This window comes from Acidisoma sp. (assembly GCF_965199065.1).
In the GTDB taxonomy this organism is placed as follows: domain Bacteria; phylum Pseudomonadota; class Alphaproteobacteria; order Acetobacterales; family Acetobacteraceae; genus Acidisoma.
Genome location: NZ_CBDAQN010000003.1, coordinates 1,594,924 through 1,708,636, shown reverse-complemented (window position 1 = coordinate 1,708,636; position 113,713 = coordinate 1,594,924). Strand labels below are relative to the sequence as shown.

Sequence of the window (113,713 nt, the reverse complement as noted above, 5' to 3'; positions counted from 1 at the left end):
TCGGAGGGGCCGGCAATGCCATCGATGCCCACGCGGCCGAAGACCTGACGCTTCGCCTCGGCGACAAAGGCGTTGCCCGGCCCCACGATCCGGTCGACGGCCGGAACCGTCCCGGTGCCGTAAGCGAGTGCCGCGATCGCCTGCGCGCCGCCGATGCGGTAAATCTCGGTGATCCCGGCCCGTTCGGCCGCCGCCAGAACCAGCGGATTGAGGACCCCGTCCGGCGCCGGAACCGTGATGGCGATGCGGCCGACGCCCGCCGCCCGTGCCGGCAGAGCGCTCATCAGAACGGACGAAGGGTAGGCGGCCTTGCCGCCGGGCACATAGAGCCCCACCGCATCGAGCGGCATCCAGCGCATCCCCATGCGATAACCTGCCGCATCCGCCATTTCCAGGTCGCGCGGCATCTGTGCCGTGTGGAATGCCTCTATCCGTGTCGCCGCGAGGTCGAGCGCCGCCAGAAGCTCGGGCTGCACCGTCGCCTTGGCGGCGGCGATCTCTGCCGCGGTCACCCGCAGACGGTCGGGCGCCACGTCCACACGGTCGAACCGCCTTGTGTAGTCGCAGAGCGCCGCGTCACCGCGCGCGCGGACGTCGGCGATGATCGCCGCAACCTGCTCGCCGACGATCTCGGTCGTCTCGCGCGCCTGGGCGAGCAGCGCCGCAAACTCCGCGGGAAACGTCGGGTCGGCGGTCGACAGCCGGCGCATCAGTTGGCTCCCTGGCCAAGGGCCTGGCGGAAGCGCGCGATCCAGGCGCCGATCACCTCGGGCCGCGTCTTGAGCGCGGCACGGTTCACGATCAGGCGGCTGGTGACGGCGGCGATGACCTCGGTCTCCACCAGGCCGTTCGCGCGGAGCGTGCTGCCGGTCTGCACTAGGTCGACGATGAGCCGCGACAGGCCCAGGCGTGGCGCCAGCTCCATGGCGCCGCTGAGGTGCACGACCTCTGCATGAATGCCGCGCGCGGCATAATGGCGGCGGGCGATGTTCGGGTATTTCGTCGCGACCCGGACGCGGGACCAGCGGGCGGTATCGTCGGCGCCTGCAGTTTCCTCCGGTTCGGCCACCGACACGCGGCATTGGCCGATCCCGAGGTCGAGCGGAGCGTAGATTTCGGCGTAGTCGAACTCCATCAGCACATCCGCGCCGCAGATGCCGATGTCGGCGGCCCCGAAGGCCACGAACGTCGCAACATCGAATGACCGCACGCGCACGATGTCGAGCCCTGGGTGGCTTGTGGGAAAGCGCAGGCGCCGGCTGCCTTCATCGACGAGGTCGGGCGGCGGCACGACCCCCATGCGGGCCAGAAGCGGCATGCAGTCGCCGAGGATGCGGCCCTTCGGCAGCGCCATCACGATGCCGCCTTCCGCCGCGTCGTCAGCGTCGGTCTCGGTGCGGGAACGATCGAGTGTCTGGGTCATGGGTGGGCGCTCTAGCATTCGCCAGGAGCAGGGCAAAGCCCGGCAGCTGTAGCTATTCCGAGATATCAGCGGCCCGCGGCGAGGATGAAGGTGCAGAGGAAGTGCAGCAGCGGGTTGCGCGCCACCTCGCCGGTCGCGAAAGGCGGCGGCGGCTTGCCGACCATATGCCGCTGCCGGTACTCGGCGGCGCGGAACCAAGGGGCGGGGTCCAGGTCGCGAGGCGCGCCGATCGCCAGATAATGGGCAAAGATGTCCCGCGCGCGGCCGAGGTCCTGCCCGTAGCTGGCGATATAGAATTCGATGTCGAAGAGCGGCAGCGGGCTGAACCGCCGCTCTGCACGATGTGTGAGGTAGTGCCCCAGGGCAGACTGGCCGGATGACAGGCCGTAAGCCGCACGATACCAGCCAGGATCGAAGTAGAGGCTTGGCCGGTGACCTAGCGCCTCGCCCTCCAGGACATAATGGCAGAGCGGGCTCACCGCGGCGGGCGGCGTGTAGCGCTGCCGGTACCAGACGCCATCGAAATACGGATTGGGCCGGCGATGCTCACGCCATCCCGCAGCCGCGTAATGATCGACGGCGTCGAGGCCGGCCTGATGCACATCCGGACCGTTGATATAGTAGTAGTTGGGATCGATCAGCCCCGATGCGCGCAGGATATCGGCCTCCTGGCGCGGAAGCCGGCCCTCTGCACGGCCCCGTGCTTGGTAGTGTTCGAATGGATCGAGACCGGCTGCGGCTACGTCCTGATTGTCCGCGACGTAGAAGCGCGAATCGAAGTCTGGGTTCGGGCTGACAAACCCCTCCGATCGATGGCTGAGATAATGGGCGAGGGCGGACACGTCTCTCGTCACGTTATGGGCGGCGCGATACCAGGTCGGGTCGAACCAGGCGATCGGCCGCAGCCCCGCTGCCTCCCCATGTTTCAGGTAGTGGAGCAGGGGGTCTCCAGCCAGTGCGCCCGGTAACTGAGCCTTGTAGAAGGCAGGATCGAAGGCAGCGTTCGGCCAGCGCCCTTCCTGCCAGCCGAGGCTTGCGTAATGCTCGGCGCAGTCCACCCCCGCCGCCGCGATATCGGGGTGCCGCCCGCGATACCAGGCCACGTCCACTGCCGCCCGGACGCCGGGTGCGGCGTCCTCCTGCTCGGCGGGTGAGGGGGCGACGGCGTTCACGACTTCGTATTCTCCTTGGCCGGTATCACCCAAAAGGGAACAGGCGGTCTCTTCTATAGCGCGAAATCGAGTTCTTCGATCCGGTCATCCTCGGCCGTCCGCGCCGGCGGTTCGGCGACGGCGTCCTCTGCCTGCTTCGTCTGGCGCAGAGACAGGCGGTAGCTGAACCGATCCCACCGCATGGAAGCATGGAGAAGCAGGATGGGCCGCCCCTCGGCGTCGCGCATCAGCCGGCGTAGGGAGAAGATGGGGGCGCCCGCCGGCAGGTCGAGCAGCTTGGCGATGCCCGGCGGGGCCGGCGCGGCGCTCAGCAGCTGCTCGGCGCTATCGGCCACGTGGCCGCGGCTCTTCAGGATATCGATCAGGTTCAACTGATCGAGCGCCTCCTCGCTCATCTCACGACCGATGTGCTCGGGCATCTGGACGGAGCTGTGGCTGACCGGTTGTCCCAGCCTACGGCGCAGCCGCGTGACCCAGAGCACGCGGCTTTCAGGATCAACCTGGAGCGTCTCGGCCAGATCGGCCTCTGGCCTGATCCAGCGGAAACTCAAAATCCGGGGCCTCATGTCGGCGCCCTCGGCCAGCACGGATGCGATCGCCTGCCCGACATCGACGACAAGAGGCGCTGGCCTCGGCAATACGGTGGCGCTCCGCCCTTGGCTGCGCTCGATCAGCCCGGCGCGCTCAAGCTCCTCAAGCGCGCGGCGGACGGTGATGCGGGACACCAGGAAGCGCTGCTCGAGCATGTACTCGCTCGGGAGCGCACCTCCCACGGTGTAGCGGTCGGAGAGAATTTCGTCGCGCAGGGACTGATAGACGCGAGCGTAAAGCGGCGGCCCCGACGGTTGCTGAAGTTTCGTTCGCATCTGTGCCTGTCCTATGCCGGCGCGAGTTGCAGGCCGAGGCCGCTGCGGTAGTAATCGAGAACCTCAGCCACCGGCAGAACATCCGCGTATTTCTTGTGCATGTCATAGAGGTTGGCGAAATGCGGGCTCTCATGCAGGTCGGCCACGCATTCCTCGGGGACAATCGTTCGGTAGCCGCGAGAGAGGCTGTCCACCACCGTGGCGCGGACGCAACCCGATGTCGAGCCACCGGTCACGATCACGGTGTCGCAGCCGTAATGGACCAGCAGCGATGCCAGGCTGGTTTCGTGAAACGCGGACGGCATGAGCTTGTTGACGATGTGGTCTAGTTCCGGATCGATGCGAAGTCTCTCATCGAGAGCGGCCCGCCGCTCTCCGCGTCTGACGTTCCGCAGCGAATCCGGCGTGTTGTCCCGGCACCCGAAGACGCCGCAGTCGGCGCCGTCCGGCCGGTAGGCGACGTAGGTCCACAGCACCGGCAAGCGCCGCGCCCGCGCAAGATCGGCCAGTTCGTTGACGTAGTCGAAGGCGCGGGGATCGTTGTCATAGGCCGTGACGAACTCATCGACCGCCGTGTAGGCGTTCTGCCAATCGACGTTGACCAGCATAGGCCTGACCCCAAATCCGAACCGGCGACGGCGCGGATCGGCGCGCAGTTCGGCGAACATCTCCCTGGCCGTCTTGCCGGATGTTTCCATGTCTGCAGTTCACCTCATCGATCGGAGTAGTGCGTCTTCAACGAAGGCGGCGGCGGCGAGGGTTCGCGCATCCTCGCCCCAGGCGCCGACCAGCTGCACGCCGACAGGAAGGCCACCTCGCCCGTCGCCGGCCGGCACCGCGACGCAGGGCAGGTAGAGCAGCGTCCACACCCGGTTGAACATGGCGTCGCCCGTGCTGCCCAGACCGGCAGGCGCCTCGCCCGGCGCGGCCAACGTCAGAATCCCGTCGAGCCCAAGGCCCCGCAAGGCCATGTTCCACCTCACCCGCGCGACCGCGGCGATCGTCAGCGCCGCCAGATGTTCCGCGGCGGAGGCCGGCGGCGTCGGCTCCACGAGGGTGCGCGTCTTCGGGCGCAGCCTGTCGAGATGGGCGAGACGCTCGTGGGCAAGGGCGCGCGGCACCTCCCACCGCATGACCGCGTCGTGCGCCGCCAGCAGAGCCTCGAAGTCGTCAGGGTCGTCGAACTCCACCAACGTCGCACCGGCCTGCGCCGCCGCAGTGGCCGCGGCCTCGACCGCCTGCTGGCTCGCGGGCTCGGCCCGGTGCCAGACGGGGGTGCGGAACACGGCCAGACGAGGCGGCGGTTGCGGTCCGTCCGCGACCGCCCAGCCGGGATCGCCCCGCAGCACGGCCGCAAAGAACGCCAGATCGCGCACATCCCGCGCCAGCAGTCCGACGGTATCGAGACTGTCGGCGAGGGCCTTCACCCCCGTCCGGTCGAGCAATCCGAAGGTCGGCTTGAAGCCTGCTACGCCGCAGAAGGCCGCCGGCCGGATGATCGAGCCCGAGGTCTGCGTGCCGAAGCCGAGCGGCGCCATGCCGCTGGCCACCGCCGCTGCCGAACCGGAAGACGAACCGCCGGGGGTTGTGCCCGGACGCCGCGGATGCTGCGTCGGCCCAGGGTCGAAGCCCGCAAACTCGGTGGTCACGGTCTTGCCGAGCACGACCGCGCCCGCGGCCCGGATCACCGCCACGGCGGCGGCATCGCGCGGCGGCTGGTTGTCGGCGGGATAAGCCGCCGATCCATAGGCCGTTGGCAGATCATGCGTGTCGAAGACGTCCTTCACCGCTACCGGAACCCCTCGCATGAGCCCAGTGGCCTCGCGATCCCGCAGCCTTGCCTCGGCACTCGCCTGTTCGGGGACAAGATGCGCCCACGCGCGGATGTCCGGCTCGACCGCCGCAATGCGGCCGAGATAGGCGGCGGTCACAGCTTCCGCAGTGGTGTCGCCGGCCGCGATACGGGCAGGCAGATGACGCGCAGGAATGGCGAGAAGATCAGTCAAGGGTGCTACAGGCATGGCGTATCGCTCCTCAGCGCTGGTGTCATCCAGCGTAAAGATGTCATAACAAGACGACATCGAATCGGCGATATCCTATTCATCATGCCACGCGCTTTCGAGGTGCGACCATGCCGCCCCACTTACTATCGTTCGGCGCGCCGAATGCTTGACCACGCAGGTCAGGCGCCGGCCGAGGTGGAGGCGCCGGAAGGTTTGCTTCGCCTCCTGATACCGATGACCGTGGCTGTCGCCTTCATGATGGAGCAGATCGACACCACCGTCATCACGACGGCCTTGCCCAGCATGGCAGCAAGCTTCGGCCGCAGCGCCATCTCCCTGAACCTCGCCATCACCGCCTACCTCATCAGCCTCGCGGTTTTCATCCCGGTGAGCGGCTGGGTCGCCGACCGCTTCGGCATGCGGCGGACCTTCGTCACGGCGCTCGGGTTGTTCACCCTGGGCTCGCTGTGCTGCGGAGCGGCTCCCAGCTTTTGGTCGCTGATCGCCATGCGGGTGCTGCAGGGAGTGGGCGGCGCCATGATGACCCCGGTTGGCCGGCTCATCCTCCTGCGCTCCTTCCCCAAGCGCGAGCTGGTGCGCGCGATGACCTACTTCACCATGCCGCTCATCATCGGGCCGACGCTTGGCCCCATCCTTGGCGGACTCATCACGCACTACTTCGGCTGGCGCTGGATTTTCCTCGTGAACCTGCCGGTGGGGCTGATCGGCATGGTGGCCGCGTGGCGCTTCGTGTGCGAACAGCGGCTCGCCAGCCCGCCACGCTTCGACATGCCGGGCTTCCTGATGACGGGCGCCGCCCTCGTTCTGCTGCAGATCGCCATCCAGTGCCTTGGCGAGCGGGCCACATTGCCTCTGGCCGGCCTGCTGTTCCTCGCCGCCGTCGTCATCTTCGGGCTCTACGCGCGATACATGCGGGGCCTCGGCCATCCCGCGCTCGACCTGCGGCTGTTGCGCATCCCATCCTTCCGCGTCGGCGTCCTGTCGGGCGGCATCAGCCGGATCGGACTCAACTCGGTGTCGTTTCTGCTGCCGCTGATGCTGCAGCTCGGCTTTGGCTACAGCCCCATCCACTCCGGCCTGATCACCTTCATCGGAAGTTTCGGCACCCTCCTCATCCGGCCCCTTGTCAGCCGGATGCTGCGGCGGCTGGGCTTCGGCCGGTTGCTGGCGCTGAACGCCGTCTACAGCGCCCTCTGCGTCGCCGGCTTTGCTCTGGTGGGGATGGGCACGCCGGACTGGACCATTCTGGTCTGGGTGCTCCTCTCGGGCATCGGCCGCGGTCTGCAGTTCACCACGCTGAACACGGTCAGCTTCGTCGAGACCCGGCCCGACCAGCTCAGCCGGAGCACATCCTTCTCAGGTGTCGCACAGCAGCTCACCATGGGCCTCGGCGTCGCGCTCGCCGCCGTCTTGCTGAAAACTTTCGGCCGAAGCGCCGCTGGGTTGTCCGTCGAGACCTTCCACCACGTGTTTCTGGTCATGGCGGTGGTGACGCTCGTCTCCATCCCGGGCTTCCTGATGCTGAAACCTGAAACCGGTTCTGCCGTCAGCGGCTATCGCCGCGCGAACGCTTAGGATACTGGCGCTGACGGTCCTTTCAGTTGGAGTAGGCTCTTGCTGCGCAAATTCGGTTTCGCCGTCATCTTCCTGCTCTGCGCGACGTCTATGGCGCAGGCGAACGACAAGCTGACGGTCCTGCTCGACTGGTTCGTCAACCCGGACCACGCGCCCCTGTTCGTCGCGCAATATATCGGCGCCTACCAGAAAGAGGGTCTGGACGTGCGCTTCATCGCCCCGGCCGATCCCAGCATGCCCCCGCGCGAGGTGGCCGCCGGGAAGGGTGACCTCGCACTCAGCTATCAGCCGCAGCTCTATCTGCTGGTGGATGCGGGCCTGCCGGTCGTGCGCGTCGGCACGCTGATCGACAAGCCGCTGAATACGCTGACGGCGCTCGCCGGCAGCGGCATCAAGACGATGAAGGACTTCAAGGGCAAGCGGATCGGCTATTCGGTCAGCGGCGTCGAGGACGCGCTTGTCGGCACCATGCTGCAGCATGTCGGGCTGTCGCTGTCGGATGTCACGATGGTCAACGTGAACTTCGCCCTCGTGACGTCCCTGCTGGCGCATCAGGTGGACGGGGTCATCGGCACCTACCGCAACTTCGAGGATAACGAGCTAACCGAGAAGGGCGCCACGCCCATCATCTTCTCGCCGCAGGATTACGGCGTGCCGATGGATGACGAACTCATCATCCTGGCGAACAAGAACCGGGTGAGCGATCCGCGCATCGCCCGCTTTCTCGCCGCCGTGCAGCTCGGCACCGCCTATCTCGTCGCCCATCCGGATGCGATGTGGGCAAGCTTTGCGAAGGATCACCCGGATCTCGACAACACCCTCAACAAGACGGCGTGGTTCCAGACGGTCTCCTACTTCGCGCAGGACCCGTTCCGGCTCGACGATGCCCGGTACCGGACCTATGAGACCTTCATGTTCTCCAACCATCTGATCGCGAAGCAGCTGCCGCTCTCAGACTATGCCGTGCAGCTGAAGCAGCCCTGACCGATGGTGCTCGACATCGATCTCGACCGCGGCCTGTTCGGACGTTTGCGGCGCGACGCTGGCGAGGCCTGGGCGCTCTACACGCGCCACCCGTTCCTCGAGGCGCTCGCCCTCGGCACCCTGCCGCTCGACGGGTTTCGCCGCTACCTGATCCAGGACTACCTCTACCTGATCCAATACGCGCGGGGTTACGCGCTCGGGGCCTACAAGGGCGAGACGCTGGTAGAGATACGCGCCGCCTCGAAGATCATGGCGGCGATCCTGGACGTGGAGATGCCGCTCCACATCGCCTACTGCGCCGAATGGGGCCTCACCGAAGAAGACATGGCCGCCGCCCCCGAGGACATGCGGATGATCGCCTATACCCGCTTCTTCCTGGAGCGCGGTCTGGCCGGGGACAAGCTCGATCTCGACGTGGCGCTCGCCCCCTGTATCGTCGGCTACGCCGAGATCGCGCAGTGGATGCTGGCCGACCCTAGTACTGTGCTCGCGGGCAATCCCTATGCGCCGTGGATCGAAGCCTATGCCGCGCCCGAGTATCGCGAGGCCGTAACCGCTGCGATCGACACGCTGGAGGCGCTGGGTCAGCGACGTGGCGCCGAGGCGCGCTACCCCTCGCTGCTGAAGACTTTCCAAACTGCCACAATGCTGGAGGCTGCCTTCTGGGGGATCGGCTGGCCCCCTTGATGGACCAGGGTGAACGCTGCCCAGGCATCCATATCGAGGGGCTGACGCTTCGCTACGGCACTCGGACGATCTTTGAGAACCTGTCGCTGGACATCCCCGGCGGCCGCATCATGGCGCTGCTCGGCACCAGCGGCGTCGGCAAGAGCAGCCTGTTGAAGATCCTCGCCGGTCTCGCCCCCGCCCACCAGGGCGCCGTCCACGCCAGCGACGGCGGACCGCTAGCCGGCCGTATCGCTTATATGGGCCAGACCGATCTGCTCTATCCCTGGCTGCGCGTCATCGACAACGTCATGTTGGGCAGCCGGCTGCGGCGCGAGAAGCCGGACACGGCGCGCGCCCATACTCTTCTGCAGCGTGTGGGCCTCGCCGACCACACGCGCGCCCTGCCAATGGAGCTTTCAGGCGGCATGCGGCAGCGCACGGCCTTGGCGCGAACGCTCTACGAGAACCGGCCGATCGTGCTGATGGACGAACCCTTCTCAGCGCTCGACGCCGTCACCCGCGCGCGCATCCAGGAACTGGCGGCAGAGTTGCTGCACGGCCGCACCGTCCTGCTGATTACCCATGATCCCATGGAAGCTTGCCGGCTCGGCCACCGGCTCGTGGTGCTGGCTGGGAATCCGGCAGTGCTGGGTGCGCCTATCACCGTGGCAGGCCGCGTTCCGCGCGCCTTGGATGATCCCGATCTGCTGCGTACTCAAGGCCAGCTGATGCGCGCCCTCGTGGCGGCCGAGGCGGGATGAGGCACGTCCAGCCGATCCTTCGGCCGCTGGTCACCATGGCGGGGCTGGTTCTCGCCTGGTGGTGCATCACGCGCTTCACCGGCATTCCTGCCTTCATGCTGCCGGACCCTGCCTCGGTTGCCCACGCCATGGTGGCGCAGGCGCCCCTCCTGTTCTGGAGCACGCTGACGACGCTCGCGGAGATCCTGCTCGGCCTCGTCATCGGCACTCTGCTCGGCGGCGGCCTGGCTCTCGCCATGGTCTTCTCGCGCGTGCTGCAACGCTGGCTGATGCCGCTGCTGCTGCTCAGTCAGGCGCTGCCGGTATTCGCCCTCGCGCCGCTGCTGGTGCTGTGGTTCGGCTTCGGCATCAGCTCGAAGGTGGTGATGGCGGTGCTGGTGATCTTCTTCCCCATCACCGCGTCATTCTTCGACGGGTTGCGTCGCACCGATATCGGCTGGCTCGATCTGGCGCGCACCATGGACGCAACGCCATGGGCCGTTCTGCGCCATGTGCGCCTCATGGCAGCGCTGCCCTCGTTCGGAGCCGGCTTGCGGGTCGCGGCCGCGATCGCCCCTATCGGCGCGATCATCGGCGAGTGGGTCGGCTCCTCGGCCGGCCTCGGCTACGTCATGATGAACGCCAATGCGCGCGTGCAGACCGATGTCATGTTCGCGGCGCTCTTCGTGCTGGCCGTGGTTGCGATCCTGCTGTGGGTGATCGTCGACCGCGTGCTCAAGCGTCTCCTCTATTGGGCGCCGGACACCACGACGGCCGGTGAGTGACCCACCTGGCAGGTGTGGTCCTGGAGGGCCTCGCCATTGCCCATGTCGCCCGTTGCCGGGTCGGCGTGGTTGTCAAGCAGGATGAAACCCGGCTCGCCGCCCGCGAAGGTCTCACCCGCCAGCACGAGCGTATGCATGCCCATCGCTGCCCGCGCGCCGGGCTCGCCATCGGCGAGAAGCGTAAAAGGATCGGCGTTCAGGGACGATCCATCGATCCGGATCGCGCGGTAGTCGGCGCCCGCTAGCGGGACTGGAAACGGCGCCCAGTTCCGCCCCACGGACGCCGCATGCTGGGCGAGGGCAGCCCGCACGTCGGCCCGGATGCAATCGATATGGATATGGAACTGGTCCTGCGTGCGGCCCGTGATGGCGTTGATCGCGAGGCTGAGGTCCTGCCTCGGCAGCGTCTTCCCCAGCCGTGCATCGACCAGATTGGTCTCGTTCCAGGCGTCGGCGAAATAGTTGGGCGTCGCCGGGTCAAGCACCGCCGGGCTTTCGATGCCGGTGATGCGCGTGGTCGGGATGAGCAGATACTGGGTCTTGCCCACGATATCCTTCAGCACCGCGAAACCTGCTGCGAGGTCGACGACGGCGCAGGGCGCGGCGTGGCCGAACCTGGTCTCATCGGCCACGCACCGGCCATGGACGATCTTCCACAGGATGTCCGGGTCGGTGGCGGCGCCAAGGAAGACGATGGGCAACATGGCGCCGATAACGGCGAGCGCCGCGATCACGCCTCGCATCCAGTCCAGCGCCATCCTCACCTCGACCGGCCTCCGGCTCTCACGCGTTCAACTTTAACCCAGGGAACTGCCTCTGTCCTGTTACCGCTTCCGGTCGAGCATCATCTTCCGGACAGTACTGCCCTGACAGGATTCCCAGACAATGACATTTGAGATGAAGCTGCTGCTCTGGTCCGTGGTGATCGGCCTGTTGCAATGCTTGGCCACCGGCACGGCCGTGATGAGCCAGCGCGGCTCCCACTTCAGCCGGAGCGCCCGCGACGACCAGAAGCCGATCGATGGCGTCGGCGGCCGCGTCATCCGCGCCTTCTCCAACTTCAAGGAAACCTACGTCTTCTTCGTCGCTCTTGTCCTGGTCGGACAAGTACTCAACCGCCACTCCGCGCTGACGGTGATCGGCGCGAACCTCTACTTCTGGGGTCGGGTCGTCTACTGGCCCCTCTACGTTGCCGGTGTTCCGGTGGTGCGATCGCTTGTATGGGTTGTCGCGATCGGCGGCATCGTGCTGATGCTTATCGGCGTTGCGTAAGATATTCGTTGATTCTCTTGCTGCGCTGCGGTATCAGGCTGCCATGATTGTTCGCGAGATGCGCGAACGGTGATCCTCGTTCGATAGTTGCATCCGGCAAACGGAGCGGCTTCGGGTATCATCTTTTTCCGAACGATCTCCTTCTTACCTGTTCCACTCCGCATCGCGCGGGGAGCAAGGGCACGAACCGCCCCGACGAGCGTCCGGGCGGCGTGGAGACTCTTTTGACTGAAATTCCGACCACCACGACCGACAGCTTCGCCTCCCTGGGGCTCAGCGAGCCGATCCAGCGCGCTGTCCTGGCGCTTGGTTATACCGCGCCGACACCCATCCAGGCGGGCGCCATTCCCCAGCTTCTGGCCGGGCGGGACCTGCTCGGCGTGGCCCAGACCGGCACCGGCAAAACCGGCGCCTTCGCCCTGCCGATCATCCAGCATCTGCTGAACGACCGGGGCCGTCTGCGTCCCTACGGCACGCGGGTGCTGATCCTGGCGCCGACGCGTGAGCTTGCCTTGCAGATCGACGAGAGCATCCGCCGCTTCTCGGCGGGCACGGGGCTCCGCACCGTCGTCATCCTCGGCGGTGTCGGCCGTACGCCTCAGGTCCAGCGCATGCAGCGCGGCACCGACATCGTCGTCGGCACGCCGGGCCGCATCAAGGATCTCATGAGCACACGGGAACTGCTGCTCGACCAGGTCACGCATTTCGTCCTCGACGAGGGCGACCAGATGCTGGACCTCGGCTTCATCCGGGACATCCGCACGATCATGGCGTCGCTTCCTGCCAAGCGCCAGTCGATGCTCTTCTCGGCCACGATGCCGGCGGAGGTGGGCAAGCTTGCCTCGAGCCTGCTGAACGACCCGGTGCGGGTCCAGGTGCAGGCTGAAACGGCGACGCCCGACAAGATCGAGCAGCACGTCTACTTCACAGACGCCGGCGGCAAGAAGCACCTGCTGGTCAACCTGCTGCGGAACCCCGAGATGGCGCGTGTGATCGTGTTCACCCGCACCAAGCGCGGCGCCGACAAGGTCGCCGAGCATCTGGAGGGCGCCGGCATTCCCGCGGAAGCCATGCACGGCAACAAAAGCCAGAATGCGCGCCAGCGTAGCCTGGAGCTGTTCAAGACCGGACAGGCCAGGGTTCTGGTCGCGACCGATCTCGCCGCGCGCGGCATCCACGTGACCGGCATCACGCATGTCATCAACTACGAGTTGCCGAACGAGCCCGAGAGCTACGTGCATCGCATCGGCCGCACGGCACGGGCCGGCGCCTCCGGCATCGCCTATGCCTTCTGCGATCCCACTGAGCAGGCGTTCCTGCGCGCGATCCAGCGGCTGACGGGCGTCGTCATGCATGTGGCGGGGCCGCATCCGGTCTCCTCCACGGGCGGGCAACCGGCAGACATCCTGCCGATGCGTCCCACCGCACCGCAAGCTCCGCGCGAAGGTGGCCTGGCAGACCAGGACCGCCCGAAGCGCCGCGGCCGCCGTTCAGGCTCCGGCCGTCGTCCGCGCCAGAACAAGGCCGCCTGAAGCCTTAAGTTTTTGTCGTGATCGAAGCCGCGTCTGGTCCTGCCAGCCGCGGCTTTTTCATGTCGGGTCCGTAGCGCGCCGTTTCTCTCTGGTCTTGGGCCAGCGCCGTTCGTAGGAGAGAGACGTTCTTCAACCGTTGAGTTCTTTACTGATGGCCGTCTACACAGAAGTCGCCGACGACGCGTTGAGCGCGTTCCTCAGCCTCTATGACATCGGCGAGGCGGTGGCGTTCCGTGGCATCGCGGAGGGCGTCGAGAACAGCAACTACATGCTGCGCACGACAACCGGCGATTTCATCCTGACGCTCTATGAGAAACGGGTCGATCCGGCGGACCTTCCCTGGTTCCTCGGGCTGATGGAGCATCTGGCAGGGCAGGGCGTCACCTGCCCGCAGCCGGTCCGTGGCCAGGATGGCAATGCCCTTCGCATGCTGGCCGGGCGTCACGCCGCCATCACGACCTTCCTGCCGGGCGTCTGGCCGCGTCGCCCGCAGGTGGCCCATTGCTCGCCGCTGGGCGTTGCCCTGGCACGCCTGCATGCAGCCGGCGAGAGCTACGCGCCCCGTCGCGTGAACGGCCTCGGTCCCGCCGGGTGGCGCCCTCTGCTGGAGCGGAGCCTCGGCCGCGCCGATGAAGTGGCGCCGGACCTTGGGGAAGAACTGTCGCGGGTGTTGGACCGGCTGCTCGGCGACTGGCCTCAGGACCTGCCGGAAGGCCAGATCCATGCCGATCTGTTCCCCGACAACGTCTTCTTCCTCGACCAGCGGATCTCGGGCCTCATCGACTTCTACTTCGCGGCGACCGACCTGCTGGCCTACGACCTCGCCATCTGCCTCAACGCCTGGTGCTTCGAGCAGGACGGCGCCTTCAACGTGACCCGTGGCCGGGCCCTGATCTCGGGATATCAGAGCGTGCGGCCGCTGACTGTCGCTGAGGCGGATGCAATGCCGATCCTGGCGCAGGGCGCGGCGCTCCGTTTTCTACTGACGCGGCTGTATGACTGGCTCAACACGCCGGCAGGCGCTCTGGTGACGCCCAAGGATCCGGTCGAATACCTCCGCAAGCTGCGCTTCCACCGTCATGCCAGGGGCCTCTCCGCCTATGTCGGATGAAACCGAGGGACGCACAGTCGAGATCTGGACCGACGGCGGGTGCAAGCCGAACCCCGGCCCCGGCGGATGGTCGGCGATCCTGCGTTTCGGCACGGCCGAGCGGGAGTTGAGCGGTGCCGAGGCGGCGACCACGAACAACCGCATGGAGCTGACCGCGGCGGCGGAGGCATTGGAAGCCCTCACCCGGCCCTGCACGGTCGTCCTGCACACGGACAGCGAGTATTTGCGCAACGGCATCACGCGGTGGACGACGGGGTGGGTCAGGCGGCGGTGGCGCAACGCGGCGGGCGATCCGGTGGCGAACATCGATCTCTGGCAGCGGATCCTGGCGGCGGCCCAGAAGCACGAGATCGATTGGCGCTGGGTTCGGGGCCATTCCGGCGACGCCATGAATGAGCGGGCCGATGTGCTCGCGACGCAGGCGCGCGCAAAACTGACAGCGGCTTGTTGAAGGATGACCTAAGGGGGTTACCGCGATGCCCTTCGGGCGGATCATTGTTCCAGTCTTCGATGTCAGGCTGTTGGAGTTCAAGCTTGACCGCGCCTTGTCGGTCGCTGACCGGTTCCATTCGAGGATCGACGTCATCTTCGTGCATGCCGCCACAGATCCTTCGTCCGTCGAAGGCGATCCGATCCTGAACGACAAAGTGCTCGAGATGGCCGAGGAGAATTGGGACAGAGAAAGACCCTCGGCGGACGCGGTAGCGGCACTGGTGAACAAGTGGGCTGTCGAAAGGGGCGTTCGTTCCATGGGCTCGAAGCTCGACGGGATGAAGCACGGGGGTGCTCCGTCATGTCGCGTCGAGGTGCTGACGAATGAGGGACCTTCAAACCTCGTGAGACACGCGCGTGCTACCGACCTGATCGTCATCGGCCAGCCCGACAGAAGGACCACGCAGCAAGAGCGAGAACTCAACAAGGTCGTTCTCATGACGAGCGGACGAGCCATCCTGATCGTTCCTGCTCAGGCTCAGACTTCTCGCGATATTCTGGACCACTCGATTCTGGCCTGGGACGGCGGCCTTCAGGTCTCCCGGACCGTCGGGCTGGCAATGCCCTTGCTGGAGGCCTGCTCGCAGGTGACCGTGTTCAGATGCGTGGCATCCGAGGAAGTCGCCGCGCATGAGGACGAGATTGTGGACTACTTGCGCTGCAACGGGATCACGGCTCGCTGCAAGATCGTGACGCATGATCCGTCCCGGGTAGCGTCATCACTCCTCACGTACGCCCAGGAGACAGGAGCGACGCTCATCTGCATGGGGGCCTACAGCAACTCCAGGGCATTGGAGATCCTCATCGGAGGCAATACGCAGTATGCGTATCATAATAGCGCCGTTCCGATCTTGATCTCCGCCTGACGACGGCGGACGGCAGCTGGACGCTTGCGGATGGCCAGCATCTCGTTCGGGCCGCGGCACGACCGGCCTCCGCAACCGGCCAGGGGAAGGTCCCCTGTTGTCAGACCCCTTCTCCGTCGACCCCGGCTTCCCGAGACGGGGCTTCGTCTTCAGGCGCCTCGGGCACGACGGCAGCCGCAACATCCTCGGCGGCTGCCTTCTCCGGTGGCGGCTCCTTGGCGCGTTCGCGGGCGGCGCCGAGATAATCGAACACCAGCGGGTCATGGCCGTTGAAGACCAGACGGTATTCGGCGCCCATGGGCGCGTGGGAGGCCTGATCGACACGGCCGACCTTCTCGATGATCCAGCCATCACCGCGGTCGACCACGGCGGGCGGCAGTGTCACGATCCGTGCGGGCGGCCGCTTTTCGTCGCGGCCTCGCCCACCTCCACCGCCGGGGCCGCCCGGACGGCCTTTGCCGCCCTTTCGCTCCCGACTGTTCATGTCGAACTGAGCGGGCGCGGCTGCCTTACCTTTCGACGGGCCGGGTGATTTGGCCATGAAGGCGTCTCCTCATACAGGCTGAAACCGAGGTTTAGAGAAGTTCGATTGTGGGGGATACTGCCTAGAACGCTACCTCTCGCTACAGGCGACGCAGCGTGGTCGGGGCGACAGGGCCGCTCGTTCGAGCGGGTCCCGGCGCCGTCCGATCGGCCCATCGCGCCAACGTAAACTTGAGGGTGTTGTACAGTCGCATTAAGTCGTCGGCACCCCAATTATTTCACGAAGCGTCGGGATCGCCCGCTGCCAGTGAAACAGGATTGTCATATGCGCCGTCTTCATTCTCTTTTGTTGTCGTCTTTACTTCTCGTAGCGCCGCTGTCTATGACCGCAGCCGTCGCCCAGAGCACGACCTCCACGGCCACCACGACCACAGGTTCCGTTGCAGGCGGGACATCCTCTACCGCTGTCATCCCACCGACCAAAAACAGTGGTACGAAGACCGGCATGGTCCGGAAGGTAAGCCCCGACTCGGCAGGCGCTCAGCTTGCCAACCCGACCGGCGCACAGCCGGGCACCGGTTCCGGCATGGGCAAGGTCAGCGGCACCGCTGCCGGGAACTGAACTCCGAGTGGAATAAGCCGGCACCTCGGATGAGGTGCCGGCGTCTCGACGGCCGGTCAGTCGAGCAGCTTGGCGTCCAAAGTTATAGTGGCGTTAAGAAGCTTAGAGACCGGACAGCCGGCTTTCGCCTTGCCCGCTAGTTCTTCGAATTGTGCCTGATCGGCGCCCGGAATGCGGGCCTCAAGCGTCAGATGAACCGCGGTAATTGCGAACCCATCATCGACTTTATCGAGTGTGACAGCGGCGGTTGTCTCCATGTGAGTTGCGGTCAGCTTTGCTTCTCCCAGGATGAGCGATAGCGCCATGGTGAAGCAGCCTGCGTGGGCCGCGCCGATAAGTTCTTCGGGATTGGTCCCGGGCTTGCCTTCGAACCGGCTGGCGAAGCCATAGGGATAGGCTTTCAACGCGCCGCTATGGGTTGAAATGGCACCTTTGCCATCTTTGATGCCGCCTTCCCAAACGGCCGATCCTGTCGTTTTCATGGGCGTCGTCTCCTATGGTGGAGCCGGTCACGTGGGCGGGCGCTTTAGTGCTTGCAAGGCAGAACCCATGGCGGACCAGTCACCGGCAACTGAGTTGCCGCGTATAGGTCCTCCGTGTCCACCGGATCATGCGCTACCGAGCCAGGGAAGGGCGTTGTTGCCATGTCGAGCGTTATGCGCCCCGCGAGCGTTACCCACCCAAGACAGATCGTTCTACCGCAACCGGCACGACCGCAGCGCCGCCGGTCGCAGTTGGAGGACTTCCTCGTCCTGAGGCGCAACCTGCTCGAGTTATGGGGTGAGCCGGCTTACACAGACGGCATCCTGCCCGGGACCTTCCTCGGCCGCCCGCAGGTCTTGCTGAACGATCCCGCTGGCATCCGCCAAGTCCTGGTCGCCAACGCCGAAAATTACGAGCGCAATGCGAGCACGATGCGCATCCTGGAGCCGCTGCTCGGCGGGGGTCTGTTTCTAGCCTCGGGCGAGGCGTGGCGGCATCGCCGGCGTGCGATCGCACCCGCAATGGCGCCGAGAATGATGCCGGTGCTTGCCGGGCACGTGATGACCATAGCCGAGGAGACAGTCGCGGAACTCGGCCGTGAGTTCGGCCTCGTCGAACTCCTCGGCCATTTGCAGCGTCTGGCGCTGCGGATCGCGGCGCATTCCATGTTCTCGCTGGAGTCCTCCAGCTTCAGCCGCGAGATGCGGGACAATCTGATGGAGTACGGGCTCAATCATACCCGGCCCGATCTGTTCGATCTGCTGCTGCCGGCCGGCATGCGCTCGCCGCAGGATCGGGCGAGGGCGCGGTTCCGGGGCCAGTGGACGGACATGATGGATCGCATCATCGCCATGCGCCGGACCCTCGGGCCGCCTCCCGAACACGCCCCGCGCGATCTGTTCGACATGCTGGACATGGCACGGGACCCTGAGACCGGCGCCGGTTTCGACCATGACGAGCTACGGGACGAGGTCTCGACGATGATCATCGCCGGGCATGAAACGACTTCCACCGCTCTGTTCTGGGCCTGCTACATCGCGGCCAAGCTGCCCGCCCTTCAGGCGCAGATTGCCGAGGAGGTGCGGACCGTCGATCTGTCGCCTGCCGTCGCGGCGGAGGCGTTGAAGAAACTGGTCTATACGCGCGCCTTCTTCGACGAGGTGCTGCGGCTCTACCCGCCGGCCTTCCTTATCGTCCGCGTCGCAAAGGAAGCGGACCGCATCCTGGATCACGCGATCGCGCCCGGAACGGTGGTGAGCATCTCGCCGTGGGTGGTGCACCGGCACCGAGCGCATTGGCGCGAGCCGGAAGTCTTCGACCCGGCTCGCTTTCTGCCCGGGGCGCCGCCGCCGGACCGCTACACCTATCTGCCCTTCGGCGCAGGTCCGCGCATCTGCGTCGGCGCCCAGTTCGCAATCACAGAGGGCGTCCTCGTGCTGGCAAGGCTGATGCAGAGTTTCCACGTCGATGTCGCGGGTGATCGCGGTATGCAGCCGATAGGCCGGGTCACCACGCAGCCCGATCGTCCGGTCTCCTTCATCCTGACCCGGCGGCGGGCCTCTAGCCTATAGAGAGCCCTGCGTGGCCAACGCCGCTATGCGGTGCCGAGGCAATGCCACGATCCGCGGCTCGCTCTCCCGAGAGGGCGCCGGCGTCGCGTCCAGATAGATAGCCGCGAGTTCGATGGCCTGATCCACCGCCCGCCTCAGGACCGGCCGCGTTTCAATCGGCCCGAGATAACGCGCGGGCTGAGCGTCGATGCTCTGCAGGATCTCCTGCAGCTCATGATAGGTGTCGACGGAGACGATGTGACCGCAGCCCGCATCGACGTCCTGAGCGACCGCTCCACGATCGGAGGCAACGACCCAGCAGCCGGCCTGGAGGGCCTCGCGCACGACGAGCCCGTAGCTTTCAGGCCAGACGGAGGGCGCCACGAGCACATCGATATCCTTGTAGAGATCGGCGACCTCCGCCTGCGGCAACTTGCCGCGAAAGCACACGGGCGTCGTGCCCCAGGTCGACCGATGTTCGATGCCACGCTGCAGCGCGTGGTCGACGATCAGGATTTCCAGGTTCTCGAAACGCGACTGCATGACGGCGGCTTTGAAGACATTGTAGCCCTTGTGCAGGGAGACGCCCCCGACGTGAGCCAGCCGCACCCGGCCGGCCGGCGAGACGCTCCGTGGCGTCACGGTGACAGCGGGGACGCCGTTTTCGGTAACAGCGACGTTCTGCACCCCGCACCGCTCATAAAGCTCGCCAAAACGGCTGGAGACCGCAAACACCTTGACCGCACCGGAGAGGGCCTCCGCGCAATGCGTCATGCGGATGAAGCGACGGGCGCCATGCCGCGCCAGTTCGGCCATCGGCTCTGTGTAGTCGTAAAGGTCCAGCGCGCCACAGCTATCGACAAGAAACTGCTTGTCCGAAATCCACCAGCCGTCATGCACGGTCACGTAGTACGGGATACGCCGGGCCTTCGCCACCTCGCAGACCGTCAGCGTCAACCGCTGGATGCAGTGAAAGTGGATGATGTCGGGACGAAACCGATCGAGGCAGCCTGCAAACGCAACACCCATTTGTTCATCGGCGATGCGCGTGTCGATGTCCGGTTCGTCCGGCGTCGTCACGCCGGTGACGCGGATGCCGTTCCAGAGATAGGTCGACAGGCGATAGGGTTGTACGGAGCCCTCGATTGCCGTGAAGACCTCTATTTCAAGCTCATCGCCGTACAGCCGATGGAGATCCAGCACGTTGTCCGAGACAACGCGCGTGGCGCCGCCCAGCGCCTGCGGCGGAAAGAAGACGTTGACGACTAGAACACGCTTTCTGACGGACTCGGCCGCCGGCGCCTCGGTCACGCCGGCCAGGATGGAGCGCAGGTTGCGCGCCATGGCGGGCACAGAGTAGGCGTCGCGCACCGCGACCTGCGCCGCGGCGCCCATCCGTCTCCGCTCCTTCTGGTTGACGACGAGGCGGCGGATCGCCCGATACCAATCTTCCGGGGTTGTTGCGAAGAGCCCGGTCTCCCCGTCGGAGACGGACGTGCGGTAGGTTTCGGTCGGCGTAACGACCGACGGGATCCCCAGCATCGCCGCTTCAAGCCACTTGATCTCGCTCTTGCAGTCCGCGACCGGCCCCGGCTTGAGCACGGCGAGGTTGATGTCCATTCCGGCCAGGATCCGCCAATAGGCCTCGATTTCCCAGACCGGAGGGATGAGCATGATCTGGTCGCCATAACCGGCGAGGCTGGGCGGTAGCGAGAGATAGCCGACGATGACCAGCTTCACCGCCGGAAACTCGGCCAGTATGCGCGCCAGGGCCGGGGTCAGGTGCTGCTCGAAATCCTCGTTATGGGCGCGGGTTCCGGTGCCATAGAAAAGGCGGATGGTGCCGTCGTCCTTGCGCGCCGGAAGTGCTCCCATCATCTTTTCATGCGGCGCATGCAGAGCATTGCGGTGAACGAAGGCTTGGCCGCTGCGCACCACCTGCGCCATCCGCTCGGCCAGCGGCGCAGTCGAGGCCAGCGCGTAGTCGCACAACCCCATCGCCGTCCGTAGTGCCGCGCTCCCCGTCACCAGCGTGGCGTAGAGGCCGCGGGAAATCTGCCCGCCGTAGCTCTCGAAACTGTCCGGGAAGTGCTCATCCTCGAACATGAGATCGTCGATTTCGTAGAAGCTTGGCAGTTCCGCACGTCGGACTGCATCGATCGCGTCGACGATCTCGGGCGTCGCCGGGACGCGGTAGAAGATGACCGCCTGCAACGAGGGCAGCCGTTGGTGGAAATCGGCAAGGTCGTCACGGAAGTCGAAGAGTTCCGCCTCGATTCCGAGCAGGCCGAGCTGGGCGAGCTTCTGGTCCAGGCGATAGAAGCGGCACTGCGGCAGGCCGGTATCGGCCACGATCGCGATCGTGCCGATGTCGCTCCTCGCATAAGCAAGCCCCGTTGGCGCAGTTTCAACCGGCAGCGCCAAAAGCTCCACCGCCTCCGCCATGCGCAGGCGGGCTTGGCGCTCGAACCCGTTTTCAGCGAGCCAGGCGGCCTCATGACGCATCGCCTCGAACCCCGCGCGGCAGACCTCGCGCAGACGCGTGCGGATACCGAGATCTCCGGCGTTTCGCTGCTGGATGGGCAACAAGGCAGCCGCCGCCTCGCGCCAGCGCTTGAGGTTCAGATAGCAGGTCGCGAGGTTGAGGTAGGTCCAGACCGTGCTGAGGTTCGACTTGATCGTCTCCTCATAGAGAGCCGCGGCGTTGAACCAGTCCCCGATCCGCAGAAGGCAGTCCGCAAAATGACGAAGACCGAGGACGTGACTAGGCTCGAGCGCCAGAACATCCTGGTAGATCCCTCGCGCCGCTTCGAGACGTCCTTCCATGGCCTGCAGGTCCGCGGCGGCGCGGAAGACGTCCACGTTCTCGCGCGAGAGCTGGCATCCGGGCCGCCGTTCGGCGATGCCGTTGCTGATGCAATGCTGCAGTAGCCGCCACTTTCCGGCAATCCGCTCGGCGAGATCCGGATTGGCGGCCGCGTAGATCTCGGCGACGAAGCCGGGTGGATAATGGCCAATCTCGAGGAGGCCGAGCTTGTGCAGGAACCGGCCCGCATTCGGGGTCTCGCCCCTGTCGAGACCGATATTGAGCCAATGACGATACGCTTCCCGATCGGAGAGCGCCGCGATCTCGCGATTGGTCGCGCGGTAAAACTCCGCATCGAAGGTGTAGTCGAGCGCGACCGGGCCGAGTTCGCGGAGCCCGTGTTCCGCGAAATGGTGTAGACAGTGCGCCCGGTTTTGCAGGCCCAGATTCGTATTCAGGCAAATGTAGTCGGAGACTTCGAAGATGCTCAGAAATCCGGTCGACCGGATGCCGATGCGGGCGAACAAGGCCGCTGCAGACTGGTCGATGTCGGCTTCTTCACGCCGCACCGCCGCGAGCAGCATCCGGCTGTAAGAAGAGCCCTCGTCGAAATAGAGCGCGTTGAAGAACGCCGGATCTTCAGGCTTGTACCGGTTGCCGGCGGCACGACCGACCGCGAGGTAGTGGGCGGCCGCATCGAGATCGCATTTGATGGCGCCGCGCATGGAGCGGCTGAGAAAAAGGCGGTAGAGACCGGCATCGAAATCATTCGGCAGGTGCTTCCCCTTTGCCGCGAAATCGTCGATGACCTGCTGGGCGCTACCGAACCTTCCTTCGCCTTTACCCAGCGTCCGCCAATGGATTTCGGCTTCTTTCGCGGTCTTGTCCCGCAGGTCCGCATAGAAGGCGACATAAAAGCCGGAGGAGAAATCCGGCTCGTCACGCTGATCCCCCGCCGCAGGTAGGCCGTCCGGTGTGGCAATCGCCGCCACCGCGTCGGGAATTGGCGCTGCGGTCAGAGGAGCAACTGATGAGGGATCGCCTGGAGAGGCCCTGGCCGGCGCGGACGCCGAGGACGCGCCCTTGGTCAGGCGCGGGCGGGTGATCTTGGCGTTGGGCTCGATCTTCATGGCTGACGCACCTGGCTTGAGGCGGCATCGGCACACGCTTGGCCATGTCATCTTCGACACGACAACTCAGCATATCCGATCCGTTGATTTGGTTGGGGCACGACGTGTGGATTGGTTCGACAAGGCAACCTTAACCGGAGAGCGTAAACATCCCGTTAAAGTGTATCCGCCTCAGGCCGCGTCTTCGGGCAAACTTCAGGCGGCCGGAGCCAGCGCCGGATGCTAAAGTCCGTCGATCTCAGAGACGAGGCTAGATGTCGTTACCTGACGGCAATAGCCTTTGTTGTTGGCCAACGCAGTGTCGTGACGCTGCTGGCTCTGCGTGACGCAGGCATCGACCGGCACCGTCACCAGATAGCCTAGATCGCAGGCATCCCGCACTGCGGAGTCGACGCACTGGTCGGTCAGCCCGCCGGCGAGGATCAGATGGCGCACCCCGAGATTGCCCAGCACGTAATGCAGGTTCGTGGAGATGAACACCGACGAGGAGGTCTTGCCGATGACGATCTCGTCCGGGCCCGGCGCCAGGGCGTCGACCACCTGAGCGTCTCGCGAGCCACGCGGACAGAATAACCCGCTGATCTTGTAGTCGAGGCTCAGATCACGTCCGTTCTGCGTCAGGCTTTCGATGACCGTATAAAGCACCTCGATGCCCTTCGCGCGGCAGGCCGCCTGCAGCCGCTGCATGTTGGGCAGGCCACGTGTCTCCATTTCGGTAAAGAAATACCCGTAGCGCGCTGCCACCTCGGCCTCATCAAGCCCGGCATATTCGCCGCCGCCGGGCATGACGTAGTTCTGCACATCGATGAACAGCAACGCCGTCTTGCCCAGCACCACCGGCACGTCCCGGCTCAGGCCGTAGGTCCTCATGGGTGCAGTCCTCAGTAGATGGCGGCGTAGCGGTCGCAGATGTCCGAGGGCTCCAGGTCCGCGAGCGCCTCGATCTCCGACCGCTTGAACTGGAGGTAGGCCGCGAAGAACTCCGGCCCGAACCAGCCGCGCGCCGCCTCGGTCGCCGCCAGCAGATCGAGCGCCTGGGCAAGCGACCGGGGCAGTTCGTCGATGCCCGCATCGGCGCGGGCGGCGGCCGTCATAGCCCAAAATTCGGGTTGCTCCGGCGGCAAGGTCATACCGCCGCGGATCCCGTCGAGCCCGGCGTGGATGATGGCGCCCAAGGCGAGATAGGGGCTCGCCGCGGCATCCGCCACGCGATACTCGATATTGAACTGCGCGTCGGCACGGGCCTCGGCGCCCTGAAAAACGGGGGAGACGCGCAGGGCGGCGCCGCGGTCCTGGCGACCGAGAAACGCCCAGACCGGCGCCCAGCGATTGGGTTGCAGCCGGTAATACGATGCAACCGAGGGTGCGGTGATCGCGGTGATCGCCGGCAGGTGGTGCAGCACGCCGGCGACGAAGGGCGCGATCCGGGTCGAGATGCCATAGGGCGCTGTCGCGTCGCGCGACACTGGCAACCCCTCCTGGTCCCAGAGACTGAAGTGGATGTGCGTGCCGTTGCCGATGCCATCGGTGTTGATGACCGGCGACAGGATCGCCCGGTGGCCAAGCCGTTCGGCGACCGATCGCACCATCTCCCGTGTGATGACGGCCTCATCGGCTGCCCGCAGCCCGACGGTCGGCTTCACCGTAACCTCGAACTGGCGCGGCCCGTATTCGGGAAGGAAGCTGTCCGGCGTCAGCCCGGCCGCCCGCAGCGCCCCAGTCAGGCTTTCTCCAAAAATGCCCTGGCGGCGAAACGAGTCGAGTGCGTAGGAAGCGCCGGGGCGATCCTTGACGCCGGTGTAGACGAATTCCTGCTCGAAGGCCGTCTTCACGACCAGCCCCGTTTCCGCCTCCAGCGCCGTGAGCGCACGCCGCAGAAAGTCCCGAGGGCAGCAGGACCAGGGCCTGCCATCCAGCTCCTGCAGATCGGCGAGGTAGAAATGCTCCGCCGCGCCCTCGTCGAAAGGCACCTGCACCACGGCCTCACGGTCGGGCATCATGACGAGGTCGCCCATCGTGCCGAAAGGCGTCGCCAGGATAGAGCCGAAGGCCGAGATCATGATGTTGGAGGCTGTCAGCCCGACGCCCTGCCGCAGCCGGGCTTCCAGCTCCGCCGCAGGGAAGCCTTTGCCGCGAACCAGTCCCGCGAGATCGCAAATGCCGACGAAGACGAGTTCTTCCTGCCGCAACGTGGCGCCTCCGCTCAACCGTCAACGATCTTGAGGCATTCCTGGCGCAGCGCAAGCCAGTGGTTGAGCTTCCTGGCTGCCACCCAAGATGGAGGCGCTGGATAACAACCCCCAAGCACAAGAGCACCGACCATGACCGACCACGTGTACCGCCTCATTGAAGTCGTCGGATCCTCCGAGACGAGCATCGAGGACGCCATCCAGTCCGCTATCACCAAAGCGTCATCGACTATCCGGCACATCCGCTGGTTCCAGGTCGTCGAGACCCGCGGCCAGGTCGAGAACGGGCGCGTCCACTACTATCAGGTGACGATGAAGATCGGCTTCTCGGTCGAGGACGAGAACGTCCACCTCGAGCCCTGAGCGCCGTTCATCAGGCTTGCGGGCGGCAGAGTTTCCTGGTCCGCAGGCCGTAACGGCTCGCGCAACGCGAGTGAGCGGCGTAGGTTAACAATCAACCGCGTTGCTGATTGCAAGATCGAGGACCACGCCGATGCCAGCCTACCGTTCCCGCACAACCACCCATGGCCGCAACATGGCAGGCGCCCGCGCCCTCTGGCGCGCAACGGGCATGACGGACGGGGATTTCGGCAAGCCCATCATCGCCATCGCCAATTCCTTCACGCAGTTCGTGCCCGGCCACGTCCACCTCAAGGATCTTGGCCAACTCGTCGCCGGCGAGATCCAGAAGGCCGGTGGCGTCGCCAAGGAATTCAACACGATCGCGGTCGATGACGGCATCGCAATGGGCCATGCAGGCATGCTCTACAGCCTGCCCTCGCGGGAGCTGATCGCCGACGCCGTCGAGTACATGGTCGAGGCGCATTGCGCCGACGCGCTCGTCTGCATCTCGAACTGCGACAAGATCACGCCGGGCATGCTGATGGCGGCGATGCGGCTGAACATCCCGACCGTCTTCGTCTCCGGCGGTCCGATGGAGGCCGGCAAGATCCGGTCGGACGGCACCGGCGGCGCTGCTGTGGTCAAGCGCGCCGATCTCATCACCGCGATGGTCGCGGCGGCCGATCCCCGCGTTTCGGACGCCGAGTCAGAGGAGCAGGAGCGGTCGGCCTGTCCGACCTGCGGGTCCTGCTCCGGCATGTTCACGGCCAATTCGATGAACTGCCTCACCGAGGCTTTGGGTCTCTCTCTGCCCGGCAACGGCAGCCTGCTCGCGACCCATGCCGACCGCCGCAAGCTGTTCGTGGAAGCGGGCTGGGTGATTGTCGATCTGGCTCGTCGCTGGTACGAGCAGGATGACGCTTCGGCTTTGCCGCGGACCATCGCCGCGATGAAGGCGTTCGAGAACGCGATGTCGCTGGACATCGCCATGGGCGGCTCCACCAACACGGTGCTGCACCTGCTGGCGGCGGCTCAGGAAGCCGGGCTGCCGTTCACCATGGCCGACATCGACCGGCTTTCCCGCCGCGTGCCGAACCTCTGCAAAGTCTCGCCCTCGGTGCCGAACGTCCACATGGAGGATGTCCATCGCGCCGGTGGCATCATGGCGTTGCTCGGCGAGCTGAACCGCGCGGGTCTGCTGCACTCAGACCCCCCGACGGTTCACAGCGCCAGCATGGGCGCGGCGCTTGAGCGCTGGGACATCGCGTCGGCGCGCGATCCGGAGGGCACCGCCGGCATGCTCTACCGCGCGGCGCCGGGCGGGGTTCGCACAACGGTCGCCTTCAGCCAGGACCAGCGCTTCGCGGAACTCGACGCCGATCGCGCCGGGGGCGTCATCCGTGACGTGGAGCACGCCTTCAGCAAGGACGGCGGCCTCGCAGTGCTCTACGGCAACATCGCGCTCGAGGGTGCGATTGTGAAGACGGCGGGCGTCGATGCCTCCAACCTCGTCTTCTCGGGGCCTGTGCGGCTCTACGAGAGCCAGGACGCGGCGGTCGCCGGTATTCTCGGCAACGAGGTGCAGGCGGGCGAGGTCGTGCTAATCCGCTATGAGGGGCCGAAGGGTGGGCCGGGGATGCAGGAGATGCTGTATCCGACGAGCTATCTGAAGTCGAAGGGCCTCGGCAAGCTATGCGCCCTGGTGACGGACGGACGCTTCTCGGGCGGCACGTCAGGACTTTCCATCGGGCACGTTTCGCCGGAAGCGGCGGAGGGTGGGGCGATCGGGCTGCTCCGGAATGGCGACAGAATCGACATCGACATTCCCAACCGCATCCTTCGCGCTGATCTGACGGATGAGGAGCTGGCGCATCGGCGGACAGCGATGGAGGCGCGGGGCTCTGCGGCCTGGAAGCCGGAGAGCCGAGAGCGGGTCGTGTCCCCTGCCTTGCGGGCCTACGCCGCGATGGCGACGAGCGCGTCACGCGGCGCGGTGCGTGACGTTTCGCAGGTCGAGCGGCGCTAAGGCAGAGAGTCGAACCGAACACGCCAGCAAACTCCGCATTTGTCTTAGCAGCCGGTCTGGCCTGCCACCTCTATGCATGGTTGCGTTTCGAATATTGCGTTTACCGGCTCAACGTGCCTATACCGAGTTGCAATTAGGGACAGCACCATGACGATGCCAGCATCTGCCCGGGCCGTGGGCGGCCAGCGGTTAGGGGCGCGTCTGCCCTCCGAAACAGAGCGCGCGAGCGCCACCCAGCTTCGGCGCATCATCGCAGCTCAAGGTGGCGAAGACACCAGAATCAAGGTGACAGGTGAGCACGGCAAACCGGCCGATGTCATTCTGACGGAAGGTCTGTCCACTCTGCTTCTCGAGCTGCTCCGCTACATCGAGCGGGGCGACGCGGTCACGCTCGTGCCGATCACCCAGATGCTGACCACGCAGCAGGCCGCCGATATCCTGAATGTCTCGCGGCCGTTTCTCATCCAGCTACTGGAACGCGGCGCCATCGGTTTCACGACGACGGGCCGACATCGCAGGATCAAGGCGGAGGATCTCTTCCGCTACAAGGCCCAGAGAGACCAAACGCGTGCCGAGGCTCTGTCCGAGCTGGCGGAGCTCGATGCGGACCTGATTTAGTCGGTGTTTGCCAACCGCTTCACTGCGCTCGTGGATGCTTGCGTGTTAGCGGGGGTGCTGAAGCGAGATCTCATCCTCTCTCTTGCGGAAGCTGAGTTTTTCCGGGTGCGCTGGTCCAACCGGATATTGGATGAAGCCGAGGCGGCCATTCACGGCATACGCGTTCGGAAAGGCTACTCAGACGACAAAGCCAAAATCGACGCCAAGCACTCACGACTAATGATGCAAAAAGCTTTCGAGGACAGTTTGGTCGAGGATTTCGACAACCTCATCTCGATCGCCGACCTGCCCGATCCTAACGACCTGCATGTCATTGCGGCCGCCGTTAAAACTCAGGCCGCCGTCATCGTTACCGATAATCTCAGGCACTTTCCCGAGCATATCCTGCGCCGGTTCAACCTCCTTGCTAAAACGGCCGACGACTTCATCGCGGATACTGTTGACCTCGATCTTCCGAGGGCCTTGACCGCAATCGAGAGGATGCGCTTACGCTCGAAGAAGCCGGAACTCACGCCGGAGGCGCTCCTGCTGCGTCTGGAAGACGTGGGGCTAACGGCAACAGCCGATCTCCTCCGGCCTAGCCTATCGGCGTACGGCGCTTGAGGCGTTGTTAGCTTCATAGGCGGGACCGCGATGCCGAGCCTGTGCCGATCCTGCGATACGATCAGCGACGGCCCCAGCCGTCTCTGCGCCCGGTGCGGATCGCGCCTCTCCGTGCACCACCCGGAGCTTTTGACCCTCGCCATCGCCCATGTCGACTGCGACGCCTTCTATGCGAGCGTCGAGAAGCGCGACCGTCCGGAACTCGCGGCCAAGCCCCTCATCGTCGGCGGCGGTCAACGAGGCGTCGTGACGACCGCCTGCTACATCGCCCGCCTCTCCGGCGTCCGCTCCGCCATGCCGATGTTCAAGGCGACCAAACTCTGCCCCGAGGCCGTCATCATCAAGCCCGACATGGCGAAGTATGCCGCTGAATCCCGCCGCATCCGGGCGCTGATGCGCGACCTCACGCCGCTCGTCGAACCGCTCTCCATCGATGAGGCGGCGCTCGACCTTTCGGGCACCGAGGCGCTGCATCGCGCCCCTCCCGCCGTCATGCTCGCCCGGCTGGCGCGTCGGGTGGAGAGCGAGATCGGCGTCACCATCTCCATCGGCCTCGGCCCGAACCGTCTGCTCGCCAAGCTCGCCGCCGAGCGTGACAAGCCGCGCGGCTTCTCCGTCATCGGTGCGGAGGCCGCCGCCTTGCTTGCGCCGGAGCCGATCAGCCTGTTGCCCGGGATGGGACCGGCGGCGACCGCCCGCCTCGCAGGTCTAGGCCTGACCCGCATCGGCCAACTTCAGGCGCTCGACATCGCGACCGCTTTCCGGCTCCTGGGTGAGGATGGGCCAGCCCTCACCCGGCGAGCACGTGGCGAGGATAGCCGGCGCGTTGTGCCCTTCCACGAGGCAAAGTCCGTCAGCGCCGAAACCACCTTCTCGCACGACCTCTGCACACTTCCAGACCTCGAAAAGGTCCTGTGGCGCATCGCGGAGAAGCTCGCGGCGCGCTTACGGGCGGGCGGTTGGGCCGCGGGGGGCCTCACGCTCAAGCTGAAGACGGCGAGCCACGTCTCGCGCACCCGCAGCCTGCGACTCGCTTCTCCCACCGCGCTGCCCGACGTGTTGTTCGCGGCGGGGCGTGGGATGCTGGCGCGCGAAGCCGATGGCACGTCGTTCCGGCTGCTTGGCCTCGGCGCGCAGCCGCTGCGTCCCGCGGCGGAAGCCGACCCGCTCGACCTCGCCGATCCCGACGCCGCTCGCCGGGTGTCTCGTCAACAGGCTGTGGACAAGCTACGAGACCGCTTTGGCGTCGCGATCATCGGGCGCGGACGAGGCTTCAACGCATGACGTGCTTCCTGGGCATCGATCTCGGCACCTCGGCGGTCAAGGCGCTCATCCTGGACGAGGCCGAGACGGTGTTGGCGACGATCTCGGTGCCGGTTCCCGCACCGGCGCACCCGACGCCGCTCGCCTCCGAGCAGGAGATCGGCAGCTGGTGGGATGCTGTCTCCACCGCGCTGACCCGGCTGGCTCAGGACCACGGACCGGCTCTGGCGCGGGTGCGCGGCATCGGTCTCTCCGGCCAGATGCACGGGCTCAGCCTGCTCGACGCCGAGGATCGCCCGGTGCGCCCGGCCATGCTGTGGAATGATGGCCGTGCCGAGGCGGAGGCCGAGGCGCTCCAAGCCCAGGGTTACGACCTCGCCCGCATCCTCGGCGTGCCGGCGATGGCCGGGCTCACCGCCCCCAAGCTCATGTGGCTCCAGCGGCACGAGCCTGCGTCGCTGGAACGTGCCCGCCACCTCCTGCTGCCCAAGGATGTAATCCGCCTCACCCTCACCGGCGAGCGGGTGACGGATGTGTCGGATGCTGCCGGCACCTGGCTGCTGGACCAGGCGGCACGTTGCTGGAGCGACCGCGCCATCGATACGCTCGGCATCGACCGGAGGCTGCTACCTCTCATCGTCGAAAGCCCGGCGCCGACCGGCACTGTCCGCCCCGAGATCGCGCGCCGTTTCGGCCTGCCGCAGGGCGTCATCGTCGCGGGTGGCGCGGGCGATACCCTTGCCGGGGGCATGGGCATCGGTGTCGTCGAGGACGGGCGGGCCTTCGTCTCCCTCGGCACGTCGGCGCAGGTCTTCGTCGCGACCGACAGCTACCGCCCCGCGCCCGAGAACGCCGTCCATAGCTTCTGCCACTGCCTGCCCGCGCGCTGGTGCGCCATGGCGGCCTTGTTGAACGGCGCCAGTGCGCTCGGCGCCATGAGCCGCCTCGCCGGCAGCGACGACATCGCTGGTCTCCTCGACGAGGTGGAAGCGAGCTTCACCGGCCCCAGTCCGCTGCTGTTCCTGCCCTACCTCACGGGCGAGCGTAGTCCGCACAACGACCCCTTCGCGCGCGGCGTGCTGTTTGGGATCACGTCGGACAGCAGCCGGGCGCAGATGATCCAGGCGGTGCTGGAAGGTGTCGCCTTCAGCCTGGCCGACGGGGTAGCGGCCCTGAATGCCGCCGGCACCTCGGTCGGTGCCGCGGGCTTCATCGGGGGCGGAGCGCGGAGCCGGCTCTGGGCCCGCATCATCTCAGCCGCCACCGGCCTCACGCTCAACCGCTTCGCCGGTGGCGAGCATGGCGCCGCTTTCGGTGCCGCCCGGCTTGGGCGGATGGCGACCGGCCAGCCGCTCGATGCCGGGATGCCGGCCGTCATCGAGACGATCGTGCCCGATCTCAGCCTGCGTGAGGCCTATCTGCCGCGGGTGGAGGATTACCGCAGCCTTTATCGGGCGCTTCGGCCCGAGTTCCGCCGCGGGAAACCAACATAACGACCGGGATTAACGGGGCGAGAGCCACTTGCCGCCCTGGCGGCTGGACGCGATTGCAGCCTCGATGAACTTCATGCCCGCCTCGCCATCCTCGACCGTCGGTAGAAACCGCGAAGTCGCGGAGGCCTCACGGCCTTCCCACTGAGCGGTGATCTGCTCGGCGGCATCGGCGTAAAGCTGCCCAAAGGCTTCCAGATACCCCTCGGGATGCCCCGCCGGCACACGCGGCAGATAGATGTTGGTGTCGCCCGCCCCCGGGCCGCCGCGTGTCAGCGTCTGCGATGGGCTGCCGTGCCGCGTGAAGATGAGTTCATTCGGCTGCTCCTGCTGCCACGCGAGGCCGCCTTTGGTGCCGAAAATCCGCAGCCGCATGCCGTTGATCTCGCCCACCGCCACTTGGCTCGCCCAGAGCATCCCGCGCGCCCCGCCCTCATAGCGCAGCAGCATGCTGACGTTGTCGTCCAAACGCCGGCCCTCACCGAAGGTCGATAGCTCCGCCGAGATCGCCTCGGCCTTCAACCCCGAAACATAGCCGGCCAAGTGATAGGCATGGGTGCCGATGTCGCCGAGGCATCCGCCTCCGCCCGACTGCGCGGGGTCGGTGCGCCAGGCCGCCTGTTTCTGCCCTGTCGTCTCGATGGTTTCCGTCAACCAGGACTGGGCATATTCCGCCTGGATCACCCGGATCGCGCCAAGCTCCCCCGCCGCGACCAGCGCCTTGGCCTGACGCACCATCGGGTAGCCGGCATAGGTGTGGGTCACGCCGAAAACGAGGCCGGTGCGCCGCACCGTCTCCACGAGATCGGTGGCTTCCACGGCCGTCATCGTGAGGGGCTTGTCGCAGATCACATGCACTCCGGCCTCCAGGAAGGCCTTCGCCGGACCATAGTGGACGTTGTTCGGGGTGACGATGGCGACCGCATCGATACGATCGGGGCGGTTCCGCTCGCCTTCCACCATCGCCTCCCAACTCGGGTAGGCGCGAGCCGGGTCGATATGGCACTCGACACCCGCCTGTCGCGACTTTTCGGGATCGGAGGAGAAGGCTCCGGCGACAAACTCGTAGCGGTCATCCATGCGCGCAGCCAAGCGATGGACTGGGCCGATGAACGACCCTGGGCCGCCTCCGACCATGCCCAAGCGAATGCGGCGTGGGGTTGTCGTCATTTTTGTATCTCCTCCCTGAGCGCGATCACCGAGGCTTATGCCAAGGTCTAATCGCGCGACCAACCAAGGCCCGGCGAGCTTCAGCACCCGCTCCAGCCGTTTCACTCACCGCTTCGACAGATCGACCACCGCCGCAAAGCCCAACTCGGTTCCGAAAGCCAGGTGACTGCCGGCGTCGTTCCAGACCAGAGTGGAGACCGTGCCATGTCCCGGCGGCGCAATCGGCAGCACCTTCTGGCTCTCGATATCCACCAGCACAACACGACCATCGGCAAACCCGGCCGCGACCACGTCGCTGCGCGGGTTGAAGACGACGCGCGACACGACGACACTGCCACCTCCGGCCAGTTCCAGCGGTGGCTTCCCCATCGGGCCGCCTCCGAAGAAGGGCCACAGCACGATCGTGTCGGCCCCGGATGAGGCCAGCCACCGGCCGGAACGGGAGAAGGAGATCGACTCCGGCTTCGTCGGATAGCCGCTCATCCGCATGTGCTGGCCATCGGTGACCCGCCAACCGTGGAGTGCGTTCTCCTGCATGCTCGTCACGACCGCCTCGGCATCGGGCTGCAGCGCCACGCCGATATGGCTCCCTTTCCACTCCAGCCGTCGCGGGGTGTCGGTTTTGGACGCGACGAACCACAGGCTGGCGCCATTGTAATGCGAGGCCGCCAGCCGCTTGCCCCGATTGTCGAAGCTTATGCCAGTGACCGTGGAAGGATGATCGAGCGTCTTTAGCCGCCGTCCCGACCCGTCGAAAAGATGCACCTGCTTGCCCGCAGAACAGGCGAGGACGGGCAGATCGCGGTCCCGCCCGCGGCCAGGCGCGAAAGTAACGACATGCTCGACCCATTTCGATCCCAGATCGGCAAGGGTCACGGCCTCGCCATCCGGCTTCACGCGGCGGTAGTCGCCATCGTCTCCGCCGCTGACAATGCTGCCCTCGAGCGCATCGGCGGCCATGCCGAGAACTGCGCCATCGTGCACGGTGACGCTGGCCCACTCATCGTCCGGGCCGGCAAGGGGCGCAAAGCGCACTGTGCCGTCGCCAAGCGCGAAGGCCGCGAACGACCCGCCGCGATCGAACGCCGCCTGCACCACGAAGGCATCGAGCGACCGGTGGATCCCGCGCGTCTCGAGCACGGACTCCCGTGGGGGGGCCTGCAGACCCGACATCCCGCGCGGCTCAGCCGGCCTGGCAGGATTCGAAGCCGCGCCGCAGCACGGGGCGGTTCAGTTCGCGGCCGATGAAGACGATGCGGCTTTGCCGGGGCTCGCCCTCCTTCCACGGACCGATGAAGTCGCCGTCGGCGATCATGTGCACCGCCTGGAAGGCGTAGCGGCGATCTTCGCCGACATAATCCAGGATGCCCTTGGTCCGCAGCAGGTCGGCGCCCTTCGCGTTGAGCAACGCCCCAATCCAGCTGTTGAACTTCTGCGGGTCGATAGGCCGGGAGACGGTGAAGCTCATGCTCGTGATCTCTTCGTTATGCTCGTGCTCGTCCGACTCCAGGAAGTCGGGGTCGAGCGCGAGGATGCGGCCAAGATCGAAGGCGTTCCGGTGCAGCACGGCTTCGATCGCCACCTGCGACCGCTCGGACCGGATGATCGGCGCCAAAGCATTGATGGCACGAACCCTTGCCTCGACCGCCGCCAGCTCGTCCGCCGTCACCAGATCCACCTTGTTGAGCAGGATGACATCGGCGAAGGCGATCTGCGCCGCGGCCTCTGCGCTGTCGTCGAGGCGCGCGGGCAGGTTTTTGGCGTCGACCACGGTAACGATCGCATCCAGGCGGGCCTTCGAGCGGAGGCTCTCATCGACGAAGAACGTCTGCGCGACGGGGGCGGGATTGGCGAGGCCCGTGGTCTCGATGATGATCCCGTCGAACTTCTGCCGCCGCTTCATGAGGCCCGCGACGATGCGAATGAGGTCGCCGCGTACGGTGCAGCAGATGCACCCGTTGTTCATTTCGAAGACCTCTTCGTCGGCATCGACGACGAGGTCGTTATCCACGCCCAGTTCTCCGAACTCGTTGACGATGACAGCATACTTGCGGCCGTGCTGCTCCGTCAGGATGCGGTTGAGCAACGTCGTCTTGCCGGCGCCCAGGTAGCCGGTGAGGACAGTGACGGGCACAAGATCCTGCGTCACGGCGGCGGCGGCTTCGGCGACGGTATCGGGCATGGTGGCTACTCCGGACAGAACGGAAATCGAGAAGAACTATATAGGTCCGGTGGCGGCAAGGGGCGAGGGGCTGGCGACGGAACGGGATGCAGGCCGCACCTGCCGCCACCGCGTCTCTGCCAGACCCCAGCCCAGAACGACGAAGAAATAGCCGCTGACGGGCAGGCTGGTGAAGGCGCTGGTCGAGGCGATAGGCCAGAGATGCAGCAGCGCCGCGACGAACAGTCCGGCCCGCACGGCATCGGGCTGCCGCCACAGGCCACGGCTCATGTCACGAAGCCAGGCGAGCACCATGAGCGAGAACAGGATCAGGCCCGGATAGCCGCCATCCGTACTCGCCTGAGTGTAGAAGTTGTGCGGATGCTGCTTGCAGATGCTGGCGCCGAGCCCGTTGTCGCCGGGATTGTGCGTCCAGCCCACGAAGTAGCGAGGATCCGAGCAGCCGATGCGAAAGCCGTTGAACCCGCGGCCGAAGACCGGGTTCTGCTCGGTGATCTCATCCGCCCGGCGCAGCAGGAGACCGTATGGGCTGATCCGGAAGTTCTCCATCTGCATGCTGAACTTCTCGACGAGCCGGTAATAGGTCGGCGGCGAAATCACAGGCGATGCCGCCAGCACCACGGCGCCTGCCACGATTGCGGCGAACGCGACCAGACGCAGCCGCGGCAGCAGCAGGGCCGACACGATCAGGCCCAGGCCGGTCAGCAGCACCGGCATGCGCTGACCGATCAGCACCATGACCGCGATCCCGAGCGCCGCCAGCGCCACGCCGGCTGCGCGATAAATGATGGTTTTCTGAGTGATGAGGGCCATCACAGGCGGCAGCAGCGCAGGGAAGAGGATCCGGACCAGTTCGGGGCCCGCACGCGGCTTGAAGAACGGACCTGTCAATTCGCCATCCGTCCAGCGGCCGAAGCCATAGAAGTCGCGGCCCGTCGCATACTGGAAGAGGCACTGGATGCCTATGTAGGCCGCCACCGCCTGCACCACCCAGCGCAGCCAGAGGCGGGGGCGTGCCTCACGAAGCAGCCAGTGCTCGAGCGCCGCCGCGAAGACGAAATAACGGACCGTGACGACGGCCTGCAGCAGGGATGGCCAGCTTCCGTAGAAGGGCGGCGGCAGCGGCAGGGAGCAGATCATCTCCCAGATCCACCAGGCGCCGGCGAAGGGCACCCAGCCCTGTCGCAGCCAGCGCCAGCGCCCGGTGCGCGCGCAGTCGAACAGGAACAGCAGCGCGACGACGGAAAACAGGATATCGGCCAAAGCCCGCGCGTTGAGGAGAGCGGGCGTCACCAGCAACATCGCGACGAGCGCAATGCGCTGGATAATCAGGTTGAGCGGCATCACGGCGTCAGCAGTTCCGTCCTCAGTTGGTCAAGTCGTTGGCGTGCGGCCGGCACGTCATACGCGCGGGCGCGTTCTCGGGCGGCCTCCGCCAGCCGCGCCCTGGCCGCCGGATCGCGCGCGAGTTCTACGATCGCACGCGCCATGCCCGCTGTGTCCTCAGGGTCGATCGGCACGGACACACCTTCCGTCAGTTCCGCCAGCCCGCCGCGCCGGCTGGCGATCAACGCGGCGCCGCTTGCCATGGCCTCCAGCGCCGTCAGCCCGAAGGGCTCTTGCCAGCGACTGGGCACGACGGCAATGGCAGCCTCGCCCAGAGCCGCCATGACGCCCGCATGATCGCGGTAGCCGGGGAGGTCGATCCCGGCCGCAGCCGCCGCACTCTTCAGCTTTTCGGTAAAGGGGGTCTCAGGGCTGTCGGGGCGGAAGCGGTCGGCCCCGATCATGACCGCCCGCCACCCCGGCAGCGCGGGCAGGGCGTCGGCGCAGGCAATGACGAAGCTGTCCGCACCCTTGTCCGCCACGATGCGGCCCGCGAAGACGATCACGTTCTCGCGCGCCGCCTGATCCGGCAGCGCCGGAAGATCGAGGCAGTTCGGCAGCACGTCGGGCGGCACGGCCCCGGCCACTCCTTCAGTCCAGCAACCGGCGATGTAGCGCGACACGCAGACGATCCGCCCGAGCCGCGCCGACAGGTCCGCGCGAGCCCGGGCGCTTTTGGCGCCCCGCATGCCCCGAGGATCATTGTGCAAGAACAAGGCGATGCGGCGAGGCGGGAACCAGCGGGCGAGGCGCAGAGCGACGTCAGGCTTGTTATGAACTTCGATCAGCGCGGGTTCGAGTTCCACGAGGACATCACGAACGCCGTCCGCGTAACGGGCGTCCGCGCTTCTTGGCCAGCGCAGCCGCCAACGCCTGATCCCTACAGCTCGGAACGGCTGCGAAAACAGTGGCCCCGGCTGCTTTGCGCCGATGACTATCGGGTCGAAGCGAGCATTCGGCGCCGGGTCAGGCTGGCCGAGCCTCGCCTGCAGCAGTGCGATCGCCCCGGCGGACTGCGGCCCAAATCCTTCACGTGGCGGCAGCACGATGGCGACGCGCCACCGGGCTGAGGATGTCGCCATGATCAGGCTCGGACTAGTTGTTGAAAGCGCTGAAGCACGTTTGACTTGAAGAGGTTACGCTCTAGCGCCACGCCGGATCAGAATTTCGAGGATCGCGGGATCGGCCACGCTGGCGGTTTTGGCCAGTACGGTATGCCCCTGAGCCTCGGCCATGCGAGGGACACTGTCGCGAGGTTCATCGCCCTTGACCAGAACACGAAGAAGATCACCGGCGGAAAGGCGCTCCAATGCCAGCCGCGTCCGCACGAAAGTCATCGGGCAGGTCTCGCGCGTGACATCAAGAAGGCTCTCTTTCTGCTGAGTATTTACGGTCATGGTCCTACGTTACTTGTTAGCTTTTCGGACATGTTGCAACGACTGCGGCGATAGATGTAAAAGAATGCTTAATCGGGATGTTCGGCAATAGCCGCAAACTTAAATTCATTTAAGCTGTAGTCTTACTTCTACCAAAAGCCGTGCGTGCAAGAAATATCCTATCCACAACGACATGCCTGCATAAGCCTTACGGCCAGGAGCGAGAACAATGTCTGACGAAACCGCAAATCCGAGTGTCCTCGGCTGGACAGCTCAGATTGTCTCCGCTCACGTCTCGCACAATACCGTTTCACCTGAGGCTTTACCTGCATTGATTCAGGAGGTCTTCCGGACACTATCGAATGTCGGCGTGCAGGTGGAGCCATCCGAGAAGCCGCAGCCGGCCGTTCCGGTCAAGAAGAGCGTCTTCGGCGATTACATCGTTTGTCTTGAAGACGGCAAAAAGCTCAAAATGCTGAAACGTCATCTCAAGACGGCGTACAACCTTGAGCCCGATCAGTATCGCGAGCGCTGGGGGCTGCCGCCGGACTACCCGATGGTCGCCCCGAACTACGCGCGCCAACGCTCCTCGCTCGCGAAGAAGATCGGCCTGGGAACGAAGCCCCGCGCCCCGGTCAAGGGCACTGCGCCGCGCGGCAGCCGCGCCGGGTAGTACCCCCGTCCTTAACCGAAGGTTTGCCTCCTCCGACTGCTCGCCTATAACGGTGTATATGGAAACCGTCGGCCTGCCGGATCTCCACCCTCGGCAGCCTGCGGCATAGCGCCGGAGGAGGCGGGGATAGAACCGGAGCCGAGACGATGATGTCGCGCATCGAGCGCCTGTGCGTCGAGAAGGGCCTGAAGATGACGGGGCAGCGCCGCGTTATCGCCAGCGTCCTGTCCGATGCGGCGGATCATCCCGACGTCGAGGAACTCTACCGGCGCGCCGTGGCGCTCGACAACCGCATGTCGATCGCGACCGTGTATCGCACCGTCCGCCTGTTCGAAGAGAACGGCATCCTCGAGCGGCGCGACTTCGGCGGCGGCCGGGCGCGCTACGAGCCGACGACGCCGGGTCCACACCACCATCTCGTCGATGTCGATACCGGACGGGTGATCGAGTTCATCGACCCCGAGCTTGAGGCGGCGATCCGCGCGATCGCCGGCCGGCTGGGCTTCGACCTCGCCTCCCATCGGCTGGAGCTGTTCGGTCGGCGGCGGACGGAACAAACAGCCGGGCCGGACGCCAAGGCCGCGGCGCTTGCGCGCGAGGTTAGGCGCGAACCCGCACATGAGAACGGACATGAGAGCGGGCATGAGAGCGGGCATGAGAGCGGGCACGAACCCGGTGCGGGGCGTACCCTGCATGAGCATGCCGACCAGGGGCATGCAGATCATGGACATTAAGTGATCTTGTCCGAACCTTTGGCCGGGATCGAAGTGGAGGAGGGCATCGGGGAACTGCGCGCCGGCAACCTCGGGCTGCGGATCGCCCGCACCCCAGAGGAGCTGGAAGCCGCCCAGGCGCTGCGCTACCGAGTCTTTTATCAGGAGCTTGGGGCTCAGCCCGATGCCGCCGCCGCCGCCAGCGGCCGCGACTGCGACCGCTATGATGGCGTCGCGGACCATCTTCTCGTGATGGACCACGACCTCGGCGACGGACCAGACGCGGTGGTCGGCACCTATCGCCTGATCCGGCGGGAGGCCGCCGAGAGCATCGGCCGGTTCTACTCGGCCGACGAATACGACATCTCCCTGATCGAGCGTTTTCCTGGCCATGTTCTGGAGCTTGGCCGCTCCTGCGTCGATGCCGCCTATCGCGGGCGGGCGGCGATGCAGCTGCTGTGGCGAGGGATCGCCGCCTATGTCTTCACCCACAACATCGACCTCATGTTCGGCTGTGCGAGCCTGCCGGGGACGGATGTGGACGCCTTGGCGGCCGAGCTGACTTATCTTTACACCAACCATCTGGCGCCGGCGGATATCAGGCTACGCGCCCTGCCGTCTCGCTACGTGGATATGCGCCGCATGGACCCGGCCGAGATCGATCCGCGCCAGGTCCTGGTGGGGTTGCCGCCGCTCATCAAGGGGTACCTGCGCCTCGGTGGCTTCGTCGGCGACGGAGCCGTCGTGGATTATCAGTTCAACACCACCGACGTCGCCATCGTCGTGCAAACGGACCTCGTCACCGGCAAATACTTCCGGCACTTCGAACGCGATCGGGATCGGCGCTAGCCTATGGGCTCCATGACTGTTCTGATTAACTCGCCGCATCTCGCGGCCGAGGGGGTAGCCGTGCTCGAGGCTGCCGGTTGCGATCTCCATTTTGTCGAGGCTTTCCCGCCCCCGGAACGTGTCGCCGAGGCCGCCGCAGAGGTTGACGCCGCCGCTATCATCGCCCGCCAGGGCCGGATAACGGCGGCGGTCATGGATGCGGCACCCAACCTCCGGGTCATCGCGCGGCATGGCGCCGGCACCGATGAGGTGGATCTGGAGGCCGCGCGGGCGCGAGGCGTGCTGGTGACGCGTACGCCCGGCGCCAACGCGCGCGCTGTCGCCGAACATGCGATCGCCTTGATCTTCCTTATGGTCAAAGACCTTCCTGGCATGCAGCGTCGTGTCGCGGCTGCGGGATGGCGCGAAGGCGATATGCAGGTCCGGGATATCGCGGGCCTCCGTCTCGGGCTCGTCGGCATGGGCCCTATCGGGCAGGAGACGGCTCGTCTCGGCCAGGGGCTCGGGATGACGGTCTCTGCCGTCTCCAGGCACGCCGACGACATGGCCTTCCGCCATGCGCGTCGCGTCTCCAACCTCGAGACGCTGCTCCGGGAGAGCGACATCCTTTCGCTCCACACGGCATTGACGGAGGAGAGCCGGGAGATGCTCAACGCCCGCACCCTCGCCCTGCTGCCGAGGGGCTCGTTGATCGTGAACACGGCCCGAGGTGGGCTTATCGACGAAAGCGCCCTGCTGGCGGCGCTCGATAGCGGCCATATCGCCGGGGCGGGGCTGGATGTGACGACGAGCGAGCCGCCGCCGCCGGATCATCCGTTTCGCCGGCACCCGTCGGTCGTTCTGACGCCTCATGTCGCGGGCGTCACCGCGCTTTCCATGGTGCAGATGGCGACGGATGCCGCGGAGTGCGTGGTGGCTGCGCTAACGGGTGGCATCGTGCCGCCCGATCGCATCGTGGTGCCATCACGGCTTGATGGTTCCAGGGAACAGCCATCGCCGAGTTAGTTACGATACCACATCTAACTTGACTTGAGTGCGCGAAATACGATTGTCTCCGTGGCGGCTTTGCCTTCTTCCCATGGAACGATCTCGGCGATGTATATCTTCGATCGGATGCTCTTCAACGTCGGAGCCATGAAGGCCGGAACCTCCTGGCTTTATGAGCTGCTCAAAGAACATCCCGACATCGATACGGTCCCGATCAAGGAGATCCATTTCTTTTGGGACAAGCACGGCGACTTCGGCCTGCTAAGCGATGTCCAACGTATCGAGACGGCAAGGTATCACATCAACCGGCTGTTGCCGCAGACGCCGCTCAGATCGGTGCCGGCCCTGCTCGACTGGTTCAAGCTCTATCTTGCGGGTCCTGTGGACGACGTCTGGCTCGCCAACCTCTTCACCCATCGCGGAGAGCGCGCTTACTGCGCTGAGTTCAGCAACATGTACGCGCTGCTGCCGCCCCAGGGCTGGGCGCACGTAAAGCATCTGACGCGGGAGGTCCGGGTCACCTATGGGCTGAGGTCACCGATGCAAAGGATGTGGAGCCATGCCCGCTTCCACGCCAGCATCATCGGCCAGTACGACACAATGGCGGACTGGAGCGTCGAGACATACGCGCATTTCCTCTCGGAGAGCGGGTGCTTCCGCCACGGCGCCTACTCAATGACGATCGAGGCGATCCTGGCCGCTGCCGGCCGCGAGAACTGCCTTGTCTGGCAGTTCTCCGACATAGAACGCGATCCAGCTGCCCTCATGAGAACGTTCGAGGACTTCCTCGCGATCAGGCACGTCGCCTATGCTCCGGAGACGTTTGCCGTCCGACACAACGTGACGCAGTGGCGAACGCCACCTCACGCCTTCATCGAGGCGGCAGCTCCTGCCGTTCGCGCGGAGCTTGAAGCGCTCGACCGGCTTGGCTTCACAGTTCCCGACGATCTGGCGTCGTAAGCCGCCCGGCGGGAGGCGCGGGCTAATCCTGCCAACGCGCCGGTTCGGCTGCGGGTGCGACAAAGCCGAGCTGCTGAAACGTCTCCGCCATGTGTGGCGGGAGCGGCGCGCTCACCGAGAGTTCGCCGCCTGCCGGATGCGGCAGCACCAGCGCGCGAGCGTGCAGGTGGAGCCGACCGGTGACGGTCTCCATGCCAGACTCGCCGCCGTAGGCCACGTCACCGAGGATGGGGTTGCCGAGCGCCGCACAATGCACTCGCAGCTGATGGGTGCGGCCGGTGTGCGGATGAAGTCCCAGCCAGCTGAACTTCCGGCCGGCATGGTCGATGGTCGTGTACTCCGTCACGGCCTTGGTCGCCTCGGGATCGGACGGATGGGCGATGCTGCTTCGTGCGCCGCCCAAACCCTGTGTCCGCGCCAGGGCCTTGTCGATACGCCCTTCCATCGGCACCGGCAGGCCGTTCACGACGGCCCAATAGGTTTTCCGCACCGTACGACCGCGGAAGGCGGCGGCGAGCTTGGCCGCGATCCCGGGCGTCCGCGCCAGCAGCAGCACGCCCGAGGTGTCCCGATCCAGCCGATGCACGAGGCGCGGCCGGTCAGGCGCGCCAAACCGCAGCCCATCCAGCATGCCGTCGAGATGCTTGGTGATGCCGGGACCGCCCTGGGTCGCGAGCCCCGGCGGCTTGTCGATGGCGATGACCCAGTCGTCCTTGTAGATCACCATCCGCGCGAGATCCTTCACCGTCCGCGCATCGAGCGGCTTTGGCGCGCGGTCGGGCTGACCCTCGGCGGCGGCCTGTACGGGCGGCGGCACGCGGATCGTCTGGCCGGGCTGAAGACGGGTCGAGGCCTCGGACCGCTTCCCCTGCACCCGGATCTGGCCGGTCCGGCAGAGCTTCTCGATCGCGCCCTGGGTCAGGCCAGGAAAATGCCGGCGGAACCAGCGGTCCAGCCGGATATCCGCCTCATCCAGCGTCACCATGCGTTCTTCGACGCCGCTCATTCCTGTGGCTCCTGTCCGCGTTCAGCGCGAAGGCGGTCCCAATGCTCGAGACGACGAGCGATCTCGCGCTCCAGCCCGCGACCTGTCGGCTCGTAGAAGCGGGCACGCGCCATGCCCTCGGGGAAGTAGTTCTGCCCCGAGAACGCGTCTTCCTCCCCATGGTCGTAGGCATAGCCTTCGCCGTAGCCAAGTTCGCGCATGAGTTTGGTCGGCGCGTTGCGGATGTGGGCGGGAGGCATCAGGCTGCCGGTCGCCCGCGCTGCCTTCTGCGCCGCTCCGAAGGCGGCATAAACCGCGTTCGATTTGGGCGCCGTGCCGAGATAGACGACCGCCTGAGCCAGGGCCAACTCGCCTTCAGGGCTGCCGAGCCGCTCGTAGGTCTGCCACGCCGTCTCCGTCACGAGGAGCGCCTGGGGATCGGCCATGCCGACATCCTCGGCCGCGAAGCGCAGCAACCGGCGGGCGATGTAGCGCGGGTCCTCCCCGCCGAGCAGCATGCGCGAGAACCAGTAGAGCGCCGCGTCAGGGTCCGATCCGCGCAACGACTTATGCAGCGCAGAAATGAGGTTGTAGTGCTCCTCGCGGTCTTTGTCGTAGAGCGCGGCGCGCTTGGACAGCAGGTCGGACAGCGCCGCCGCATCGAGCGGCGGCGTCTCGTCCGGCAGCGAGAACAACTGCTCGGCCATGTTGAGCAGGTAGCGGCCATCGCCATCCGACATCGCCCTCAGGCTGGCGCGTGCCTCGTGGTCGAGCGGGAGCACGCGCCCGATCTCGGTCTCGGCGCGGGTCAGCAGCTGGTCGAGCGCCGCATCATCGAGCCGCTTGAGCACCAGAACCTGACACCGCGACAGCAAAGCGCCGTTGAGGGCGAAGGAGGGGTTCTCGGTCGTCGCGCCGATGAGCGTGACGATGCCCTCCTCGACCACGGGCAGAAACGCATCCTGCTGGGCGCGGTTGAAGCGGTGAATCTCGTCGACGAACAGCAGCGTGGCCTGCCCCGTCCGCATATGCCGGGCCGCTTCCTCGAAGACGCGCTTGAGATCGCCGACGCCCGAGAACACGGCGGAGATCTGAGAGAACAACAGCCCGGCCTGATCGGCGATCAGCCGCGCGATCGTCGTCTTGCCGACACCCGGCGGCCCCCAAAGGATAAGCGAGGCGAGCGAGCCGCGCGCCAGCATGCGCGTCAGCGTGCCGTCCGGTCCCACAAGATGGTCCTGCCCGGTGACATCCCCGAGCGACATCGGCCGTAGCCGGTCGGCAAGCGGCCGCGGCTTCTTCGAACCGGCACGCGGTGCGGGCGCGACGGACGGCTCAGCGCCAAACAGATCGCCGGACGGGGCGGGAGGACGAGCCACGCGAAATGAACCTCAAGCACGAGACAGAAACGAAAAGGGCGGACCGACAGGCCCGCCCTTCAGCAGAAGAAAGCGCTTCTTTTTACAAAAAGAAGCAAAAAACTTTCATCAGTCTTCGGCGGTCGGGAACTGCGCCTCGGTGTTCACTTCCGGCTTCGGACCGCTGTCCTGGCCCTTGGCCGACGGATCGCGGTCGACGAACTCGATGATCGCCATCGGGGCGGCGTCGCCGTAGCGGACACCGGCCTTCAAAACGCGGGTGTAGCCGCCAGCACGGCCCTTGTAACGCTCAGCCATCGCAGTGAAGAGCTTCGTCACGATCACATCGTTCCGCAGCTGCGCGTAGGCCTGCCGACGCGCATGCAGGTCACCGCGCTTGCCGAGCGTGATGAGCTTCTCGGCGACGGGCCGCAGCTCCTTCGCCTTCGGCAACGTCGTCGTGATCTGCTCATGCTTGATAAGAGCCACTGCCATATTGCGGAACATCGCTAGGCGATGGGTGGAGGTAACGCCGAGCTTCCGCCCGGAAACGCCGTGACGCATGGTTTCAGTCCTTTGACCTGTGCGTGCTGATCATCAAAACGCGGTAGCTGAATCCAACCTTCAGAACGGCTCTTCGAGCCGCCTGGCAAGGTCCTCGATGTTCTCAGGCGGCCAGCCCTGCACGTTCATGCCAAGTGCCAAACCCATGGCCGTCAGAACTTCCTTGATCTCGTTCAAGGACTTGCGGCCAAAGTTCGGCGTCCGCAGCATCTCCTGCTCGCTCTTCTGAACGAGATCGCCGATATAGACGATGTTGTCGTTCTTCAGGCAGTTCGCACTGCGGACCGAAAGTTCGAGTTCGTCCACCTTGCGGAGCAGGTTGCGGTTGAACGGCAGGTCGTCCTGCTGCTCTTCCAGACGAAGTTGTTGCGGCTCGTCGAAGTTGATGAACAGCTGCAGCTGATCCTGAAGAATGCGAGCGGCGAGCGCCACCGCATCCTCGGGCGTCACCGCGCCATTCGTTTCGACCGTCAGCAGCAGCTTGTCGTAGTCCGTCACCTGCCCGACGCGGGTCGGCTCGACCTTGTACGACACGCGCTTGACCGGCGAGTAGATGCTGTCCACCGGGATCAACCCGATCGGCGCATCTTCCGGACGGTTGGCCGCGGCCGCGACATAGCCCTTGCCGAGGTTGATCGTGAACTCCATGCCAAGCTTCACGCCCTCGTCCAGCGTGCAGATGACGAGTTCCGGGTTCATGATCTCGATGTCATGGCCGGCCTGGATCTGCTCGGCGCGCACTTCACCCGGGCCGGTGGCCGAGAGCATCATGCGCTTCGGGCCTTCACCGTGCATGCGCAGCGCGAGCTGCTTCACGTTGAGCACGATATCGGTCACGTCCTCGCGGACACCGGGGATGGTGCTGAATTCATGCAATACGCCGTCGATCTGCACCGCTGTCACAGCCGCACCCTGCAAGGAAGACAGCAGGACGCGCCGGATCGCGTTGCCCAAGGTCATGCCGAAGCCGCGCTCCAGCGGCTCCGCCACGACGGTGGCGACGCAGGAGGGATCGTTACCCGGCTCTACTTCGAGCTTCTCAGGCTTGATCAGCGATTCCCAATTTCTCTGCAATACCACGTTCGCCTCTTAAAAGAACAAGCCGGGCGCCGAGCCCTCCACTCGACAGGCGGGGAGGGGATCGATCGTTCCGGCGACAGGACGGCTCTCTCGACCCGTTAGACCCGGCGGCGCTTGCGCGGCCGGCAACCGTTATGCGGCACCGCCGTCGTGTCGCGAATCGAGCTTACCGAGAAGCCCACCGTCTGCAGGGCGCGGAGCGCACTCTCGCGTCCCGAACCAGGGCCGCTGACCTCGATCTCGAGCTGCTCCATGCCATGCTCGCGCGCCTTGCGACCCGCATCCTCGGCAGCGACCTGAGCGGCATAGGGCGTCGACTTGCGGCTGCCCTTGAAACCCTGGCTGCCGGCCGACGACCAGGCGATCGTGTTGCCCTGGGCGTCGGTTATCGTCACCACGGTGTTGTTGAAGGTCGCGGCGACGTGCGCGACGCCGGAGCTGATGTTCTTGCGCTCTTTTTTGCGGGGGCGCGAGGTCGTCGCGGCGGGCTTCGCCATGGATAAATCCTGTCAAAAATACGACGATCGCTCCGGCTCGGGGCCAGATTGCGATCGGCGTCGGATGCAGCTTAACGCAAGGTGCAGAACGAAAGGCAGTTGCCCGCCTTACTTCGTCACCTTCTTCTTGCCGGCAATCGCCACGGCCTTGCCCTTGCGGGTGCGGGCGTTGGTGTGCGTGCGCTGGCCGCGAACCGGAAGACCACGGCGATGACGCAGGCCGCGATAGCACCCAAGGTCCATGAGCCGCTTGATGTTCATCGACACCTCGCGCCGCAGATCGCCTTCGACCCGGAACTCCCGGTCGATGATCTCGCGGATGCGGAGCACCTCGTCATCGGACAGCTGATTGACCCGACGCTCGGCAGCGATACCCAATCGCGTGCAGATCTGCTGCGCGTTGGTGGGTCCGATGCCGTAGATATAACGCAGGCTGATGACCACCCGCTTGTTGGTCGGGATGTTCACCCCAGCAATACGCGCCACACTTAACACTCCTCAAGCGCCAAACGCCTGCGCGTTCAGCTGGTCGTCCCGGACTGGGCGAGAAAAGGTTCCGGCCAGCTTTCGCTTTCGGCCGGAGGAGGAGCGGAATAGCTCTGCCGTGAACTGAGAGTCAACTCTGTGAGTTCAACTCTGCGTGAGCGCATGGGTGGGCTTACGATGAGGCAGGGTCTCGAAGGCGGCCTCGATAGCCGCCGCTACCTCATCGATGTCCGCCAAGCCGTCCACAACCCGCAGCCGGTCACGCGCCTCGTAATAGGGCAGCAGAGGCGCCGTTTGGGCATTGTAGGCGTCAAGGCGGGCGGCCACGACCTCCCGCTTGTCATCCGGCCGGCGGACGAACTCATGGTTGCCACAGAGGTCGCAGGTGTCCGCCACCTTCGGCAGATGGGTATGGTCGTTGTAGCTCGCGCCGCACTTGGTGCAACTGAACCGGCCGGCGATGCGCTCGATCAGAACCGCATCGTTCACCCGCAACTCGACGACGGCGTCGATCCCCGTCCCGCGTTCCTCCAGCATTGCGTCCAGGGCCTCGGCCTGGGGCACGGTGCGGGGGAAGCCATCGAGGATAAAACCGTGCGCGCAGTCGGGCTTCTGGATGCGCGCGGCGATCATGGCGACGAGGATGTCGTCGGACACGAGCCCGCCTTTGGCCATGATCTCCCGGGCGCGCAGACCGATCTCGCTGCCGGCCGCAACCTCGGAGCGCAGCATGTCGCCGGTGGAGATCTGGGCGATGCCGTGGCGGCTCTGCAGCCCCTTGGCCTGGGTGCCTTTGCCGGCGCCCGGCGGACCCAAAAGAATGATGTTCAACGTCCCCTCCCTCGCCCGCGGCCCCTTTTGATGAGGCCTTCATACTGGTGCGCAATGAGATGGGACTGGATTTGCGTCACCGTGTCCATAGTGACGGAGACGATAATGAGCAGGCTTGTGCCGCCGAAATAGAATGGCAGGCTGTAATGGCCAATTAAGAACTCAGGCACCAGGCAGACGATCACGAGATACAGCGCGCCGACCGTCGTCAGCCGCGTCAGAATGCGATCGAAATAATTTGCCGTATTTGTTCCGGGACGGATTCCGGGAATGAAGCCGCCCTGTTTCTTGAGGTTCGTCGCCGTCTCCTCCGGATTGAACACGACCGCCGTGTAGAAATAGGAGAAGAAGATGATCATCGCGGCATAGAGGATCATGTAGACGGGCTGACCATGCGCGAGCGAGCCTGCCAGCCACCGCATCCAGCCGGGGCCGGAAGCCGCGTGGGAGAAGCCGATGATGGTCGCCGGGATCAGCAGGATCGAACTCGCGAAGATCGGCGGGATGACGCCGGAGGTGTTGATCTTCAGCGGCATGTGGCTGCTTTCGCCGCCATAGACCCGCTGTCCGACCTGTCGCTTCGGGTATTGGATGATGATGCGGCGCTGGGCGCGCTCCATGAACACCACGAAGCCGATGATGACGACGGCGCCGACGATGAACGCCAGCACGAAGATCGGCGAGAGCGCGCCGGTCTTGCCGAGTTCGAGCAGGTGGACGAGGGCGCTCGGCAGGTTGGCGACGATGCCCGCGAAGATGATGAGGCTGGAGCCGTTGCCGACACCACGGGCGGTTATCTGCTCGCCGATCCACATCAGGAACATGGTGCCGCCGACCAGCGTGACGACGCAGGTGAAGCGGAAGAACAGCCCAGGGTCGATGACCGCGGGGCCTAGGCTGCCGCGCATGCTCTCAAGCCCGACCGCGATGCCGTAGCTCTGGAAAATGGCGATGACGGCGGTGAGGTAACGCGTGTACTGGTTGAGCCGCCGGCGGCCGCTGTCGCCCTCCTTCTTGAGGGTTTCGAGCGCGGGAATGGCCGAAGCCATGAGCTGGATGATGATGCTGGCGCTGATGTACGGCATGATGTTCAGCGCGAAGACGGTCATGCGGCCGAGCGCTCCGCCCGAGAACATGTCGAACATGCCGAGGATGCCGCCGCCGCCGCGCGTCATGAGCTGGGCCATGACGGCCGGGTCGACGCCAGGCACCGGGATGTAGGTGCCGATCCGGAAGACGATCAACGCCCCCAGGGTAAACCAAATCCGCTTCTTGAGTTCGGTCGCCTTCGCGAAGGTGCCGAAGTTCAGGTTTGCCGCAAGTTGTTCGGCCGCCGAGGCCATCCCAGGTTCCCATCACTGCGACGGGCGTGGACCGGTTCCGACCGTCCTGTCCGCCCATCTTCTTCACAAACACTCATCCAGCCCGCCTCGCATGTCAGCGCTCGAGCGAGCTGCCGAACACACGAACCCAACTTGCTGCCAAGGCGGCATCCAGTTCGGCCATGCTCACTATCATCCCAAGCGCATGGAGGCTTGTCACCCCATACTCGCGGATACCGCATGGAACAATGCCCGCGAAGTGGTCGAGCACAGGCTCCAGGTTCACCGCCACACCATGCCAGGTGACCCATCGGGTAACCCGGACCCCGATGGCCGCGATCTTCGCCTCCGTCCCGGCGGCACGGTCCTCGACCCAGATGCCGACGCGCCCCGGTCGCCTCTCGCCCCGGATGTTGAACCGGTCGAGGGTCAGGATCAGCCACTCCTCGAGCCCCTGAACGTAGGCCCGCAGATCGCGGGCGGGCACCACGCCATGCGGCCGGTCGAGGTCGAGCATCACGTAGGCCACGCGCTGGCCCGGACCGTGATAGGTCCATTGCCCGCCGCGGCCGGCGGCGAAGGTCGGGAAGCGCGTCGCATCCTCCAGATCCTCCGGCTTGGCCGAACTGCCGGCGGTGTAGAGGGGCGGATGCTCGACGAACCAGACGCGTTCCGCCGCCTCCCCGGCGCGGATGGCGCGGATGGAGGCCTCCATCGAGGCGATCGCCTCCGGGTAGGCGGTGAAGCCATCCGCGATCTCCCACCGGATGCGCGGAGCAGATGCCACCTCCGCGCGTGCGTTGGGTTGTTCAGCGACGATTGCCCGGGGCGCGATCATTCGCTATACCCCGCGCCCACGATGCGGTCGTGGCGGAATGGTAGACGCGCAAGCTTGAGGTGCTTGTGGGGGCAACCTCGTGGAAGTTCGAGTCTTCTCGACCGCACCATCTTTCTCTCATCTGGATAACTGACAGTCCGTCCCGGGATACCTCCGGCCGGCCCGCGACATTGCATACCGCCCCGTCAGTTGGTCTTATAGCCTTCGGACAAAAGTGCCGCTAACGGCGCTCGGGAGGCGAACGGTGGACGACAATCTCCGCAAAGCGGCGCTGGACTACCACCGGTATCCCCGGCCCGGGAAGCTCGCGATCGAGCCGACCAAGCGCATGGCGACCCAGCGGGACCTCGCCCTCGCCTATTCCCCCGGCGTCGCCGCCGCCTGCCAGGCCATCGTCGCCGACAGCGACAACGCCAAGCTCTACACGGCGCGCGGCAACCTCGTCGGCGTCATCTCCAACGGCACCGCCGTGCTCGGCCTCGGCAATATCGGCGCGCTCGCCTCCAAGCCGGTGATGGAGGGCAAGGCCGTCCTCTTCAAGAAATTCGCCGGCATCGATGTGTTCGACATCGAGGTCGATGCCGCCGATCCGGATCGCTTCTGCGACGTGGTGGCGGCGCTGGAGCCGACCTTCGGCGCCATCAATCTCGAGGACATCAAGGCGCCGGAGTGCTTCAAGATCGAGGCCGAACTCCGCCAGCGGATGAACATCCCCGTTTTCCATGACGACCAGCATGGCACCGCCATCACCGTCGCCGCGGCGGTGGTGAACGGGCTCACCCTGCAAGGCAAGAATCTCGACGAGATCAAGGTGGTCACCTCGGGAGCCGGCGCGGCGGCGCTCGCCTGCATCGACCTCCTGGTGACGATGGGCCTCAAGGTCGAGAACGTGTTCCTCACCGATATCGACGGCGTTGTTCATCGCGGTCGCAACGGCATGGGGCCGAACCTCGCCCGCTACGCGAAGGACACGGACGCCCGCCGGCTGGAGGACGTGCTTCAGGACGCCGATCTGTTCCTGGGACTGTCGGCGCCTCGCGTTCTCAAACGCGAATGGCTGGGCAAGCTTGCCCCCCGGCCTGTGATCATGGCGCTCGCCAATCCCGAGCCCGAGATCCTGCCGGAGTTCGTGCGGCTGGACCGGCCGGACGCCATCATCGGCACGGGCCGCAGCGACTACCCCAATCAGGTCAACAACGTCCTCTGCTTCCCCTTCATCTTCCGCGGTGCGCTCGATTGCGGCGCCACGACCATCAACGAGGAGATGAAGAAGGCGGCCGTCGAGGCGCTGGCCGGGCTCGCCCGCATGGAGGCGAGCGAGGCGGTCGTCGCGGCCTATGGCGGTTCGGCGCCGATCTTCGGGCCGGAATACATCATACCGAAGCCCTTCGATCCGCGCCTGATCCTGGAGATCGCCCCCGCCGTGGCGCGCGCCGCCTTCGCCAGCGGCGTCGCCCGCTTTCCGATCGAGGATTTCGACCAGTACAAGCGCGAACTCGAGCGCTTCACCTACCGCTCCGGTCAGCTCATGCGCCCGGTCATCCTGGCCGCCCAGCAGAACCTTCGCAGCCTGGTCTATGGCGCCGGCACCGACGAGCGCGTCTTGCGCGCCGTGCAGACGGTGGTCGACGACAACATCGCCCGCCCCATTCTGCTCGGGTCGCGCGAGGCAATCGAGCGCAAGGTGCGGGAGATGGGTCTCCGGCTCGACCTGAACCGCGCCGTGACCGTTCTCGATCCGGCGACCGATCTCGACTACTTCGCGCCGCTGCTCGAAAAGTACAAGAACTTGGCCGGGCGCCGGGGCGTAAGGCCGGATGCGGCGGAAATCCGCATGCGCACGCACCCCACCATCGCCGCCTCGCTGATGGTTTCCGAAGGCCTCGCCGACGGGGCACTCTGCGGTGGCTTCGGCGACTGGTGGCGCCATCTGCAATATGCGCTGCCGATCATCCCCCGGCGTCCCGGCTGCTCACGGATCTACGCACTGACCGCCGTCATCCTGCAGGAAGGCGCCCTGTTCTTCTGCGACACCCACATGAACGTCGACCCGACCTGCGAGCAGGTCGCGGAGATGACGGTGCTGGCCGCCGAGGCCGTGTCTTCCTTCGGGCAGACGCCGAAGGTCGCTCTGCTGTCTCACTCCTCCTTCGGGTCGAGCAACTCGGAGTCCGCCCGCAAGATGAGGCGCGCCCTGACGCTCATCCGGGAGCGGATGCCCTCGCTGGAAGTGGACGGCGAGATGCAGGCTGATGCGGCCCTGGCCGAGGCCACGCGCGCTCGGGCGATCGGCGAAAGCACCCTGACCGGGACTGCGAACCTCCTGGTCATGCCGACGCTGGACGCGGCCAACATCGCGTTCAACCTCATCAAGGCGTCCGGCGATGGGCTGCAGGTTGGGCCGCTTTTGCTCGGGCTGGCCAAGCCGATCCACATTCTTGTGCCCACGGCGACGGCGCGCGCCATAATCAACATCAGCGCAGTCGCGGCGGCGGAAGCAAATTCACACAGATAAACCTCGGCAGAGTGTGTCTAAACGTAATATGGGAGGCACCGAGAAAGCAGCAGGGCGCCTAGACCTCCGTGGTGCGGAACCGCTTGTTGCTTTCTGGATGTGAATCGAGCCTAAGTGCGCCCCGTTATTTAAGATACGAGGTCGATGATGACTGCTAAGCCGTTACGTAAAGCGGTGCTCCCCGTTGCTGGTCTGGGAACCCGCTTCCTGCCGGCGACCAAGGCGATGCCGAAGGAGATGCTGACGGTCGTCGACCGGCCCCTTATCCAATACGCCGTCGATGAGGCGCGCGCCGCTGGCATCGAGCAGTTCTGCATGGTGTCGGGTCGCGGCAAGACTGCCCTCATCGACCACTTCGATGTCTCGTATGAGCTTGAAGCGACGCTCCGGGAGCGCGGCAAGCTGGAAGCGCTGTCTCAGCTCGAGCATGACCGGCTTCAGCCCGGCGCCATCACCACGGTGCGGCAGCAGGAGCCCCTCGGGCTTGGCCATGCCATCTGGTGCGCCCGGACCTTCATCGGCGACGAGCCCTTCGCCATCCTGTTGCCGGATGACCTTGTGCTGTCGAAGACACCCTGCATGGAGCAGCTGGCAAAGGCCTACCAGGAGACCGAGGGCAGCGTCGTTGCCGTTGTGGAAGTGCCGCACGACCAGACGAACCGCTACGGTATTCTCAGGATCGGATCGGACGACGGACGTCTGGTGGAAGTCACCGGGCTGGTCGAAAAGCCAAAGCCGGAGGTGGCGCCCTCGAACCTCTCCATCATCGGACGCTACATTCTGATGCCGCAGGTCATCGAGTTCCTATCCATGATGGAGCGCGGCGCCGGCAACGAGGTGCAGCTGACGGACGCGATGGCGAAGCTGATCGGCCAATCGCCGTTTCACGGCCTGCGTTTCGAGGGCGAGCGGTTCGACTGCGGCGACAAGGTAGGCTTCCTGGAGGCGCAGATAGCGTTTAGTTTGGCGAGGCCGGACTTGGCCGGCGACGTGCGGAACTTCCTCAAGAAATACACCTAAGAAATTTCGTTAGGACGTCCGATGCCCTTCTCCCACAGCTTCCACCCCACCTCGCTTCGCGAATACGACATCCGCGGCGTTGTCGGCAAAACGCTCAACCCCGAGGACGGCTTCGCGATCGGCCGGACCTTCGGCAGCATCGTCGCCCGTTCGGGCGGCAACATCGTCGCCGTCGGCTACGATGGGCGGACCCACTCGCCGGAGCTGGAGAAGGCGCTGGTGGAGGGGCTGAAAGCTTCGGGCATCAACGTGCTGCGGGTTGGCCGCGGCCCGACCCCGCTGCTCTATTTCGCCGCCTTCACGCGCGGCACCGACGGCGCAGTCATGGTCACGGGCAGCCATAATCCACCCGAATACAACGGCTTCAAGATGATGATCGGCAAGAAGCCGTTCTTCGGGAAGGACATCCTGGAGCTTGGGCGTCTCTCGGCCGCAGGGGATGTTGTCGATGCGACAACCGGCCATGACGAGCTGGTGGACCTTCAAGCCGACTACGTGGCCCGGCTGGCGCGCGACTGGGACGGCGGCGAGCAGAAGCTCAAGATCGTCTGGGACAACGGGAACGGCGCCGCGGGCGAGGTCCTCCAGGAACTCGTCAAGCACATCCCGGGGGATCACACGGTGATCTTCCCCGAGATCGACGGTCATTTCCCGAACCACCATCCTGACCCGACGGTGCCGAAGAACCTCGAGGCGCTCATCGCAGCCGTCAAGGGCACCGCGGCCGACCTCGGCATCGCCTTCGACGGCGACGCCGACCGCATCGGCGCCGTCGACGGCAACGGCAACGTCCTCTTCGGCGACCAGCTGCTGGTCATCCTCGCCCGGGACGTGCTGAAGACGCACCCCGGCGCCATCATCATCTCGGATGTGAAGGCGAGCCAGGTGCTGTTCGACGAGATCGAGCGGGCCGGCGGGTCGCCGCTCATGTGGAAGACCGGCCATAGCCTCATCAAGGCGAAGATGGCCGAGACAGGCTCGCCTCTGGCCGCCGAGATGTCGGGTCACGTCTTTTTCGCCGACAAGTGGTACGGCTTCGACGACGCGCTCTACGCCGCCGTGCGCCTTGCCGGCATCGTCGCCCGCTCGCCCCTGAGCCTTGCAGAGATGCACGATGCATTGCCGAGCGTCATCAACACGCCGGAGCTGCGCTTCGAGTGCGACGACGTGCGGAAGTTCGCGGTCATCGGCGAGGTTGCGGCCCGGCTGAGGAAAGCGGGCGCCGCGGTTTCCGAGACCGACGGCGTTCGGGTGAAGACGGAGGACGGCTGGTGGCTGCTCCGCGCGTCGAACACGCAGTCGGTTCTCGTCGCGCGTGCCGAGGCGAAGGACCCCGAGGGTCTGGAGCGGCTCAAGGCCGATCTGGTGACGCAGCTGGAAGCATCCGGCATTGCGGCGCCGGATTTCGACGCTGCTTCCTCCGGGCATTGATGCGTTCACCGGCGCCGTGACTGCGGCACCGTGCTAATCTTTCTCTATGGTTCGCTGCGCGATCCGGTCCTTTTGGGCCAGATTGCGGGCGACCCGCGCATCGGCCAGACAGTGCGGCCGGCGCGGCTGCCGGGCTGGTCGCGCGTGCACATTGGCGCCTGGCGCGCCCGGTATGCCTCTGTGATCCGTAGCCCGGGCTCGGAAGTCGCGGGCTTCGTCGCCCGGCTGACCGCCACGGCTCACCTGCGCCTGATCGCCTACGAAGGCTCCGCCTATGAGTTGCAACGCGTCCGGGCGCTCGTCGATGGCCGCCCTTACCGGGTTGGCGTCTGGGTGGCGAGGGCGGTGACGCGGCGGGCCTGGGTTGAACCCACGGACCCCGCCCGTGTCAGGCTGGAGCGATCGGCGACCCGCCACGCCTGACGGCTAGTTTTCGCCCTGCGCGCGGGTGTAGCCGTCCAGCCCGTCGAAACGTTGCAGCTTCTCCACATGCATCCAGTGATGCTCGGCGGTCAGCCGCTCCATCAGATGCGCGATCTCGCGGGGTGCGCCCTCGCTCGGCGTCCCCAGCAGGAAGCGGCACCGGAACAGATCGACGAGGAAGGGTCGTCCGGTATTGGCGGGCCATACCTGAACGCCACGGTTCTCGATCATCTTGAGGGTGAAGTCCGTGCCCTCGGTCGCCGCCTGCAACGAGGCCGCCAGCTGCTCGGGGTCATGATCGCTCTCGATGAACACATCGAGACCCATCATGATCCGGCTATCGGACTCATGGTGCCAGACGCCCTTGGGCCAGACCGGCAGCGTCAGCGGGTGGTACTGCCGCGAGGGCTGGCTGCTGACCCGCCCGAGATTGGCGATGACCTGGTCCGTGTAAGCCGTGGTGCCGACGCCGGTTCCGCGCGCCGCGATGTCGCCGGTCAGGTTGCGGCCCTCTTCCAGCGTCACCAGCAGCGCCTGCTCGACGGCTTCGGCCACGGCGAAGTCGCCGATGTGCCGCAGCATCATGACCGAGGAGAGCAACAGCGCCGTGGGGTTCGCGAGGTCGCGCCCTGCGATCTGCGGCGCCGAGCCATGCACCGCCTCGAACATCGCCGCGCTGTCGCCGATGTTGGACGAGGGCGCGACGCCCAAGCCTCCGACCAGCCCCGCCGCCAGATCGCTGATGATGTCGCCGTTCATGTTGGTGGTCACGATCACGTCGAACTGCTCGGGCGCGATCACCAGCTGATGGGCGCAGTTGTCGATGATGATGTGCGAGGCCTGGATGTCGGAATACTCCGGGGCGACGCGCTCGAAGACGCGCTTCATCATGCCCTCGGTCATCTTCATGATGTTGGCCTTGGTCGCGCAGGCCAGCTTGTGGCGGCTCTCGGCCTGGGTCAGCGCGAAGGCGAGGCGGATGATGCGCTCGCAGCCCGGCTCGGTGATGAGCTTGAGGCACTGGGCGGCGCCGGCGCTCTGCATGTGCTCGATGCCGGTATAAAGGTCCTCGACGTTCTCACGCACGATGACGAGGTCGATGCCGCGCCCGGAGAATGGCGTGCGGATGCCGGGAAGTTCGCGGACCGGTCGGATGTTGCCGTAGAGCTCGAAAAACTTGCGCAGCGTGACGTTGGCCGATTTCTCGCCGTAACCGACGGGGGTCTCGAGCGGACCCTTCAACACAACGCCGGTGCGCGCGATCGAGTCGAGAGTGTCCTGGGGGCAGCCGGAGGCAATACCGCGCTTGAAGATTGCGGCGCCTGCCTCGGCATCCTCCCAATCGATCCTCGCACCTGCGGCGGCAAGCACGCGCTTAACGGCGCGCATGACCTCAGGCCCGATGCCGTCGCCGGAAATGGCGGTGACGATTGTGCTGGGGGAGCCGGACATGCGGCCCGTGGGGGAGGTCTGGGCGGAAGTAGGCGCGTCCAAGATACGGCCTCCTGATGTTGTTGGAAGCGGAGGGTATTTGCGCGTTAACCCTGGATGCTGCAAAGGAAAGCGGCGCCAACGCACCCATGCAGGTTTATCATGCACTGCACCATGAGCGGCCGATGGCGCGGGCGGACCAGGGCCGGATCGCAAATGCCGCGGTGGACAGGCCGCTTCGCCGGCGGGGAGGATTAGATTTGGCCGTGTCTCATATGACGGGAACTCCGTCCGATTATCCGGACGTTCCCAACCCCGACCTGATCGATCGTATTCCGCTCGATGCGGACGTCGTGCTCGACGTGGGCTGCCACAAGGGGATGCTCGGCGCCCTTTACCGGCGACGCAATCCTCGCGCGCGCGTCATTGGCGTGGATAACGACATAGCCGCCGTCCGTGTCGCGGCGACCCGGCTGACGGAAGCCGCCTGCCTCGACATCGAGAACGATCCGCTGCCGTTCGAGGTGCCGGGCGGCTACGACTGCATCATCTACGGCGACGTTCTGGAGCATCTGCGCGACCCCTGGCGCGTCATGCGGGAGCATGCGGCGCTGCTCAGTCCGCGCGGCGTCATGCTGATCTGCGTGCCGAACGTTGCCCATTGGAGCGTTATCCTCAAGCTCATCAACGGCACCTTCGACTACGAGGATCGAGGCGTGCTCGATCGCACGCATCTGCGGTGGTTCACCCTCGCCACCATGGAAAAGGCGCTGATGGAGACGGGCCTTCAGCTCTGCGACGTCTCGCCCCGGATCTTCGACCAGCAGGGCGCCGAGGCCCTGGCCGACATGCTGAAGGACGGGCTGGCCACGCTCGGCGTCTCCCGCGAAAGCTTTCTCGCCCGCTCGACGCCGATGCAGTTCATCTGGCGCGCGCGGAAGACGCCGACGCCGCCCCTCGCCATCCGCTCGACCATGCTGAAGCCTTACGGCGGTGTCAGCGACATTCGCGTGCTGCAGCCGCTCAGGGCGCTGAAGTCCGATCCGTCGACGGTGATCCAGGTGGGCGACATCGACAGCTTTCCGCCGCCGACCGATCGGCTGCCGGGCATCTGCGTCCTGCACCGGCCGCTGCTGCTGGGAGAGAACGGGGTTCTTTTCTTCCGCAACCTTCTGCAACGCGGTTTCCTCGTCGTCACCGAGTTCGACGACCGTCCGGATTTCATGCCGGAGCTGCGCGACGACAGCCTGATGAACTTCCGGGCGGCGCATGCGGTGCAGACGAGCACGGAGGTGCTCGCCGAGACACTCCGCGAACAGAACCCGGAGGTCGCGGTCTTCCGCAACGGCGTCTCCCAGTTGCAGGAGGTGGTGAACTTTGCCTCTGAGGGAAAGGTCACCCTGTTCTTCGGCGCCATCAACCGGCAGCCGGACTGGCAGCCCTTCATGCCCGCGATCAATGCGGCGCTTTCCGTGCTCGAGGCGCGGCTGCACGTCGAGGTCGTGCACGACCAGCAGTTCTTCGACGCGCTGGAGACCCCGCACAAGTCCTTCACCCCGACCTGCGACTACCCGACCTACACGCGGTTGCTGTCGCAGTCGGAGATCAGCTTCATGCCGCTGCGGGACACGCCCTTCAACCGGGCAAAGTCGGACCTGAAATTCATCGAGGCGGGAGCCTCCCGCGTGGTGCCGCTCGCGAGCCCCGTCGTCTACGAGGACTCCATCGAAGACGGCGTAACCGGCCTCATCTTCCGCAGCGACGCCGATCTCTACGAGAAAATCATCCGGCTCGCGACCACGCCGAGCCTTGGCGTCTCGATCGGCGATGCGGCGCGGGCCGTGGTCGCCGGGACGCGGATGGACGCCTACGGTGTGGCCGACCGACTGCGCTGGTATCGCAGCTTGCTCGAGCGCCGGGAGGAACTGACCCGCGCCCTGCTCGAGCGGGTGCCGGAGCTTGCGCCATGACAGTCACGGTCGAGGATATACGGATCTACCCGGTCAAGGCTCTGCGCGGCACTTCGCTGCCGGCCTCCGATGTCGCCATCTGGGGGCTGGATCACGATCGGCGCTGGATGGTGGTGAAGCCGGATGGCAAGTTCATCACCCAGCGGGAACTGCCCGCGATGGCGCGCATCGACGCCCGGGCGACGGCGGATGGACTGACCTTGGCCAATGCCTCTGCTCACGAAAATGGAGCCGAGGCCGATGGCGGCCTGCGGGTGCCGGTTCCCGGGTCTGCGGCCGAACGGCGGCAGGTCCTCGTCTGGAGCAGCGAGGTGCCGGCGCTCGACGCGGGGCCGGAGGTCGCCAACTGGCTGAGCGAGCAGCTCGGTCTCGCCTGCGGGCTCGTGTATCTCGCCGACCCATATGCACGGCCCGTGGATCCTGATTATGCGACGCCTGACGACCGCGTGCTCTTCAGCGACGGCTTCCCGGTTCTTCTTGCCAATACGGCTTCGCTCGAGGCGCTGAATACTGCCTTGCCGAGCCCGATCGGCATGACGCGCTTCAGGCCCAACATCGTGATGAACGGCGTCCCCGCATGGGCAGAGGATCGCTGGCGACGCATCCGCATCGGCGAGGTGGAGTTTCGTGTCGCCAAGCCTTGCGCCCGGTGCGCCGTCACGACCGTCGACCAGATCACGGGCGAGCGCCCCGACAAAACCGAGCCGTTGCGAACGCTGGGCCGTATCCGGCGGACGGCGGACGGCGTCATGTTCGGGCAGAACCTCATCCCGGACGGCCCCGGGCGCGTGGCGGTAGGGGACGCGATCGAGATCCTGGAGGTGGGAGAGAGCAATGTGGTTCTTCTCCAACCCGACGGAGACTGACCTTCATGAGTGACGAGCAGTCTGCGGGGCTTACTCAGGACGACGTCGAACGCTGCCGGCTTAGTATCTTCGTCAAGGCGTCGACCCGGACGGCCTAGGGCGCTCGATCCGGCGCAGGCCCTGCCGACCCCGCCATCGCCAAGCGCCTTGACCGCGCCCCGGCGGGCTAGGCCGGCCTAGCCCTCGGAGCCGGCACCGATGCCCGGCCGCTGGATCATCGCAAGAAACTCCCGGCGCGTGCCAGGATCGTTGCGGAAGGCTCCGAGCATCCGGCTCGTCACCAGGCTCGTTCCAGGCCGGTGAACGCCGCGGGTTGTCATGCATTGATGCGTCGCCTCGATCACCACGGCGACGCCGAGCGGCTGCAGCACCTCATCCAGCGTATTGGCGATTTGCGCCGTCATCTTCTCCTGGATCTGTAGGCGCCGCGCATAGGCATCGACCACGCGCGCCAGCTTGCTGATGCCGACGACGCGGGTGCGCGGCAGATAGGCGACATGGGCGCGACCGATGATCGGCGCCATGTGGTGCTCGCAGAAGCTTTCGAACCGGATATCGCGCAGGAGGACGATCTCGTCGTAGCCGTCCGTTTCGGCGAATGTGCGGGCCAGCAGGGCCACCGGATCCACTGCATATCCACCGAAATACTCTTCGTAGGCACGGGCCACACGCGCCGGCGTGTCGAGCAGGCCTTCACGGCTTGGGTCTTCCCCTGCCCAGCGCAGGAGTATGCGGACGGCTTCTTCGGCCTCTTCGCGCGAGGGCCGCTCGGTCGCGGTCAACTGGTGGGAAAGGTGCGTGTCCAAGGCCAACTCCACTTTCGCTAAAGAGGATTAGACGTAGTCGTTAAGGATAGGCAATGCACACCCGTGCCCGGGAGTGTTATCTTTACTTAACGCCTTTGACCATCGCTAAGCCATGAAATCCTTCACCTTTCAGAACAGAGAGTTTCAGAAGAGGAAATCCGCCGAAGTAAATGACCAAAGGTTGCAAAACTGTAACACGGTCGAACAGGGACGCCATACGAGAGGCATCGGCGGCTCCATTGCTACTGGACATAAGGATTAGCATCGGATGGCCGATGTATCGGTCCGCCGGGGCAAACACGCCGTATTCTCGGGCATCGGCCGCCAGCACCACCACCGGGAGGCTGCCGCCGAGCGCGTAGTCAACCTTGCCAGCATCGTTCCATTTCGTCACCGCCACCACCAGCCCCGGAGCCGCAAGCAGCCCCCGCGCTTCGAGTTGGGGGCGAAGGCCAGTCCAGTTGACGCCGCCAGCCACATCTTTGGCACGAGCCAGGAAGCTCGGCCCCGCCAAGGCCGTAACCCAGTTCAGCCGCATCTGCGTGCCTGTCAGCACGAGCGCGAATACCAGCAGGGCCGCCGTCGCCACGATCCCGCGGCGCAGGCGCGGGGCGCCCCGTTCCAACCGCCGCGCGATTTCGACACCAAGCAGCGGAAACAGCATCAGCGTGCCGGGAGCCGACCAGTGATAGAGGATGTGGTCGGACGACCAGATCGAGACGAGGGCGAACAACAGGATCGGTGCCGCTGCCAGCAGGGCGAGCAGCCAGCCGCGAGGTTCCGCCGGACCCCGCCGCAGTGCCGCGAGCCAGAGCAGGATGAGCGGCACCCAGATCCAGGGCAGCACGAACAGCGCCTCCCCACCCCAGACGCCGAGCGGCGCCAGCGGCCGGAAGCGCAGGCCGCCGGCGCGGTCTCCCTGGAAAGCGAAGGAGGCCCAGTGGTGCTCCACGTTCCAGAAGATTACCGGCGTGAAGAGGATCACGGCCAGCAGTCCAGCGACCCAAGGCTGCGGCCGCCGCAGCCAGAGGCGTCCCGTGGCTGTGGTTGCCAGGAACACCGGCAATCCGGCCAGCACGAGCACGCCGTTGTATTTCGACAGCATGGCGAGGCCGGCGCAGGCTCCGGCGGCGAGCCAGTCCACCCATGGGCGGCCACCGGCGACAAGCCCGGTGGCTTGCAGCGAGAACAGCAGGAAGCCGAGAAGCGCGCAGTCGAGCGGCCCGTCGGGCAGCACCCAACCGCCGCCCGTTACGGCATAGACCGGCGAGAGGTTGAGGATGAACGCGGCCCAGAAGCCGGCGCGGTCGCTATCGAACAGGCGGGAGGTGATCCGCGCCATGAGCCAGGTCGAGAGGGCGAAAAGCAGGATGAAGGGCAGCCGCACGATGACGGAGGCCTGGGAGCCTGAGAGCGCCATGGCGGCATGGGTCAGCCACCAGGCGATCGGCGGGTGATCGTAATAGGAGAGCTCGAGGTGACGGCTCGCCGCGACCATGTAGGTCTCGTCGATGCCGAGGCCGAGCGCCCATCCCATCACCACCCGGATCAGGGTGGTGATGAGGATCAGCAGGATAAGAGGCGACACGAGGGGCTAGGGTCGGCGGCGAAGCGGCATCGCGCCGCAACCTCAGTGGTTGTTGCGAGACTCCCCGCGCCGCTCGATGATGTCGAGATACTGGGTCGCGGGCTCCAGGCAGGCGCCGGTGCCCATCTGGCCCACCATGCTGCGGTAGATCTCTTCCCACGGCGTCTTGTTGTCGAGCACCGGCGGGATCCAGGCGGCACGGCGAGCCGCCATCTCGGCCTCCGGGATGAGCACGTCCACCCGGCGGCGGTTGAGGTCGATGCTGATCGGGTCGCCGTTCTTGAGGAGGGCGAGGCCGCCGCCCACCGCCGCCTCGGGGGAGATGTTGAGGATCGACGGGCTGCCGGAGGTGCCGGACTGCCGCCCGTCGCCCATCGTCGGCAGCGCGTTGACGCCGCGCTTCAACAGGACGGCCGGCGGCTGCATGTTCACCACCTCGGCGCTGCCGGGATAGCCGACCGGACCGACGTTACGGATGATGAGCACGCTATCCTCGTCCGCACCGAGGTTCGGGTCCTCGATCCGCGCATGATAATCTTCCGGTCCCTCGAAGATGACCGCCTTGCCGAGGAAGACGTTGGGATGCTCTGGGTCGCTCAGGAAACGCTCGCGGAACTCGATGTCGATGACGCTGGTCTTCATCACCGCCGTGTCGAAGATGTTGCCGGAGAGCACGATGTAGCCGGCCTCCTCGCGCAACGGCGAGGCATAGGCGCGGATGACCTCGCGGTCGCCCTCCGGCTTGTCCGTCAGGTTCTCGGTGATCGAGCGACCGGTGACCGTCAGCGCCGAGCCGTCGATCTTTCCGGCGGCCAGCAGCTCCTTCATCACCGACGGCACGCCGCCGGCGCGGTGAAAGGACTCGCCGAGGTAGCGCCCGGCCGGCTGCATATCGACCAGAAGCGGGATCTGCGGCCCGAGGCGCTGCCAATCCTCCAGGGTGTGATCGACGCCCATGTGCCGGGCGATCGCCACCATGCTGATGGGGCAGTTCGAGGAGGCGCCGAGCGCCGCCGCCGCCACCACGGCGTTCTCAAAGGCCGTCTTGGTCATGATGTCGGAGGGGCGGAGGTTCTCGTGCACCATGCCGACGATCCGGCGTCCGGTCTCGTATGCCATCTGCCCGCGCTCGCGGTAGGGCGCGGGGATGGCTGAGCAGCCCGGCAGCGACATGCCGAGCACCTCGGCCAGCGCGTTCATCGAACTGGCGGTACCCATGGTGTTGCAATGGCCGATGGAGGGCGCCGAGGCCGACACCATCTGCATGAACTCCTCGTAGCCGATCTCACCCTCGGCATAGAGCTTGCGCGCGTGCCAGACGACGGTGCCGGAGCCAGCGAGCTTGCCCTTGAACCAGCCGTCCAGCATCGGGCCGCCCGAGAGCACGATGGCCGGGATGTTCACGGTCGCCGCGCCCATCAGGCAGGCGGGCGTGGTCTTGTCGCAGCCGGTCGTGAGCACGACGCCATCCAACGGATAACCGTGCAGCACCTCGACGAGGCTGAGATAGGCGAGGTTGCGGTCGAGCGCGGCGGTCGGGCGCTTGCCCGTCTCCTGGATCGGATGGCAGGGGAACTCCAGCGGCACGCCGCCTGCCTCGCGGATGCCGTCCTTCACCCGGACCGCGAGATCGAGGTGATGCCGGTTGCAGGGCGAGAGGTCGGAGCCGGTCTGGGCGATGCCGATGATCGGCTTGTCGCCCTGTAGTTCGGCGCGGGTGAGGCCGAAGTTCATGTAGCGTTCGAGATAGAGCGCGGTCATGGCCGGATCGGAGGGGTTGTCGAACCAGCGGCGGCTTCTCAGGCGCTTCGGGCCGGTGTCGTTGTCGTTGCTGGCCATGACTGCTTATTCCTTCGTCTCGTCCCGGCGCCTCGGTCTCAAAAGGCGCGGGCCGCGCAGGCTGCCCCTCGACCCCCGAGGTGTCAACCGAGCCCGCATGTTAAGACATGCATAGGGGACGGCGAAGAAACGCCGCCCAACGAGGAGGCTAGACGATGCAGCCCAAGACGGCGGACCTTTCGACCTTGGCCCTCACCTGCCTGATCCTGGAGCGGGAGGAGGGGTATGCGATCATCCGCCTCAACCGCCCGGCGGCGCTCAATGCTCTCAACGGCGCGATGATGGACGAACTCAGCCTCGTCATCCCGGCGCTCGACGCCGACCCTGGCACGCGAGCGATCATTCTCACCGGCTCGGAAAAGGCTTTCGCGGCGGGAGCCGACATCCGCGAGATGGCAACGAAGACTTTTCCGGAGGCGATGGCGGAGGACTTCATCACCCGGAACTGGGAGGCGGTGGCGCGCTGCCGGACCCCCGTGATCGCCGCGGTCGCGGGCTATGCGCTCGGCGGCGGCTGCGAGTTGGCGATGATGTGCGACATCGTCCTCGCGGCCGACACCGCGCGGTTCGGGCAACCCGAGATCACGCTGGGCATTCCCCCTGGCGCCGGAGGCACCCAGCGCCTGCCGCGCGCCATCGGGAAGGCGAAAGCGATGGAGATGATCCTCACCGGCCGGATGATCGACGCAGCGGAGGCCGAGCGCGCCGGCCTCGTCAGCCGCGTGGTAGCCGCCGACAAGCTGCTCGACGAGGCGCGCGCGGTGGCTGGCAAGATCGCCGGTCTGTCGCCGGTCGCGGTTCAGCTCGCGAAGGAGCTGGTGGACGCGGCCTACGAGACGCCGCTGGCCCAGGGCGTGCGGGAGGAACGGCGGCTGTTCCATGCCGCGTTTGCCACCGAGGATCAGAAGGAAGGCATGGCCGCCTTCATCGAGAAGCGGAAGCCGGCCTTCAAGGGTCTCTGAACCCTAGACACGGCTGTAGCCGATCCCCCGCGCCAGCCAGCAGCCGGCGGTGACGCCATCGACACGGCCGGTTTCATCCCGGCTGAAGCGCAGGGTCCAGTCGCCGGGCGCGCTGTAGTCCAGCGCACGCGGGCAGGGCAGCAGCCACGTGTCGGGCCCGTAAGGCTGCAGCGGCTGCATCGCCCCTTGGCCAAGCATTCCCGAGAAGGCGCCGTAGAGCGCCCCGCCAGCCGAGACGCAGGTGATCTCCGCCCCGAGTTCCGCCGAGCGGAAGACGCCCTCGATGTCCGGGGCGCTCTCGCCCTCCCAAGGCGTCAGCAGCGAGGAGAGGTTTTCGTGCGGGCGCGTCATCCACACGCCGGCATCGTCATGGTGCAGGCGCACGGTGGCGGAGAGATAGTCGCCATCGGCGGTGGGCGAGAGCAGGTCGCTGCCGTGTCCGAACTGGAGGCGAAGCCGATGGTCGGGGGCGGTCTCGATCCGCACGGCGATGCCGCTCTCGGGCTCCAGGTAATGCCCCGCGAGGCTTGGGGCCACGGCACCCGCAGCGGCGTGTTCGACACCACCCGGCGCGTCGAGCAGAGCCGCGAGCACATCCACGGCCGGACCCCGAGGGTCAGCCATGTGGTTGAAGAGCGTGACCACCGAGATGCGCGCCTCGGGCACATAGACGCGGAAGCTGCGGAAGCCACGCAATCCGCCCTCGTGGCAGGTGGCGGCATGGCCGAAGAACTGCGAGCGGGCGAGGCCGAAGCCGTAGGCGGCGGGTGCGCCGTCGCGGAAGGTCACAGGGGCCGCGATGCGGCTGTAGAGGGCCTCCGGATCGTCCCGCGTCGCGTCGATGAACTGCTCCCAGGCGATCATGTCCTCGAGGCAGGCGGCGATGCCGGCGTCACCCGTCCAGTGGATGTTGTTGACCGCAGCGCGAAAACCTGTGGCGAGCGTGCCCTCATAGCCCACCGTCCCACCCGGGACGGCGGAGGTGTCCGCGTTCAGCCGGGCATAGGGCATCCCCGCGTGGTCGAAGATCCGCTGACGGAGGAGGTCGCCGAAGGCCTCGCCGGTGCGCTGCTCGATGAGGTCGGAGATGAGCCGGAAATTCTGGTTGCAGTAGGAGTAGCGGGTGCCGGGGGCGAAATGCAGGCTCCGCGTGCGGCTGATGATACGGTCGGCTTCCTTGAGGCCAAACGTGCCCTCGACGGGCGCGCCATACAGCATGGCGACGGCCCAGTAGTCGCGCAGCCCGGATTGGTTGTGGGCGAGGTCGAGGATGGTTGGCACACCCTCGTCGAGCGCCGGCAGACGGCGGCGGAGGTCGTCGTTGAGGACGGTGGGGTCAGGGAATTGGTCGAGCATCAGACCGCAGGTGAACTGCTTCGAGATGGAGCAGATCAGGCTCATGGTCAGGGGCGTGAAGGGGATGCGGCGCTCGGCGTCGGCCCATCCCCAGCAGTGGCGCTCGAGGACCTCGCCATCGCGGAGCACGGCGACGGCGCCGCCGGGACCTATGTAGCGGCTGGGTAGCGCGGCCAGCACGCGGTCGAGGTCGGCAGATATGGACATGGCGGCAGGCTCCCTGTGCCCATCGCTTGTCGCGCCACCGCCTCCGTCCCGCAAGGTGCTGCCCGAGACGACTGGGCTCGATAGACTTCTCCACAGGCGCCCATTAGTATCGATGTAGCAACGGGAGCGTCCGGCACGTGGTCAGTCTGGCGTATCTGTCGAAAATCCGTCAGAGCGACAAAACGAACAATTTCCTGGTTCTCAGGCTGACGGCAGCCTCTCTGGTGATTTACGGCCACGCTTTCGCACTCGGCGCCCCCTGCGCGAGCTGCATCGAGGTGATCTCCCGCTACGCCCATTACCGCTATTCGGGGGATGTCGGCGTCAGCATCTTTTTCGTCATCAGCGGCTACATGGTGGTCGGCAGCTACGACAAGCGCCGCGACCTGGGTGCGTTTCTCATGGCCCGCTTCATGCGCATCGTTCCCGCCTTCTGGCTTTGCCTCTTGCTCATGCTGCTTCTGGGAGCGTGCATGACCACGCTGCCGCTCCGCCAGTTCCTGACATCGCCGGAGAGCTGGCAGTATCTGAAGGCGAACGGGCTCTTCCTGTATGCCCAGTCCGATCTGCCGGGCGTCGTTCTCACCGTCAGCAAAACGTACGGCACCGTCGTCAACGGGAGCATCTGGACCCTGTTCGCGGAAGTCCGGCTGTACCTCCTCGTCGCCATCCTTGGCGCGGCCGGGATCTTGGCGCACAGGCAAGCCGCCAATGTGGCGATCCTTGGCCTCGTGCTGATCGGGATCGTCCTGCCCGGCCGCCTGCCGTTCCTCGGCACGTATAGCGGGAACCTGAGCATCGCGGCGTTCTTCGCGATCGGCGCTCTTTTCTATGTCAACCGGGCAGACGTGCCCATGAGCTGGGGTCTGCTCGGTCTCATGTTGCTCGCAACCTACCTGTCGGCGGGCGGTCCCAATTTCGAACTCTTTGCCGGAGGGTTCATCGCCTACGGGGTGATGATGCTGGGCTTCGCCCGCAAGCTGCCGCTGCCGGCGTGGGTGGAGGATTATTCCTACGGCATCTACGTCTACGGCTGGCCCATAGAGCAACTGACCCGCCATTACCGTCCGGGCTTCGGACCTTACCGGATGGCGCTCACGGCCGTGATCCTGTCCTGGATCGCGGGAGCCGCCTCATGGCACTGCCTCGAAAAACATGCGCGGCGATTGGCAAGGCGACCCGCAGCTCTGGCCTCCGCGGTTCTAGCCTAGGCTACTCCCGCGCGAAGATCGCGATGACGGCATCCAGGTGCAACGCCATCCGGCTCCGTGCCGCCTCTGTGTCACGCGCCACGATCGCCTTCAGGATCTCCCAGTGTTCCTGCTCCGAGCGGAACGGCATGTCCTCGGGCGTGTAAAGGCCTTGCAGCCGCTGGAACATCGCCCCGTACCGGTGCCCGAGCAGCAGCGTCATCAGCATCTCGTAGGCCGGATTGCCGCTCGCCTGCGCGATTCCGATGTGGAACTGCCGGTCGCCTGGATTAGTGCGCGACCCTTCCCGGTTGTCCCGCAGGTTACGCTCGAACGCCGCGCGCAGACCGTCGATCTGAGCCGGCGAGGCATTCTCCGCCGCCAGCGCCGCCGTCTCCGGCTCCACCAGACGCCGGGCCTGCAACAGGGAGAACGGCGGGATCTCCAGCGAAAGATCGAGCGTCACCGGCAACTCCGGGTCCGGGCCCGACTGGCTCATCCGCATCACCCGGTCCATGACGTCGGCGCCCGCGGCGTCGTCCGGCACCCGCAGCACCGCGACGCCCGCCCCGACGCGTACAGTGACCAGCCCCAGTACCTCCATCGCGATCAGCGCCTCCCGCACGGAGGACCGGCTGACCTCGAGGGTCGCCGCCAGTTCCCGCTCGGAAGGAAGGTAGCTGCCCGGCGGGTAGTCGCCACGCCGGATCAGGTCGCAGAGCCGATCTGCGATCTGGCTATAAAGCCGCCTGCTTTGGATGGCTTCCAGCGCCATTCTCTTCTACCCGTTCGTTCCACTTGGCACGCCTTCACGATCGCACTACAACACATCGCAAGTGGTCCGGCCATTAGTCCTTTCTTCAGGGATTTCGGGTTTGATAACGCCGACAAACGGCGGGATGGGAGGAGTTGGGCATGACGCTTCGCGGCGGACGCGCCTTCACGACGAGTTTGGGCTGGACGAGCCGGTGACCCGCATCACGGGCCTTCGCACGATCGACGTCCGGTTCCCGACCTCAGCCAAGCTCGATGGGTCGGACGCCATGAACCCCGACCCGGATTATTCAGCCGCCTACGTGATCCTGGATACCGACACGGACGGCCTGCAGGGCCATGGCCTCACCTTCACAATCGGCCGCGGCAACGAGATCGTCTGCGCCGCCATTCGCGCGCTGACCGGCCGTGTCGTCGGTCTGGAACTCGACTGGATCCGCGAAAACCCGGGCCGCTTCTGGCGGCACGTGACCGGGGACAGCCAGCTGCGCTGGATCGGGCCGGACAAGGGGGCTATCGGCCTCGCCACCGGTGCGGTCGTCAACGCCGTCTGGGATCTCTGGGCCAAGGCCGAGGGCAAGCCTCTCTGGCGCCTCGTCTCCGACATGGGCCCGGACGAACTCGTCCGCGCGATCGACTTCCGCTACATCACCGATTGCATCAAGCCGGAGGAGGCGATCGACTTCCTCACCGATGCCGCCCGCGGCAAGGCCCGGCGCCGGGATTATCTGAATGCCCACGGCTACCCTTGCTACACCACCTCGGCCGGCTGGCTCGGCTATAGCGACGAAAAACTCGAGCGGCTTGCCCACCTCGCGGTCGAGAACGGGTTCAACCACATAAAGCTCAAGGTCGGTCACGATCTCGACGACGACATCCGCCGTCTGAGCATCGTGCGGCAGGTGATGGGGCCGGACCGCCGCCTCATGATCGACGCCAACCAGGTGTGGGAGGTCGATCAGGCGATCGCCTGGCTCGACCGGCTCAAATTCGCCAACCCGTGGTTCATCGAGGAGCCAACCAGCCCCGACGACGTGGAGGGGCATCGCGCCATCCGCGCGGGCGCAGCGCCGATCAAGATCGCGACCGGCGAGATGTGCCAGAACCGCATCCTCTTCAAGCAGTTCATCATGCGCGAGGCCATCGACATCGTGCAGATCGACAGCTGCCGCGTCGGCGGCGTCAACGAGATCCTCGCCATCATGCTCATGGCCGCGCGCTACAAGCTGCCGGTCTGCCCTCATGCCGGCGGCGTCGGCCTGTGCGAATACGTCCAGCACCTCTCGATGATCGACTATCTCGTCATCTCGGGGACGATGGAGGACCGGGTGATCGAGTATGTCGATCACCTGCACGAGCATTTCGTCGACCCGTGCGAGGTGCTCGACGCCGCCTACCTGCCGCCGAAAAATCCCGGCTTCTCCATCACCATGCGCCCGGAATCGCTCGCGCAGTACGAATTCCGCGGCTAAGGAGCGCGACAATTGGACCTTGGACTTCGCGACCATGTGGTGATCGTGACCGGCGGCGCCTCAGGCATCGGGGCGGCGATCTCGACGACGCTCGCCGAGGAGGGTGCCATTCCCGTCGTCTTCGGCCGCACCGCGCCGCCTGCCGGCTTCATCGAGACGTTGCAGGCGCTGCGGCCCGAGGCCTGCTTCCTGTCGGTCGAATTGACGGACGAAGCCGCCTGCGCCGCCGCCATCGCTGAGACGGCGGAGCGCTTTGGGCGCATCGACGGCCTTGTCAACAATGCCGGGGTGAACGACGGCATCGGGCTTGAAGCGGGCGTTGCCGCCTTCGAGCAGTCGGTCCGCCGCAACCTGACCCATTGCTACACCATGGCCCACTACTGTCTGCCGCATCTGCGCCGGAGCCGCGGCAGCATCGTCAACATCTCGTCCAAGACGGCATTGACCGGCCAGGGCGATACCAGCGGCTACGCGGCCTCCAAGGCCGGGCAACTCGGTCTCACGCGTGAATGGGCGGCCTCGCTGCTGGCCGACGGTATTCGCGTCAACGCCGTGCTGCCCGCCGAGGTCATGACGCCGCTCTATGACCGCTGGTTGAAGACATTTCCCGAGCCGGAAGCGAAACTTGAGCGCATCACCGCCAAGATACCGCTCGGCGCGCGAATGACGACAGGCGAGGAGATAGCCGCGACAACGGTGTTTCTCCTGTCCGATCGTGCCTCCCACACCACAGGCCAATGGCTCATTCCAGACGGAGGCTACGTTCATCTGGATCGTGCCCTGACCTGAATCCAACCTGCCCGATCTTCCATAAAAAACCGAGGAACTCCGATGAAGACGCTCACCAAGACCCTGATGGCGGCAACCCTGCTGACGGCGCTCGTTGCCTGGAACGCTCCAGCCCATGCGCAGACGATCCCCGTGATCGTGAAGGACACGACGTCTCAGTATTGGCAGATCGTGCTGGCCGGCGCGCGCGAAGCGGGCAAGGAACTGCACATCAAGGTGCCGGAGCTCGGCGCGCAGAGCGAGGCCGACATTTCCGGCCAGATCACCGCGCTTGAGAACGCCGAGTCCGAGAACCCCGCCGCGATCGTGATCGCACCCACTCAGTACACGGCGCTCGGCGCGCCCATCACCGCCGCCGCGGCGAACACCAAGATCATCGGCATCGACAGCGCCGCCAACACGACGGCCTGGACCTCGTTCCTCTCGACCAACAACGTCACCGGCGGCAAGGTGGCCGCGGACACGATGGCGCAGGGCATCATCGAGAAGACGGGCAAGGCCGCGGGCGAGGTCGCCATCATCACCTCGTTGCCGGGCGTCGGTTCGCTCGATCAGCGCGCCGCCGGCTTCAAGTCGGAGATCGCCGCCAAGTATCCGAACATCAAGATCATCGCCAACCGGATCGCCGACGGCCAGCCGACCACGGGCCTCAACATCATGACCGACCTCATGACGGCGCATCCGCATCTCGTCGGCGTCTTCGCCAGCAACCTGCAGATGGTGGAAGGTGCCAGCCAGGCGCTTTCGGAATCTGGCAACAAGACGCTCACCCTGGTCGGCTTCGACAGCGACAAGAACCTGGTCGCGGACCTCAAGAGCGGCGTGATCTATTCGCTGATCGTTCAGGACCCGTATCGGATGGGCTATGAGGGCGTGCAGATTGCCCTGAAGGCCAGCAAGGGCGAGGCGGTGCCGAAGTCGATCGACACCGGCGTGACGGCGATCACCGCGGCCAACCTCAACACGCCGCGCGCCCAGGCCCTGCTGAACCCGAAGGTCTGAGAAACGCGTGGACAATCTCGCGCCCGATACGCCGATCCTGGAGCTGCGCCAGGTCGACAAGCGCTTCCTCGGCACCCACGCCCTGAAGCAGGTCGACCTGACGTTCCGGGAGGGCGAAATCCACGCCATCGTCGGCGAGAACGGCGCGGGCAAATCCACGCTCATCAAAATTCTGACCGGCGCGCATATCCGCACGGCGGGCACGATCCTGTTCCAAGGAAAAGAGGTCGCGCTCGCCTCCCCCCTGGAAGCCATCAGCCTCGGCATCAACGCGGTCCATCAGGAGGTGGTGCTCTGCACCCACCTCACGGTAGCCGCGAATATCTTCCTCGGCGACGAGCGCACCAACGGCGGGCTTCTCCGGGACCGTGCCATGGTCGCCGAGGCCCAGCGCCTGCTCGACGATCTCGGCTTCGATCTGCCGGCCGGCGCCGTCCTGGGCGACCTCGCCATCGGCCAGCAGCAGCTGGTGGCAACGGCGCGGGCGGCCGCCCGTGGCGTCAAATTCCTCATCTTCGACGAGCCGACGGCCTATCTGACGCGGCAGGACACGGACAAACTGTTCAAGCTCATCCGCCGGCTCAACGCGGAAGGCGTCACCATCGTCTATATCAGCCACCGCATGGAGGAGATCTTCCAGCTCGCCGACCGCGTTTCCGTCCTCCGGGACGGGCAGAAGGTCGCGACGCATGTCGTGGCGGAAACCAACGAGCGCGAACTCATCCGCGACATGGTCGCCCGCACCATCGAGGAGGTGCACTACAAGGAACACATCCCCACCGGCGACATGCTGCTCGAGGTGACGGGCCTTAGCGGTCCCGGCTTCCATGATGTCTCGTTGACGGTGCGCCGGGGCGAGGTCGTCGGGCTTTACGGCCTTGTCGGCGCTGGCCGCAGCGAATTCGTCCAATGCCTGTTCGGCCGCACCAGGCGGACTGCCGGCGAGGTCAAGCTGAAAGGCGAGATCGCCGTCATCCGGCACGAGAGCGACGCGATCGAACGCGGTATCGCGCTGGTACCGGAAAGCCGGCGCGACCAGGGCCTCTGCCTGAACATGGGCGTCGGCTTCAACCTCAACCTGCCCGTGTTCAGCCGCATCAGTCCGATGGGCCTCATCGACACCCGTGCGGAGAGGCGGGACGCGGCAAAGCAGATCGCCGACCTCCGTATCGTCGCAGCTTCGGCCTCCGTTCCGGCCGCCACGCTCTCGGGCGGGAACCAGCAGAAGATCGTCGTCGGCAAATGGCTGAACCATGGCGCCGAGCTTTTCATCTTCGACGAGCCGACAGTCGGGGTCGACGTCGGCACCAAGGTCGAGATCTACAAGGTGTTCGCGGCCCTGCTGAAGGCGGGCGCCGGCATCATCCTGATTTCGTCGTATCTTCCCGAGGTTTACGACCTCAGCGACCGGCTGCATGTCTTCAGCCGTGGCACGATCGTCGCGAGCCACGAGGCGAAGGCCGCCCATCCCGAAACCATCCTCTCGGAGGCCATCGGTGTCTGATACCAGTGCGGCCGCTCTACCGGCGCCCAAGCGCGCGGCTCTGAAAAGCCACCGCTTCGGTTTCCTGCTCAATCTCACGCTGCTGGCTTTGCTGGTGGTTCTGTGGCTCGCGCTGTCGGTCTCGACGGACAGCTTCGCGACCTTCGGGAACTTCGAGAACCTGCTGCGCCAGGATTCGATGTGGTCGATCATGGCGGTCGGACAGACCTTCGTCATCATCACCGCGGGCATCGATCTGTCGGTGGGCGCGGTCGTCGGCCTCACCAGCACGATCATCGCCATGATGCTGGCGGGCGGCGTGCCGATCTGGGCTTCGATCGTCATCACGCTCCTCATCGGCATCGCTCTCGGCGCGATCAACGCCTTCGGCATCGTCAACCTGCGGCTGCCGCCCTTCATCATGACGCTCGCGACCATGACCGCGCTGCGCAGCTTCGGGCTGCTCATCACCGACGGTCAGACCATCGGCGGGCTGCCGCTCAACTTCATCCTGTTTTCGAGCCACCGCACGCTCGGTGTTCCGAACCTCTTCATCATCGTGATCCTCATTGCGATCCCCTGCTACTTCCTGCTGCACCGGAGCCGCTGGGGCCGCTACCTCTTCGCGGTCGGGAGCAATCCGGAGGCAGCACGGCTTTCCGGCGTCTCGGTCAACCGCACGATCTACCTCGCCTACATCGTGTCGGCTTTGCTGGCGTCCGTCGTCGGCGTGCTGGTGGCGTCGCGGATCGGCATCGGCATTGCGACGACAGGCCAGGGCTGGGAGCTGCAGAGCATCGCCTCCTCCGTCATCGGCGGCGCGAGCCTGTTCGGCGCGGTTGGCAGCGTGATCGGACCGTTACTCGGCGCGATGCTGCTGACGACCATCAACAACGGCGCCAACCTGCTGAACGTGAACCCCTTCTGGCAGGGCATCATCACCGGTCTGCTGATCATCGTGATTGTCTACTTCGACCAGCTTCGTCGCCGGAAGACGCGCTGATGAGGGCCATCCTTTGCGACAGGCCCGGCACGCTCAGCCTGATCGAGCGCCCCGACCCCAGACCAGCGGGAGGCGAGGCGCTACTGCGCATCCGCCGTGTCGGCATTTGCGGCACCGATTATCACATCCTCGGCGGCAACCAGCCCTACCTGAACTACCCACGCGTCATGGGGCACGAACTGGGTGCCGAGGTTGTGGAAGCGCCAGCCGGCAGCGGCCTCCCGCCCGGCATGACCGTCGTCGTCGTGCCCTACCTCAGCTGCGGCACCTGTCGCGCCTGCCGCCGCGGCCTCACCAACTGCTGCCGGCGCATCAGCGTGCTTGGGGTCCATCAGGACGGCGGCATGGCGGAATACCTCGCCGTGCCCGTCTCCAACGTCATCCCGGCGCCGAACCTCTCGCTCGATCAGGCGGCGATGGTGGAGTTCCTCGCCATCGGCGCACACGGCGTGCGCCGGGCCGAAATTACGCCAGAGGACAGCGTGCTCGTCGTCGGCGCGGGGCCGATCGGCATGGCGGCGCTGATCTTCGCGCGCGCCCGCGGAGCCTCCGTCACCGTCATGGACCTGCGCGCCGACCGGCTGGAGTTCGCGCGCAGCACGCTCGGCGCGGCGGCAACCGTCACGGCCTCGGCGGATGCCGCTACCGAATTGTCGTCACTGACGGAGGGCGAGTTCTTCGACGTCGTGATCGACGCCACAGGACATCTGCCGTCGATCAAGCGCGGCCTGTCCTTCGTCGGCCATGGCGGCCGCTACACGCTGCTCAGCATCGTGCAGGACGATATCGCCTTCCCGGACCCCGAGTTCCACAAGCGGGAGACGACGCTGCTCGCCAGCCGCAACGCACTGCCCGAGGATTTCGCCGAGGTCATGCGCCAGATCGAGGCGGGCGCCGTGCCGACGGCGTCTCTGGCGTCGCATCGCGCGCCGATGAGCGATGCGCCGGAAATCATGCCGATCTGGAGCACCCCGCAGGCCGGCGTCATCAAGGCGATCCTCGAAGTCTGAACTACTTCGCCAGCGTCTTGCGATGCGTGTCGACCACGTCCATCACGCGGGCCATCTCGTCAAACCAGCCGACACTCTTGAGATAGGCCCGGGCAGTCTCGTTGAGGCCGCCCTTCGTCTCGTAATGCTCAGGCGGGAGCGAGCCGCCTCGCCGTTCATCCCTGAGCGCCAGCTCGCCAAGTCCGATATAAAGCGAACGCACAAATCCCGAGGATTGCCCGTCGGAAATTCCCCGTGCCCGAAGCCAGTCCACCACGGTGTTCTGCATCTGGAAGTGAGCCGACATCAGGCCGCTGGCGATGCTGATGGTGTCGAGGTCGCTCTCCCGGTCGGGAATGACGAGCTCCCCGACGGGTCCGAACAGCGCCTCCACCGCCGGATCGGCAGGCGTCATGAGGATCGGGCCCTTGCCGTATTCGATGCAGGGCAGCGGGATCATCCGCACCACGCGCTTCGCGGGTCGTACGCTGGCGCGCACAACCTCCACCGACACGCCCGCCAGGAAACTGACAACGATCTGGTCTTCGCGAAAGGGGAGGTCACCGAGCAGCCCGATCTGCTTGGGGAGGACGCCAAGCAGCACGATGTCGCTGTTGGCGACCACCGCCCCGTTGCTCTCCGCGCGGCTCGTGTTGGCGTAGGCGGCGGCAAGCGCCCGGGATTTCTCCTCGGATCTTGGCGAGAGGAGAAAGCGATGCTGGGTCGCCTCGGTCTGCTGTAGCCCCCGGATCACCGCTTCGGCCAAGGTGCCGGTCCCGACAAAACCAAGCGTCGTCATCGTCGTCCGTCCTCAGGTTGGAGCGAATTGTTCGTCGAGCCAGTCCAGCACGCGTTGATTGAGCAGCGACCGGTTGCCCATCGAGCAGTGGCCGCCAGCGCCTTCCCCGGCGGTGAACCGCATCAACGTCTTCGGGCAACGTAGAGCGTCCATCAATAGACCCGCGCCTGCCGAGAGGGGATCGTGCTCCGCCGTCGTCACCAATGTCGGGCACTCGATGCGTCCGGCGTGCCCTCGCAGCGTGAACATCTCGGCCGAGGCGAGGTAGGCCCGAAGATTGTCCACGCCATGCACCCAGAAGCCGCGCTGGACGATCTTCCAGTTGAGGTGGCGATCGCCCCGGATGGTGCTGTCGAGGCGGTCGATGAGCGACTGGTCCAGCGCGCCGAGATCGATGGCGGCCTCGGGCGCAATGCCGAACATGCGCACGACGACATCCCGGAAGCCGTCCGCGATGCTCCAGGTGCCGGGATCGGCGATGAGCGCCGCGATCCGCGCCTCACCGGCAGCACCGCGAGGGGCGAGGTGCCCGCCGAGGCTCCAGCCGCTGAGCGCGATGCGCCTTGTGTCCACCATGGGTTGCGCGCAGGCGAAATCGACCACCGACCTGATGACGACGTCCCAGTCCGGACGCAGCGGGATGCCGTGCTCGTACAGCATCGCGCCCTGCCCGGGACCGTCGAACAGGAGGCAGTGATAGCCGCGCCGGGACGCCGCGACCGCCGAGGCGAAGTACATGTCGGTGATGGTGGCATCGTAGCCGTTGTTGAAGATGATGAGCGGCCGCACCTCGCTCTCGAAGCCTTGGGCCGGGATGAGATAGGCGGGCAAGGGCGTCGCGCCGAAGGGAATTCGCGCCGGATGGACCGGAAAAGGGCCGAGGGCGAGCCCGGCATCCAGCGCTGCCACCTGACTGCGAAATGCGGCGAGGAGACGCGGATCGGCAGGCGCCCCATAGAGCGGGTGGAACGACGTCGCGTGGAAGACGCTCGCGCGGAGATAGAGCGCCCGGGCACTCGGCACATGACCGCGACGCAGCACCGCGTCGGCTTCCGCGCGGAGCCGGTCGCCCGCCGCGTTCCAAGCGTCATAGTAGGCGGCGTCGTCGCCGTCGCCGACCGCCTCGGCAACCGCCTGCACCTCGCCGAAGTCGGCCCCTCCATAGGGGATATCGGCGAGCGGCCAGGTGCCGAAATCCTCGTGCAGCTCATCCTGGAAAAGAGGTGACATGACCGCTGCCGTTGCCTGACGCGCGTGGACTGGCTCGAACGGTCGGCTTCAGATGGACCAAGCGACGTCCGAGACCGCCGCCGCCGGAGAGGGGGCCGGCGGCCGCACCAGCGCCGCCAGCTGCCCGGCGAGGAACTCCGCCTGCTGACGGATGTCGGGCACCGCCGTCATCTCCCAGAAGGTGCCTTTGGTGACCGGCCCCACGGCGAAAAGCCGGCGGGAGATCGCGCCGTCGCGATCCAGCAACGCGCAGTTCTGCGTCACGTCCAGGCCGAGAGAGAGCGGGTCGGGCCGGACCAGGCCCTTGTCGAGCAGACGCCGCACGAGAGGGTCACGGATGCGCCCGAAGTCGCTCTCCGGTCCCGAACAGTTGACGACGCGGGCCACGCGAACCGATGCCAGCGTCTCCTTGAAACGCGGCAGGTAGCTGACTTCGACCAGCCCATCCTCACCAGGGGCATAGGCGCGGATGCGGCCGGCCATAATGGTGAGCTGGCCCGTATCCCGCGCCGCCGCGATCCGCGCGGCCACCGGCCCGGAGATGCGATGGCGGTGAGTATCCCACCAGGGGCGCATATGGCGGAGGAACCGCGTGCGGTCTGCCGGGGTCATCGTCTGCCAGATGTCGGTCGTCAGCGGCCGGAGTTCGTCGATCACCGCCTGCCAACACCCGCCTGCGGCGTCCGCCTCGAGGCTGCGCGTCCGTAGAAACCGCGCCAGCGCATTCACCCGTGTCGGCAGGTGCTCATTCTCCGGCAGCTCCGTTTTTGATGGACCCTTGAGGTGATTGTGAGGGAGCAACCCCCTCCGGGACAAGGCGATGATGGGGCCATGGTGCCCGCGGTCGAGCAGGGACACGACCGTGTCGACAGTCGTGAGGCCGGTGCCGATCAGAAGAACCGGGGCGTCGGCATGGAGCCCGTCGAGCAGGTCCGAGGCCCAGGGGTCGGGGCGATAGGCGGCCGTATCGTAGAAGCTCAGGTCGGCGACCGGAGGTGGCGACGGCGGGAAATTGCCGATTGCCAGGACGGCACGGTCGACGGGAATCTCCGTCCCATCCGCCAAGGTCAGGGTCAGTCCACCGGATCGGGTATCGATGTCGGCCACATCGCCCCGCATAAGGTCGACCCGCCCGCAATGCACCGCGGATCTCATCTCGGAAGCGAGCAGGTCCTCGATGTAGCGCCCGAATATGCTGCGCGGCACGAAGGTGCCGGGGGACGGCTCGATCCCGCCGCGTTCCTCGGGCGGGAGGGTTCGCAGCCAATCAAGAAAATCGTCCGGCCGAGACTGAAAGGCGCTCATCCGGCTGGCGGGCACATTCAGCAGATGCGAGGAATTCCCAGTGGAGTAGGCGGCGCCGCGGCCAAATTGCTCGTTGCGTTCGGTGAGCAGGATGCGGACGTTCGGTGAACACTGCCGCATGAGATGCAGCGCCAGCAGGGTGCCGCTGAACCCGGCGCCGACGACGGCGATGGTCTGTTGGGTCATCCTGTTCCTCCGGGTCGCGCCTGCCATAGCCGAGGCGTCGATAGATAAACCATAGACATGAATGGCGAGCGCCGTCTCCACACGCAGCGGAGATTTATCGACCAAGCCCGGTGCCGTCACACGCGCGGCAAGCCAGGAAAAATACCGTCCGGAATCCCGTTTCCCTGGATATGGCCAACATCTTTCGCCAAGTTTGGCGGCTGATTGAGATCAGCCAGAGAACATCCTTCCAGAACACCGGCGGCAGCATCTCGGACGCGCTGCATCAACTGCGTCAGCTGGCAGCTCCGGCGATCGGGACAGTCCCGGCAGACACCGGTCTGCGTGCGGCTGGCGCAGGGGGTCAACGCGATAGGCCCGTCGATGATGCGGATCACGTCCGCGACCGTCACCTGATCAGCGGGCCTCAGTAGCTTGTGGCCGCCGACAGGGCCCCGCCGGCTCTCGATCACCCCCTCGTCCCGAAGCTGAACGAGGATGGCCTCGAGGAACTTTCGCGGAGTGTTGCTGCGCTCGGCAATCGTTTGCGCGCTGGTCCAGCGGCCAGCCGGCTGCGCCTCGGCCAGAACCAGGGCCGCCCGTAAAGCATATTTGGCGCGGCTGGAGAGCATGCGACTTAAGCCGGGGGAAGCGCTGCCGCCTGCTTGCGCGCTTCGGCCGCCTTCCGCTGACGCTCCCGCCAGGCGTCGATGAGCTGGATGATGGTTGCCGCCGTCTCCTCTATCGAGCGCCGGCTCACGTCGATCACCGGCCAGCCCCGGCTGGTGCACAGCCGCTTGGCCCACAGCAACTCGGCCGTCACCGCCTCCTGGTCCGTGTATTCGCCGCTGTCGTGGTGGCCCACGGTGCTGGTGCCGAGCATACGCAGCCGGTGGCGGCGGATGTCGATGAGCGCCTGCGGATCGAGCGTCAGCCCGACGACGGGACAGTTCGGACTGTCGAGCGCCGGCGGCAACGCGATGCCGGGCACCAGCGGGATGTTGCCGGCCTTGATGCCCCGGTTCGCCAGATAGAAGGACGTCGGCGTCTTCGAGGAACGGGAGACGCCCACCAGCACCACGTCGGCTTCGGCAATGCCGGCCTGCGCCTGGCCATCATCATGGGCGAGAACATAATGAATGGCGTCGATGCGCCGGAAATAGTCGGCGTCCAGCGTGTATTGCCGCCCGGGGCGGGCAGCGGCCTGCTCGCCGACATGGTCCTGCAGCATCGACATGACCTGATCGAGCACATGCACGATCGGCACGCCGAGCTTGGCGCAGGCCATATCGAGTTCGCTCCGCAGCGCCTTGTCCACGAGGCTCGACAGCACTGGCCCAGGCTCGGTCTGCAGCCCATCCAGCACACGGTGCAGCTGAAACCGCGTCCGGATCAGGCTCCAGCGGTGCGGCATGATGGTGAGATGCTCGAACTGGACGGTCGTCGCGCGGACGATCGCGTTAAGGGTTTCGCCGGTCGCATCGGAGACGAGATGGAGGTTGAGCCGGTGTGTGGACATGTCGGAACCATATCGGGATTACCGGGGACAAGGGAGGGGCGATTGTGAGAGTCACCCCTGGGAGCGGGGATAAGCAGACCGTGAGCGTGTCATGTGGAAGACGAAGCGCGTCGCAGCCCGGCGACCATGAAGTTAACGGACTGTTTAGAAAAAACAGCGCGGTAACCAATTTAGGGCTGTGGACAAGTCTGGGGATGGAGTGAGGGCGCGCGGGGTACCCCAGGTTTCACCGGCCCATCTACCATCTCACAATTCCTAGATCTTCTTAAGACATGTTAGGGAACTCGGGGCTTCTTGGGGACGGATGTGAAAAGACTGCTGCAGGCGCTCGGTGGGGACGCTGTCTGGCCGCCACCAATCTGGCTGATGCGCCAGGCGGGCCGTTATCTGCCCGAATACCGCCAGTTGCGGGCCGAAACGCCGGATTTTGTGAGCTTCTGTCTGGATCCGAAAAGAGCTGCCGACGCGACGCTGCAGCCCATCCGCCGGTTCGGCATGGACGGAGCCATCCTGTTCAGCGACATTCTCATCCTGCCGTGGGCGCTCGGCCGCGACCTCACCTTCACCGAAGGGCATGGGCCCAGGCTGACCCCGCTCAGGGCTGTGGACGAAGTGCTGGCGCTTGATAAGTCACGCTTTCTCGACAGGGTGGCGCCAGTACTCGAAACCATCGGCCTGATCCGGTCCGAGCTGGCGCAGAAGCATCCCGAAACCGCCTTGATAGGCTTCGTAGGCGCCCCGTTCACCGTCGCCTGCTACATGATCGAAGGCGGCGGCTCGAAGGAGTTCGCGGAGACGCGCCGGATGGCGGCGGCCAGCCCCGGGACGTTCGACCAGCTCATCGCGGTGCTCACCGAGACCAGCATCGACTACCTCTCGGCGCAGATCGCGGCGGGCGCCGAGGCCGTGATGCTCTTCGACAGCTGGGCCGGGCTGCTTTCCCCCACAGGCTTCGAGCGGCACGTGATCGGACCGGCGGCGCGGATCGCTGCCGCCATCGGCCAGCGTCACCCCGGCGTTCCAATGATTGGCTTTCCCCGTCTGGCCGGAACGATGATCGCGGCCTATGCGGAGCAAGCGGGCGTCGGCACCGTCGGCATGGACACGGCGGCCGACCCGCGCGTGGTGCGCCGGCTGGTGCCCGAGGCGACCGGGCTGCAGGGCAATCTCGATCCCTTCGCCCTCCTGCAGGGAGGGGAGGTGATGGAACGGGAAGCGCGTGCTATCCTCGACGCCATGAACAATCGCCCCTTCGTCTTCAACCTTGGCCACGGCGTGATGCCGCCGACACCGCCTGCCCACGTCGCGGCGCTGGTCGATCTGGTGCGGGGCCGCTGAGGTGGACATCTATGCCGGCTCGGCCCCCGACACGCTGGCGGTTGGCAAACGCCCGAGGATCGCGGTCGTGCTGTTCAACCTCGGCGGACCGGACAATCAGGAGGCGGTGAAACCGTTCCTGCTCAACCTGTTCACCGACCCGGCCATCCTGCGCGTGCCGCCGTTCATCCGGCCGTTCCTCGCCCGGCTGATCGCCTACCGCCGGGTACCGGCCGCCCGCGAGAACTACCGCCTCATGGGCGGAGGGTCGCCGCTGCTGCCGCTCACCCAGAAGCAGGCGGTGGCTCTGGAGGCCAGTCTGACGCCGGACTGGGATGTGAGATGCTTCATCGCCATGCGCTACTGGCACCCCTTCAGCGACGCTACGGCGCGCGCGGTGCGCGACTGGGCACCGGATGAGGTGTTGTTGCTGCCGCTCTACCCTCATTTCTCCACCACGACGACGGGGAGTTCCCTGAGCGCGTGGCGAGAGGCCGCGGCCCGCGTCGATCTCGTCGCGACCACCACCACGCTCTGCTGCTGGTTCAATGACGACCGGATCGCGGCCAACGCGGCCGACATCGTGCAGGCGACTATAGACGCAGCCCGCGCCGCGCTGCCGCCCGGGGTGCCGCTCCGGGTTCTGTTCTCCGCTCATGGCCTGCCGCAGACCATCGTCGACCGCGGCGACCCCTACCAGTTCCAGATCGAGGCCTACGTTGCCTCGTTGCGCCGCTTCCTGCGCGACCCCGAGATCGACGGCGTTGTCTGCTTCCAGTCCCGCGCGACGCCGCAGAAGTGGCTGGGGCCGAGCACGGACGAGGCGGTGGTCGAGGCCGGGCGGGACGGTTGCGCCGTCGTGGTGGTGCCTGTGGCCTTCGTCTCGGACCATTCCGAGACGCTGGTCGAACTCGACATGGAGTATCGTGAGCTCGCCGAGAAGAGCGGGGTGCCGGGCTACTTCCGGGCACCGGTGCAGAATGACGATCCGGGGTTCATCTCGGCGCTCGCCCATCTGGCTCGGGCGGCCCGCGAACACGGTGCCGGGCTCTGCAGCGCGGGCGACGGCCGCGCCTGCCCGGAGAGGCACAGCGACTGCCCCTTTGCCCGTGCCGGGCATCCTTTCTCAGCCGACCGCGCCAGGATCGAAACCGCTGTATGTTGACGGCTCGTGAGGTGCTGGCGAGGCGCGATCAACCGATCGAGCTGGTCATTTTCGACTGCGACGGCGTGCTGATCGACAGCGAGGGCGTGGCCAGCATCGTCCTGTCCCGGGAACTCCAGCGGATCGGCTGGATGATCTCGCCCGAGGAATGCGAAACCGTGTTCCTGGGCACGTCGCTGCGGGACATCATTGCGAAGACCGAGGCGGTGATCGGCCGGCCGGTGCCGGGCGCGTTCGCCACGGACTTCTCGGCCGCCATGATCCTGGCGCTGGCGGAGGATGTGTCGGCTATCCCGGGTGCTGCCGAGGCGCTGGAGCGTCTGACGGAGGCCGGCATTCCATGGCGGGTGGCCTCGAACTCCAGCCACAACGAGATGGCGGTGAAGTTCGCTCGGACGGGCTTGGTGGAGCTGGTCGGCGGACGTCAGCACAGCGCCGAGGACATGACGCGCATCGGATTGAACGGAAAGCCCGATCCGCATCTGTTTTTAGCGGCGGCGGGGGCGGGCGGTGTGCCGCCCGCGCGATGCGTGGTGATCGAGGATTCCATCCCCGGTTCGCGGGCGGCGCGGCTTGCGGGAATGACCTGCCTCGGTTTCAGCCCGCATGGCTCGGGCGTCGAACTCGCGGCCGAGGGTGCCGGCGTATTCAAGGATATGGCGGAGCTACCGACACTTCTCGGCATCGGCAAGCCGATGGCCCAGGCCTGCTGAGGGCTGGGGCATGCTGATCCATCTTTATCCGTGGGTGCTTTCGTTCCACCTCATCAGTCTGATCGCGTGGATGGCGGCGTTGTTCTATCTGCCGCGCCTCTACGTGTATCATTGCCAGGTGGCTGTCGGGTCGAAGGAGAGCGAGCGCTTCAAGGTCATGGAGCGCCGGCTGCTGAAGCAGATCATGACGCCGGCGATGATCGCGACCTGGGTGTTCGGGATCCTGTTGTTACTCACGCTGGGGCACGTCTTGTGGACCCAAGGCTGGTGGTACGTGAAGCTGGTGTCGGTGGTGCTGCTGAGCGGCTTCCACGGTGCCACGTCCAAATGGCGCAAGGATTTCCTCAACGACCGCAACCGCCGGCCGGAGCGCTTCTACCGCATGGCCAATGAGGTTCCGACGGTCCTGATGGTCGTCATCGTGATCATGGTCATCGTCAAGCCATTCTGAAATCAAGCCCGAGGACCGGGGTGGCGCGAGCCACCCCGGTTGGACGGATCAGAAGAAGCCGAGCTTCTTCGGGCTGTAGCTCACCAGCATGTTCTTGGTCTGCTGGTAGTGGTCGAGCATCATCTTGTGCGTCTCGCGGCCGATGCCGGACTGCTTGTAACCGCCGAAGGCCGCGTGCGCCGGGTAGGCGTGGTAGCAGTTGGTCCAGACGCGCCCCGCCTGGATGCCTCGTCCGAACCGGTAGGCGCGATTGATGTCGCGCGTCCAGATGCCGGCTCCGAGACCGTAGAGCGTGTCGTTGGCGAGGCTGAGCGCCTCTTCGTCGGTCTTGAAGGTCGTCACGGACACGACCGGCCCGAAGATTTCCTCCTGGAAGACCCGCATCTTGTTGTGGCCCTGGAAGATGGTCGGCTGCATGTAGAAGCCTTCCTTGAGGTCGCCCTCGAGCACGTTGCGCTCGCCGCCGGTGAGAACCTTCGCGCCTTCCTGACGTCCGATGTCGATGTAGCTCAGGATCTTCTCGAGCTGCTCCGAGGAGGCCTGGGCGCCGAGCATGGTCGTCGGGTCGAGCGGATTGCCCTGGACGATCGCCTGCACGCGCTTCACCGCGCGCTCCATGAAGCGGTCGTAGATGCTTTCGTGGATCAGGGCGCGGCTCGGGCAGGTGCAGACCTCGCCCTGGTTGAGCGCGAACATGGTGAAGCCTTCGAGGGCCTTGTCGAAGAAGTCGTCATCCTCGGACGCCACGTCGGCAAAGAAGACGTTGGGCGATTTGCCGCCGAGTTCCAGCGTCACCGGGATGAGGTTCTGGCTGGCATACTGCATGATCAGCCGCCCGGTCGTCGTCTCGCCGGTGAAGGCGATCTTGGCGATGCGCGGGCTGGAGGCGAGGGGCTTGCCCGCTTCGAGGCCGAAGCCGCTGACGATGTTGAGCACGCCCGGCGGCAGCAGGTCGCCGATCAGTTCCGCCAGCACGAGGATGCTGGCCGGGGTCTGCTCGGCGGGCTTCAGCACGACGCAGTTGCCGGCGGCGAGTGCGGGCGCGAGCTTCCACACGGCCATCAGGATAGGGAAGTTCCAGGGGATGATCTGACCGACGACGCCGAGCGGCTCATGGAAATGGTAGGCCACGGTGTCATGGTCGATCTCGCTGAGCGCGCCTTCCTGTGCGCGGACGGCGCTGGCGAAATAGCGGAAATGGTCAACGGCCAGCGGCAGGTCGGCCGCCGTCGTCTCCCGGATCGGCTTGCCGTTGTCCCAGGCCTCGACCAAAGCGAGCTTGTCGAGGTTGTCTTCCATGACCTGGGCGATGCGCATGAGGATTTGCGAGCGCTCGCCGACGCTGGTTCGCCCCCAGGCGTCCTTCGCTGCATGCGCGGCATTCAAGGCGAGTTCGATGTCGTCCTTGTCCGAGCGGGCGACCTCGCAGATGACCCGACCGTTGATCGAGGAGGTGTTTTCAAAGTAGCGGCCGTTGACGGGCGCCACCCACTTGCCGCCGATGAAGTTCTCGTAGCGTTTGGCGAAGGGGGGTGTTTGCAGCAGGCCACTCGGTGCCAGTTGGTCCATCTTTTTTCTCTCCCGAACGCGTTTGTTGTTTGCGTTGATTTTAAACAGTAGTTAACTCGTCCGGTGCCGACTTTGATGAAGATCAAAGGACCGGGCGCGTGAACGACGCTATCAGGCTGGGGCCGTCAGTCGCAATCACTCTAAAGTGCGCCGCTGGGGCCTGTCGTCCGAGGAGATTTCAGTGGTCAGAGGGCTTGACTTGCGGCGCTTGCCGGTCCAATCCACGCTAGTCTGAGTGGCTGGGTTTCTGCCCTCCGCTGTGCGGCGTTCCTCTTTGCCGGGGCTACGCCTGCCACCCGATCGATCAATGTCCGCCCTGGTCACCCCCACGCAACCCCCACAACGTCATCATCCGATGGTCCGGCCTTCCCGAAGGCGGATTCGCATCCTCCCCCGAAGGCGTCCCTATGCATCTCGCCGAGCTTAAAGCAAAAACCCCGACCGACCTGCTCAGCCTCGCTGAGTCGCTGCAGGTCGAAAACGCATCGTCCCTGCGCAAGCAGGAAATGATGTTCGCGATCCTCAAGAACCTTGCAGAAAACGATCAGGCGATTCACGGCGAGGGCACGCTGGAGATTCTGCCGGACGGGTTCGGCTTTCTGCGGAGCCCGCAGTCCAACTACCTGCCGGGACCGGATGACATCTACGTAAGCCCACATCAGGTGCGCCGGTTCAGCCTGCGTACCGGCGACAGCGTGGAAGGCCAAATCAGGGCCCCCAAGGACGGCGAGCGCTACTTCGCCATGTTCAAGATCAACACCATCAACTACGAGCCGCCCGAGGCCGTCCGTCACCGCACCAACTTCGACAATCTGACGCCGCTCTACCCGCAAGAACGGCTCAAGATGGAGATGGAGAATCCGCCGACGCTGCCCAAGGGCATGCAGAAGGACAACACGCCACGGGTAATCGACCTCATCGCGCCGATCGGCAAAGGCCAGCGCGCGCTGATCGTGGCGCCGCCCCGGACCGGCAAGACCGTGATGCTGCAAAGCATCGCCACCTCGATCTCCAACAACCACCCCGAGATCTTCCTCATCGTGCTGCTCATCGACGAGCGGCCGGAAGAAGTCACGGACATGGCCCGCAGCGTGAAGGGCGAAGTCATCAGCTCGACCTTCGATGAGCCGGCGACCCGCCACGTGCAGGTCACCGAAATGGTGCTAGAGAAGGCCAAGCGGCTCGTCGAGCACAAGCGCCACGTCGTCATCCTGCTCGACAGCATCACCCGCCTCGCCCGCGCCTACAACGCCGTCGTGCCGAGTTCGGGCAAGGTGCTGACCGGCGGCGTGGACAGCAACGCGCTGCAGCGGCCGAAGCGGTTCTTCGGCGCGGCGCGCAACATCGAGGAAGGCGGCAGCCTCACGATCATCGCGACGGCGCTGATCGATACCGGCAGCCGCATGGACGAAGTCATCTTCGAAGAGTTCAAGGGCACCGGCAACTCCGAGATCATCCTGGACCGCAAGATCTCCGACAAGCGGACCTTCCCGGCGATCGACATCACCAAGTCGGGCACCCGCAAGGAAGAGCTGCTGGTGGAGCGTGGCACGCTCTCCAAGATGTGGGTGCTGCGCCGGATTCTGAACCCCATGGGTTCGACGGACGGCATGGAGTTCCTGCTCGACAAGCTGAAGTACAGCAAGACGAACCAGGACTTCTTCGACGCCATGAACACCTGAAAGACCCGGGGGTTGGATGTCGCAGCCGGTTGATCCCCAGGCGCGTGATCCTCTAGCCGACGCCGACGATCTGTGCCGGCTGCCGGCGACGGCGCTCATCCAGCTCTACGCTAAGGGTGAGGCGTCTCCGGTGGAGGTCATACACGCCGCGCTCGTGCGGGCAGAGGTCGTTCAGCGCAAGTTCAACGCTTTCGTGCGCATCGAACATGAGCCAGCGATCGCGGCCGCCGCTCTCTCCGAGCAGCGCTGGCGGGCCGGGAAGCCGCTCGGGCCGCTCGACGGCGTTCCGACCACAATCAAGGACATCGTCTGGGTCGAAGGCGGCGTGACGCGCTACGGCTCGCGCGCGCCCGGAACGGATTGCGTTGAGGATGCGCCGTCGGTCGCCCTGCTGCGGGCCGCGGGCGCGGTGTTCATCGGGATCACCACCACGCCCGAGTTCGGCTGGAAGGCGCTGACCGACAGCCCGCTTACAGGCATTACCCGCAACCCGTGGAATGCGGACGTGACGCCCGGCGGTTCCTCGGGGGGAGCGGCCGTCGCCGCGGCGACCGGTGCCGGTGCATTGCATCTCGGCACTGACGGAGGTGGATCGATCCGGGTTCCGGCCGCCTTCACCGGCATCGTCGGCCACAAGCCGACTTTCAGCCGCGTGCCGGCTTATCCCGCCAGCGCCTTTGGGACTGTGGCTCATATCGGGCCGATGACCCGCACCGTCGCCGACGCGCAGCTCATGTTGCAGGCGATGTCGGGACGTGATCTCCGAGACTGGTACCAGAACCCGCTCGCCTTCGCGGCGGTCGACACGGTGCCGCCGCCACACCTCAAGGGTCTGCGGCTCGGCGTCTGGAACAGGCCGCCGGACGGTCTGGTCGATCCTGCCGTCGCCGCCGCTTTCGCGCGAGTGCTGGCGGGTCTGGAACAGGCCGGAGCGCTGCTGGAGCCGGTTGTCCTGCCGCCCGAGGAGGATCTGCTGGGGCTGTTCCACCTGCATTGGTTCTCGGGAGCCGCTGCCCGTCTCGCCATGCTGCCGCCTGAGGCGCTGGCGGAGGTCGATCCCGGCCTGCGGGAGATAGCCGCCGAAGGCAACACGATCTCGGCCGTGTCACTCATCCGCGCGCAGAACCGGCGGGCCGCCTTCGGTGCGGCCTTCGACCGGCTGCTGGCCGGGTATGACGCCACCCTCTCGCCCGCCTGCGCCGTGCTGCCGTTCGCTGTGGGCAACGAGGTGCCGCCAGGGTCGGGCCTCAAGCGCTGGACCGAATGGGCCGGCTTCAGCTACCCGGTCAATCTCGCCCAGGCGCCCGCCGCGGTGATCCGGTCCGAGATCCTGGCCGAAGGATTGCCGGTTGGCCTGCAGATCATCGGGCCGCGCGGCGAGGATGGCCGCGTGCTCGCCATTGCGGCCGCCATTCAGGCAGCCTGAGAGGCGGCAGTCAGCCGCTCGGCCATCCGCTGCACCCCAGGGAAGTCGATCTTTCCCGAGCCGAGCAGCGGCAAGGCGTCGACGACGCGCACCTCGGCCGGCACCATCAGCTCCGTTGCCCCGCGCGAGCGCCAATAGGTAAGGAGCGCGGCGCGATCGGCGTCCCGCTGCTCAGTCAGCAGGATGATGCGCTCGCCCTTGCGCGCGTCGGGCACGGTCGATGCGGCGGACATCGCCTCCGGCCACAGATCGTGCGCCAGCGTCTCGATGGCGGCCAGAGAGATCATCTCCCCGCCGAGCTTGGCGAAGCGCTTGGCCCGGCCCTTGATCGACACGAAGCCGTCCTCGTCGATGGCGACGATATCGCCGGTGTCGTGCCAGCCGTCGGGTGGCGGCTCCAGCACGCCAGGCCGTTCGGCGCGCACGTAGCCGAGCATGATGTTCGGCCCGCGAGCGTGGAGGCGCCCGCCGATGTCGATGCCCGGGACGGCCTCCAGCCGGTGCTCGACCCCCGGCAGCAGCCGCCCGACGGTTCCGAACCGGTTGAACATCGGCGTGTTGAGGGCCAGCACCGGTCCCGTCTCCGTGACGCCGTAGCCTTCCAGCAGACGGAGGCCGAACTTCTCGAGGTAGAGCGCCTGGGTCGCGGCCTTCACCGGTTCCGCTCCGGCAACCACATAGCGCAAGGAGCGGAAGTCATAGGCGTTGGCGGTGCGTGCGTAGCCCATCAGGAAGGTATCGGTGCCGATGAGCACGGTGGCGTTCGTCTTGTAGATGAGCTCCGGGATCGCCTTGTAGTGCAGCGGCGTGGGATACATGAACACCGGCACGCCGTAGATCAGCGGCAGCACAAGGCCGCAGGTCATGCCGATCGAGTGGAAAAGCGGCAGGACGCCGAACACCTTGTCGGTGCGACCGTATTCGATGCGCGCCCCCACCTGGGCAACATTCGCCAGCATGTTGCGATGGCTGAGGACGACGCCCTTCGGGGTGCCCTCGGAACCCGAAGTGAAGATGATCGCCGCCGGATCGTCCGGCTGCCGCCGGACCAGGGGTCGCCCGCCCTGCAACATGCCGCGTACTTTGTCGGCGAGGCCGATCCGGTCCCGCACGTCCTCCAGGTAGACGAGCTTCAGCTGCAGGCCCGGCGCGCCCGCCTGCAGGCCTTCCACCAGTTTCTCAAGCTGCCCACGGGCGATGAAGGCGCGCGAGGTGACGATCGTGCGCACCTGCGCCGCACGGCAGGCGTTGAGCAGATTGGTCGGGCCCGCGGTGAAGTTCAGCATCGCCGGCACCCGTCCGGAGGACATCAGGCCCAGCACCAGCGCCATCGTCGCGTTGGCGTTCGGCATCATCACGCCGACTGCGTCACCCGGCGCGGAGAGCGGCGCCAGCGCTCGCCCGAGCACCGCGGCGCCAGTCATCAGACGCCGGTAGGTGAGGGTGCCAGAGGTCAGGTCCTCCGCGGCGACCCGCCCGCGGCCATGGATTCTGGCGGCCTCCGCCACCGCCTGGGGGATCGTGAAGTCGGTCGACGTCGTGCGCCAGATCATGTCGGAAAGCACCGCATAGAGTGCGGCGCCACCTGCCTCGCGACGGCGGCGGATGGGCGGCGACGGGTCTATCGCGAGGCGCTCGGGCCGGAGGATGGTCACGCGGACGCGGGGAAACCAGCGCTGCCTTACCTGTCCGGCCTCGAGGCGTGAAAAGGGCGTTGCCTCCAGCCCCGAAATGCGGACCGGCACGATGGTCGCATCCGCACGGGCGGCGATCAGCGCGGCACCGTCATAGACCTTCATGAGGCTGCCGGTGACGGTGATGCGGCCCTCGGGGAAGATCACCAGGCTGCGGCCTTCCTGAACCGCATGAATAAGGCGCCGTGCGCCGAAGGGACGGGCCGGGTCGAGCGGAATTGCGTCCACGAAGCGCAGCGCCAGCTTCACCCACCAGATCTGCGCGACGTCGCTGTCGATGGCGAAGACCGGCGGCCGGTCCAGAATGGCAAGCGCCACCGCGGCATCGAGCCAGCTCACATGATTCAGCGCTATGATGGAGCGCGGACCGGCCTCCGCCAGATGGTCTGCGCCCACGACCTCGATCCGGTAGGCGATGCGGAAGATCATCCACATGACGTCGCGAAGGCCGCCGGTCGGCAGCGTGACGAGCATCCAGCCGCCGAAGGCGAAGCAGGCGAGGCCGAGGGCCGCAAAAAGCAATGGCACGCCGACGCCGACGGCGAGGAGGCCCGACATCATCAGTGCGCCCACAGCCATGGCGGCGGCGGAGATGACGTTGACGCCGGCGACGCATCGCGCGCGCCGGTCCGGCCCCGCCCAGGCCTGTACGGCGGCGAAGCTCGGTACGGCGAGCAAGCCGCCGGCGAGCGACAGCGCAAAAAGATCGACAATGATGTGGGGCATCAGTCGCGGCAGCAGCATCGGCACGCTATGCGGCACGCGCCCGTGGGTCACGGCTGCGATGTCGATCAGAAACACGCCCATGAGCAACGTGCCGATGGCCGCAGGCAGCATCGTCGCCCGTCCGCCGGAGAGCCAGGCCGCGATCAGGGAGCCGATGGCGATGCCGAAGCAGAACACGACGAGCGCAAGGGTCGCCGTCTCCTTGGTGCCGCCGAGCTCCTGCTGGACAACGGCGGGCATCATGGCGAGCGCGATGGCGCCCACCAGCCAGAACCAGCTGGAGGCGAGGCTCGCCCGCCAGATGCGCTGATCGACGCGGAGGTCGCGGATGAGCCCGATGGTGGAGGCGAAGACATTGCGCTGGATGCGGAGATCGGGGGCGGCCTCCCCGGTGGGCGGGATGAGCCGGGCGGCCAGCCAGCTGAAGACCGCGAAGACCATCACCGCCACGGCGAGCACGTAGTGACCGGCGGGGAAGGTCGCGGCGAGACCGCCGGCGACGGTGCCGCCGATGATCGCCATGAAGGTCGCGCCCTCGACCAGCGCGTTGGCCTGCGGCAGTTCCTCCTTTGGCAGATGGTCGGGCAGGATGCCGTATTTCACCGGGCCGAACAGCGCCGAGAGCGTGCCGAAGGTGAACAGCGCCACGAACAGGATCGGCACGCTCTGAGCCAGGAAGCCGACCACGGCGATGACGGCCGCGGCTAGCTCCGCCAGCTTGATCCGCTGCGCGAGGAAAGCTTTGTCGAGCCGATCCGCCAACTCGCCGCCGAGCCCGGAGAGGAAGAAGAAGGGCAGAACGAAGAAGGCGCCGGCCAGGGTGACGAGAGCGTTCGCGCCATGGGGCGCCGCGCCGTGCACCGCCGCGCCTGTCGCACCCCAGAGGATCAGGAACAGCAGGGCATTCTTAAGAAAATTGTCATTGAAAGCGGCGAAAAACTGGCACCAGAACAGAGGCGCGAACCGCCGCTCGGCGAGAAGAGAACGGATCATCGGCAGTCGGCCTCCCTAAGCAGCGCCCGTTGCAACCGGTTGGGCGACTTCTGATTGACCTGCGAGGGCGCTGCGTGCAGGGCTGGCTCGTTTTACTCGCGGGCAGCGTCGAAAAGGTTTCCCTGAGGCGGGCGCTCGGCTATGCCCCGCATAGAGAACGAACGGAATAGAGAACCATGCCCGACACCGCTATTGCTTCCCATGCCGAGGACTACAAGGTTCACGATATCTCCCTCGCGTCCTGGGGCCGGAAGGAGATTTCCATGGCCGAGGACGAGATGCCTGGCCTGATGGCGCTGCGCGATGAGTACGGCAAGTCAAAACCTCTGGCGGGTGCGCGTATCGCCGGCTGCCTGCACATGACGATCCAGACCGCCGTGCTGATCGAGACGCTGACGGCGCTTGGCGCAACGGTGCGCTGGTCCTCCTGCAACATCTTCTCGACGCAGGATCACGCGGCGGCGGGTGTCGCGGCCGCCGGCATCCCGGTTTTTGCCTGGAAGGGCATGAACGAGGAGGAGTTCTGGTGGTGCATCGAGCAGACGGTGCGCGGCCCGGACGGCTGGACGCCGAACATGATCCTCGATGACGGCGGTGACCTCACCGTTCTCATGCACGAGAAATACCCCGCGATGATGGCCGATGTGCGCGGCATCTCCGAGGAAACGACGACTGGCGTGCACCGGCTGTGGGAGATGGCGAAGGCGGGGACGCTGCGGGTTCCGGCGATCAACGTGAACGACAGCGTGACGAAGTCGAAATTCGACAACCTCTATGGCTGCCGGGAGAGCCTGGTCGACGCCATCCGGCGCGGCACGGACGTGATGCTGGCCGGCAAGGTTGCGGTTGTTGCCGGGTTTGGGGACGTGGGTAAGGGTTCGGCCGCGAGCCTGCGCAACGGCGGCTGCCGGGTGCTGGTGACCGAGGCCGATCCCATCTGCGCCCTGCAGGCGGCGATGGAGGGCTATGAGGTCGTGACGATGGAGGATGCCGCCCCGCGCGGCGACATCTTCGTGACCGCCACGGGCAATATCGACGTCATCACGATCGAGCATATGCGGGCGATGAAGAACCGCGCCATCGTCTGCAACATCGGGCATTTCGACAGCGAGATTCAGATCGAGGCGCTGCGCAATTACCGCTGGGAGAATGTGAAGCCGCAGGTCGACGAGGTCGTCTTCCCCGACACCAAGCGTCTGATCGTGCTTAGCGAGGGGCGTCTGGTGAACCTTGGCAACGCCACGGGCCATCCGAGCTTCGTGATGTCAGCCTCCTTCACCAACCAGGTGCTGGCGCAGATCGAGCTGTGGACGGCGCGGCCAGGAACCTACGAGAAGCGGGTCTATACGCTGCCGAAGGTTCTCGACGAGAAGGTTGCGGCGTTGCATCTGGCCAAGGTCGGCGCGGCACTGACCAAGCTGAGCCCGAAGCAGGCGGAGTATATCGGCGCCCAAAGCGTCAACGGGCCGTTCAAGCACGACCTCTACCGCTACTAGAACGTCGTCGCGATAGGCTCCGGGAGGGACGGGTTGGCGGTCGCCAGCTCGTCCCGCACGGGCCATACATTGTAAGACCGCAATAGCTGGGCTGTCTCGAACAACGGCAGGCCGACGACGCCGGAATAACTGCCGGACAGGAAGCGGATGAAGCGTGCAGCCTCGCCCTGGATGCCGTAGCCACCCGCTTTACCGCGCCACTCACCCCCAGCCATATACATGTCGATGTCCGCCAGCGTCAGCCGGGCGAAGGTGACGACGCTATCGACGATCCGCTCCCGGATCACGCCGGAGGCGTCGGCGACGACGACGGCTGTGTATACGCGATGCCGCCTGCCGGACAGGATGCCGAGGCAGGCGCGGGCTTCGGCCTCGGTTTCAGCTTTCGGGAGGATGCGACGTCCCGCGGCAACAGCGGTATCCGCCGCGAGAACAACCGCGCCCGTGACGGCGGCTGCCTTGCTGCGGGCGACCCTCTGAACGTAATCCCGGGGGAGTTCATGCCGCCGCGGCGTCTCGTCGACGTCCGGAGCGACGATCCGCTCAGGGACGATGCCAATCTGAGCGAGAAGTTCGCGGCGGCGGGGACTGGCCGAGGCCAGAACCAGACCGCTGGTTGGCAACGACGTTATTTGAACCGAAAGGTGATGCGGCCCTTTGTCAGGTCGTAGGGCGTCATCTCCACGTTGACCCGATCGCCGGCCAGAACACGGATGCGGTTCTTGCGCATCTTGCCACTGGTATGGGCGAGGATCACATGATCATTGTCGAGCTTCACCCGGAACATGGCGTTGGGCAGAAGCTCCGCCACCATTCCACTGAATTCGATCATGTCTTCTTTTGACATTTACCGGTCATATTCCTTCGAAAGATAAGATTGCGAAGGTTAAATGGCGCTCTGGCACGTCGTGGTCAAGCTGGAGACGCGCCGCCCAGACAAGCGCATACACCGGCCACCATCGGGGACGGCGGGTGGCCTCAGCCGGCGAGGGACTGCAGGTAGGCCGGCCAGAAGCCGAAATGGCTGACATCGGTGGCTCCAGCGACCAGCGCGCCTCCCTCGCAGATGAAGCCGAGGCAGCTTTCGTCCCCTGTCAGCTGGACCGTGCCGAGCCCCAGCGGCCGAGCGATGGTCGCCAGGAAAGCGGCAAGCGACGTCGCCGGCAGAGACCAGATCTCGCCCTGGATGGAGCGGCCCTCGTCGCCGGCGTCGATCAGTCCGGGGCGGAGGATTTCTCCCGGCAAGGCGACCATGCGGTAGCGCGCCGCCGTATGGCATCGCCGGACGAACCGGCCTCCCATGCTCCGCAACTGCGGGTTGAGAGCCCCGCCGGACAGATGGGCCCCGAACACGGCGAGGTCGACGGCGGGGTAGGTGGCGATCGCGGCGCTAGGCACCGGAGATGGTGGCTGGGGTTGGCCGGTGGCCCCGAGCGGCCCACCCATCGCCTGATGCATGGCGTGGCCGAGGGCTGCGAGCTTCGCATCGTGCCAGGCCGGCCCGATGAGGGTGACGCCGACCGGGAAACCGCTTGCCTTGAAGCCGCCGGGCACAGCGATGGCGGCGAGGTCGAGCAGGTTGGTGAAGTTCGTGTAGTAGCCAAGGTCGCTGTTGCGGGCGATCGGCTCCGCCGCAAGCTCGGCGAGGCTGAAGGCGGTGCCCGTGGTCGGAACCAGCAGACAGTCCACGCTGTCCCAGACCGGGCGGATGGCCTGGGTCAGCTCCTGCAGACGATACTGCGCCTCGAAGGTCTCGACGGCCTTGGGCGCGAGTCCAGCCTCGATGATCCTGCGGGTCACCGGGTGCAGAACGTCGGGCTCCACCGCCAGCAGCGGCCCGATCGCCGCGGTCCGCTCGGCGGTCCAAAGTCCGTAGAGCAGGCTGGCGACCTCGATCCAGGGCGCGAAGTCGATTTCCACCCGCGTGCCGCCGAGGGCCTCCGCGCGTGAGACGGCTTCCGCAAACAGCGTCTGCGCCTCGACGTCGCCGAAGAACTCAAGCTGCGCCTGATGCGGCACGGCGAAGGTGAAGGCCGCCGGAGCAGACCGCAGCGCCGCGCGGAACCCGGCGGGCTGGAGGCGGGAATAGGCGTCCAACTCGTCGAAACCTTGCGCGACATCCAGCACCGTCACCGCATCGCGCACGGTCAGCGCGAAGATGGAGATGCAGTCGAGCGACCGGCAGGCGGGCACCATGCCGCGGTTGCTGAGCAGGCCCCGCGTCGGCTTCAGGCCGACAAGATTGTTGAATGCAGCCGGAACCCGTCCGGAGCCTGCCGTATCGGTGCCGAGGGCGAAACTCACCAGCCCGGCCGCGACGGCGACGGCCGAGCCGGAACTCGACCCACCCGGAACCATGGCGGGGTCGAAGGTGTTACGCGGCACGCCGTAGGGGGAGCGGACGCCGACGAGGCCGGTCGCGAACTGATCGAGGTTGGTCTTTCCGATGACGATGGCGCCGGCGGCGATCAGCCTCTCCACAACCGGCGCCGAATCCGGTGGCCGGTACTCGTATGCATGGCATGCCGCCGTCGTCGGCAGCCCGGCGACATCGATATTGTCTTTGACCGCGAACGGAATGCCGTAGAGGGGAAATTCGGCGCGGTCGGCGAAGCGGTTGCCGAGTTGCTCGGCCTCGGCCAAGAGATCCGCGTCCGGACGGCGCGAGATCCAGATGGCGTCGTCGTTGAGAGCGGCGATGCGCGCGAGGACCTCGGCGATCATGTCACGCGGGGTGATGTCGCCAGCCTCATAGGAGGCACGGAGGCGCGCGATATCCAAGGCTGATGCAGTCATGGTCGACCCCGATCCAGCACACGCTTAAACCGGGGCCGACCCATACAAGAACAAGGCCAGCGAGACACTGGGCCCGCCGCCCGCTCGGTTAACGTGGCGTCAGCACCATGACCATCTGGCGGTTTTCCATGCGCGGCATTTGCTCGACCTTCGTCTGCACATCCATATCCGCCCGGATACGCTCCAGCACCCTGACCCCGATGTCCTGGTGAGCCATTTCGCGACCACGGAAGCGGAGCGTCACCTTCACCTTGTCGCCTTCATCGATGAAGGCCTTCATGGCGCGGAGCTTCACTTGGTAGTCGTTCTCGTCGATATTGGGGCGCACCTTGATCTCTTTGATCTCGATGACTTTCTGCTTCTTCTTGGCCTCGTTCTTCTTTTTTTGCTGTTCATATTTGAACTTGCCGAAGTCCAGGATCTTGACGACCGGCGGTTCGGCGTTCGGGCTGATTTCCAGCAGGTCAAGACCAACCTGGAAGGCGCGCTGCAGCGCCTCTCGAGCAGTCATGACGCCGAGCATCTCGCCGTCCTGGTCGATCAAACGGACCTGGGGGACTCGGATTTCCTCATTCACGCGCGGGCCATCGCCTCGCGTCGGAGTAGTGCCTTGGGGCGGTCTAGGGATGGATCTCTCCTGTCATAGTTTCCGAAACGATCGAAAGGCGGTCGGCGCGACCCGGAAGCCCGGAGCGCAGCCATAACCACCTTGCCACCGCATTATATCGTAGAATGTTGCCTGTCTCTGCAAGGCCCGCGTTATCAAGCCTGCGTTGTTACGCGGCCACCTCCAAGTCCGGAACGCGCAAGTCAGGCGCCAGTCCCTCTTTGGCAAGCTGGGTGACAGCCGCATCGAGCGCCATGACCTCCTGCGCCTCGGAGCCGAGCCGCCGCAGGCTCACCTGCCGCTGCTCCGCCTCCCGCCGGCCGACGACCGCGATCACCGGCACATGGGCGAGGCTGTGCTCGCGCACCTTGGCGTTGATCTTCTCGTTGCGGAGATCGAGCGAAACGCTCAGCCCCCGCGCCCGCAGCAGACCCGCGACCTCCTCGGCATAGCCATTCGCATCGGAGACGATCGGTGCCACGACGACCTGCACCGGCGCCAGCCATAACGGGAAGCGGCCAGCGTATTGCTCGATCAGGATGCCGAGGAAACGCTCGAAGCTGCCGAGGATCGCCCGGTGCAGCATGACGGGCCGGTGCCGCGCGCCGTCCTCGCCGATATACTCGGCGCCGAGGCGCTCGGGCAGCACGAAGTCGACCTGATGCGTGCCGCATTGCCAGTCGCGGCCGATCGCATCCCGCAGCACGAATTCCAGCTTGGGGCCGTAGAAGGCGCCCTCGCCGGGGTTGACCTCGTAGTCCACGCCGGCCTCGGCGCAGGCGCGCTTCAACGCAGTCTCGGCCTGATCCCAAACCGCATCCGTGCCGGCGCGCATGTCTGGCCGGTCCGAGAATTTCACCCGGAACGTATCGAAGCCGAGATCCTTGTAGATCGAGGAAAGCAGAGCGACGAACCGAACGGTTTCGCTCGTGATCTGGTCTTCCGTGCAGAAGATATGGGCGTCGTCCTGGGTGAAGGCGCGCACCCGCATGATGCCGTGCAGCGCGCCCGACGGCTCGTAGCGATGGCAGGAGCCGAACTCCGCCATCCGCCAGGGCAGCTCGCGGTAGGAGCGCAGGCCCTGGTTGAAGATCTGCACGTGGCAGGGGCAGTTCATCGGCTTGAGGGCGAGCGTGACGTCCGGCTCCTCCTCCACCGTCGCGATGAACATGTTCTGGCGGAACTTCTCCCAGTGGCCGGAGGCCTCCCACAACGCGCGGTCGACGAGCTGGGGCGTCTTTACTTCCTCGTAGCCGCCCGCTTCCAGCCGGCGGCGCATGTAGGCCTCCACCGTCCGGTACAGGCGCCAGCCCTTCGGGTGCCAGAAGACGGAGCCCTGCGCCTCCTGCTGCATATGGAACAGGTCCATCGCCTTTCCGATACGGCGATGGTCGCGGCGCTCCGCCTCCTCCAGCATCTTGAGGTAGGCGTCGAGCTCCTTCTGGTCGCGCCAGGCCGTGCCGTAGATGCGGCTGAGCATGGCGTTGCGGTGATCGCCGCGCCAGTACGCGCCCGCGACCTTCTGCAGCTTGAAGGCCGTGCCGACATCGCCCGTGCCGCGCATGTGCGGACCGCGGCAAAGATCGATCCAGTCGCCCTGCGCGTAGAGGGTGATCGTCTCCGTGACCGGCAGATCCTGGATCAGCTCGGCCTTGTAGCGCTCGCCCTTGGATTGGAAGAAGGCGATGGCCTCGTCCCGGTCCCATACCTCGCGCCGGAAGGGCGCGTTGCGGGCGATGATCTCGCGCATGCGGGCCTCGATCGCCGGCAGGTCCTCCAGCGTGAAAGGCTCGTTGCGGGCGAAATCATAATAGAAGCCGTTTTCGATCGAGGGGCCGATCGTCACCTGCGTGCCGGGGAAGAGCGACTGCACCGCCTCGGCCAGGACATGCGCCGTGTCGTGCCGGATCATCTCCAGCGCCTCGGGGTCTTTCCGCGTGACGAAGGTTACCGCGGCGTCCTGCTCGATCTCGCGCGACAGATCGACGAGTTTGCCGTCGAGCTTCATGGCTAGAGCTGCGCGGGCGAGGCCGGGGCCGATGTCGGCCGCCACCGTGGTGCCGGTGACGGGACCCGCGAAGTGGCGCACGGAGCCGTCAGGCAGGGTGATGGCGGGCATGGCAGTTCTCTCGGTTCAAACGGGACCGCCGGCTTGGCGGGCGTTTTCTATGGCCTCTCGTCTGGAAGGTCGCAACCCTCGACCGGCGCGAGGCGGCCAAGTGCGGCGGCAATGCCGAAAGGCCCCGGCAAGCTTCCGCGTGGGAATAACCGCGTGACGTGGCCCATCTTGCGGCCGGGGCGCGCCTCCGCCTTGCCGTAGTGATGCGGAATGAGGCCGGGCGTCGCGAGGATCTCGGGCCACAGAGCCACGTCGTCCGGCCCGATGAGGTTCTTCATCACCGCATCCGAATGGCGCGCGGCAGGCGGCAATGGCAGGCCGGCGACGGCGCGGATGTGCATCTCGAACTGGCTGACGGGACAGGCTTCGATCGTCCAATGCCCGGAGTTGTGCGGCCGCGGCGCGATCTCGTTGACGCGCAGGCTCCCGTCGCGATCGACGAACATCTCGACCGCGAGCAGCCCGACGAGTCCGAGCGCCTCTGCCACCTGTCGCCCAAGAGCCGTCGCGCGATCCGCCGTCTCCTCGGGAATGCGAGCCGGAGCAAAGGTAAGATCGAGGATGCCGTGGGCGTGTTGGTTCTCGACGGGGTCGAAGCTCGTCATCTGCCCGTCCGCACCGCGCGCAACCACCACGCTGATCTCGCAAGCAAAATCCACCGTGCCCTCAAGCACCAGAGGCTTCGGCTCCAGGCGGGCAAAGGCGGCCACGGCTTCCGCGCGGGTGGCGACGCGCGCCTGCCCGCGCCCGTCATAGCCGAGGCGGGTGGTCTTGAGGATGGCCGGCAGGCCGATGCGGGCGATGGCAGCGTCCAGGCTGGCGTCGTCGCTGACCTCCGCCCAGGGAGCGGTCGCGGCGCCATGCGCGTTGAGGAAGGTTTTCTCGGCCAAGCGGTCCTGGCTGATGCCGAGGATTTGCGGCGAGGGATGCACCGGTCGCAGCCCGGCCAGCAGGTCCAGGCCTTCGGCGCTGACGTTCTCGAACTCGAAGGTGATGACGTCGACGGCGGCGGCGAAGGCGCGCAACGCCTCGGGGTCGTCATAGCCGCCGACGGTGACGCCGGCTGAAACCTGCGCGGCCGGCCCATGCGCCTCCTCGGTGAGGATGTGAGCGCGGTAGCCGAGGCGGGCGGCGGCGATGGCCGACATCCGGCCAAGCTGGCCACCGCCGACGATGCCGATGGTTCGGCCGGGCGGCAGCATCAGCCCGGCTCCTCCTGGGGTTCATGGGCGACGCCCTCGGTCTGCGCGGCGCGCCACGCTTCGAGGCGCTCGGCGAGGGCCTCATCCGTGAGCGCGAGAATGGCGGCGGCGGCGAGGGCCGCGTTGATGGCCCCGGCGCGGCCGATGGCGAAGGTGCCGACAGGCACGCCGCCCGGCATCTGAACGATGGAGAGCAGGCTGTCCATTCCCTTGAGTGCATGGCTTTCGACGGGCACGCCCATGACGGGGAGGATGGTCCAGGCGGCGCACATGCCGGGAAGATGAGCAGCGCCCCCGGCACCTGCCACGATCACCCGCAGGCCGCGGCTGCGCGCGGTTTTCGCATACTCCGCCAGCCGGTCCGGCGTGCGATGGGCGGAGACGATGCGCGTCTCGTAGGGCACATGCAGCGCCGCCAGCGTCTCGGCGGCGTTCCGCATGGTCGCCCAGTCCGACTGGCTGCCCATGATGATTCCCACAAGCGGTCTGGGAACCGCGGCTTCTGTCGTCATGGCGGCGGTCAGGCAATGCTGTCGGGGATGAGGCGGCTTTCCAGCTTGGCAATCTCATCCTTGAGGACCAGTTTGCGCTTCTTGAGGCGCTGCACACCAAGCTGATCCTGCCCGCCGAGATCGCTCAAACGTATGATCACCGTATCGAGGTCGCGGTGCTCACTACGAAGCTCATGAAGGCGGCGGAGCAGCGTGTCACGGTCAGAGAGCATGGCAGGGTGCTTAACACGGGCGGTAGCCACCTCATACCCTCACCAAATGAAGGCAGACAATCGCGATTCTGTGTGTCGTTGGTGCTGGCTTGCGGCGGCGCGAAAGGGGTAGCGTCATGGATCTGCCGAGACGTAACGGTCATGGCAGATTGTTCATCACGAAGCTTGTAACACAGGAGTTCTCATGACTCTGCAGGCCCGCATCGAGACCCTCAAGGACCGTCATGCCGATCTGGAGGCGCGTATCGCTTCCGAGGACCGTCGTCCCGCGCCGGACAGCGAGACAATGGGGCTGCTCAAGCGCGAGAAGCTTCGACTAAAGGAGGAAATGGTCCGGCTTTCCGAACGCGACAGCCACTGAGCTGAACCCGCGATCATCCGCCGGCCAAGCCGGCGGATGATGAAGACAAGCCCCTAGGCGGCGTCGGTTTCGGGCATCGGCGGCGGAGGTGGCGGCACAGCCCGTCCCTCACGCGTCAGGCGCTCGTTCGCCTGTGCAATCGCATCGTTGAGGTCGCTCTGCTTGCAAAGCCCAAGGATCACCGGATCGCGCGGCTTGATGTTGGCGCTGTTCCAATGGCTGCGCTCGCGCACCTTCTGGATCGTCTCCTTCGTGGTGCCGAGCAGCTTCGAGAGCTGCAACTCCGACAGCTGCGGATAATTGCGGATGAGGAACGCGATAGCGTCGGGCCGATCATTCCGTTTAGCAACCGGCGTGTAGCGGCCGCCGCGCGCCTTCTTTGGATTGGGGTTGCTGGACGCCATGATGCGCAGCCGCGCATTTGGGTCAGCCTCGCAGCGCTCGATGTCCTGGGCAGTCACCTGGCTGTTGGCCACAGGATCGTAGCCCATGATCCCCTGAGCGACCTCGCCATCGGCGATGGCCTGAACCTCCAGCGGGTGCATGCCGCAGAATTCGGCGATCTGGTCGAAGGTGAGGGCGGTCTTGTCTATCAGCCAGACGGCAGTGGCTTTTGGCATCAAAGGAAGTGTCATTGTCGAAGCACCTGATGTCACCCGCGCGGACGCGGATGAGGGGGTAAGCGGTTCATGTCCGGATCTCAGCGGATATGGACGCCGCCGTTAATGCGGGTCAAGCTACGAATTGCTGTTCTGCAGGAGGGTCAGACGACTGAAAATCGCTGACCCGACACGAACGCCGACCCTCAGGCAGCCCGGGCGGAGGGGGCCTCGGGATGGTGGTGCGGCCGGGAAATGGCCCCCAATTCACTGGCATGGACCAGCATATGGTAGCCATCTCGCCAGAAGGCGTTTTCTGGTTCCTCCCGCATCCCGACGCTCGTCAGCAGCATGCGGGACGCCATATTGCCTTCCCGCGCCACCGCGATGATACGGGTCAGCCCGGCGCGCTCATGCGCGAAGCGGAGAGCGGCCAGGGCAGCCTCGCGCGCCAGGCCATGCCCCCGGGCCTCCGGCCAGAACGCGAAGCGCAGCGCCATGCCCCGGCCATCCGCCCGGCGCGCGATCCCGGCAATGCCGTAGAAGGCTTCGGTTTCAATGTCACGGGCCGACCATAGCCCGATGCCCCAGGCGCCCCAGGCGCGGATGTCCTCGGCCAGTTCTTCGGCCGCCTCGCGCTGGTTGCGCACGCCGCCGAGCATCATGGCGAAGGCCTGCGGATCCGCCTTCAGGGCTGCGATCGCTGGCGCATCGAACCCGGCGACGGGCCGCATCACCATGCGTCCCGTCCGCAGCACCCAGACCGGGTTCCACCACTTGTCTTGCGTCATCATGGGCCGAATGTGGATCGCTTGCCGCGCCCGTCCACCCGTCCGTGCACTGGAACGGGCAGTAGGCAGCCCCCGAACCTAACGCGCCAGGGGGCGATACTTGATCCGGTGCGGCTCGGTCGCCTGGGCGCCCAGACGACGTCGCTTATCCTCTTCATAGGCCTGGAAATTGCCCTCGAACCACTCGACGCGGCTGTCGCCTTCAAAGGCCAGGATGTGCGTCGCGAGCCGGTCGAGGAACCAGCGGTCATGGCTGATGATCACCGCGCAACCCGGAAATTCCGAGAGCGCCTCCTCCAGCGCCCGCAGCGTGTCCACGTCGAGGTCGTTGGTCGGCTCGTCGAGCAGGATGACGTTGGCCTCAGTCCGCAGCATCTTGGCGAGGTGCACGCGGTTGCGCTCGCCGCCCGAGAGGATGCCGACCTTCTTCTGCTGGTCCGAACCCTTGAAGTTGAAGGCTCCGACGTAGGCGCGGGAGGCGACGGTGCGCTTACCCAGATGGATCACGTCGGTGCCGCCCGAGATCTCCTCCCAGACGCTCTTGTTCGCGTCGAGGGTATCCCGCGATTGGTCCACGTAGCCGAGCTTCACGGTTTCGCCGATCTTGAGGGCGCCGCCATCCGGCTCCTCCTGCCCGACGATCATACGGAAGAGCGTGGACTTGCCGGCGCCGTTGGGGCCGATGACGCCGACGATGCCACCGGGCGGCAGCTTGAAGTCGAGATCCTCGATGAGCAGCCGGTTGCCGAAGCCTTTGCGGAGCTTGTCGGCCTCGATGACCGTGCCGCCGAGCCGCGGTCCGGGTGGGATGACGATTTCGGCTATACCCGTCAGCCGCTCCTGGCTCTCCTGCAGCATCTCCTCATAGCGCTTGATGCGCGCCTGGCTCTTGGTCTGGCGAGCGCGCGGCGAAGACTGGATCCATTCGGATTCCGCTGCGAGCGCCCTTTGCCGCGCACTCTCCTCCTTTTCCTCCTGCTTGAGGCGCTTCCGCTTCTGGTCGAGCCAGGAGGAGTAGTTGCCCTCGAACGGATAGCCGCGCCCACGCTCGATCTCGAGAATCCAGTTGGTCACGTTGTCGAGGAAGTAGCGGTCATGGGTGATGATCATGACCGTGCCCGCGAATTCGCGCAGGGTGTGCTCCAGCCAGGCGACGCTCTCGGCGTCCAGATGGTTGGTCGGCTCGTCGAGCAGCAGGAGGTCGGGCTTCTCCAGCAGCAGGCGGCATAGGGCGACCCGTCGCCGCTCGCCGCCCGAGAGCTTGGTCACGTCGCTGTCTGCCGGTGGGCAACGGAGGGCGTCGAGCGCGATCTCGATGCGGCGATCCATCTCCCAGCCATCGCCGGCGTCGATCTTCTCCTGCAGGCTGGCCTGCTCGGCGAGGAGGTCGTTCATCTCGTCGTCCTCCATGGGCTCCATGAAGCGCTCGGAGATGGCGTTGAAGCGGGTCAGCGCCGCCTTCACCACGGCGAAGGCTTCGGCCACGTTCTCGCCGACGGTCTTGGTGGCGTCGAGCTGCGGCTCCTGTTCGAGGTAGCCGATACGGACGCCATCGGCCGCCCAGGCCTCGCCGCCAAATTCCTTTTCGACGCCCGCCATGATCTTGAGCAGGGTGGACTTGCCCGCGCCGTTGACGCCGAGCACGCCAATCTTCACGCCGGGAAGGAAGGAGAGGGTGATGCCCTTGAAGACCTCGCGGCCGCCTGGATAGGCCTTGGTCACATCCTTCATCACATAGACATATTGATAGGCGGCCATGGGGATGCTCCGAATGCGCGGGGGAATGGTGGTGTGGCTTCAGTGTAGCGCTTCCGCAACCCGCACAACATACCGGCGTCCGCTCGGCGGGTTCGTGATCTGCGGCCGTGCCGGCAGATGCCGAGGCCTCATCCCGATTGTTAACCTATCACGCCTTAGGTGTCGTCGGCTCCTGATCAGGAACCGGCATGAGGGCCAGCATAATCTTGCTCGCGATCTTCGTGAGCCTCACCTGCGTGGTCTCCGCCTCGGCTCGGGAGTGCCGGCAGCTGCTGCTCGGCGGCGTTGCGCCGGAGGTAAGGGGCGAACGAACCGCCTCGACGACGCTGGTTTGCCATCAAGCCTACGAGGCGCTGGTGTCGGACCGGGCACGCGACCCGCTGTGGTCCGCCGAGCGGCTGGTCGTTACTGCCGGGGCGCCGCTTGGCGGGCACCGCCATAAGTCTTCCTTCCGGGCGGAACTGCTGGTGCCGGCGGACGATAGGGCCGAACCGTGGGACTACGGCCACGGCTACGATCGTGGGCACATGACGCCGTCGGGTGACGTCGCACCTGGTTCCGCGCGCAAGGAGACATACAGCCTGGCGAATGTCGTGCCCCAGGCGTCTCGTCTCAACAGGGGCAAGTGGGAGCGGATCGAGAACGTCGTGCGCCGCCTGGCGCGCCGCGACGGTCCGCTTTACGTCGTCACTGGGCCGGTGCTTACCGCCGGCGATCGACGTACGCGGGATGGGGCCGTCGAGATCCCGGCCGCTACATGGAAAGCGGTCTATGACCCTGCCACGCGGCAGACGTTTGCCTGGATTTGCAGCAACGTCGCCGCGCCCAGCTGCGCCACAACGACCTTGGCCGCGATAGAGCAGGTTAGCGGCGTCGAGCCGTTCCCGTCGCTCGACAAACCAAAGCATGATCGACGGCGCCTGCTGAAATCTGGTGCGCCTGGCAGGAATCGAACCCGCAACCAAGCCGTTATGAGCGGCCCGCTCTAACCGTTGAGCTACAGGCGCAGAAGACCGCATATCCTCCAACCGGCCAGCTGTTGGCAAGCGGGGCCTTCGGCAAATGGATAGGTCGAGCCCTTCCCTCCCTGCCGTCCCTGAGCGACAATCATCTGACGCCCAAGGAGAGAAACCGCGCCGATGTCCAGCACCCGCCTTCGGAGGGCGTCCAACGTCGCGCCCAGCACCGGCCGTATCGCCGTGGCCAGCCTCGTCGGCACCACAGTCGAATTCTACGACTTCTATATTTATGGCACCGCCGCCGCCCTGGTGCTGGGACCGGTGTTCTTCCCGAGCCATGCGCCGAACTCCCAGACGCTCGCGGCCTTCCTGACCTTCGGTATCGCCTTCCTCGCACGCCCCATCGGCGCCTTCCTGTTCGGGCACTTCGGAGACCGCGTCGGTCGCAAGACGACCCTCGTCGCCTCCATGCTCGTCATGGGCATCTCGACCATGCTCATCGGGCTGTTGCCCGGCTACGGCTCGGCGGGCCTTGCGGCACCAATCCTCCTCTGTCTGCTGCGCCTGGGGCAAGGGCTCGGCCTCGGCGGCGAATGGGGTGGGGCGGCGCTGCTCGCGACCGAAAACGCACCCGCCGGCAAGCGCGGCTGGTTCGGCATGTTCCCCCAGCTTGGACCCTCAATCGGGTTCCTGCTGTCGAACGGGCTGTTCCTGCTGCTGTTCTCGGTCCTCACGAACGCCCAGTTCATGGCCTGGGGCTGGCGCATCCCCTTCCTGGCCAGCGCCGTGCTGGTCGGCATCGGCCTCTATGTCCGCGGCAGCTTACCCGAGACGGTAGCCTTCGCCCGCGCCTCCGCCCGGCTGGAGCGCGTTCGGCTGCCTCTGCGGGATGTGCTCGCGCGCCATTTTGCGCCGCTGCTCCTCGGCTCCTTCGCGATGGTTGTCTGCTACGCACTGTTCTACATCTCGACGGTGTTCGCGCTGGGCTACGGCACCAAGGTGCGGCACATCCCCCGCATCACGTTTCTTGAACTTCTTTGCATCGCGATCCTCGGCATGGCGGTGGCGACCCCCATTGCCGGCGCTCTGGCAGACCGGTTCGGCCGGCGGCCCGTGCTCCTCGTCGCGGCGGCGGCGGCGGCCCTCTCCGGCTTCGCGATTGCCCCCATGCTGGGCAGCGGGAACACCGGCACCGTGCTCGCGTTCCTCGTCATCGAACTGACGCTGATGGGCTTCACCTTCGCACCGATGGGCGCGCTGCTGCCCGAGCTGTTCCCGACCGCCGTGCGTTACACGGGCGCCGCCTCCGCTTACAGCCTGGGCGGCATTTTGGGCGGTTCGCTCGCGCCCTACATCGCCCAGCGCCTGGTAGCGACGGGTGGCCTGCCCTGGGTCGGCTACTACATCACCGGCGCGGGCATCGTCAGCTTCCTGGCGGTCATGGCGATGCGGGAGACGCGGCAGACCGACCTCAACCGGCTTGGCAAGAGACAGTGAATGAGGGAGGGTGCGCCGCCTTCAAAGCCTGTATCCAGGCTAACCTTCCAGCCAAGACCGGAGACCCTCATGGACTTAGCCAAAATCTCCACCGGCCGCGCCCCGCCCGCCGACATCAACGTGGTGATCGAAATCCCCCAAGGTTCGTCGGTCAAATACGAGGTCGACAAGGAGAGCGGCGCCATCGTCGTCGACCGCTTCCTGTTCACGCCGATGGCCTATCCGGCAGCCTATGGCTTCATCCCGAACACGCTGTCCGAGGATGGCGACCCTGCGGATGCGCTCGTTCTGGTGCCGGCGCAGGTCGTCCCCGGGGCCGTCATCCGCGCACGGCCGATCGGGGTGCTGTTCATGGAGGACGAGTCCGGCAAGGACGAGAAGATCATCTGCGTCCCGCATGACAAGGTCCACCCTCAGTTCAAGGATAACACGGAGCTGTCGACGCTGCCGGAGATCACCCTCAAGGTCATCGAGCACTTCTTCACCCGGTACAAGGACCTCGAACCCGGCAAATGGGTCAAGGTCGTCGGCTGGGGCGATCGTGCGGCCGCCGAGGCGGCGATCGAAGCCGGTATGAAGGCCTTCGCCGCCGACAAGGGCTGACGCGAACCCAGGGCGACAGCTTCGGAGGGTGCGACATGGAGGCGGCGGCGCCGGACTCGGAGGCACCAGGCCGTGAACTTGCTGTCACCGCCGTCGAAGCCGGGGCGCGGCGCTACTTCGCTGACCGGCGCCAGCGGATCAAACCCTTCATCGATGCCCATTTCTCGCTGAACGGCACCCTCAAGCTGCATCGTGCGGCGCTCGGCTGGGATATTCCGAAGGCGCCGCTGAACCTGTCGCTCGCGGCACCGCAACTCGCCATGCAGGTGGGAGCCATCGCCGCCGGGCGGATGGGCGCCAAGAAGGCGCAGACTTTTCTCAAGCGCTCCATCCTGCTGGAGACCTCGGTTTCGCGCGAGATCGAGTGGCTCGTGTTCACCGAGCTTTTAGAACTGCCGATCGCGCAGAAGAAGCGCCAGAGCCAGCATGATGCTCTGTCCGAGGCGATCCTCGGCGAGCCCATCGTCGCCGAAGCGGTGGAGGGCGCGCTGCGGGAAATTGGCCGCCACGGCGGCGACCCCGTTTTCCGCGAGCGGCTGCACCACGCGATGACGGTCTACGGCATTACCCGGAATGCGGCGGCGGAGATCACGACCGGGCTGCTCAACCTTGGGGCTGGCGCGGTGGCGCTCAACAAGCTGACGCCGGGAGCGATGTCCCTGGGCCCGGCGCTTGCCGCCGTGCTGTCGCAGCAGGCGGCGGTGAACGCGTTTCCGCTTGGCGGATGGCTCGGTGGTGTGTGGTACGGGTTCTTCCCGGTAGCGCCCGGCCTCGGCCTGGTCATGACGACGACGGGCGGGCTGATGCTCTTCTCGGCGACGTTCGCGGCCTTTGCCGGTGTCATTTCCGACCCGATCCAGCGGGCGACGGGGCTGCATCAGCGGCGGTTGGAGAAGATGGTCGACACGCTGGAGAGGCAGTTCTTCGACCCCACCGCGCCTGGCTTCGCCGTGCATGACCATTACGTCGCGCGGCTGGTGGACCTGTTCGATCTGCTCGGCGCCGCGGTGCGGCTGGCAAGCTAGCCTCACGGAACGATCGTTTGTCCGTCCCAGGCCAGCGAGTTGCCGCTGTCGGCCGACGTCAGCGTGTCGATCACCGCGAGCAGGTGGCGTGCCGAGGTCTCGGGCGTAAAGAGCCGGCCCTCGGCCACGCCACGCTGGAAGGGCTGGCTGAGGCCCGTATCCACCGTCCCGGGATGCAGGCCGACGCAGATCGCCTCGGGGTTCCGGCGTCCGGTCTCGATGGCGAGGTTGCGGAGGATCATGTTCAGCGCCGCCTTCGAGGCGCGATAGGCGTGCCAGCCGCCGGCGCGGTTATCGCCGATGCTGCCGACGCGGGCGGAGAGCGCCGCGAACACAGTCTTGCCGCGCGGCGCCATCAGCGGCAGCAGGTGCTTCGCCACCAGCGCAGGCCCCACCGTGTTGAGGCGAAAGCTCTCCATCAGCGCAACCGGATCGAGCGCGCGGTAGGTTTTCTCGGGCTGAGGAAAACCCGGCCCCTGCAAGGCGCCGGTCGCGACGATGACCAGTCGCAATGGAGAGGTAAGCGCGGCGGCGGCGGCGATGATGCTGGCCTCGTCCGTGATGTCGATCCGCGCGCTGCCGTCGAAGGACCGAGCGAGGGCGAAGACCGTGGTGAAAGAAGGGTCGTCGTGCAGTTGCGCCACTAGCGCGCCGCCGATGCCGCCCGATGCGCCAATGACGACGGCGCTGCCATCGGGCTCGAAGTTGCGCACTTACCAGCCCATGCTGCCGGGGACGCCTTTGAAGGGACCGACCAGATCCCGCGTGATCCAGCCGCCGTAGAAGCCGCCCGGCTGTGGCGTGACGGCTTCGTCACCGACGAAGCACTGGTCCATCATCCCGGCATAGACGGCCAGATGATCGCGGATCGCTGCGTAAGCTGGCACCGGGTCGGGGTAGCTCCAGCCAGCGCGGAGAGCGCGCTTCCCGCCCGCGCGGATGCTCCAATAGACTGCATCGCCCTTCCATTCGCAGAGGCTGCTTCCTGAGGCGGGCTCCAGCGTGCCCTCCACAAAAGCGTCATAGGGCAGGTAGTAGACTGGCGGATGCGAGGTCTCGAGAACGCGCCAACCGGCGTTCGTCGAGGCGATGGCGATGCCCCCGAAGACGATCCTCAAGCGTGCCGTGACCGGTTCGAGTGCCGGCGGCCTCGGGTAGTCCCACACGTTTTCCATAATCCAGGAGATGCGGGAAACTCAGGCGCCCGACAAGACCGCCCGTGCCACGTCGATAGACTGAGGGATCAGATGCAGCGCCACGAAGGCGTCGGCGATGTGCTGCTGGTCGCCGATGATCGCGGGCGACACCGGCACGACGCCATACTTCTGGCGGGTGAACCAGACCTTCAGGATTGCCGGCGGAATGCCTGTCGTGCGGGACATGTCGCCCGCGATCTCCTCGATGTGGGCGGGCTCCCATGCCTCTATCTCCTTTACCGCCGATACAGCCGCCGCGAGGGCCGGAGCGTTCTGGAGCGCGAAGGGCCGGCTCGACAGGTAGAAGGCGCGGTTCGGCATCAGCCCGGTGCCGTCGGTGAGAACTGTGGCGCCGGCGACCTGGGCGGCTGCGAGGAACGGGTCCCAGATCGACCAAGCATCGACCGAGCCGCTTTGCAGGGCGGTGCGGCCATCCGCCGGTTGCAGATAGACTGGCTGGATATCGCTGTAGTGCAGGCCGGCGTGCTGAATCGCCGCAACCAGCAGGTAATGCGCGCTCGACCCCTTCGCCACGGCCACTTTCTTGCCGCGAAGATCGGCGACCGACTTAAAGGTGGAGCCGGGTTCCGTCAGGATCGCGACCGACCGGGGCGACGGCTGGGTAGCTGCGGCATAGACCAGGGGCACCCCGGCAGCCTGCGCGAAGATGGGCGGCGGCTCGCCAGTGAACGCAAAATCTACGGCTCCTGCGTTAAGTGCCTCGAGGATCGGCGGGCCGGAGGTGAAGATCGCCCAGTCCACGGTGTAGCCGAGAGGCTTGAGCCGTTGCTCCAGCAGCCCTTGAGCCTTGAGCAAGGTCAGCGCCACCGAGGCCTTCTGATAGCCGACGCGGAACACGCGGTCAGCCGCGTGCGCCCTGGCACCGGCTACGACCGCCGGCAAGGCGAGACCGGCACGGAGGAGGGCGCGGCGGGGGGTGAGAATGAAATCCATCGTCATGACACAACCCTCTGTAGGTGGCATTCGACGGTATTGCTGACCGAGATCGTATGTCAAATAATAGAACTATCAATGAACGTAATTTGCGTGGCTGTTTGCTTGACCCATAGGAGAGTTGTCACGGAAATACGGTCGACCGGTCTGAGGCCGACATGCAGTCGAGGCCACCGGGCAGCCAAAAGCCCGCTCACTCAGGGATGCCGATGGAATACGCCCGCCGCTTCAAGTTTCTCGTCTGCGTCCCCTCGTTCAGCGAGACTGATCTCGAGGGCGCCCGCCTGCACCAGATCCTCACCGAGATCGAGCAGGACGGCTACACCATCATGCGCGCGCGCCGCGACGATGACGCCGAACTCGCCATTCGCACGGATGCCGCCATCGGCTGCGTGGTTGTCGACTGGGGCAAGAAGGGCGCGGGCGGCAAGTCCTCGGCGCTCATCCAGCTCATCCGCAAGCGCGGGCTCGATATGCCGATCATCGTGCTGGTGCGGCGGCAGACGCTGGAGCAGATCCCGGTGGAGGTGCTGGACCATGTCGACGGCTTCATCTTCCTTGGCGAGGAAACGCCCGACTTCATCGCCAAGAACCTCGTGGCGCGGCTGCGGCAGTATGCGGATAGCCTGAAGACGCCCTTTTTCGGCGCGCTGGTGGACTATTCGGAACAGGGCAACCAGCTTTGGACCTGCCCCGGCCATAACGGCGGCGCCTTCTACCGTCGCAGCCCCATCGGCCGCATCTTCGTGGAACACCTGGGCGAAGCCATCTTCCGCGACGACCTCGACAACTCCGTGCTCCAGCTCGGCGACCTGCTGACCCATGAAGGGCCCGCGCTCCGTGCCGAGCAGGAGGCGGCGAAAATCTTCGGCGCCGAACGCACCTATTTCGTGCTGAACGGCACCTCGACCTCCAATAAGGTGGCGCTGAGCGCCATCCTCGCGGAAGGCGACCTCGTGCTGTTCGACCGCAACAACCACAAGGCGGCGCATCACGGGGCCCTGTTCCTGGCGGGCGCGACGCCGATCTTCGTCGAGACCGCGCGCAACCCGCACGGCATGATCGGGCCGATGCGCCACATGGCGCTGGATGAGGCGCGGCTGCGGGAGGCGATCCGCGTTCATCCAAAGGTCACGGACCCCGAGGCGTGGCGGCGTCCGCGCCCCTTCCGTGCGGCGGTGGTCGAGCAATGCACCTACGACGGCACGATCGTGTCCGCGGATGAGATCCTGCGGCAGATCGGGCACCTCTGCGACTACATCCTGTTCGACGAGGCCTGGGCCGGGTTCATGAAGTTCCACCCGCTGTTCCGGGGGCGCTTCGGCATGGGGTTGCAGAACCTCGGGCCGGACGATCCCGGCATCATCGTGACCCAGAGTTCGCACAAGCAGCTCGCCAGCTTCTCGCAGGCCTCGCAGATCCACGTGAAGGACAGCCATCTCGACGGCCAGCGGCGGCAGGTCACGTCTCATCGCTTCAACGAAATGTTCCTGCTGCACGCCTCGACGAGCCCGTTCTATCCGCTGTTCGCCTCGCTCGACGTCGGCGCGCAGATGATGAAGGGCCGCTCGGGCGAGGTGCTGTGGGATGACACGGTGCGGCTCGGCATCGAGGTGCGGAAGAAGATCAGACTTGCCGCGCGGGAATATGGGGAGAACGAGGCCAACCCCGCCCGCCGCTGGTTCTTCGAACCCTTCGTGCCGCGCTTCATTCAGCCCTCCGACCCCGCTCAAGGGTTGGAAGGCGTGCGTTGGGAGGATGCGGAGACCGACCTGCTGGCGAGCGATCCCGCACAGTGGGAGTTGCTGCCGGGTGAGGCGTGGCATGGCTTCCCGCACGCGACGAAAGGCTGGGCGATCACCGACCCGAACAAGCTCACGGTTCTGACGCCGGGCTTCAGCGATACGTCGGAGGATCGCTACGCCGATCATGGCGTGGCCGCGCCGGTGGTGGCGGAATATCTGCGCGAGAACCGCATCGTGCCGGAGAAGAACGATCTCAACTCGCTGCTGTTCCTGCTGACGCCCGGCGTGGAGAGCAGCAAGGCCGGCACGTTGCTGGCGCATCTCGTGACGTTCAAGAAGCTGCATGATGACAACAGGCCGCTGGAGGAGGTGTTCCCCAGCTTCGTCGCGCGGCGGCCGCAGCGATACGCGGGCGTGCGGCTGCGGGATCTCTGCGCCGAAATGCACGCCTTCTATCGGAGGAGCGGAACGAGCGAGTTGCAGGCGGCTCAGTTCCGTGCCGAGCATCTGCCGGAGTTGGCGATGCATCCGCACGAGGCGACGCGCGAGTTGGTGCGCAACAACGTCGACTACGTGCCGCTGGATGAGACGGTCGGCCGCATTGCCGCGACGCTCTGGCTGGTCTATCCGCCCGGCATCGCGACGATCGTGCCGGGCGAACGGCTGGGACCGCCCGCTCGGCCGATGATCGAGTATCTCAAGGTGTTCGAGAGGTGCGTCGAACCTCTTTCCGGGTTTCGAGTCAGAGGTTCAGGGCCTATATCGCGAGAACAAGGACGGCGTGATGCGGTTCTACACCTACGTCATTCGCGAGTAGGCTGGGGCGTGACTGATTCGGCTTTGGTGTTGTTTTCGGGGGGGCAGGATTCTGCGACCTGTCTCGCCTGGGCCTTGGCGCGGTTTGCCCATGTCGAGACGATCGGCTTCGACTATGGCCAGCGGCACCGCGTGGAACTGGATGTGCGGCCGGCGTTTCTGTCGATGATGCGTCTGGAGTTTGCCGACTGGAAGGCGAAGCTCGGCGAGGACCACATGGTCGATGCGGCGGTCATCGGCAGGCTCAGCGACACTGCGCTGACTAGCGAGACAGAGATCGCGATGCAGGCGAACGGCTTGCCGAATACATTCGTGCCCGGTCGCAATATCCTGTTCCTGACGCTGGCGGGGGCTGTCGCCTATCGGCGCGGCATCAAACACATCGTGACCGGCGTCTGCGAGACGGATTACTCAGGTTATCCCGACTGCCGCGACGACACGATCAAGGCGCTGCAGGTGGCGCTCAACCTCGGCATGGATCAGCGCTTCGTGTTGCACACGCCGCTGATGTGGATTGACAAGGCGGCGACCTGGCGGCTGGCGGAGGATCTCGGCGGCGAGGCGCTCGTGGGGCTCATCAACCGCGAGACCCATTCCTGCTATCGCGGTGATCGGACGGTGCTGCACGACTGGGGTTATGGCTGCGGCGACTGCCCGGCCTGCGATTTGCGAGCACAAGGCTGGACGCGTTACATGCAAAGTCCGCGGACTTGATCCGCGGGTAGTCTCGCTTATGCCGCCACTGAGACCGGAGGGAGCAGTGCTTGTGCAGGAATTTTCCAAGATCGATGCAGCATCGAGACCTGTTCCATCGTCAGTCGCCTTCGGCGGTTGAGTATTTCGGAGGCGCGCGATCTCGACCCGAGCAGCCGCGCCAGATCGGCCTGGGTGAAGCCATTCTGTTCCATGAAAAATTGGATGACATCCACCGGATCCGCTGGCGAGTCGATGGACCAGTGGCGCCGCTCGTAATACTCAATGAGGGCGGACAGCACGTCGAACCGCGCAGCCGCCTCTGTTCCTTCGGCGGGCTCATGCTCGAAGTAGACGGCAATCTCTTGTAGTGCCCAGTCGTAGTCCGCCTCGGTCTTGATCGGTCGAATGTCCATCAAACCGCCTCCGGGTTAATTTTGTCATAGTCGGCATGGGTTCCGACGAACTTGATCAGCACGCGTGCATAGCCGTAGGCGACATGGACGACGAGCCGATACTTGTTGCCGCC

Annotated in this window: 103 protein-coding genes, 2 tRNA genes and 3 pseudogenes (2 of these 108 running past the window's edge); 51 read left to right on the top strand and 57 right to left on the bottom strand. The window is 65.9% G+C overall.

Going from position 1 to position 113,713, the window contains the following annotated elements; all coding sequences use genetic code 11:
- The 6 genes from hisD to ACOEQ1_RS16075 all read right to left on the bottom strand — a co-directional run.
- On the bottom strand, positions 1-710 hold the 5' portion of the coding sequence (hisD, locus tag ACOEQ1_RS16100; RefSeq protein ID WP_419760246.1) for a histidinol dehydrogenase. The gene continues 595 nt to the left of window position 1, outside the view; 710 of the gene's 1,305 nt are visible here — the first part of the coding sequence; the start codon lies at positions 708-710; the stop codon falls past the left edge of the window.
- Positions 710-1,354, bottom strand: coding sequence for an ATP phosphoribosyltransferase (hisG, locus tag ACOEQ1_RS16095; protein ID WP_419760719.1), 645 nt, complete (start codon positions 1,352-1,354; stop codon positions 710-712). Before hisG ends, hisD begins: the two co-directional genes overlap by 1 nt.
- A gap of 134 nt (positions 1,355-1,488) precedes the next feature.
- A complete protein-coding gene (locus ACOEQ1_RS16090; RefSeq protein ID WP_419760245.1) occupies positions 1,489-2,595 on the bottom strand; it encodes a hypothetical protein in 1,107 nt (368 codons plus the stop codon).
- A 53-nt stretch (positions 2,596-2,648) separates the two neighbouring features.
- Positions 2,649-3,461, bottom strand: coding sequence for a GntR family transcriptional regulator (locus ACOEQ1_RS16085; RefSeq protein WP_419760244.1), 813 nt, complete (start codon positions 3,459-3,461; stop codon positions 2,649-2,651).
- An 11-nt stretch (positions 3,462-3,472) separates the two neighbouring features.
- A complete protein-coding gene (locus tag ACOEQ1_RS16080) occupies positions 3,473-4,159 on the bottom strand; it encodes an isochorismatase family protein (RefSeq protein WP_419760243.1) in 687 nt (228 codons plus the stop codon).
- Positions 4,160-4,168: 9 nt separating this feature from the next.
- A complete protein-coding gene (locus ACOEQ1_RS16075) occupies positions 4,169-5,482 on the bottom strand; it encodes an amidase (RefSeq protein WP_419760242.1) in 1,314 nt (437 codons plus the stop codon).
- 144 nt (positions 5,483-5,626) lie between these two features.
- Between ACOEQ1_RS16075 and ACOEQ1_RS16070 the strand changes: the two genes are divergently transcribed.
- Genes ACOEQ1_RS16070 through ACOEQ1_RS16050 form a run of 5 tightly spaced genes read left to right on the top strand, consistent with a single transcriptional unit; the run spans position 5,627 to position 10,238 of the window.
- Positions 5,627-7,060: a DHA2 family efflux MFS transporter permease subunit gene (locus tag ACOEQ1_RS16070; protein WP_419760241.1), complete on the top strand. Its 1,434-nt coding sequence runs from the start codon at positions 5,627-5,629 to the stop codon at positions 7,058-7,060.
- A 39-nt stretch (positions 7,061-7,099) separates the two neighbouring features.
- On the top strand, positions 7,100-8,044 hold the full coding sequence (locus ACOEQ1_RS16065; protein ID WP_419760240.1) for an ABC transporter substrate-binding protein: 945 nt from the start codon (positions 7,100-7,102) through the stop codon (positions 8,042-8,044).
- 3 nt (positions 8,045-8,047) lie between these two features.
- A complete protein-coding gene (locus ACOEQ1_RS16060; RefSeq protein ID WP_419760239.1) occupies positions 8,048-8,731 on the top strand; it encodes a TenA family protein in 684 nt (227 codons plus the stop codon).
- Positions 8,731-9,474 carry an ABC transporter ATP-binding protein gene (locus tag ACOEQ1_RS16055; RefSeq protein WP_419760238.1) on the top strand — a complete coding sequence of 248 codons (744 nt, stop codon included), beginning with the start codon at positions 8,731-8,733 and terminating at the stop codon, positions 9,472-9,474. Before ACOEQ1_RS16060 ends, ACOEQ1_RS16055 begins: the two co-directional genes overlap by 1 nt.
- A complete protein-coding gene (locus tag ACOEQ1_RS16050) occupies positions 9,471-10,238 on the top strand; it encodes an ABC transporter permease (RefSeq protein WP_419760237.1) in 768 nt (255 codons plus the stop codon). The genes ACOEQ1_RS16055 and ACOEQ1_RS16050 overlap by 4 nt, the downstream gene beginning before the upstream one ends.
- On the opposite strand, the gene ACOEQ1_RS16045 is transcribed toward ACOEQ1_RS16050, so the two are convergent.
- A complete protein-coding gene (locus ACOEQ1_RS16045) occupies positions 10,202-10,996 on the bottom strand; it encodes a CDP-diacylglycerol diphosphatase (protein WP_419760236.1) in 795 nt (264 codons plus the stop codon). The genes ACOEQ1_RS16050 and ACOEQ1_RS16045 overlap by 37 nt on opposite strands.
- Positions 10,997-11,123: 127 nt before the next feature.
- Between ACOEQ1_RS16045 and ACOEQ1_RS16040 the strand changes: the two genes are divergently transcribed.
- The 5 genes from ACOEQ1_RS16040 to ACOEQ1_RS16020 all read left to right on the top strand — a co-directional run bounded on the left by ACOEQ1_RS16040 (position 11,124) and on the right by ACOEQ1_RS16020 (position 15,511).
- Entirely contained in the window at positions 11,124-11,510 is a 387-nt protein-coding gene (locus tag ACOEQ1_RS16040; protein ID WP_419760235.1) for an MAPEG family protein, read from the top strand.
- A gap of 224 nt (positions 11,511-11,734) precedes the next feature.
- Positions 11,735-13,042, top strand: a complete 1,308-nt coding sequence (locus tag ACOEQ1_RS16035; protein ID WP_419760234.1) for a DEAD/DEAH box helicase — start codon at positions 11,735-11,737, stop codon at positions 13,040-13,042.
- 151 nt (positions 13,043-13,193) lie between these two features.
- A complete protein-coding gene (locus tag ACOEQ1_RS16030) occupies positions 13,194-14,153 on the top strand; it encodes a homoserine kinase (protein ID WP_419760233.1) in 960 nt (319 codons plus the stop codon).
- Complete coding sequence (gene rnhA / locus ACOEQ1_RS16025; RefSeq protein WP_419760232.1) at positions 14,143-14,604, top strand: ribonuclease HI; 462 nt, start codon at positions 14,143-14,145, stop codon at positions 14,602-14,604. Before ACOEQ1_RS16030 ends, rnhA begins: the two co-directional genes overlap by 11 nt.
- 25 nt (positions 14,605-14,629) lie before the next feature.
- On the top strand, positions 14,630-15,511 hold the full coding sequence (locus ACOEQ1_RS16020) for a universal stress protein (RefSeq protein WP_419760231.1): 882 nt from the start codon (positions 14,630-14,632) through the stop codon (positions 15,509-15,511).
- 100 nt (positions 15,512-15,611) lie between these two features.
- On the opposite strand, the gene ACOEQ1_RS16015 is transcribed toward ACOEQ1_RS16020, so the two are convergent.
- Entirely contained in the window at positions 15,612-16,052 is a 441-nt protein-coding gene (locus ACOEQ1_RS16015; RefSeq protein WP_419760230.1) for a hypothetical protein, read from the bottom strand.
- A 620-nt stretch (positions 16,053-16,672) separates the two neighbouring features.
- Positions 16,673-17,098, bottom strand: a complete 426-nt coding sequence (locus tag ACOEQ1_RS16010; protein WP_419760229.1) for an OsmC family protein — start codon at positions 17,096-17,098, stop codon at positions 16,673-16,675.
- A 162-nt stretch (positions 17,099-17,260) separates the two neighbouring features.
- On the opposite strand from ACOEQ1_RS16010, the gene ACOEQ1_RS16005 reads away from it, so the two are divergent.
- Positions 17,261-18,670: a cytochrome P450 gene (locus tag ACOEQ1_RS16005; protein ID WP_419760228.1), complete on the top strand. Its 1,410-nt coding sequence runs from the start codon at positions 17,261-17,263 to the stop codon at positions 18,668-18,670.
- On the opposite strand, the gene ACOEQ1_RS16000 is transcribed toward ACOEQ1_RS16005, so the two are convergent.
- The 3 genes from ACOEQ1_RS16000 to ACOEQ1_RS15990 all read right to left on the bottom strand — a co-directional run bounded on the left by ACOEQ1_RS16000 (position 18,665) and on the right by ACOEQ1_RS15990 (position 24,792).
- Complete coding sequence (locus ACOEQ1_RS16000) at positions 18,665-22,585, bottom strand: glycosyltransferase (protein ID WP_419760227.1); 3,921 nt, start codon at positions 22,583-22,585, stop codon at positions 18,665-18,667. The genes ACOEQ1_RS16005 and ACOEQ1_RS16000 overlap by 6 nt on opposite strands.
- Before the next feature lie 222 nt (positions 22,586-22,807).
- The gene (locus ACOEQ1_RS15995; RefSeq protein ID WP_419760226.1) at positions 22,808-23,455 is read right to left on the bottom strand and encodes an isochorismatase family cysteine hydrolase; all 648 of its coding nucleotides are present in this window, start codon (positions 23,453-23,455) and stop codon (positions 22,808-22,810) included.
- An 11-nt stretch (positions 23,456-23,466) separates the two neighbouring features.
- Positions 23,467-24,792, bottom strand: coding sequence for a hypothetical protein (locus tag ACOEQ1_RS15990; RefSeq protein WP_419760225.1), 1,326 nt, complete (start codon positions 24,790-24,792; stop codon positions 23,467-23,469).
- Between the two features lie 114 nt (positions 24,793-24,906).
- Between ACOEQ1_RS15990 and ACOEQ1_RS15985 the strand changes: the two genes are divergently transcribed.
- From ACOEQ1_RS15985 to xylB, 6 genes are all read left to right on the top strand, one after another.
- A complete protein-coding gene (locus tag ACOEQ1_RS15985) occupies positions 24,907-25,137 on the top strand; it encodes a dodecin (protein ID WP_419760224.1) in 231 nt (76 codons plus the stop codon).
- A 130-nt stretch (positions 25,138-25,267) separates the two neighbouring features.
- Positions 25,268-27,142 carry a dihydroxy-acid dehydratase gene (gene ilvD / locus ACOEQ1_RS15980; RefSeq protein ID WP_419760223.1) on the top strand — a complete coding sequence of 625 codons (1,875 nt, stop codon included), beginning with the start codon at positions 25,268-25,270 and terminating at the stop codon, positions 27,140-27,142.
- 147 nt (positions 27,143-27,289) lie between these two features.
- Positions 27,290-27,760 (top strand): excisionase family DNA-binding protein, encoded by a 471-nt coding sequence (locus tag ACOEQ1_RS15975; RefSeq protein WP_419760222.1) that lies wholly within the window; start codon positions 27,290-27,292, stop codon positions 27,758-27,760.
- A gap of 3 nt (positions 27,761-27,763) precedes the next feature.
- Positions 27,764-28,363, top strand: a complete 600-nt coding sequence (locus ACOEQ1_RS15970) for a PIN domain-containing protein (RefSeq protein ID WP_419760221.1) — start codon at positions 27,764-27,766, stop codon at positions 28,361-28,363.
- Positions 28,364-28,393: 30 nt separating this feature from the next.
- Complete coding sequence (locus tag ACOEQ1_RS15965) at positions 28,394-29,647, top strand: DNA polymerase IV (protein WP_419760220.1); 1,254 nt, start codon at positions 28,394-28,396, stop codon at positions 29,645-29,647.
- The gene (gene xylB, locus ACOEQ1_RS15960) at positions 29,644-31,119 is read left to right on the top strand and encodes a xylulokinase (RefSeq protein WP_419760219.1); all 1,476 of its coding nucleotides are present in this window, start codon (positions 29,644-29,646) and stop codon (positions 31,117-31,119) included. The genes ACOEQ1_RS15965 and xylB overlap by 4 nt, the downstream gene beginning before the upstream one ends.
- Before the next feature lie 9 nt (positions 31,120-31,128).
- Here xylB and ACOEQ1_RS15955 read toward each other — a convergent pair whose 3' ends face one another.
- From ACOEQ1_RS15955 to ACOEQ1_RS15930, 6 genes are all read right to left on the bottom strand, one after another.
- Complete coding sequence (locus tag ACOEQ1_RS15955) at positions 31,129-32,286, bottom strand: Gfo/Idh/MocA family protein (RefSeq protein WP_419760218.1); 1,158 nt, start codon at positions 32,284-32,286, stop codon at positions 31,129-31,131.
- Between the two features lie 105 nt (positions 32,287-32,391).
- Positions 32,392-33,459, bottom strand: coding sequence for a WD40 repeat domain-containing protein (locus ACOEQ1_RS15950; RefSeq protein WP_419760217.1), 1,068 nt, complete (start codon positions 33,457-33,459; stop codon positions 32,392-32,394).
- Positions 33,460-33,469: 10 nt separating this feature from the next.
- Positions 33,470-34,468, bottom strand: coding sequence for a CobW family GTP-binding protein (locus ACOEQ1_RS15945; RefSeq protein ID WP_419760216.1), 999 nt, complete (start codon positions 34,466-34,468; stop codon positions 33,470-33,472).
- Positions 34,469-34,504: 36 nt separating this feature from the next.
- Positions 34,505-35,812 (bottom strand): O-antigen ligase family protein, encoded by a 1,308-nt coding sequence (locus tag ACOEQ1_RS15940; RefSeq protein ID WP_419760718.1) that lies wholly within the window; start codon positions 35,810-35,812, stop codon positions 34,505-34,507.
- Entirely contained in the window at positions 35,812-36,936 is a 1,125-nt protein-coding gene (locus ACOEQ1_RS15935; protein WP_419760215.1) for a glycosyltransferase family 4 protein, read from the bottom strand. The genes ACOEQ1_RS15940 and ACOEQ1_RS15935 overlap by 1 nt, the downstream gene beginning before the upstream one ends.
- Positions 36,937-36,990: 54 nt before the next feature.
- Complete coding sequence (locus ACOEQ1_RS15930) at positions 36,991-37,251, bottom strand: sulfurtransferase TusA family protein (protein ID WP_419760214.1); 261 nt, start codon at positions 37,249-37,251, stop codon at positions 36,991-36,993.
- A gap of 208 nt (positions 37,252-37,459) precedes the next feature.
- Between ACOEQ1_RS15930 and ACOEQ1_RS15925 the strand changes: the two genes are divergently transcribed.
- The 5 genes and pseudogenes from ACOEQ1_RS15925 (at position 37,460) to ACOEQ1_RS15905 (ending at position 41,412) form a co-directional block, all read left to right on the top strand.
- Positions 37,460-37,903 (top strand): MucR family transcriptional regulator, encoded by a 444-nt coding sequence (locus tag ACOEQ1_RS15925; RefSeq protein WP_419760213.1) that lies wholly within the window; start codon positions 37,460-37,462, stop codon positions 37,901-37,903.
- Between the two features lie 146 nt (positions 37,904-38,049).
- Positions 38,050-38,502, top strand: a pseudogene (locus ACOEQ1_RS15920) (Fur family transcriptional regulator); the annotation flags it as partial.
- Between the two features lie 138 nt (positions 38,503-38,640).
- Positions 38,641-39,465 carry a GNAT family N-acetyltransferase gene (locus ACOEQ1_RS15915; RefSeq protein ID WP_419760717.1) on the top strand — a complete coding sequence of 275 codons (825 nt, stop codon included), beginning with the start codon at positions 38,641-38,643 and terminating at the stop codon, positions 39,463-39,465.
- 12 nt (positions 39,466-39,477) lie between these two features.
- Positions 39,478-40,470 (top strand): NAD(P)-dependent oxidoreductase, encoded by a 993-nt coding sequence (locus tag ACOEQ1_RS15910; protein ID WP_419760212.1) that lies wholly within the window; start codon positions 39,478-39,480, stop codon positions 40,468-40,470.
- Between the two features lie 90 nt (positions 40,471-40,560).
- Positions 40,561-41,412, top strand: a complete 852-nt coding sequence (locus ACOEQ1_RS15905) for a sulfotransferase domain-containing protein (protein ID WP_419760211.1) — start codon at positions 40,561-40,563, stop codon at positions 41,410-41,412.
- A gap of 22 nt (positions 41,413-41,434) precedes the next feature.
- Here ACOEQ1_RS15905 and ACOEQ1_RS15900 read toward each other — a convergent pair whose 3' ends face one another.
- The 9 genes from ACOEQ1_RS15900 to lipB form a co-directional block, all read right to left on the bottom strand.
- Positions 41,435-42,418, bottom strand: a complete 984-nt coding sequence (locus ACOEQ1_RS15900) for an RluA family pseudouridine synthase (RefSeq protein ID WP_419760210.1) — start codon at positions 42,416-42,418, stop codon at positions 41,435-41,437.
- Complete coding sequence (locus ACOEQ1_RS15895; protein WP_419760209.1) at positions 42,415-43,776, bottom strand: replication-associated recombination protein A; 1,362 nt, start codon at positions 43,774-43,776, stop codon at positions 42,415-42,417. The genes ACOEQ1_RS15900 and ACOEQ1_RS15895 overlap by 4 nt, the downstream gene beginning before the upstream one ends.
- A gap of 108 nt (positions 43,777-43,884) precedes the next feature.
- Entirely contained in the window at positions 43,885-44,319 is a 435-nt protein-coding gene (gene rplQ, locus ACOEQ1_RS15890; RefSeq protein WP_419760208.1) for a 50S ribosomal protein L17, read from the bottom strand.
- Positions 44,320-44,379: 60 nt separating this feature from the next.
- On the bottom strand, positions 44,380-45,399 hold the full coding sequence (locus tag ACOEQ1_RS15885) for a DNA-directed RNA polymerase subunit alpha (protein WP_419760207.1): 1,020 nt from the start codon (positions 45,397-45,399) through the stop codon (positions 44,380-44,382).
- A gap of 98 nt (positions 45,400-45,497) precedes the next feature.
- Entirely contained in the window at positions 45,498-45,896 is a 399-nt protein-coding gene (gene rpsK / locus ACOEQ1_RS15880) for a 30S ribosomal protein S11 (protein WP_419760206.1), read from the bottom strand.
- A gap of 108 nt (positions 45,897-46,004) precedes the next feature.
- The gene (gene rpsM, locus ACOEQ1_RS15875) at positions 46,005-46,382 is read right to left on the bottom strand and encodes a 30S ribosomal protein S13 (RefSeq protein ID WP_419760205.1); all 378 of its coding nucleotides are present in this window, start codon (positions 46,380-46,382) and stop codon (positions 46,005-46,007) included.
- A 144-nt stretch (positions 46,383-46,526) separates the two neighbouring features.
- A complete protein-coding gene (locus tag ACOEQ1_RS15870; protein ID WP_419760204.1) occupies positions 46,527-47,213 on the bottom strand; it encodes an adenylate kinase in 687 nt (228 codons plus the stop codon).
- Entirely contained in the window at positions 47,210-48,556 is a 1,347-nt protein-coding gene (gene secY, locus ACOEQ1_RS15865) for a preprotein translocase subunit SecY (RefSeq protein WP_419760203.1), read from the bottom strand. The genes ACOEQ1_RS15870 and secY overlap by 4 nt, the downstream gene beginning before the upstream one ends.
- 94 nt (positions 48,557-48,650) lie before the next feature.
- Complete coding sequence (lipB, locus tag ACOEQ1_RS15860) at positions 48,651-49,373, bottom strand: lipoyl(octanoyl) transferase LipB (RefSeq protein WP_419760202.1); 723 nt, start codon at positions 49,371-49,373, stop codon at positions 48,651-48,653.
- 23 nt (positions 49,374-49,396) lie between these two features.
- On the opposite strand from lipB, the gene ACOEQ1_RS15855 reads away from it, so the two are divergent.
- From ACOEQ1_RS15855 to ACOEQ1_RS15835, 5 genes are all read left to right on the top strand, one after another.
- Positions 49,397-49,482: transfer RNA gene (locus ACOEQ1_RS15855), tRNA-Leu, on the top strand.
- Between the two features lie 135 nt (positions 49,483-49,617).
- Positions 49,618-51,888, top strand: coding sequence for an NADP-dependent malic enzyme (locus tag ACOEQ1_RS15850; protein WP_419760201.1), 2,271 nt, complete (start codon positions 49,618-49,620; stop codon positions 51,886-51,888).
- Between the two features lie 144 nt (positions 51,889-52,032).
- Positions 52,033-52,908 (top strand): UTP--glucose-1-phosphate uridylyltransferase GalU, encoded by an 876-nt coding sequence (gene galU / locus ACOEQ1_RS15845; protein ID WP_419760200.1) that lies wholly within the window; start codon positions 52,033-52,035, stop codon positions 52,906-52,908.
- 21 nt (positions 52,909-52,929) lie between these two features.
- Positions 52,930-54,339, top strand: a complete 1,410-nt coding sequence (pgmG, locus tag ACOEQ1_RS15840; protein WP_419760199.1) for a phosphoglucomutase/phosphomannomutase PgmG — start codon at positions 52,930-52,932, stop codon at positions 54,337-54,339.
- 30 nt (positions 54,340-54,369) lie between these two features.
- Positions 54,370-54,762: a gamma-glutamylcyclotransferase family protein gene (locus ACOEQ1_RS15835; RefSeq protein ID WP_419760198.1), complete on the top strand. Its 393-nt coding sequence runs from the start codon at positions 54,370-54,372 to the stop codon at positions 54,760-54,762.
- Positions 54,763-54,765: 3 nt separating this feature from the next.
- Here the strand turns inward: ACOEQ1_RS15835 and ACOEQ1_RS15830 are convergent, their stop codons facing one another.
- Positions 54,766-56,256 carry an NADP-dependent isocitrate dehydrogenase gene (locus tag ACOEQ1_RS15830; protein WP_419760197.1) on the bottom strand — a complete coding sequence of 497 codons (1,491 nt, stop codon included), beginning with the start codon at positions 56,254-56,256 and terminating at the stop codon, positions 54,766-54,768.
- 212 nt (positions 56,257-56,468) lie between these two features.
- On the opposite strand from ACOEQ1_RS15830, the gene ACOEQ1_RS15825 reads away from it, so the two are divergent.
- Entirely contained in the window at positions 56,469-58,163 is a 1,695-nt protein-coding gene (locus ACOEQ1_RS15825; protein WP_419760716.1) for a methyltransferase domain-containing protein, read from the top strand.
- Positions 58,160-59,029, top strand: a complete 870-nt coding sequence (locus ACOEQ1_RS15820) for an MOSC domain-containing protein (RefSeq protein ID WP_419760196.1) — start codon at positions 58,160-58,162, stop codon at positions 59,027-59,029. The genes ACOEQ1_RS15825 and ACOEQ1_RS15820 overlap by 4 nt, the downstream gene beginning before the upstream one ends.
- A gap of 176 nt (positions 59,030-59,205) precedes the next feature.
- Here the strand turns inward: ACOEQ1_RS15820 and folE are convergent, their stop codons facing one another.
- From folE to ACOEQ1_RS15805, 3 genes are all read right to left on the bottom strand, one after another.
- Positions 59,206-59,835, bottom strand: a complete 630-nt coding sequence (gene folE, locus ACOEQ1_RS15815; protein WP_419760195.1) for a GTP cyclohydrolase I FolE — start codon at positions 59,833-59,835, stop codon at positions 59,206-59,208.
- Positions 59,836-59,917: 82 nt separating this feature from the next.
- Complete coding sequence (locus ACOEQ1_RS15810) at positions 59,918-61,423, bottom strand: glycosyltransferase family 39 protein (protein ID WP_419760194.1); 1,506 nt, start codon at positions 61,421-61,423, stop codon at positions 59,918-59,920.
- A 42-nt stretch (positions 61,424-61,465) separates the two neighbouring features.
- The gene (locus tag ACOEQ1_RS15805; protein WP_419760193.1) at positions 61,466-63,262 is read right to left on the bottom strand and encodes an IlvD/Edd family dehydratase; all 1,797 of its coding nucleotides are present in this window, start codon (positions 63,260-63,262) and stop codon (positions 61,466-61,468) included.
- A 155-nt stretch (positions 63,263-63,417) separates the two neighbouring features.
- On the opposite strand from ACOEQ1_RS15805, the gene ACOEQ1_RS15800 reads away from it, so the two are divergent.
- Positions 63,418-64,224: an enoyl-CoA hydratase gene (locus ACOEQ1_RS15800; RefSeq protein WP_419760192.1), complete on the top strand. Its 807-nt coding sequence runs from the start codon at positions 63,418-63,420 to the stop codon at positions 64,222-64,224.
- 3 nt (positions 64,225-64,227) lie between these two features.
- Here ACOEQ1_RS15800 and ACOEQ1_RS15795 read toward each other — a convergent pair whose 3' ends face one another.
- Positions 64,228-65,787, bottom strand: a complete 1,560-nt coding sequence (locus ACOEQ1_RS15795) for a D-aminopeptidase (protein ID WP_419760191.1) — start codon at positions 65,785-65,787, stop codon at positions 64,228-64,230.
- 137 nt (positions 65,788-65,924) lie between these two features.
- On the opposite strand from ACOEQ1_RS15795, the gene ACOEQ1_RS15790 reads away from it, so the two are divergent.
- Complete coding sequence (locus ACOEQ1_RS15790; protein ID WP_419760190.1) at positions 65,925-66,998, top strand: acyltransferase family protein; 1,074 nt, start codon at positions 65,925-65,927, stop codon at positions 66,996-66,998.
- Between the two features lies 1 nt (position 66,999).
- Here ACOEQ1_RS15790 and ACOEQ1_RS15785 read toward each other — a convergent pair whose 3' ends face one another.
- On the bottom strand, positions 67,000-67,752 hold the full coding sequence (locus ACOEQ1_RS15785) for a FadR/GntR family transcriptional regulator (protein WP_419760189.1): 753 nt from the start codon (positions 67,750-67,752) through the stop codon (positions 67,000-67,002).
- Positions 67,753-67,852: 100 nt separating this feature from the next.
- On the opposite strand from ACOEQ1_RS15785, the gene ACOEQ1_RS15780 reads away from it, so the two are divergent.
- Genes ACOEQ1_RS15780 through ACOEQ1_RS15755 form a run of 6 tightly spaced genes read left to right on the top strand, consistent with a single transcriptional unit; the run spans position 67,853 to position 74,510 of the window.
- Positions 67,853-69,223, top strand: coding sequence for an L-fuconate dehydratase (locus ACOEQ1_RS15780; RefSeq protein ID WP_419760188.1), 1,371 nt, complete (start codon positions 67,853-67,855; stop codon positions 69,221-69,223).
- Between the two features lie 12 nt (positions 69,224-69,235).
- On the top strand, positions 69,236-70,012 hold the full coding sequence (locus ACOEQ1_RS15775) for an SDR family oxidoreductase (RefSeq protein WP_419760187.1): 777 nt from the start codon (positions 69,236-69,238) through the stop codon (positions 70,010-70,012).
- Between the two features lie 42 nt (positions 70,013-70,054).
- Positions 70,055-71,014, top strand: a complete 960-nt coding sequence (locus ACOEQ1_RS15770) for an ABC transporter substrate-binding protein (protein ID WP_419760186.1) — start codon at positions 70,055-70,057, stop codon at positions 71,012-71,014.
- A gap of 7 nt (positions 71,015-71,021) precedes the next feature.
- Positions 71,022-72,518: a sugar ABC transporter ATP-binding protein gene (locus ACOEQ1_RS15765; RefSeq protein ID WP_419760185.1), complete on the top strand. Its 1,497-nt coding sequence runs from the start codon at positions 71,022-71,024 to the stop codon at positions 72,516-72,518.
- A complete protein-coding gene (locus ACOEQ1_RS15760; RefSeq protein WP_419760184.1) occupies positions 72,511-73,500 on the top strand; it encodes an ABC transporter permease in 990 nt (329 codons plus the stop codon). The genes ACOEQ1_RS15765 and ACOEQ1_RS15760 overlap by 8 nt, the downstream gene beginning before the upstream one ends.
- On the top strand, positions 73,500-74,510 hold the full coding sequence (locus ACOEQ1_RS15755; protein ID WP_419760183.1) for a zinc-binding alcohol dehydrogenase family protein: 1,011 nt from the start codon (positions 73,500-73,502) through the stop codon (positions 74,508-74,510). The genes ACOEQ1_RS15760 and ACOEQ1_RS15755 overlap by 1 nt, the downstream gene beginning before the upstream one ends.
- Before the next feature lies 1 nt (position 74,511).
- On the opposite strand, the gene ACOEQ1_RS15750 is transcribed toward ACOEQ1_RS15755, so the two are convergent.
- From ACOEQ1_RS15750 to ACOEQ1_RS15730, 5 genes are all read right to left on the bottom strand, one after another.
- Complete coding sequence (locus tag ACOEQ1_RS15750; protein ID WP_419760182.1) at positions 74,512-75,288, bottom strand: NAD(P)-binding domain-containing protein; 777 nt, start codon at positions 75,286-75,288, stop codon at positions 74,512-74,514.
- Between the two features lie 12 nt (positions 75,289-75,300).
- Positions 75,301-76,518: an alpha/beta hydrolase family protein gene (locus ACOEQ1_RS15745; RefSeq protein WP_419760181.1), complete on the bottom strand. Its 1,218-nt coding sequence runs from the start codon at positions 76,516-76,518 to the stop codon at positions 75,301-75,303.
- 48 nt (positions 76,519-76,566) lie between these two features.
- Complete coding sequence (locus ACOEQ1_RS15740; RefSeq protein WP_419760180.1) at positions 76,567-78,009, bottom strand: FAD/NAD(P)-binding protein; 1,443 nt, start codon at positions 78,007-78,009, stop codon at positions 76,567-76,569.
- A gap of 116 nt (positions 78,010-78,125) precedes the next feature.
- Positions 78,126-78,620: an RrF2 family transcriptional regulator gene (locus ACOEQ1_RS15735; protein ID WP_419760179.1), complete on the bottom strand. Its 495-nt coding sequence runs from the start codon at positions 78,618-78,620 to the stop codon at positions 78,126-78,128.
- 5 nt (positions 78,621-78,625) lie between these two features.
- The gene (locus ACOEQ1_RS15730) at positions 78,626-79,507 is read right to left on the bottom strand and encodes a pyruvate, water dikinase regulatory protein (RefSeq protein WP_419760178.1); all 882 of its coding nucleotides are present in this window, start codon (positions 79,505-79,507) and stop codon (positions 78,626-78,628) included.
- 306 nt (positions 79,508-79,813) lie between these two features.
- On the opposite strand from ACOEQ1_RS15730, the gene hemE reads away from it, so the two are divergent.
- From hemE to hemJ, 4 genes are read left to right on the top strand one after another with little or no spacing between them, the layout of a single operon-like run.
- Complete coding sequence (hemE, locus tag ACOEQ1_RS15725) at positions 79,814-80,845, top strand: uroporphyrinogen decarboxylase (RefSeq protein ID WP_419760177.1); 1,032 nt, start codon at positions 79,814-79,816, stop codon at positions 80,843-80,845.
- A gap of 1 nt (position 80,846) precedes the next feature.
- A complete protein-coding gene (gene hemH, locus ACOEQ1_RS15720; protein ID WP_419760176.1) occupies positions 80,847-81,989 on the top strand; it encodes a ferrochelatase in 1,143 nt (380 codons plus the stop codon).
- A complete protein-coding gene (locus ACOEQ1_RS15715) occupies positions 81,983-82,702 on the top strand; it encodes an HAD family hydrolase (RefSeq protein WP_419760175.1) in 720 nt (239 codons plus the stop codon). The genes hemH and ACOEQ1_RS15715 overlap by 7 nt, the downstream gene beginning before the upstream one ends.
- Positions 82,703-82,712: 10 nt before the next feature.
- Positions 82,713-83,153 carry a protoporphyrinogen oxidase HemJ gene (hemJ, locus tag ACOEQ1_RS15710; RefSeq protein ID WP_419760174.1) on the top strand — a complete coding sequence of 147 codons (441 nt, stop codon included), beginning with the start codon at positions 82,713-82,715 and terminating at the stop codon, positions 83,151-83,153.
- A 48-nt stretch (positions 83,154-83,201) separates the two neighbouring features.
- Here hemJ and adh read toward each other — a convergent pair whose 3' ends face one another.
- A complete protein-coding gene (adh, locus tag ACOEQ1_RS15705; protein WP_419760173.1) occupies positions 83,202-84,722 on the bottom strand; it encodes an aldehyde dehydrogenase in 1,521 nt (506 codons plus the stop codon).
- 407 nt (positions 84,723-85,129) lie between these two features.
- On the opposite strand from adh, the gene rho reads away from it, so the two are divergent.
- Both rho and ACOEQ1_RS15695 read left to right on the top strand, forming a co-directional pair.
- Positions 85,130-86,404, top strand: coding sequence for a transcription termination factor Rho (gene rho / locus ACOEQ1_RS15700; RefSeq protein WP_419760172.1), 1,275 nt, complete (start codon positions 85,130-85,132; stop codon positions 86,402-86,404).
- Positions 86,405-86,420: 16 nt separating this feature from the next.
- A complete protein-coding gene (locus tag ACOEQ1_RS15695) occupies positions 86,421-87,830 on the top strand; it encodes an amidase (protein WP_419760171.1) in 1,410 nt (469 codons plus the stop codon).
- Here ACOEQ1_RS15695 and ACOEQ1_RS15690 read toward each other — a convergent pair.
- Complete coding sequence (locus tag ACOEQ1_RS15690; protein ID WP_419760170.1) at positions 87,818-91,243, bottom strand: acyl-[ACP]--phospholipid O-acyltransferase; 3,426 nt, start codon at positions 91,241-91,243, stop codon at positions 87,818-87,820. The two genes, ACOEQ1_RS15695 and ACOEQ1_RS15690, sit on opposite strands and share 13 nt — an antisense overlap.
- 176 nt (positions 91,244-91,419) lie before the next feature.
- On the opposite strand from ACOEQ1_RS15690, the gene ahcY reads away from it, so the two are divergent.
- Positions 91,420-92,739, top strand: a complete 1,320-nt coding sequence (gene ahcY, locus ACOEQ1_RS15685; protein WP_419760169.1) for an adenosylhomocysteinase — start codon at positions 91,420-91,422, stop codon at positions 92,737-92,739.
- Here the strand turns inward: ahcY and ACOEQ1_RS15680 are convergent.
- The 8 genes from ACOEQ1_RS15680 to ACOEQ1_RS15645 all read right to left on the bottom strand — a co-directional run bounded on the left by ACOEQ1_RS15680 (position 92,736) and on the right by ACOEQ1_RS15645 (position 100,187).
- On the bottom strand, positions 92,736-93,362 hold the full coding sequence (locus ACOEQ1_RS15680) for a Maf family protein (RefSeq protein WP_419760168.1): 627 nt from the start codon (positions 93,360-93,362) through the stop codon (positions 92,736-92,738). The genes ahcY and ACOEQ1_RS15680 overlap by 4 nt on opposite strands.
- A gap of 5 nt (positions 93,363-93,367) precedes the next feature.
- Positions 93,368-93,586 carry a translation initiation factor IF-1 gene (infA, locus tag ACOEQ1_RS15675; RefSeq protein ID WP_227307622.1) on the bottom strand — a complete coding sequence of 73 codons (219 nt, stop codon included), beginning with the start codon at positions 93,584-93,586 and terminating at the stop codon, positions 93,368-93,370.
- A gap of 131 nt (positions 93,587-93,717) precedes the next feature.
- Positions 93,718-95,535: an allophanate hydrolase gene (gene atzF, locus ACOEQ1_RS15670; protein WP_419760167.1), complete on the bottom strand. Its 1,818-nt coding sequence runs from the start codon at positions 95,533-95,535 to the stop codon at positions 93,718-93,720.
- An 88-nt stretch (positions 95,536-95,623) separates the two neighbouring features.
- Positions 95,624-96,163: a translation initiation factor IF-3 gene (gene infC, locus ACOEQ1_RS15665; protein ID WP_419760715.1), complete on the bottom strand. Its 540-nt coding sequence runs from the start codon at positions 96,161-96,163 to the stop codon at positions 95,624-95,626.
- 148 nt (positions 96,164-96,311) lie between these two features.
- Entirely contained in the window at positions 96,312-98,261 is a 1,950-nt protein-coding gene (gene thrS, locus ACOEQ1_RS15660; RefSeq protein WP_419760166.1) for a threonine--tRNA ligase, read from the bottom strand.
- A gap of 47 nt (positions 98,262-98,308) precedes the next feature.
- Entirely contained in the window at positions 98,309-99,463 is a 1,155-nt protein-coding gene (locus tag ACOEQ1_RS15655; RefSeq protein ID WP_419760165.1) for a 5-(carboxyamino)imidazole ribonucleotide synthase, read from the bottom strand.
- The gene (gene purE, locus ACOEQ1_RS15650) at positions 99,463-99,930 is read right to left on the bottom strand and encodes a 5-(carboxyamino)imidazole ribonucleotide mutase (protein ID WP_419760164.1); all 468 of its coding nucleotides are present in this window, start codon (positions 99,928-99,930) and stop codon (positions 99,463-99,465) included. Before purE ends, ACOEQ1_RS15655 begins: the two co-directional genes overlap by 1 nt.
- Before the next feature lie 53 nt (positions 99,931-99,983).
- Positions 99,984-100,187, bottom strand: coding sequence for a YdcH family protein (locus ACOEQ1_RS15645; RefSeq protein WP_419760163.1), 204 nt, complete (start codon positions 100,185-100,187; stop codon positions 99,984-99,986).
- A gap of 184 nt (positions 100,188-100,371) precedes the next feature.
- Here ACOEQ1_RS15645 and ACOEQ1_RS15640 point away from each other — a divergent pair, with 184 nt between their 5' ends.
- Positions 100,372-100,548, top strand: a complete 177-nt coding sequence (locus ACOEQ1_RS15640) for a YdcH family protein (protein WP_419760162.1) — start codon at positions 100,372-100,374, stop codon at positions 100,546-100,548.
- Positions 100,549-100,601: 53 nt separating this feature from the next.
- Here the strand turns inward: ACOEQ1_RS15640 and ACOEQ1_RS15635 are convergent, their stop codons facing one another.
- From ACOEQ1_RS15635 to ettA, 3 genes are all read right to left on the bottom strand, one after another.
- Entirely contained in the window at positions 100,602-101,183 is a 582-nt protein-coding gene (locus ACOEQ1_RS15635; RefSeq protein WP_419760161.1) for a DUF1013 domain-containing protein, read from the bottom strand.
- Positions 101,184-101,353: 170 nt separating this feature from the next.
- On the bottom strand, positions 101,354-101,941 hold the full coding sequence (locus tag ACOEQ1_RS15630; RefSeq protein WP_419760160.1) for a GNAT family N-acetyltransferase: 588 nt from the start codon (positions 101,939-101,941) through the stop codon (positions 101,354-101,356).
- Between the two features lie 75 nt (positions 101,942-102,016).
- Positions 102,017-103,696 carry an energy-dependent translational throttle protein EttA gene (gene ettA, locus ACOEQ1_RS15625; RefSeq protein WP_419760159.1) on the bottom strand — a complete coding sequence of 560 codons (1,680 nt, stop codon included), beginning with the start codon at positions 103,694-103,696 and terminating at the stop codon, positions 102,017-102,019.
- Positions 103,697-103,884: 188 nt separating this feature from the next.
- Here ettA and ACOEQ1_RS15620 point away from each other — a divergent pair.
- Positions 103,885-104,574: pseudogene (locus ACOEQ1_RS15620) on the top strand (DNA/RNA non-specific endonuclease); the annotation flags it as partial.
- A 53-nt stretch (positions 104,575-104,627) separates the two neighbouring features.
- Here ACOEQ1_RS15620 and ACOEQ1_RS15615 read toward each other — a convergent pair.
- Positions 104,628-104,703, bottom strand: a tRNA-Ile gene (locus tag ACOEQ1_RS15615).
- A 132-nt stretch (positions 104,704-104,835) separates the two neighbouring features.
- On the opposite strand from ACOEQ1_RS15615, the gene ACOEQ1_RS15610 reads away from it, so the two are divergent.
- The 3 genes from ACOEQ1_RS15610 to ACOEQ1_RS15600 all read left to right on the top strand — a co-directional run bounded on the left by ACOEQ1_RS15610 (position 104,836) and on the right by ACOEQ1_RS15600 (position 107,780).
- A complete protein-coding gene (locus tag ACOEQ1_RS15610) occupies positions 104,836-106,152 on the top strand; it encodes an MFS transporter (protein ID WP_419760158.1) in 1,317 nt (438 codons plus the stop codon).
- A 69-nt stretch (positions 106,153-106,221) separates the two neighbouring features.
- Positions 106,222-106,755, top strand: coding sequence for an inorganic diphosphatase (gene ppa, locus ACOEQ1_RS15605; protein WP_419760157.1), 534 nt, complete (start codon positions 106,222-106,224; stop codon positions 106,753-106,755).
- Between the two features lie 35 nt (positions 106,756-106,790).
- Complete coding sequence (locus ACOEQ1_RS15600) at positions 106,791-107,780, top strand: DUF6635 family protein (RefSeq protein WP_419760156.1); 990 nt, start codon at positions 106,791-106,793, stop codon at positions 107,778-107,780.
- A gap of 2 nt (positions 107,781-107,782) precedes the next feature.
- Here ACOEQ1_RS15600 and ACOEQ1_RS15595 read toward each other — a convergent pair whose 3' ends face one another.
- Genes ACOEQ1_RS15595 through ACOEQ1_RS15585 form a run of 3 tightly spaced genes read right to left on the bottom strand, consistent with a single transcriptional unit; the run spans position 107,783 to position 109,936 of the window.
- Entirely contained in the window at positions 107,783-108,493 is a 711-nt protein-coding gene (locus ACOEQ1_RS15595) for an SDR family NAD(P)-dependent oxidoreductase (protein ID WP_419760155.1), read from the bottom strand.
- Positions 108,494-108,955 (bottom strand): DUF427 domain-containing protein, encoded by a 462-nt coding sequence (locus tag ACOEQ1_RS15590; protein ID WP_419760154.1) that lies wholly within the window; start codon positions 108,953-108,955, stop codon positions 108,494-108,496.
- 21 nt (positions 108,956-108,976) lie between these two features.
- On the bottom strand, positions 108,977-109,936 hold the full coding sequence (locus ACOEQ1_RS15585) for an aliphatic sulfonate ABC transporter substrate-binding protein (protein WP_419760153.1): 960 nt from the start codon (positions 109,934-109,936) through the stop codon (positions 108,977-108,979).
- 152 nt (positions 109,937-110,088) lie between these two features.
- Here ACOEQ1_RS15585 and ACOEQ1_RS15580 point away from each other — a divergent pair.
- Together ACOEQ1_RS15580 and queC are read left to right on the top strand one after the other, a co-directional pair.
- A pseudogene (locus ACOEQ1_RS15580) lies at positions 110,089-112,362 on the top strand (Orn/Lys/Arg decarboxylase N-terminal domain-containing protein); the annotation flags it as partial.
- A gap of 138 nt (positions 112,363-112,500) precedes the next feature.
- Entirely contained in the window at positions 112,501-113,205 is a 705-nt protein-coding gene (gene queC / locus ACOEQ1_RS15575) for a 7-cyano-7-deazaguanine synthase QueC (protein WP_419760714.1), read from the top strand.
- A gap of 17 nt (positions 113,206-113,222) precedes the next feature.
- On the opposite strand, the gene ACOEQ1_RS15570 is transcribed toward queC, so the two are convergent.
- Positions 113,223-113,600 carry a helix-turn-helix domain-containing protein gene (locus ACOEQ1_RS15570; RefSeq protein ID WP_419760152.1) on the bottom strand — a complete coding sequence of 126 codons (378 nt, stop codon included), beginning with the start codon at positions 113,598-113,600 and terminating at the stop codon, positions 113,223-113,225.
- Positions 113,600-113,713, bottom strand: the final stretch of a protein-coding gene (locus ACOEQ1_RS15565) for a type II toxin-antitoxin system HigB family toxin (RefSeq protein WP_419760151.1). It continues 180 nt past the right edge of the window; 114 of the gene's 294 nt are visible here — the last part of the coding sequence; the start codon falls outside the window, past its right edge; the stop codon is at positions 113,600-113,602. The genes ACOEQ1_RS15570 and ACOEQ1_RS15565 overlap by 1 nt, the downstream gene beginning before the upstream one ends.

Coding starts and splice junctions, on each gene's coding strand:
- ACOEQ1_RS15805 (WP_419760193.1), bottom strand. CDS start 63,262: ATGGCCAGCAACGACAACGACACCGGCCCGAAGCGCCTGAGAAGCCGC.
- ACOEQ1_RS16030 (WP_419760233.1), top strand. CDS start 13,194: ATGGCCGTCTACACAGAAGTCGCCGACGACGCGTTGAGCGCGTTCCTC.
- ACOEQ1_RS15975 (WP_419760222.1), top strand. CDS start 27,290: ATGACGATGCCAGCATCTGCCCGGGCCGTGGGCGGCCAGCGGTTAGGG.
- ACOEQ1_RS16020 (WP_419760231.1), top strand. CDS start 14,630: ATGCCCTTCGGGCGGATCATTGTTCCAGTCTTCGATGTCAGGCTGTTG.
- xylB (WP_419760219.1), top strand. CDS start 29,644: ATGACGTGCTTCCTGGGCATCGATCTCGGCACCTCGGCGGTCAAGGCG.
- ACOEQ1_RS15800 (WP_419760192.1), top strand. CDS start 63,418: ATGCAGCCCAAGACGGCGGACCTTTCGACCTTGGCCCTCACCTGCCTG.
- ACOEQ1_RS15785 (WP_419760189.1), bottom strand. CDS start 67,752: ATGGCGCTGGAAGCCATCCAAAGCAGGCGGCTTTATAGCCAGATCGCA.
- ACOEQ1_RS15940 (WP_419760718.1), bottom strand. CDS start 35,812: ATGCCGCTCAACCTGATTATCCAGCGCATTGCGCTCGTCGCGATGTTG.
- ACOEQ1_RS15770 (WP_419760186.1), top strand. CDS start 70,055: ATGAAGACGCTCACCAAGACCCTGATGGCGGCAACCCTGCTGACGGCG.
- ACOEQ1_RS15730 (WP_419760178.1), bottom strand. CDS start 79,507: ATGTCCACACACCGGCTCAACCTCCATCTCGTCTCCGATGCGACCGGC.
- rnhA (WP_419760232.1), top strand. CDS start 14,143: ATGTCGGATGAAACCGAGGGACGCACAGTCGAGATCTGGACCGACGGC.
- ACOEQ1_RS15655 (WP_419760165.1), bottom strand. CDS start 99,463: ATGCTGCCGCCCGGCCGAACCATCGGCATCGTCGGCGGTGGCCAGCTT.
- ACOEQ1_RS15715 (WP_419760175.1), top strand. CDS start 81,983: ATGTTGACGGCTCGTGAGGTGCTGGCGAGGCGCGATCAACCGATCGAG.
- ACOEQ1_RS15745 (WP_419760181.1), bottom strand. CDS start 76,518: ATGTCACCTCTTTTCCAGGATGAGCTGCACGAGGATTTCGGCACCTGG.
- ACOEQ1_RS15635 (WP_419760161.1), bottom strand. CDS start 101,183: ATGACACTTCCTTTGATGCCAAAAGCCACTGCCGTCTGGCTGATAGAC.
- ACOEQ1_RS15690 (WP_419760170.1), bottom strand. CDS start 91,243: ATGATCCGTTCTCTTCTCGCCGAGCGGCGGTTCGCGCCTCTGTTCTGG.
- ACOEQ1_RS16045 (WP_419760236.1), bottom strand. CDS start 10,996: ATGGCGCTGGACTGGATGCGAGGCGTGATCGCGGCGCTCGCCGTTATC.
- galU (WP_419760200.1), top strand. CDS start 52,033: ATGATGACTGCTAAGCCGTTACGTAAAGCGGTGCTCCCCGTTGCTGGT.
- ACOEQ1_RS16055 (WP_419760238.1), top strand. CDS start 8,731: ATGGACCAGGGTGAACGCTGCCCAGGCATCCATATCGAGGGGCTGACG.
- ACOEQ1_RS16075 (WP_419760242.1), bottom strand. CDS start 5,482: ATGCCTGTAGCACCCTTGACTGATCTTCTCGCCATTCCTGCGCGTCAT.
- ACOEQ1_RS16050 (WP_419760237.1), top strand. CDS start 9,471: ATGAGGCACGTCCAGCCGATCCTTCGGCCGCTGGTCACCATGGCGGGG.
- ACOEQ1_RS15910 (WP_419760212.1), top strand. CDS start 39,478: ATGACTGTTCTGATTAACTCGCCGCATCTCGCGGCCGAGGGGGTAGCC.
- ACOEQ1_RS15965 (WP_419760220.1), top strand. CDS start 28,394: ATGCCGAGCCTGTGCCGATCCTGCGATACGATCAGCGACGGCCCCAGC.
- hisG (WP_419760719.1), bottom strand. CDS start 1,354: ATGGCGCTGCCGAAGGGCCGCATCCTCGGCGACTGCATGCCGCTTCTG.
- ACOEQ1_RS15945 (WP_419760216.1), bottom strand. CDS start 34,468: ATGCCCGATACCGTCGCCGAAGCCGCCGCCGCCGTGACGCAGGATCTT.
- ACOEQ1_RS15825 (WP_419760716.1), top strand. CDS start 56,469: ATGACGGGAACTCCGTCCGATTATCCGGACGTTCCCAACCCCGACCTG.
- ACOEQ1_RS16040 (WP_419760235.1), top strand. CDS start 11,124: ATGACATTTGAGATGAAGCTGCTGCTCTGGTCCGTGGTGATCGGCCTG.
- pgmG (WP_419760199.1), top strand. CDS start 52,930: ATGCCCTTCTCCCACAGCTTCCACCCCACCTCGCTTCGCGAATACGAC.
- ACOEQ1_RS15735 (WP_419760179.1), bottom strand. CDS start 78,620: ATGCTCTCCAGCCGCGCCAAATATGCTTTACGGGCGGCCCTGGTTCTG.
- ppa (WP_419760157.1), top strand. CDS start 106,222: ATGGACTTAGCCAAAATCTCCACCGGCCGCGCCCCGCCCGCCGACATC.
- ACOEQ1_RS15950 (WP_419760217.1), bottom strand. CDS start 33,459: ATGTCGGGTCTGCAGGCCCCCCCACGGGAGTCCGTGCTCGAGACGCGC.
- ACOEQ1_RS15590 (WP_419760154.1), bottom strand. CDS start 108,955: ATGGAAAACGTGTGGGACTACCCGAGGCCGCCGGCACTCGAACCGGTC.
- ACOEQ1_RS16000 (WP_419760227.1), bottom strand. CDS start 22,585: ATGAAGATCGAGCCCAACGCCAAGATCACCCGCCCGCGCCTGACCAAG.
- ACOEQ1_RS15900 (WP_419760210.1), bottom strand. CDS start 42,418: ATGAGCGGCGTCGAAGAACGCATGGTGACGCTGGATGAGGCGGATATC.
- ilvD (WP_419760223.1), top strand. CDS start 25,268: ATGCCAGCCTACCGTTCCCGCACAACCACCCATGGCCGCAACATGGCA.
- ACOEQ1_RS15695 (WP_419760171.1), top strand. CDS start 86,421: ATGTCGCAGCCGGTTGATCCCCAGGCGCGTGATCCTCTAGCCGACGCC.
- ACOEQ1_RS16005 (WP_419760228.1), top strand. CDS start 17,261: ATGTCGAGCGTTATGCGCCCCGCGAGCGTTACCCACCCAAGACAGATC.
- ACOEQ1_RS15955 (WP_419760218.1), bottom strand. CDS start 32,286: ATGACGACAACCCCACGCCGCATTCGCTTGGGCATGGTCGGAGGCGGC.
- ACOEQ1_RS15645 (WP_419760163.1), bottom strand. CDS start 100,187: ATGCTCTCTGACCGTGACACGCTGCTCCGCCGCCTTCATGAGCTTCGT.
- ACOEQ1_RS15905 (WP_419760211.1), top strand. CDS start 40,561: ATGTATATCTTCGATCGGATGCTCTTCAACGTCGGAGCCATGAAGGCC.
- ACOEQ1_RS16080 (WP_419760243.1), bottom strand. CDS start 4,159: ATGGAAACATCCGGCAAGACGGCCAGGGAGATGTTCGCCGAACTGCGC.
- ACOEQ1_RS15740 (WP_419760180.1), bottom strand. CDS start 78,009: ATGACCCAACAGACCATCGCCGTCGTCGGCGCCGGGTTCAGCGGCACC.
- ACOEQ1_RS15570 (WP_419760152.1), bottom strand. CDS start 113,600: ATGGACATTCGACCGATCAAGACCGAGGCGGACTACGACTGGGCACTA.
- ACOEQ1_RS15600 (WP_419760156.1), top strand. CDS start 106,791: ATGGAGGCGGCGGCGCCGGACTCGGAGGCACCAGGCCGTGAACTTGCT.
- hemJ (WP_419760174.1), top strand. CDS start 82,713: ATGCTGATCCATCTTTATCCGTGGGTGCTTTCGTTCCACCTCATCAGT.
- rplQ (WP_419760208.1), bottom strand. CDS start 44,319: ATGCGTCACGGCGTTTCCGGGCGGAAGCTCGGCGTTACCTCCACCCAT.
- secY (WP_419760203.1), bottom strand. CDS start 48,556: ATGGCCTCGGCGGCCGAACAACTTGCGGCAAACCTGAACTTCGGCACC.
- ACOEQ1_RS15935 (WP_419760215.1), bottom strand. CDS start 36,936: ATGGCGACATCCTCAGCCCGGTGGCGCGTCGCCATCGTGCTGCCGCCA.
- ACOEQ1_RS16060 (WP_419760239.1), top strand. CDS start 8,048: ATGGTGCTCGACATCGATCTCGACCGCGGCCTGTTCGGACGTTTGCGG.
- adh (WP_419760173.1), bottom strand. CDS start 84,722: ATGGACCAACTGGCACCGAGTGGCCTGCTGCAAACACCCCCCTTCGCC.
- thrS (WP_419760166.1), bottom strand. CDS start 98,261: ATGCCCGCCATCACCCTGCCTGACGGCTCCGTGCGCCACTTCGCGGGT.
- ACOEQ1_RS15750 (WP_419760182.1), bottom strand. CDS start 75,288: ATGACGACGCTTGGTTTTGTCGGGACCGGCACCTTGGCCGAAGCGGTG.
- ACOEQ1_RS16015 (WP_419760230.1), bottom strand. CDS start 16,052: ATGGCCAAATCACCCGGCCCGTCGAAAGGTAAGGCAGCCGCGCCCGCT.
- ACOEQ1_RS16070 (WP_419760241.1), top strand. CDS start 5,627: ATGCTTGACCACGCAGGTCAGGCGCCGGCCGAGGTGGAGGCGCCGGAA.
- atzF (WP_419760167.1), bottom strand. CDS start 95,535: ATGACTGCATCAGCCTTGGATATCGCGCGCCTCCGTGCCTCCTATGAG.
- lipB (WP_419760202.1), bottom strand. CDS start 49,373: ATGATCGCGCCCCGGGCAATCGTCGCTGAACAACCCAACGCACGCGCG.
- ACOEQ1_RS15995 (WP_419760226.1), bottom strand. CDS start 23,455: ATGAGGACCTACGGCCTGAGCCGGGACGTGCCGGTGGTGCTGGGCAAG.
- ACOEQ1_RS15610 (WP_419760158.1), top strand. CDS start 104,836: ATGTCCAGCACCCGCCTTCGGAGGGCGTCCAACGTCGCGCCCAGCACC.
- rpsK (WP_419760206.1), bottom strand. CDS start 45,896: ATGGCGAAGCCCGCCGCGACGACCTCGCGCCCCCGCAAAAAAGAGCGC.
- ACOEQ1_RS15820 (WP_419760196.1), top strand. CDS start 58,160: ATGACAGTCACGGTCGAGGATATACGGATCTACCCGGTCAAGGCTCTG.
- ACOEQ1_RS15925 (WP_419760213.1), top strand. CDS start 37,460: ATGTCTGACGAAACCGCAAATCCGAGTGTCCTCGGCTGGACAGCTCAG.
- ACOEQ1_RS15630 (WP_419760160.1), bottom strand. CDS start 101,941: ATGATGACGCAAGACAAGTGGTGGAACCCGGTCTGGGTGCTGCGGACG.
- ACOEQ1_RS16010 (WP_419760229.1), bottom strand. CDS start 17,098: ATGAAAACGACAGGATCGGCCGTTTGGGAAGGCGGCATCAAAGATGGC.
- ACOEQ1_RS15585 (WP_419760153.1), bottom strand. CDS start 109,936: ATGACGATGGATTTCATTCTCACCCCCCGCCGCGCCCTCCTCCGTGCC.
- ACOEQ1_RS15985 (WP_419760224.1), top strand. CDS start 24,907: ATGACCGACCACGTGTACCGCCTCATTGAAGTCGTCGGATCCTCCGAG.
- infA (WP_227307622.1), bottom strand. CDS start 93,586: ATGTCAAAAGAAGACATGATCGAATTCAGTGGAATGGTGGCGGAGCTT.
- ACOEQ1_RS15795 (WP_419760191.1), bottom strand. CDS start 65,787: ATGTCCATATCTGCCGACCTCGACCGCGTGCTGGCCGCGCTACCCAGC.
- purE (WP_419760164.1), bottom strand. CDS start 99,930: ATGGGCAGCCAGTCGGACTGGGCGACCATGCGGAACGCCGCCGAGACG.
- ettA (WP_419760159.1), bottom strand. CDS start 103,696: ATGGCCGCCTATCAATATGTCTATGTGATGAAGGATGTGACCAAGGCC.
- ACOEQ1_RS15640 (WP_419760162.1), top strand. CDS start 100,372: ATGACTCTGCAGGCCCGCATCGAGACCCTCAAGGACCGTCATGCCGAT.
- ACOEQ1_RS16085 (WP_419760244.1), bottom strand. CDS start 3,461: ATGCGAACGAAACTTCAGCAACCGTCGGGGCCGCCGCTTTACGCTCGC.
- rho (WP_419760172.1), top strand. CDS start 85,130: ATGCATCTCGCCGAGCTTAAAGCAAAAACCCCGACCGACCTGCTCAGC.
- ACOEQ1_RS15930 (WP_419760214.1), bottom strand. CDS start 37,251: ATGACCGTAAATACTCAGCAGAAAGAGAGCCTTCTTGATGTCACGCGC.
- ahcY (WP_419760169.1), top strand. CDS start 91,420: ATGCCCGACACCGCTATTGCTTCCCATGCCGAGGACTACAAGGTTCAC.
- ACOEQ1_RS15755 (WP_419760183.1), top strand. CDS start 73,500: ATGAGGGCCATCCTTTGCGACAGGCCCGGCACGCTCAGCCTGATCGAG.